The 115,343-nt window shown below is 38.4% G+C and carries 104 protein-coding genes, 1 other RNA gene, 1 pseudogene and 2 riboswitches (2 of these 108 running past the window's edge); of the genes and pseudogenes, 80 read left to right on the forward strand and 26 right to left on the reverse strand.

Annotated features, from left to right (window positions below):
- The 7 genes from preA to VK91_RS00850 form a co-directional block, all read left to right on the forward strand.
- Positions 1-318, forward strand: partial view of an NAD-dependent dihydropyrimidine dehydrogenase subunit PreA gene (preA, locus tag VK91_RS00820; RefSeq protein WP_048389894.1) — the final stretch only. 945 nt of this gene lie to the left of the window's left edge; only the last 318 of its 1,263 coding nucleotides appear in the window; its start codon lies beyond the left edge, outside the window; the stop codon is at positions 316-318.
- Positions 319-442: 124 nt separating this feature from the next.
- Complete coding sequence (locus VK91_RS00825; RefSeq protein WP_036077635.1) at positions 443-1,957, forward strand: NCS1 family transporter; 1,515 nt, start codon at positions 443-445, stop codon at positions 1,955-1,957.
- A 45-nt stretch (positions 1,958-2,002) separates the two neighbouring features.
- A complete protein-coding gene (locus VK91_RS00830; protein ID WP_016995612.1) occupies positions 2,003-2,212 on the forward strand; it encodes a hypothetical protein in 210 nt (69 codons plus the stop codon).
- 256 nt (positions 2,213-2,468) lie between these two features.
- The gene (locus tag VK91_RS00835; RefSeq protein ID WP_048389899.1) at positions 2,469-3,842 is read left to right on the forward strand and encodes an amino acid permease; all 1,374 of its coding nucleotides are present in this window, start codon (positions 2,469-2,471) and stop codon (positions 3,840-3,842) included.
- Positions 3,843-3,995: 153 nt separating this feature from the next.
- The gene (locus tag VK91_RS00840; protein ID WP_053075663.1) at positions 3,996-5,390 is read left to right on the forward strand and encodes a spore germination protein; all 1,395 of its coding nucleotides are present in this window, start codon (positions 3,996-3,998) and stop codon (positions 5,388-5,390) included.
- A 28-nt stretch (positions 5,391-5,418) separates the two neighbouring features.
- Positions 5,419-6,501, forward strand: a complete 1,083-nt coding sequence (locus VK91_RS00845; RefSeq protein WP_053075664.1) for a GerAB/ArcD/ProY family transporter — start codon at positions 5,419-5,421, stop codon at positions 6,499-6,501.
- Positions 6,498-7,610, forward strand: coding sequence for a Ger(x)C family spore germination protein (locus VK91_RS00850; protein ID WP_048389904.1), 1,113 nt, complete (start codon positions 6,498-6,500; stop codon positions 7,608-7,610). The genes VK91_RS00845 and VK91_RS00850 overlap by 4 nt, the downstream gene beginning before the upstream one ends.
- A gap of 36 nt (positions 7,611-7,646) precedes the next feature.
- Here VK91_RS00850 and pgeF read toward each other — a convergent pair whose 3' ends face one another.
- Positions 7,647-8,411, reverse strand: a complete 765-nt coding sequence (gene pgeF, locus VK91_RS00855; RefSeq protein WP_048389906.1) for a peptidoglycan editing factor PgeF — start codon at positions 8,409-8,411, stop codon at positions 7,647-7,649.
- 157 nt (positions 8,412-8,568) lie between these two features.
- Between pgeF and VK91_RS00860 the strand changes: the two genes are divergently transcribed.
- The 4 genes from VK91_RS00860 to VK91_RS00875 all read left to right on the forward strand — a co-directional run bounded on the left by VK91_RS00860 (position 8,569) and on the right by VK91_RS00875 (position 12,242).
- Entirely contained in the window at positions 8,569-9,198 is a 630-nt protein-coding gene (locus VK91_RS00860) for a hypothetical protein (RefSeq protein WP_048389908.1), read from the forward strand.
- A gap of 231 nt (positions 9,199-9,429) precedes the next feature.
- Positions 9,430-10,038: a CAP domain-containing protein gene (locus VK91_RS00865; RefSeq protein ID WP_048389910.1), complete on the forward strand. Its 609-nt coding sequence runs from the start codon at positions 9,430-9,432 to the stop codon at positions 10,036-10,038.
- A gap of 301 nt (positions 10,039-10,339) precedes the next feature.
- On the forward strand, positions 10,340-11,320 hold the full coding sequence (locus VK91_RS00870) for a VanW family protein (RefSeq protein WP_048389912.1): 981 nt from the start codon (positions 10,340-10,342) through the stop codon (positions 11,318-11,320).
- A gap of 97 nt (positions 11,321-11,417) precedes the next feature.
- Complete coding sequence (locus tag VK91_RS00875; protein WP_048389914.1) at positions 11,418-12,242, forward strand: methyl-accepting chemotaxis protein; 825 nt, start codon at positions 11,418-11,420, stop codon at positions 12,240-12,242.
- A gap of 46 nt (positions 12,243-12,288) precedes the next feature.
- On the opposite strand, the gene VK91_RS00880 is transcribed toward VK91_RS00875, so the two are convergent.
- From VK91_RS00880 to VK91_RS00895, 4 genes are all read right to left on the reverse strand, one after another.
- Entirely contained in the window at positions 12,289-12,906 is a 618-nt protein-coding gene (locus tag VK91_RS00880) for an HAD-IA family hydrolase (protein WP_048389915.1), read from the reverse strand.
- A gap of 208 nt (positions 12,907-13,114) precedes the next feature.
- Complete coding sequence (locus VK91_RS00885; RefSeq protein WP_053075665.1) at positions 13,115-14,500, reverse strand: DHA2 family efflux MFS transporter permease subunit; 1,386 nt, start codon at positions 14,498-14,500, stop codon at positions 13,115-13,117.
- Positions 14,501-14,865: 365 nt separating this feature from the next.
- Positions 14,866-15,642: a YibE/F family protein gene (locus VK91_RS00890; RefSeq protein WP_048389918.1), complete on the reverse strand. Its 777-nt coding sequence runs from the start codon at positions 15,640-15,642 to the stop codon at positions 14,866-14,868.
- Positions 15,639-16,763, reverse strand: coding sequence for a YibE/F family protein (locus VK91_RS00895; RefSeq protein WP_048389919.1), 1,125 nt, complete (start codon positions 16,761-16,763; stop codon positions 15,639-15,641). Before VK91_RS00895 ends, VK91_RS00890 begins: the two co-directional genes overlap by 4 nt.
- A gap of 220 nt (positions 16,764-16,983) precedes the next feature.
- Positions 16,984-17,109, forward strand: a riboswitch (FMN riboswitch).
- A gap of 116 nt (positions 17,110-17,225) precedes the next feature.
- Positions 17,226-17,351, forward strand: a riboswitch (FMN riboswitch).
- 199 nt (positions 17,352-17,550) lie between these two features.
- On the opposite strand from VK91_RS00895, the gene ribE (VK91_RS00900) reads away from it, so the two are divergent.
- The 7 genes and pseudogenes from ribE (VK91_RS00900) (at position 17,551) to VK91_RS00930 (ending at position 24,054) form a co-directional block, all read left to right on the forward strand.
- Positions 17,551-18,189 (forward strand): riboflavin synthase, encoded by a 639-nt coding sequence (gene ribE, locus VK91_RS00900; protein ID WP_048389920.1) that lies wholly within the window; start codon positions 17,551-17,553, stop codon positions 18,187-18,189.
- A 24-nt stretch (positions 18,190-18,213) separates the two neighbouring features.
- Positions 18,214-18,831: pseudogene (gene ribB, locus VK91_RS00905) on the forward strand (3,4-dihydroxy-2-butanone-4-phosphate synthase); the annotation flags it as partial.
- 27 nt (positions 18,832-18,858) lie between these two features.
- Positions 18,859-19,341 carry a 6,7-dimethyl-8-ribityllumazine synthase gene (gene ribE / locus VK91_RS00910; RefSeq protein ID WP_048389922.1) on the forward strand — a complete coding sequence of 161 codons (483 nt, stop codon included), beginning with the start codon at positions 18,859-18,861 and terminating at the stop codon, positions 19,339-19,341.
- 119 nt (positions 19,342-19,460) lie between these two features.
- A complete protein-coding gene (locus tag VK91_RS00915) occupies positions 19,461-20,918 on the forward strand; it encodes a spore germination protein (protein ID WP_231595541.1) in 1,458 nt (485 codons plus the stop codon).
- A gap of 321 nt (positions 20,919-21,239) precedes the next feature.
- A complete protein-coding gene (locus tag VK91_RS00920) occupies positions 21,240-22,547 on the forward strand; it encodes a GHKL domain-containing protein (RefSeq protein WP_048389923.1) in 1,308 nt (435 codons plus the stop codon).
- A gap of 99 nt (positions 22,548-22,646) precedes the next feature.
- Entirely contained in the window at positions 22,647-23,195 is a 549-nt protein-coding gene (locus tag VK91_RS00925) for a histidine phosphatase family protein (protein ID WP_048389924.1), read from the forward strand.
- A gap of 13 nt (positions 23,196-23,208) precedes the next feature.
- Positions 23,209-24,054 (forward strand): GNAT family N-acetyltransferase, encoded by an 846-nt coding sequence (locus VK91_RS00930; RefSeq protein ID WP_048389925.1) that lies wholly within the window; start codon positions 23,209-23,211, stop codon positions 24,052-24,054.
- Positions 24,055-24,205: 151 nt separating this feature from the next.
- Here the strand turns inward: VK91_RS00930 and VK91_RS00935 are convergent, their stop codons facing one another.
- Positions 24,206-27,304 (reverse strand): copper amine oxidase N-terminal domain-containing protein, encoded by a 3,099-nt coding sequence (locus VK91_RS00935; protein ID WP_048389927.1) that lies wholly within the window; start codon positions 27,302-27,304, stop codon positions 24,206-24,208.
- A gap of 371 nt (positions 27,305-27,675) precedes the next feature.
- Here VK91_RS00935 and VK91_RS00940 point away from each other — a divergent pair, with 371 nt between their 5' ends.
- A complete protein-coding gene (locus VK91_RS00940) occupies positions 27,676-27,900 on the forward strand; it encodes a transcriptional regulator SplA domain-containing protein (protein ID WP_004232790.1) in 225 nt (74 codons plus the stop codon).
- 12 nt (positions 27,901-27,912) lie between these two features.
- On the forward strand, positions 27,913-28,941 hold the full coding sequence (gene splB / locus VK91_RS00945) for a spore photoproduct lyase (protein WP_048389930.1): 1,029 nt from the start codon (positions 27,913-27,915) through the stop codon (positions 28,939-28,941).
- A gap of 30 nt (positions 28,942-28,971) precedes the next feature.
- Here splB and VK91_RS00950 read toward each other — a convergent pair whose 3' ends face one another.
- Positions 28,972-29,415, reverse strand: coding sequence for an NUDIX hydrolase (locus VK91_RS00950; RefSeq protein WP_048389932.1), 444 nt, complete (start codon positions 29,413-29,415; stop codon positions 28,972-28,974).
- Between the two features lie 123 nt (positions 29,416-29,538).
- Between VK91_RS00950 and VK91_RS00955 the strand changes: the two genes are divergently transcribed.
- Complete coding sequence (locus VK91_RS00955) at positions 29,539-30,474, forward strand: arginine deiminase family protein (protein ID WP_048389934.1); 936 nt, start codon at positions 29,539-29,541, stop codon at positions 30,472-30,474.
- Positions 30,475-30,491: 17 nt separating this feature from the next.
- Entirely contained in the window at positions 30,492-31,805 is a 1,314-nt protein-coding gene (locus tag VK91_RS00960; RefSeq protein WP_048389935.1) for an amino acid permease, read from the forward strand.
- Here VK91_RS00960 and VK91_RS00965 read toward each other — a convergent pair.
- Both VK91_RS00965 and VK91_RS00975 read right to left on the reverse strand, forming a co-directional pair.
- Positions 31,752-32,555 (reverse strand): YqcI/YcgG family protein, encoded by an 804-nt coding sequence (locus VK91_RS00965; RefSeq protein ID WP_048389937.1) that lies wholly within the window; start codon positions 32,553-32,555, stop codon positions 31,752-31,754. The two genes, VK91_RS00960 and VK91_RS00965, sit on opposite strands and share 54 nt — an antisense overlap.
- Positions 32,556-33,078: 523 nt before the next feature.
- Positions 33,079-33,516, reverse strand: coding sequence for a MarR family winged helix-turn-helix transcriptional regulator (locus VK91_RS00975; RefSeq protein WP_016994314.1), 438 nt, complete (start codon positions 33,514-33,516; stop codon positions 33,079-33,081).
- A gap of 121 nt (positions 33,517-33,637) precedes the next feature.
- Here VK91_RS00975 and VK91_RS00980 point away from each other — a divergent pair, with 121 nt between their 5' ends.
- Complete coding sequence (locus VK91_RS00980; protein WP_004232802.1) at positions 33,638-34,225, forward strand: NAD(P)H-dependent oxidoreductase; 588 nt, start codon at positions 33,638-33,640, stop codon at positions 34,223-34,225.
- Positions 34,226-34,249: 24 nt separating this feature from the next.
- On the opposite strand, the gene VK91_RS00985 is transcribed toward VK91_RS00980, so the two are convergent.
- The 4 genes from VK91_RS00985 to VK91_RS01000 form a co-directional block, all read right to left on the reverse strand.
- Complete coding sequence (locus tag VK91_RS00985; protein WP_197078702.1) at positions 34,250-35,323, reverse strand: cell wall metabolism sensor histidine kinase WalK; 1,074 nt, start codon at positions 35,321-35,323, stop codon at positions 34,250-34,252.
- The gene (locus tag VK91_RS00990; protein ID WP_048389942.1) at positions 35,320-35,997 is read right to left on the reverse strand and encodes a response regulator transcription factor; all 678 of its coding nucleotides are present in this window, start codon (positions 35,995-35,997) and stop codon (positions 35,320-35,322) included. The genes VK91_RS00985 and VK91_RS00990 overlap by 4 nt, the downstream gene beginning before the upstream one ends.
- Before the next feature lie 14 nt (positions 35,998-36,011).
- The gene (locus tag VK91_RS00995) at positions 36,012-37,769 is read right to left on the reverse strand and encodes an ABC transporter ATP-binding protein (RefSeq protein WP_048389943.1); all 1,758 of its coding nucleotides are present in this window, start codon (positions 37,767-37,769) and stop codon (positions 36,012-36,014) included.
- 131 nt (positions 37,770-37,900) lie between these two features.
- On the reverse strand, positions 37,901-39,619 hold the full coding sequence (locus tag VK91_RS01000) for a PucR family transcriptional regulator (RefSeq protein ID WP_048389945.1): 1,719 nt from the start codon (positions 39,617-39,619) through the stop codon (positions 37,901-37,903).
- Between the two features lie 214 nt (positions 39,620-39,833).
- Here VK91_RS01000 and VK91_RS01005 point away from each other — a divergent pair, with 214 nt between their 5' ends.
- The 8 genes from VK91_RS01005 (at position 39,834) to VK91_RS01040 (ending at position 48,665) form a co-directional block, all read left to right on the forward strand.
- On the forward strand, positions 39,834-40,442 hold the full coding sequence (locus VK91_RS01005; RefSeq protein WP_081011059.1) for an ankyrin repeat domain-containing protein: 609 nt from the start codon (positions 39,834-39,836) through the stop codon (positions 40,440-40,442).
- Positions 40,443-40,473: 31 nt separating this feature from the next.
- On the forward strand, positions 40,474-41,349 hold the full coding sequence (locus VK91_RS01010) for a DUF2877 domain-containing protein (RefSeq protein ID WP_048389949.1): 876 nt from the start codon (positions 40,474-40,476) through the stop codon (positions 41,347-41,349).
- A 2-nt stretch (positions 41,350-41,351) separates the two neighbouring features.
- Entirely contained in the window at positions 41,352-42,905 is a 1,554-nt protein-coding gene (gene fdrA, locus VK91_RS01015; protein WP_048389950.1) for an acyl-CoA synthetase FdrA, read from the forward strand.
- Entirely contained in the window at positions 42,898-44,325 is a 1,428-nt protein-coding gene (locus VK91_RS01020; protein WP_048389952.1) for a DUF1116 domain-containing protein, read from the forward strand. Before fdrA ends, VK91_RS01020 begins: the two co-directional genes overlap by 8 nt.
- 31 nt (positions 44,326-44,356) lie before the next feature.
- On the forward strand, positions 44,357-45,835 hold the full coding sequence (locus tag VK91_RS01025) for a cytosine permease (protein ID WP_048389954.1): 1,479 nt from the start codon (positions 44,357-44,359) through the stop codon (positions 45,833-45,835).
- Positions 45,836-45,837: 2 nt separating this feature from the next.
- On the forward strand, positions 45,838-46,788 hold the full coding sequence (arcC, locus tag VK91_RS01030; RefSeq protein WP_048389956.1) for a carbamate kinase: 951 nt from the start codon (positions 45,838-45,840) through the stop codon (positions 46,786-46,788).
- A gap of 13 nt (positions 46,789-46,801) precedes the next feature.
- Entirely contained in the window at positions 46,802-47,260 is a 459-nt protein-coding gene (locus VK91_RS01035) for a nucleoside deaminase (protein WP_048389958.1), read from the forward strand.
- A 169-nt stretch (positions 47,261-47,429) separates the two neighbouring features.
- Complete coding sequence (locus VK91_RS01040; RefSeq protein WP_048389960.1) at positions 47,430-48,665, forward strand: Zn-dependent hydrolase; 1,236 nt, start codon at positions 47,430-47,432, stop codon at positions 48,663-48,665.
- A gap of 108 nt (positions 48,666-48,773) precedes the next feature.
- Here VK91_RS01040 and VK91_RS01045 read toward each other — a convergent pair whose 3' ends face one another.
- Positions 48,774-49,976, reverse strand: a complete 1,203-nt coding sequence (locus tag VK91_RS01045) for a CynX/NimT family MFS transporter (RefSeq protein ID WP_048389962.1) — start codon at positions 49,974-49,976, stop codon at positions 48,774-48,776.
- A 129-nt stretch (positions 49,977-50,105) separates the two neighbouring features.
- Here VK91_RS01045 and VK91_RS01050 point away from each other — a divergent pair, with 129 nt between their 5' ends.
- Together VK91_RS01050 and VK91_RS01055 are read left to right on the forward strand one after the other, a co-directional pair.
- Entirely contained in the window at positions 50,106-50,987 is an 882-nt protein-coding gene (locus VK91_RS01050) for a LysR family transcriptional regulator (RefSeq protein WP_048389964.1), read from the forward strand.
- Positions 50,988-51,165: 178 nt separating this feature from the next.
- Positions 51,166-52,416 (forward strand): MFS transporter, encoded by a 1,251-nt coding sequence (locus VK91_RS01055; RefSeq protein ID WP_048389965.1) that lies wholly within the window; start codon positions 51,166-51,168, stop codon positions 52,414-52,416.
- Positions 52,417-52,476: 60 nt separating this feature from the next.
- On the opposite strand, the gene VK91_RS01060 is transcribed toward VK91_RS01055, so the two are convergent.
- On the reverse strand, positions 52,477-54,324 hold the full coding sequence (locus VK91_RS01060; protein ID WP_048390486.1) for a multicopper oxidase family protein: 1,848 nt from the start codon (positions 54,322-54,324) through the stop codon (positions 52,477-52,479).
- 322 nt (positions 54,325-54,646) lie between these two features.
- Between VK91_RS01060 and VK91_RS01065 the strand changes: the two genes are divergently transcribed.
- The 7 genes from VK91_RS01065 (at position 54,647) to VK91_RS01095 (ending at position 61,198) form a co-directional block, all read left to right on the forward strand.
- Entirely contained in the window at positions 54,647-56,071 is a 1,425-nt protein-coding gene (locus VK91_RS01065) for a tetratricopeptide repeat-containing diguanylate cyclase (RefSeq protein WP_048389967.1), read from the forward strand.
- A gap of 318 nt (positions 56,072-56,389) precedes the next feature.
- Positions 56,390-56,872: a DUF5590 domain-containing protein gene (locus VK91_RS01070; RefSeq protein WP_048389969.1), complete on the forward strand. Its 483-nt coding sequence runs from the start codon at positions 56,390-56,392 to the stop codon at positions 56,870-56,872.
- Positions 56,873-56,888: 16 nt separating this feature from the next.
- The gene (locus VK91_RS01075; protein ID WP_048389971.1) at positions 56,889-58,082 is read left to right on the forward strand and encodes a pyridoxal phosphate-dependent aminotransferase; all 1,194 of its coding nucleotides are present in this window, start codon (positions 56,889-56,891) and stop codon (positions 58,080-58,082) included.
- A 28-nt stretch (positions 58,083-58,110) separates the two neighbouring features.
- Complete coding sequence (gene asnS / locus VK91_RS01080; protein ID WP_048389973.1) at positions 58,111-59,406, forward strand: asparagine--tRNA ligase; 1,296 nt, start codon at positions 58,111-58,113, stop codon at positions 59,404-59,406.
- A 77-nt stretch (positions 59,407-59,483) separates the two neighbouring features.
- Positions 59,484-60,212 carry a DnaD domain-containing protein gene (locus VK91_RS01085; protein ID WP_016994290.1) on the forward strand — a complete coding sequence of 243 codons (729 nt, stop codon included), beginning with the start codon at positions 59,484-59,486 and terminating at the stop codon, positions 60,210-60,212.
- Between the two features lie 12 nt (positions 60,213-60,224).
- Entirely contained in the window at positions 60,225-60,887 is a 663-nt protein-coding gene (gene nth, locus VK91_RS01090; protein WP_048389975.1) for an endonuclease III, read from the forward strand.
- A complete protein-coding gene (locus tag VK91_RS01095; RefSeq protein ID WP_048389977.1) occupies positions 60,884-61,198 on the forward strand; it encodes a YpoC family protein in 315 nt (104 codons plus the stop codon). The genes nth and VK91_RS01095 overlap by 4 nt, the downstream gene beginning before the upstream one ends.
- Positions 61,199-61,382: 184 nt before the next feature.
- On the opposite strand, the gene VK91_RS01100 is transcribed toward VK91_RS01095, so the two are convergent.
- Positions 61,383-64,043 carry a penicillin-binding protein 1A gene (locus VK91_RS01100; RefSeq protein WP_048389979.1) on the reverse strand — a complete coding sequence of 887 codons (2,661 nt, stop codon included), beginning with the start codon at positions 64,041-64,043 and terminating at the stop codon, positions 61,383-61,385.
- A 2-nt stretch (positions 64,044-64,045) separates the two neighbouring features.
- Positions 64,046-64,690, reverse strand: coding sequence for a Holliday junction resolvase RecU (gene recU, locus VK91_RS01105; RefSeq protein WP_048389981.1), 645 nt, complete (start codon positions 64,688-64,690; stop codon positions 64,046-64,048).
- A 380-nt stretch (positions 64,691-65,070) separates the two neighbouring features.
- Between recU and VK91_RS01110 the strand changes: the two genes are divergently transcribed.
- The 27 genes from VK91_RS01110 (at position 65,071) to VK91_RS01235 (ending at position 92,658) form a co-directional block, all read left to right on the forward strand.
- Positions 65,071-65,268 (forward strand): hypothetical protein, encoded by a 198-nt coding sequence (locus tag VK91_RS01110; protein WP_004225568.1) that lies wholly within the window; start codon positions 65,071-65,073, stop codon positions 65,266-65,268.
- Between the two features lie 207 nt (positions 65,269-65,475).
- Positions 65,476-65,859, forward strand: a complete 384-nt coding sequence (locus VK91_RS01115) for a YppE family protein (RefSeq protein ID WP_048389983.1) — start codon at positions 65,476-65,478, stop codon at positions 65,857-65,859.
- On the forward strand, positions 65,834-68,101 hold the full coding sequence (locus VK91_RS01120; RefSeq protein WP_048389985.1) for a DEAD/DEAH box helicase: 2,268 nt from the start codon (positions 65,834-65,836) through the stop codon (positions 68,099-68,101). The genes VK91_RS01115 and VK91_RS01120 overlap by 26 nt, the downstream gene beginning before the upstream one ends.
- 158 nt (positions 68,102-68,259) lie before the next feature.
- Positions 68,260-69,507 carry a ribonuclease H-like domain-containing protein gene (locus VK91_RS01125; RefSeq protein ID WP_048389987.1) on the forward strand — a complete coding sequence of 416 codons (1,248 nt, stop codon included), beginning with the start codon at positions 68,260-68,262 and terminating at the stop codon, positions 69,505-69,507.
- 121 nt (positions 69,508-69,628) lie between these two features.
- Positions 69,629-69,925, forward strand: a complete 297-nt coding sequence (gpsB, locus tag VK91_RS01130; protein ID WP_004269307.1) for a cell division regulator GpsB — start codon at positions 69,629-69,631, stop codon at positions 69,923-69,925.
- Positions 69,926-69,985: 60 nt separating this feature from the next.
- An RNA gene (rnpB, locus tag VK91_RS22310) (RNase P RNA component class B) lies at positions 69,986-70,366 on the forward strand.
- Between the two features lie 483 nt (positions 70,367-70,849).
- On the forward strand, positions 70,850-72,595 hold the full coding sequence (locus VK91_RS01135) for a GGDEF domain-containing phosphodiesterase (RefSeq protein ID WP_048389989.1): 1,746 nt from the start codon (positions 70,850-70,852) through the stop codon (positions 72,593-72,595).
- A gap of 3 nt (positions 72,596-72,598) precedes the next feature.
- Positions 72,599-73,735, forward strand: a complete 1,137-nt coding sequence (locus VK91_RS01140; protein WP_048389991.1) for a class I SAM-dependent RNA methyltransferase — start codon at positions 72,599-72,601, stop codon at positions 73,733-73,735.
- Between the two features lie 85 nt (positions 73,736-73,820).
- On the forward strand, positions 73,821-75,728 hold the full coding sequence (locus VK91_RS01145; RefSeq protein WP_048389992.1) for an ATP-dependent DNA helicase: 1,908 nt from the start codon (positions 73,821-73,823) through the stop codon (positions 75,726-75,728).
- Positions 75,729-75,954: 226 nt separating this feature from the next.
- Positions 75,955-77,415, forward strand: a complete 1,461-nt coding sequence (locus VK91_RS01150; RefSeq protein ID WP_026023345.1) for a sensor histidine kinase — start codon at positions 75,955-75,957, stop codon at positions 77,413-77,415.
- Positions 77,408-77,986: an ANTAR domain-containing response regulator gene (locus VK91_RS01155; RefSeq protein WP_004269312.1), complete on the forward strand. Its 579-nt coding sequence runs from the start codon at positions 77,408-77,410 to the stop codon at positions 77,984-77,986. Before VK91_RS01150 ends, VK91_RS01155 begins: the two co-directional genes overlap by 8 nt.
- 83 nt (positions 77,987-78,069) lie before the next feature.
- Positions 78,070-79,314 (forward strand): ethanolamine utilization protein EutH, encoded by a 1,245-nt coding sequence (eutH, locus tag VK91_RS01160; protein ID WP_048389995.1) that lies wholly within the window; start codon positions 78,070-78,072, stop codon positions 79,312-79,314.
- Positions 79,315-79,340: 26 nt separating this feature from the next.
- Entirely contained in the window at positions 79,341-79,682 is a 342-nt protein-coding gene (gene eutS, locus VK91_RS01165) for an ethanolamine utilization microcompartment protein EutS (RefSeq protein WP_004269314.1), read from the forward strand.
- A gap of 10 nt (positions 79,683-79,692) precedes the next feature.
- Positions 79,693-80,193 carry a EutP/PduV family microcompartment system protein gene (locus tag VK91_RS01170; RefSeq protein WP_048389997.1) on the forward strand — a complete coding sequence of 167 codons (501 nt, stop codon included), beginning with the start codon at positions 79,693-79,695 and terminating at the stop codon, positions 80,191-80,193.
- A 17-nt stretch (positions 80,194-80,210) separates the two neighbouring features.
- Positions 80,211-81,632, forward strand: a complete 1,422-nt coding sequence (locus VK91_RS01175) for an ethanolamine ammonia-lyase reactivating factor EutA (protein ID WP_048389999.1) — start codon at positions 80,211-80,213, stop codon at positions 81,630-81,632.
- 5 nt (positions 81,633-81,637) lie between these two features.
- Positions 81,638-83,008: an ethanolamine ammonia-lyase subunit EutB gene (locus VK91_RS01180; protein ID WP_008176446.1), complete on the forward strand. Its 1,371-nt coding sequence runs from the start codon at positions 81,638-81,640 to the stop codon at positions 83,006-83,008.
- 9 nt (positions 83,009-83,017) lie between these two features.
- Positions 83,018-84,028, forward strand: coding sequence for an ethanolamine ammonia-lyase subunit EutC (gene eutC, locus VK91_RS01185; protein ID WP_048390002.1), 1,011 nt, complete (start codon positions 83,018-83,020; stop codon positions 84,026-84,028).
- A gap of 11 nt (positions 84,029-84,039) precedes the next feature.
- The gene (gene eutL, locus VK91_RS01190; RefSeq protein ID WP_036077522.1) at positions 84,040-84,690 is read left to right on the forward strand and encodes an ethanolamine utilization microcompartment protein EutL; all 651 of its coding nucleotides are present in this window, start codon (positions 84,040-84,042) and stop codon (positions 84,688-84,690) included.
- A gap of 15 nt (positions 84,691-84,705) precedes the next feature.
- Positions 84,706-86,196, forward strand: coding sequence for an aldehyde dehydrogenase family protein (locus tag VK91_RS01195; RefSeq protein ID WP_009370494.1), 1,491 nt, complete (start codon positions 84,706-84,708; stop codon positions 86,194-86,196).
- Between the two features lie 20 nt (positions 86,197-86,216).
- Complete coding sequence (locus VK91_RS01200; protein ID WP_004269321.1) at positions 86,217-86,495, forward strand: BMC domain-containing protein; 279 nt, start codon at positions 86,217-86,219, stop codon at positions 86,493-86,495.
- A 128-nt stretch (positions 86,496-86,623) separates the two neighbouring features.
- On the forward strand, positions 86,624-87,214 hold the full coding sequence (locus tag VK91_RS01205) for a phosphate propanoyltransferase (RefSeq protein ID WP_048390004.1): 591 nt from the start codon (positions 86,624-86,626) through the stop codon (positions 87,212-87,214).
- A 12-nt stretch (positions 87,215-87,226) separates the two neighbouring features.
- Positions 87,227-88,096 (forward strand): phosphate propanoyltransferase, encoded by an 870-nt coding sequence (locus VK91_RS01210; RefSeq protein ID WP_009370493.1) that lies wholly within the window; start codon positions 87,227-87,229, stop codon positions 88,094-88,096.
- A gap of 36 nt (positions 88,097-88,132) precedes the next feature.
- Entirely contained in the window at positions 88,133-88,417 is a 285-nt protein-coding gene (locus VK91_RS01215; protein ID WP_004269324.1) for a EutN/CcmL family microcompartment protein, read from the forward strand.
- Complete coding sequence (locus VK91_RS01220; RefSeq protein ID WP_048390006.1) at positions 88,410-88,778, forward strand: BMC domain-containing protein; 369 nt, start codon at positions 88,410-88,412, stop codon at positions 88,776-88,778. Before VK91_RS01215 ends, VK91_RS01220 begins: the two co-directional genes overlap by 8 nt.
- Positions 88,778-89,725 (forward strand): malate dehydrogenase, encoded by a 948-nt coding sequence (mdh, locus tag VK91_RS01225; protein ID WP_048390008.1) that lies wholly within the window; start codon positions 88,778-88,780, stop codon positions 89,723-89,725. Before VK91_RS01220 ends, mdh begins: the two co-directional genes overlap by 1 nt.
- 265 nt (positions 89,726-89,990) lie before the next feature.
- Complete coding sequence (locus VK91_RS01230; protein ID WP_048390010.1) at positions 89,991-91,085, forward strand: AraC family transcriptional regulator; 1,095 nt, start codon at positions 89,991-89,993, stop codon at positions 91,083-91,085.
- A gap of 76 nt (positions 91,086-91,161) precedes the next feature.
- A complete protein-coding gene (locus tag VK91_RS01235; RefSeq protein ID WP_048390012.1) occupies positions 91,162-92,658 on the forward strand; it encodes a carboxypeptidase M32 in 1,497 nt (498 codons plus the stop codon).
- A 64-nt stretch (positions 92,659-92,722) separates the two neighbouring features.
- On the opposite strand, the gene VK91_RS01240 is transcribed toward VK91_RS01235, so the two are convergent.
- The 4 genes from VK91_RS01240 to VK91_RS01250 form a co-directional block, all read right to left on the reverse strand.
- A complete protein-coding gene (locus tag VK91_RS01240) occupies positions 92,723-94,384 on the reverse strand; it encodes a b(o/a)3-type cytochrome-c oxidase subunit 1 (RefSeq protein ID WP_048390013.1) in 1,662 nt (553 codons plus the stop codon).
- Positions 94,371-94,862 carry a cytochrome b5 gene (locus VK91_RS01245; protein WP_004269330.1) on the reverse strand — a complete coding sequence of 164 codons (492 nt, stop codon included), beginning with the start codon at positions 94,860-94,862 and terminating at the stop codon, positions 94,371-94,373. The genes VK91_RS01240 and VK91_RS01245 overlap by 14 nt, the downstream gene beginning before the upstream one ends.
- Positions 94,863-94,886: 24 nt before the next feature.
- Complete coding sequence (locus VK91_RS23145; protein WP_009370491.1) at positions 94,887-95,009, reverse strand: hypothetical protein; 123 nt, start codon at positions 95,007-95,009, stop codon at positions 94,887-94,889.
- A 320-nt stretch (positions 95,010-95,329) separates the two neighbouring features.
- A complete protein-coding gene (locus VK91_RS01250; protein ID WP_048390015.1) occupies positions 95,330-95,788 on the reverse strand; it encodes a chemotaxis protein CheX in 459 nt (152 codons plus the stop codon).
- Between the two features lie 609 nt (positions 95,789-96,397).
- On the opposite strand from VK91_RS01250, the gene pcp reads away from it, so the two are divergent.
- The 4 genes from pcp to VK91_RS01270 are packed head-to-tail and all read left to right on the forward strand — an operon-like array spanning position 96,398 to position 99,292.
- The gene (gene pcp, locus VK91_RS01255; RefSeq protein ID WP_048390017.1) at positions 96,398-97,012 is read left to right on the forward strand and encodes a pyroglutamyl-peptidase I; all 615 of its coding nucleotides are present in this window, start codon (positions 96,398-96,400) and stop codon (positions 97,010-97,012) included.
- On the forward strand, positions 96,996-97,691 hold the full coding sequence (pxpB, locus tag VK91_RS01260; protein ID WP_048390019.1) for a 5-oxoprolinase subunit PxpB: 696 nt from the start codon (positions 96,996-96,998) through the stop codon (positions 97,689-97,691). Before pcp ends, pxpB begins: the two co-directional genes overlap by 17 nt.
- 3 nt (positions 97,692-97,694) lie before the next feature.
- The gene (locus tag VK91_RS01265; RefSeq protein ID WP_048390021.1) at positions 97,695-98,558 is read left to right on the forward strand and encodes a biotin-dependent carboxyltransferase family protein; all 864 of its coding nucleotides are present in this window, start codon (positions 97,695-97,697) and stop codon (positions 98,556-98,558) included.
- Positions 98,555-99,292 (forward strand): 5-oxoprolinase subunit PxpA, encoded by a 738-nt coding sequence (locus VK91_RS01270; RefSeq protein ID WP_369700585.1) that lies wholly within the window; start codon positions 98,555-98,557, stop codon positions 99,290-99,292. The genes VK91_RS01265 and VK91_RS01270 overlap by 4 nt, the downstream gene beginning before the upstream one ends.
- A 40-nt stretch (positions 99,293-99,332) precedes the next feature.
- Here VK91_RS01270 and VK91_RS01275 read toward each other — a convergent pair whose 3' ends face one another.
- Both VK91_RS01275 and VK91_RS01280 read right to left on the reverse strand, forming a co-directional pair.
- A complete protein-coding gene (locus VK91_RS01275) occupies positions 99,333-99,653 on the reverse strand; it encodes a DUF4183 domain-containing protein (RefSeq protein WP_048390025.1) in 321 nt (106 codons plus the stop codon).
- A gap of 24 nt (positions 99,654-99,677) precedes the next feature.
- Positions 99,678-100,100 (reverse strand): DUF4183 domain-containing protein, encoded by a 423-nt coding sequence (locus VK91_RS01280; RefSeq protein WP_048390027.1) that lies wholly within the window; start codon positions 100,098-100,100, stop codon positions 99,678-99,680.
- A 244-nt stretch (positions 100,101-100,344) separates the two neighbouring features.
- Between VK91_RS01280 and VK91_RS01285 the strand changes: the two genes are divergently transcribed.
- From VK91_RS01285 to VK91_RS01315, 7 genes are all read left to right on the forward strand, one after another.
- A complete protein-coding gene (locus VK91_RS01285; RefSeq protein WP_048390030.1) occupies positions 100,345-103,956 on the forward strand; it encodes a dynamin family protein in 3,612 nt (1,203 codons plus the stop codon).
- A 10-nt stretch (positions 103,957-103,966) separates the two neighbouring features.
- Complete coding sequence (locus VK91_RS01290) at positions 103,967-104,776, forward strand: sulfurtransferase (protein ID WP_048390032.1); 810 nt, start codon at positions 103,967-103,969, stop codon at positions 104,774-104,776.
- Between the two features lie 549 nt (positions 104,777-105,325).
- On the forward strand, positions 105,326-106,444 hold the full coding sequence (locus VK91_RS22985; protein ID WP_231595542.1) for a hypothetical protein: 1,119 nt from the start codon (positions 105,326-105,328) through the stop codon (positions 106,442-106,444).
- On the forward strand, positions 106,437-106,991 hold the full coding sequence (locus tag VK91_RS01300; protein ID WP_048390033.1) for a hypothetical protein: 555 nt from the start codon (positions 106,437-106,439) through the stop codon (positions 106,989-106,991). The genes VK91_RS22985 and VK91_RS01300 overlap by 8 nt, the downstream gene beginning before the upstream one ends.
- Before the next feature lie 54 nt (positions 106,992-107,045).
- A complete protein-coding gene (locus VK91_RS01305) occupies positions 107,046-107,876 on the forward strand; it encodes an MBL fold metallo-hydrolase (protein WP_048390035.1) in 831 nt (276 codons plus the stop codon).
- A gap of 406 nt (positions 107,877-108,282) precedes the next feature.
- The gene (locus VK91_RS01310; protein WP_048390037.1) at positions 108,283-109,485 is read left to right on the forward strand and encodes an NADP-dependent malic enzyme; all 1,203 of its coding nucleotides are present in this window, start codon (positions 108,283-108,285) and stop codon (positions 109,483-109,485) included.
- Between the two features lie 236 nt (positions 109,486-109,721).
- A complete protein-coding gene (locus tag VK91_RS01315) occupies positions 109,722-111,470 on the forward strand; it encodes a methyl-accepting chemotaxis protein (protein WP_048390039.1) in 1,749 nt (582 codons plus the stop codon).
- 40 nt (positions 111,471-111,510) lie between these two features.
- Here VK91_RS01315 and VK91_RS01320 read toward each other — a convergent pair whose 3' ends face one another.
- The 3 genes from VK91_RS01320 to gdhA form a co-directional block, all read right to left on the reverse strand.
- Entirely contained in the window at positions 111,511-112,164 is a 654-nt protein-coding gene (locus VK91_RS01320; RefSeq protein WP_048390041.1) for a Yip1 family protein, read from the reverse strand.
- Positions 112,165-112,310: 146 nt separating this feature from the next.
- The gene (locus tag VK91_RS01325) at positions 112,311-112,997 is read right to left on the reverse strand and encodes a phosphoribosylaminoimidazolesuccinocarboxamide synthase (RefSeq protein WP_004269355.1); all 687 of its coding nucleotides are present in this window, start codon (positions 112,995-112,997) and stop codon (positions 112,311-112,313) included.
- A gap of 217 nt (positions 112,998-113,214) precedes the next feature.
- Positions 113,215-114,588 (reverse strand): NADP-specific glutamate dehydrogenase, encoded by a 1,374-nt coding sequence (gene gdhA / locus VK91_RS01330; protein ID WP_004269356.1) that lies wholly within the window; start codon positions 114,586-114,588, stop codon positions 113,215-113,217.
- Between the two features lie 175 nt (positions 114,589-114,763).
- Between gdhA and VK91_RS01335 the strand changes: the two genes are divergently transcribed.
- Together VK91_RS01335 and VK91_RS01340 are read left to right on the forward strand one after the other, a co-directional pair.
- The gene (locus tag VK91_RS01335) at positions 114,764-115,237 is read left to right on the forward strand and encodes a YaiI/YqxD family protein (RefSeq protein WP_004269357.1); all 474 of its coding nucleotides are present in this window, start codon (positions 114,764-114,766) and stop codon (positions 115,235-115,237) included.
- Positions 115,227-115,343, forward strand: the beginning of a protein-coding gene (locus tag VK91_RS01340; protein ID WP_048390044.1) for a D-serine ammonia-lyase. It continues 1,212 nt past the right edge of the window; only the first 117 of its 1,329 coding nucleotides appear in the window; it begins with the start codon at positions 115,227-115,229; its stop codon lies beyond the right edge, outside the window. The genes VK91_RS01335 and VK91_RS01340 overlap by 11 nt, the downstream gene beginning before the upstream one ends.

Consider the following 115,343-nt stretch of genomic DNA (forward strand, 5'->3'; position numbering starts at 1 on the left):
CGCTCTGTACAAAGGTATTCAAACTGGGGTGATTTAGATTTAAATTATAAAATTGTCGCAGAAATTAATAATGATGTTTGTATTAATTGCAATAAGTGTCATATTGCTTGCGAGGATACATCCCATCAATGTATTGACCTTTATACGGAGGATGGTCGCCCAATGCTAAAGGTTCGTGAGGAAGACTGCGTAGGCTGTAATTTATGCTCAATTGTTTGTCCTGTCGATGGAGCCATTTCAATGGTTGAACGCCCATCTACAATTCCGCCAATGACATGGAATGAACGCCAATCACTTCTTAGCAGTCTATCAAAATAAAGGACCGTTGTTCATTTTTGAATAAAGATTAAAATCGAAATTCCACCTTCCTTCAGCATTTTGGGTGAAGGAAGGCACTTCAAGTAGGTTGTCACGGAAATTAGAAAAAAAGGAGAGAAACATTATGGAACGTGAAGGGAATTATTTAAAATCCCCAGATTTACTTCCAGTGACACATCAACAAAGAAATATTGGAACATTTGGTTTTGCGGTGATTTGGATAGGAATGGCAATTGTATTAGCGGCTTTTGCCATTGGTGGTTCGGCTATCATGAATTTATCCTTACCAATGGTGATTGTGGCAACATTGGTAGGTTCTTGTTTAATTGGCGTCTTTATGACGTTAATTGGTGACATCGGAATAGAGCATGGATTATCTTTCCCTGTTTATATGCGTGCACCATTTGGCACATTCGGTACTCATATACCTTCTCTTGTACGTGGTGTTACAGCTGCCTGTTGGTTTGGTTTGAATACGTATTTTGGTGCATTAGCGATAAACGGAATTTTAAATTTATTGTTTGGCTTTGATAATTGGTTTATCTGCTTCCTTGTGTTTGCAGCGCTTCAACTCTTTAATACATCTCTTGGTATTAAATCCATTGAGCGTTTTGCTGATTTAGCAGCCCCTGTCATTATTTTAATTTCTTGTTGGATGTATTACACATTGGCAGATAATGCAACATCTCAGGGAAAAAATATTTGGACGTGGGTGGAAACCCCAACAACAGGCTTCGCTGCTTTTACCGCCTTTATGGTAGTGGTGATGGCAAATATGGGCTTTTGGGCAACCTTAGCAGCAGATATGCCATCCTTGTCCCGTTTCTTTAAAGCACCCAAAAATGAGCGTAATTGGTTCAAGCGTAATAAAACACAGCTTGTAGGCTCTTTAATTGTCATGCCCATTACAAACACATTCATTGTTACGATTGGTGCAGTTTGCTATATGGCAGTTGCCTCGGCAGACCCAATTAATGCCTTACAGCAAAGTGCAAGCGGCTTTATTCTTGGGATTCTATTGCTGATGATTGTATTAGCACAATGGTCGACAAATACCTCTGCCAACGTTGTACCAGCAGCTACTATTTTCTCTAATATCGGTGGACCGAAAGTGCCATTCTGGGTAGGGGTAGTTATTGCAGGGATTATTGGTATTCTTGCACAGCCTTGGAGTCTATTTGATGTCATGGTCAATGTCCTATTAATCATTGGCGGTATTTTAACAGCGATTGTAGGTATTTTATTTGCTGATTACTACCTGATTCGTAAACGGCGCGTACATGTAAAAGAGCTTTATGAATTAGATGGGCAATTTAAATATTATAAGGGCTTTAATATGGCTGGGTTAATCGCCTGGGTAATCGGTGGTGCAGTTGCCAATATATTTTCAACTTACTCTTCTTTAGTAGGGTTCGCTGTAGGCGCGATTGTATATTATGTATTAGCGAAGTATTGGTGGTTTAAAAAGTATCCACAAGCTGAGCTAGATGATCCAAGTGATGCCAAATATTTAGGTATTACAGTCGGACATAATTTAGATGAAATATTTGGCCAACCAGCAGCTCCAGCGGCGGTCCCAGATGAAGATGAACTGGTGGAGCAACCAGATCCTCTGTTAGAGATGAAGGGTGCCGAGTAAGTGAGACAACATCAAGACATTTTCAAAAGAAGGTGAGGTGATGGCATGTCTGAATTCCAACAAAGCACAGAGGAAATTCAAAAAGTAGATCATTATTTAGATAGTGGCTTTAAAATCAAATATGTCTACGAAAATTTAAGTGGGATGTTTGTAGAATTTGCACGTCAAGAAGAAGTGACTTTGCTACAAATTCTAACAGCAGATGCACGTAAATACTTCTCTGCAAAATTACAGGAACAAACTTTATTACAATAACGAAGTAAACTCTATTCCTTTCGACTTGAACGGAATAGAGTTTTTTGAATTTTCTGATTTGAATTATGTTGAAGTAACATCATATTTCGTACAAACATCAATTAAATCGTCGTTATTACCTATTTTTTGTTATTCTATTAAAATAGTAATATTTTTTGTTTTTCCTAAAAATACATTTGTCTTTTTTAGAAAAATTGATTATTATTTTAAAGTAAAAACATCGTAGAAAGAACAACAGGAAAAGAGGCGTTATGGAGTGGCCAATAAGGAATTGAAAAGAGGATTAGAAGCACGTCATATTCAAATGATTGCACTTGGCGGTACGATTGGTGTTGGGCTATTTATGGGCTCAGCAAGTGCTATTCAATGGACAGGACCTTCTGTACTCCTTGCCTATGGTATTGCAGGTATTTTTATTTTTTTCATTATGAGGGCAATGGGTGAGATGCTTTATATGGAGCCAAGTACAGGCTCTTTTGCCACATTTGGCTATAAATATATTCATCCTTTAGCAGGGTACTTAACAGCGTGGAGTAACTGGTTCCAATGGGTTATTGTTGGGATGTCTGAAATTATAGCAGTAGGAACGTATATGCAATATTGGTATCCAGAATTACCAGCTTGGATACCTGGTCTAATTGCAATGGTGATTTTGGGTGTGGCAAACTTCATTTCTGTCAAATCGTTTGGAGAATTTGAATTCTGGTTTGCGATGATTAAAATTGTTACGATTATTTTAATGATTATTGCAGGGGTCGGACTCATCTTCTTTGGCTTTGGCAATGATGGAATAGCAATCGGCTTATCTAATCTTTGGAGTCACGGTGGCTTCTTTACAGGTGGCTGGACAGGATTTTTCTTTGCCTTATCTTTAGTCGTTGCTGCCTATCAAGGGGTGGAGCTCATTGGGATTACAGCAGGAGAAGCAAAAAATCCTCAACAAACGATTACGAATGCCATCCAAAGCATTATTTGGCGAATTTTAATTTTCTATATCGGTGCAATCTTTGTCATTGTTACAGTGTATCCTTGGGATGAGCTTGGCACAATTGGTAGTCCTTTCGTTGCGACATTTGCTAAGGTAGGTATCACAGCTGCTGCAGGTATTATTAATTTCGTCGTCATCACAGCTGCAATGTCAGGATGTAACAGTGGAATCTATAGTGCTGGACGTATGTTATATACACTTGCTATGAATGGACAAGCACCAAAATTTTTCGCAAAGCTTTCTAGTAATGGTGTGCCTTTATTTGGAACAGCGGGCGTATTAGTTGGCTTAGTCGCTGGTGTTATTCTAAGTTATATTGCCCCTGAAAACTTATTTGTTTATGTGTATAGTGCGAGTGTTTTACCAGGGATGATTCCATGGTTTATCATTTTAATCAGTCAAATTCGTTTTAGAAAAGTAAAGGGAGCGCAGCTAGCAAAGCATCCTTTTAAAATGCCGTTCGCACCGATTACAAACTATGTAACAATCATCTTTTTAATCATGGTACTAGTCGGCATGTGGTTCAATGATGATACACGCGTGTCATTAATAGTGGGCATTATTTTCTTAGTTCTCGTAACCATTAGCTACTATGTATTTGGTATTGGTAAAAACCGATACAGCAAAGATTCTATAGAATAACCTTTAAGGATGTATCTCTAATTGGGATGCATCCTTTTTGTATGGCTATTTTTGCTAGCACAATTTTTACATAATTAAATGAAAAAAAGGCAAACTACTAAAAAATGAATGATATGGACTGGTATTTATCGGAACAAAAGGGGTGGAGCAAAAATGAACGAGATACCCGAGCAGATTGTCGCTAAATTAAAGCAGGAGATTAACGAAGTCGATGACGTAAAACTGAAAATGATCGCTACAGAAGAAGGGGATGTGACGGTCATTTATTTCTCCTCACTCATCGAAAAAATGACCTTACAAACCATGGTGACGATTCCACTAGCTAATAATTTGAAACAAATTCATCAAATGGCTCAATATGTGGACCCGAAAGATGTGAAAGGTGTCGTTAAAAAATTGAATGCTGGGCAAACCCTTCTTTTTTTTCACGAAACCAACGCCCTATTAAGTGTCGATACGTATAGTGCGCCTACAAGGGCCATTACGGATACGGAAACAGAGTCGACTGTAATTGGTCCACAGGATGCATTTACAGAATCACTGGAAACGAATATATCGTTAGTGAGAAGACGGATTCAAAGCTCCATGCTAAAAAATGAAAACCGAATTGTTGGGTCAGAAGCCAATATTAAAATATCGATTATGTATATGGATAATATCGTGAGCCATGAAAATTTAGATGATTTAAGAAACCGTATTGACCAGGTAGATTATCCGTTATTTACGGATATATCCGTGTTGAAGCAATTAATTGAGGATAATCCATTATCGCCCTTTCCTCAATATTACATGACAGTCCGTCCAGATAGTATTTGCCGTTATCTTCTGGATGGTAGAATCGTCGTTTTTATGGATAATAGTCAACTAGCTATTGTCTGTCCCACTTCTTTTTTTGAAATGTTCGTGTCGATTGAGGATTACTACAACCGTTGGACAACAGCATCTTTATTAAGGATGCTGCGCTTTTTTGGTTTTTTCTTAACGATCATGATTACACCAATGTATATATCAGCCTTAACCTTTCATCCAGAAATTTTGCCATACGAATTATTACTAAATCTTCAAGAATCAAGAAGTAAGGTACCATTTCCACCACTGATTGAGGTATTATTTATCGAGCTTATAATTGAAGTCTTACGAGAAGCGGGCTCTCGAATGCCTGCCAAAGTCGGACAAACCATTGGTATCGTAGGAGGTATTGTAATTGGTACAGCGGCCGTAGAAGCTGGATTACTAAGTAATATACTCATTGTGTTAGTCGCTACCTCAGCACTACTTTCCTTCTTACCGCCTATTTTCTTAATGAGTAATACTAGCCGATTTATTCGTTATATTTTTATCTTATCAGCAGGTTTATTTGGCTTGTTTGGACAGATGCTCGCCTTTGCGTGGTTAATCCACCATTTATTAAGTCTCAAATCCTTAGGAACGCATTATATGACACCTGCTATTCCAAGAAAGCCAAGCGATTTATTGGATAGTGTCATCCGATTTCCAACTAAATATATAAGAAGTAAGACTGGTATTTCAAAAGTACAGAAAAAATAGTGTCAGAATGAGAATGAGGTGGTTAACTTTGAATACAACAAAAGGAAAGGTGTTAAATCGTTATCATGTCATCTTCTTAGCGCAAAGTATTATGATTGGTACCGGTATCCTTTCGCTCCCTCAGAAATTAAGTCCTATGGGCTACACACAATCATTTATGCCTCTTCTCTTTGGTGTGATTGCTAGCCTGACACTATTTGCGATGGTATGGCTTTGTTCAAAGTTTCCCAATGATGATTTATTTCGAATGAATGAAATATTATTGGGAAAATGGCTCGGAAAATTTATAAATCTACTCGTCATTATTCAATTTATTGTTTTTAGTGCAGGGATTATTAGTAATTATATGCACTTAATTCAAAGTACAGCATTGCAGGAACAAACCATCACCATGCCTGTCCTTTGCTTTTTACTTCTACTTATTTATATTGTAAGTGGGGGTATTGAATCTATTGCACGATTTTGTATAATGACATTTTTTATTACCATTGGATTATTCTATTTTACGCGCTGGGCCATTGAAAAAGGTGATCCAAGTCATTTTTTGCCTCTATTTAATTTTACGCCTAAGGAATTTTATGAAGCGTTAAAGCAAGGATATTTTTCTATCCTTGGTTACGAATTAATTCTATTTTATTTTCCATATATCATCGATCAAAAAAAGGCATTTCGTCATTCCTTAATCGGTATTTGGATTAGTATATTTTTATGCTTTATCACAACAGCTATTAGCGTCATGTATTATTCAGAGTGGCAATTAAAAAATGTAGAGTTTTCAGTATTAAACCTATTTAAGGCAGGAGAATTTACCTTTATTGAGCGAATCGATATCATTGGCATTACGCTTTGGGTTTTTCTAATCTTATCCTCGATTACAGCCTATGTATGGTGTGCAAAAAGGGGTATGGATACCTTCCTTAAAAAGAAAAAGCAAAGTTATCAGTTGTATATCATCGCCTTGATCATTTTCTTTATTGTAAAAATGCCCTTTTCGCGTGAATTCCAGGAAAAATTATTTATGGCAAGTAACTATGTAGGCTATGTGCTGGTAAGCTGGCCAGTGTTTTTAATCCTGATATATGTTATTCGAAAAAAGCAGGTGCAGGTATGAAAAATAAACGTCTATGCATCATTTCTTTTTTGATTTTCGTTTTACTTGCAGGCTGTTCTAAAAAAGAAATAAAAGTTCCTCTAGAGGATGTTGGGATGGTAGATTCGATGGCTTTTGACTATATCGATGAGAATCAGATGAGACTCACAGTAGCGATCCCCCAATATTCTCCAGACGCAGAAAAAGACACACAAACTTTTTCTATCACAACAGATTTAGTATCAAGCGGCATCGTGGAAATAGAAAAGCAATCCGATAAGAAAATAGTCTTCAATCAATTGCGAGTTGTCTTAGTAAACGAAGATTTTGCGCGGAAAGGGAATGTTCGAAAAATTGTTCAGCACTTATATCGCAATGCGGAAGTAGGTAATAAAGTATTGATAGCTGTTGTGAAGGATAATGCGGAAGCGATTTTAAAAGGAGATTATCCTGATAAGCCAAGTATTAATTTTTATTTGAACAATCTATTAGAGCCGAGTATCAATACTGCTTTTAACCCCAATACCAATATTCATGATTTTATGTACTCGATTACAAATCCTGTAGTGGATACAGTATTACCCTATGTTGAAAAACGAGGGGAGAAATTAGAGATTAAAGGCGTTGCCATATTTAAAGGGAATCAGATGCATGAATTAATTAAACCTGAGGAAGCACTAGTTATTCAAGCTTTAAGTGGACAGAAAAATCTTGCTCCTTTGCACCTTGATTTAAATGCAGGACATGGAGAAGAAAAGGTAATGATTGATTTAATCGAGAGCAGTGTGAAAAAAGAGAGTAATAAAAATATGGAATCACCCAAATTAACGATTTTCTTAAAAATAAAGGGTACTTTAAGCGAATATAAGGGAGAAAGAGAATCACATTTATTTACAGTTGAAAGTATAAGTGATTTGGAAAAAGATGTGAATAAACAGCTGGAACAGGATATTAGTGAATTTTTAGCGCGATTAAATAAAACAGAGGTAGATCCAGCTGGCTTAAGTGAAGAATTTAGAATGTATCATCATGGAAAATGGACATCGAAAAAAACAAGAGAGCTTATTAGAAAATTAGACGTGAAGGTCCATGTAGAAACGTCCATTATTAGTACAGGTACTTTAAAATAACAGCAAAGACCCATTCGATAAGAAGGGTCTTTGCTGTTATTGAGTTTTTCGCATAATAAAGCTTAAATGTCTTCCGGCTTGTTTATCTTGACGATAAGAAAAGCCATCGGGACTAAGGAATGTACAGGTTTCATCAATTTGTATTTGATTCACTGGAATACCCGCAAGCTCACATTGCTTTTTGACTGTCTGCTGATTATCAATATGGTATTTTTTCGTTTCTGCATTGTAATACATAAATTCTTCGGCATAACCAAGACTGTGAAATTTTTCATATACATCTGCGTCTACCTCAAATTTCTGCTGACTCAGTGCCATACCGATTTGAACATGAAAGTCCTCAGGTCGACACTGTTCTTCATTCATAAGATGCTGAAACAGTTTGGGTGTTATTTCTTTGACTGTTCCTTGCCATCCCGAATGAATCACACCGACGAGTCCATTCACAGCATTATAAAAAATAACGGGCACGCAATCTGCTGTAAAACTACATAATAGTAAGTTAGGCTCAAGTGTATAAAGCGCGTCTGTATTCTTCACCGCTGTATCCATTTGCGCAGCTCCTCGTCCTTGATCGGCTAATGTGACTTTATGAAAGTTCGCACTATGTGTTTGCTCTGTACAAATAAAATTTTGTAAATCACAGTTCAATGTCGCAGCTAAATGCTGACGATTGTTAATGATAGCTTGAACATCATGGCAACTATGCAAAGCCATATTATTGTGTTCAATCTCCATCTCATCTTTTAAGGTCGTTCCTGCAATAAATTGCTCATTATCTATATACATTTTTATTTTCATTTAATCACCTCGTTTTACTATATAGGATCGCTTGTGGAATGTATAGGTTGCCGTTTTTTACTATTTAGCTACTCCTTTACCCGTCTATCAAACTTTTAGACATAAAGAATCGATTTCCTCATATAGTAGAAGGAATGCTAGAAAGGGGGGAGCGTGAATGTTGAGTGAACAAGACATATTATTAATTTGCCAAGTAGGAATGGGTCTTTTTTGGATTTTTACATATATACTTGTTATTTACAAAGGATGGCAAGATAAAACCTATGGCATGCCTATGGTCGCTATTTGTGCCAATATTTCATGGGAATTTATCTTTGCCTTTTTCTACCCACAAAATGACCTGCAACGCTATATTACGCTGATTTGGTTTGTATTGGATGTCTTTATTTTGATGCAATTTTTACGTTATGCTCCAAATGAATATCGAAAGATGCTATCAAAAAATCTATTGTATTTCTCCTTTTTGATTACGTTAATCTTTAGCATGCTGATCATTTTAGGTATAGTCTATGAATTTCAAGATTTCGAAGGAAAGTACGTAGCATTCTTTCAAAATCTTATGATGTCAGGTCTATTTATTGCTTTACTCTTGCAAAGAGGGAATTTAGCTGGTCAATCCATGGGGATTGCAGTTTGTAAGATGGTGGGTACATTATTTGCAGCGGTAGGCTTTTATCTATACTTCCGCACACCTTTAATTACCATTATTTCTGTAGCAACGCTCTTTTATGATTGGCTCTATATTCTCTTAATTTATCGATTACAGCGTAAGCAATTAGCAAAATAGGATATTTTGTGCAGCAATTGATCACTGAATCTATTAGTAATGTATGCCAATTACAAACATATTGCAACTTGATGACAATTCCAATGGGAAAGAATAGCGAAAGAAAGGGCTTTAACCAAACATATGGCGAGCTTGTCATACAATTGTAAAAATCCTTCCAAATATTTTGTGATGATTATGGCTCAGAAACTATTTACGATAATGGTAGAGCAATTAGGAAGGGTGATTAACATGATTAAAAAAATAAAAAAAGCAGCACTAGCTTCAGTAGTAGCAACTTCATTATTAGTGCCAGTTGCGGCAATGGCCGCCGAATCCTATACAGTGACATCTGGTGATACTCTATGGAAAATAGCATTAAAAACAGAAACGGGTGTACAGGAATTAATTGATGCCAACCCACAACTCGCTAACCCAAATCAAATTTCTCCAGGTCAAAAAATTAACGTCCCTGTAAAAGAAGAGGCAACAGTTGAACAAGAGGTTGTGAAACTTGTCAATGCAGAACGGGCAAAAGCAGGTCTTCCAGCATTGCAAGAAGATTGGGAGCTATCAAGGGTTGCTAAATTTAAGTCGCAAGATATGCAGGATAAAAATTACTTTGACCACACAAGCCCAACATATGGTACACCTTTTACCATGATGAAAAACTTCGGTATTACGTATAAATCTGCTGGTGAAAATATCGCGAAGGGCCAACGCTCCGCACAGGAAGTTGTAACGGCCTGGATGAACAGTGAAGGACACCGTGCCAATATCCTTAATAAAAGCTACACACATATTGGTGTAGGCTATGTACAGGAAGGTAATTACTGGACACAAATGTTTATTCAAAAATAAAAAAAGAAAGAGTATCTATTGGCTTTTGTGATAGCTAGTAGATGCTCTTTTTCGCGTTAAATTCTAAAGTATACCGTATTGGAAGCGTATATTACTTCTTCTAGAATTAATCCCCCTAAATCATTAAAAGGTTAATTAAGTACAAGAATACACATCAAACTATCTTTAGATATGTCAGGCTAAGGATAATGTAGCGTGTTTTTGCTATCTTGACAAATAAAAATAACCAAAAAACAACACACTATGAGCAATAGACGAATAAGATGTCTCTGTAGTATGAAGATAGAGGTGGTGTTTATGGTTGAAAAAGAAGTGGTTAGCTACATGTTGCGTTATCTGTATGACGGGTCTCGTAGGTTGTGAAAAAACAGCAGTCCCTGATAACAAGCTAGAACAAGAAATTCAACAACGTGAGGAAATACAGCAACCTGTTACATATGAACAAGAACAAATGATTGATCCTATTGTAGAGGTTGTTGATCCAACTACGAGTAAGGTACTTAAAACAATATCTCCAAAGGAATTTGGCTTCGATACGGACCCACAAGCCTATCAAAAGCATATCGAACAATTAGTAAGGGAATGGGCGAGAGGAACGGACACATCAAATGGCTATGATCAGCGTATGATGCTTGATCGATTGGATGAAAACGGGCAAGTGATCAAGGGGAAGCCGCAAATCATTTTAAAGGAAAGTGAGCTAGTGGAGCGTATTATCGAAGCTTCTGCGACTGGCGGTCAGGTAGAAATGCCGCTCTATATAACAGAAAGTGGCTATTATTTTGAGGATCTTCCTTTATTAGAGGAAGTGGTTGTTGCATCTTATACAACTTATTTCAATCGTGCTGATTTAGGAAGAAATAAAAATATTGAGCTCTCTGCTAGAGCCATTCATAATGTGATTGTAGGCAGTGGCGATTATTTTTCTTTCAATACAATTGTAGGTCCAAGAGATGAGGCAAATGGCTATCAACCCGCACCTGAAATTATTAATAAGAAGGTAGTCATGGGAATTGGTGGTGGAATCTGTCAAACTTCTTCAACCTTGTTTAATGCAGTAGACCAAATTCCCGTCAAATATGTTGAGCGCCATCATCATTCGTTAGATGTAGGATATGTCCCAAAAGGAAGAGATGCTACGGTTTCTTATGATACGTTAGATTTTAGGTTTCAAAACTCAAATGATGTACCATTTTTAATTAAGGCAAGTTATGGAGAGAATTCTCTAACAATTGAAATTCGAACGGCAGAAAAATATGTAGAATTATTGAAAAAACCATAATGTTGTAAGGAGACACTACTGGACGTTGGTGTCTTTTTTCGGATCGCATGATATAGTTAAATTGATACAATTCAGAAAATTTTAGGGGGAAAAGACAATGCATCCTAAACTACAAGCAACTATTGATTCGATTGATTTATACCAAGCAACTTACCCAGAGGATGCTTGTGTCATCGTGGCAGATACGGAAAAAGTGCTTGCCTACAAACCAGGAAAAAAGGTTGACTTGAAAGTTGGGGTTGGTGATCCAGTACATAAATATCGAGGTACAGCAACAGAAATAGCGTTAAGTTCAGGAAAATTTGTGAAAGAGGAGCGTAGCGCAGAAGGTTTTGGTATGGCCTATATCGCCTCTGCCCAGCCTATTTTTGAAGGAGGACGTATTATTGGCGTAGTAAGTGCCATTATTTCGAACGAAAAAATGGATAGTATGCGTCTATTGGCAACTGAGCTTTCGAGTGCTGTAGAAGAAATGACAGCTACAAATGAAGGATTAGCCACTGCCAGTAAGGATGTATCCAATCGTTTGGAAGAGCTATCTAATTTCGCGGAATCGATGACAGGCGATATTGAACAAATTAATGTGATTGTCCATTTAGTAAAAGATTTAGCTATGAAATCGAGAATTCTTGGTCTAAACGCATCGATAGAAGCAGCACGTTCAGGTGAGCATGGGCGTGGCTTTGCGGTGGTCGCTTCTGAAATACAAAAAATGTCCCAGAGTAGTACAGAAAGTGCTGATAGCATAACTGTGCAACTAGAAAATATTAAACAATCCATCGATCAGGTCAATGCATCAACAAATCAAATTGCTGCGTTTACACAGCAGTTTGCTGCGAGTATGCATGAATTAACAGATGCCTACAAAGGGGTTAATAGTACAGCAGAAAAGCTAATGCAAATTAGTGACATCAAAGGATAGGCATATAAAAAGGATAATAGACAAGTGCTATTATCCTTTTTCATGATTAAATGATCTCTAAAATTTCCTGTGGTGTTGAGACACTGTATTCAGGTTCGTCATTTTGCACGACTTCTTTGGCATCATAGCCCCATTCCACCCAAATAATTGGTATACCGGCTTTCTTACAAGCAACAATATCCCTTTGCTCGTCTCCAATGTATACGACGTTAGACGAGTCGACATTTGCTTCCTTTAAAAACTTTTTCATTACTTTGTCCTTACCAAAAATGCGGTTGGAGCAAAGGACATCTGCTACACAATGAATACCGTTCATTTTAAGAAATTCTAAAATATTCTCTTTAGAGTTTGAGGAAATAATCAGGATTTTATAGCCTCTTTTATCAATCTCTATTAATAGTTCCTTCATTCCTTCAAAAAGATGAACATCATTTAATGATTGACGATACAATTTATAAAATTGCGGTAAAATCATAGGCAACTTATACATTGGAAAGTCGAATAATTTACTGCGTTCTGAAATTGATAATTTTTTTAATGTATCAATTTCCTTTAATTCAATGCCTTTAAATTTATATTTTTGGGCTAAAGTATTCCATGCTGAGGCAAACACAGCAGTAGAATCTGCAAGCGTCCCATCAAAATCAAAGATAATATGCTTCATTGCAAACTTTCTCCTTTTTCATCTCGTTGTATTGACGTTCTATGCTAAAAAATGTTACATGGAATGGGCATCTAGTATTCTTGAAATAACAACCATTTTGAGCGTACGTAAACATCTTATGGTAAATATTATCAGAAAATACGGCGATTGCAATGAAAATGGTACAACAAAAGGAGGTGTCTCAAAAGTCCATTGAGACACCTCGACATTATTGTGTTTTTTTCAAAAAGAAGGAGAGTATGACATTGATTATTGCCAGAACAAAACTGATAGAAAAGACAAAGGCTGAACCTGAAGCTGCTGCTTCTTGCGTATTAGTTGTTATGTCACTTAGGAGGTGCTGTTGTTTTGCTGAGAACAACGACACCATCACAGCAATACCAATTGCACCAGAAACTTGCTGAGAGGTTTGTGTAATCGCAATGCCATCTGGAAAGTATTGTCTTGGTAAGGCATTCAGCGTATTTGTTTGAACAGAGGCTAATACCATTCCAACACCAAGCATCATGATAATATGCGTTACGACTAATAGCCAAGTAGCTGTTTCTGTACCAGATAAAGCATAAAGTCCATACCCGATTACAACAAGTATAGTGCCAGGCGTAATGACTGCACGAGGGCCATATTTATCGAAGAATTTACCGATTGTAGGGGCTAATATACAGTTTAATAGACTACCAGGAAGCAACATTAAACCTGTCCCAAAAGCCGATACGAAAAGGACCATTTGCATATACATAGGAAGCACTACCAGCATAGACAACATATTGAAGAAGGTAATCATATTCATAAGAAGACCTAACACGAACATGGGGTATTGAAACGCTGTCAAATTTAACATCGGATGTTGCATTTTCAATTGACGTAATACAAATAAACATAAGGCGATTACACCTAGCAAAATGGTGCCTAGTACAGTAATATTTGACCAGCCTAAATCTCCGCCAGCACTGACACCATAAACGATGCCACCAAAGCTAATGGTAGATAAGAGAATGGACCAAAGATCAATAGCCAGCTGCTTTATTTCATTTACATTAGGAATAAAGATAAAGCCAAAAATAATGGAGAATAATAGGAAGGGGATGGTAACCCAGAATATCCAGTGCCAGGACAAACTATCTAAAATCATCCCAGCCAAGGTTGGACCGAAAGCGGGTCCAGCTAAAATAACGAGACCCATTACGCCCATAGCACTACCACGTTTATTAGCTGGGAAAATTGTGAAAATCACATTTTGCGTTAAAGGTAATATAATCGCAAGTCCTGCTGCTTGAATAATACGTGCTAAAAGTAGGACAGCAAAGACGGGTGCGACTGCGGCAAGTATAGTACCGATTATCGAAAAGAGTAAAGACGCCATAAACATTTGGCGAGTAGTAAACTTTTGCATTAAAATGCCTGTTACAGGTACTAAAATGCCTAATGTGAGAAAGTATCCTGTTGCAAGCCATTGGATGGTTGTAGCGTCCACATCGAAGAGCAGGCTTAGCTCTCCAAGTGCAATATTTAAAGCTGTCTCACTAAACAATCCTACAAAGCCAGCTACTAAGAGAGCAGCCATAATCGGACTTGTTTTTATTTCTTTATTCACAGTAAAAGCTCCTTTAATAAATGTTAGACGATCATAGGAGATTAAAATACAGAATATTTAGAAATTAATAGACGAATTTCTAGCAATCTTTTATTTTCTGCACAATAAAATGACCATGACGATGTTATCGTGATGTGGATTATCAGCGATCGTTTTTCCTATTAGCCAGTACACCTCCACGATACTGGCTTTTCTGATTTTTACTATAGCAAAAAAATTTTCTCAAATGTAAGTATTAATTCTAGCTTCATCTATACGATTTCACAATTTGGACAAACATTTTTGACATAGCATTCATTTTTTGAATGAATTAGAGGAGAAACGACGAGCACCTATCACAAATGCATGATAGGTACTGGTAATTTTTATAAAAGTTTTTCTGTTTTTTCGCGTGTTCGAATTAAATAAAAGGCATTGATGCAGGCGGCAATCGGAATAATCAATGCAATGCCGATTCCTGCACAAAAAATGGTTGTCATTTCGGCACTAAAAACCTTAGAGTTAACAATTTCCCCAATCGAATAGGAGAGGTCCTTGAACCAGATTAATAAGCTTAAATAGCCACCAAAGAATGCAAAAAATAACGTATTAGTATCGGTTCCTAATATATCTCTTCCTATGCTTAAGCCAGCTGTAAATAATTTTTTTCTACTCATCGAAGGATTGCGATAAAAAATCTCATGCATAGAGGTAGCGATGGAAATGGCTACATCCATAATGGCACCAATCGTACTCATAATGATGACTGATGCACCAATCTGCACAAAATTAACACCAATGTAGAGAGAAAAGATGCTGATTTCTTCAGTTGATTCTTCGCCAAACCCTTGGATCATCGACTTTTCCGTTACAAAGGTAATAAAGAGTAGTAACATACCTATCGTCACCATCGTCGAGATAAAGGCTGTAATGGTTTTACTGTTTGTTTTATTGATATAGAAAAGACTAATACAGCTAATGACCGTACAGGCAATAAACGTCAAGATGATGGGGCTATTTTTAGGGTTTGTCATTAAAAAAATGGTGACAAAGAGCACACCAAAGTTTAGGAATAAAGAAAGAAATGAGCGTATCCCCTGTCTACCGCCGACAAGTACCATTAACACGAATAATATAACTGCTAATAAGACGACAACATTCATCCTTGAACCCTCTTTCGATTAATGAAAAATATAGCGGTATACTGACTGATAGGAATCGTAAGGACAACACCAATACCCCCTGCTAAGGCACGGGCTAATTCTAATGAAAGATTTAAGGACAATGTAAGCCCTAATGTGGAAGAATTTTTTAAATAGAGAATAATCATAGGTATGGAGCCGCAAAGGTAGGCAAAGAATAAGATACTTGTAATGGTACCCATAATATCTTTACCGATTTCATGTCCCGAAGATTTCAGAGCCTTGACAGAGATTGTAGGATCTTGCTCGTATAAAGCAAAAATTGAGGAAGCCATTGTAATAGAAACATCCATTACTGCCCCAAGTGAGCCAATAAATAAACCTGCCATAAAGACGGTACGATAGGGACGTGTTAAAAATTGCATTTCTTCATAACGAAGACCATTTTCACCTGTCAACCACATTACAATAGAGCTTATGATAAGCGCTATAACAGTGCCTAAAAGTGTGGACACGATGGCTACATATGTTTTTGTATGCAATCCACTAATAAGTAGTAGCGAAATAATCGTAAATAGCAGAGCGCAAATGCCGCTGACTAATAACAGGCTTACGCCCCCATGCTTCACATAAAGATCTAATGCGAATGATAAAATCACAGCATTGACACTCAAACTAATGATAGAAAATAAGCCTTGTCTTTTACCTACAATAAGTAGGGCAAAAATAAAAATCCATGCAATCATTACCATGGTTTGATCTCGTTTTAAATCGAGAATGGTTCCTGTTAAAACAGATTCTGTTGTGCGATCATCTAGCGTGACAAAGATTTCATTTCCTACATGGTATTCTTGATCAAAAGCACCAGACGAAGAATAGTCATTCGTCAAATGAATGAATTGCCCCTTATGCTGACCATTTTTGATAATGGCCATAATCTCCTGTGTAAACAAAAAATCCTCATTTTCATACATATCTGTCATCGGTTCTGATGCTGTTACATCCACTTGCGTTATTTCCGCTATCGGTCGATCATAAAATTGTTCGTTATGATGTACGAAAACGATCGAAACCCCACAACAGAGTGCTAATAGGGCATAGAAAATAGCTTGTTTAAAAGGTATATTTTTAAAAAATGTCAAGTAAATGACCTCCAAACTGCTAGACTGAATAGTCACTTGTAAAGGAACGTTTTTTTGATTAAGAAGTTCCATAAACAGGTTAAATGTCATCATTTTAATAACATCTTTTACATTTTTCAAGTCGAGTCAAAGCTGTTTAAAATTTATGCTTCGAAAAAAATTTAAAAAGAAGGATGGATAATATAATAAAATAGTGTTATCGTAAGACTAGCTAAATAAAAATATTCTTCGGGGTAGGGTGAAATTCCCGATCGGCGGTGATGAAGCAATTCAAAGTCCGTGAGCGCAAGCTGATTTGGTGCAAATCCAAAACCGACAGTTACAGTCTGGATGGGAGAAGGGTAAAAATGCGAACTTTTTAAATTGATTCTAATTTAGAAGGTTTATTTGACTATGCATTTATTACAAAACTTCCCAATCATCTTGTGGGAAGTTTTTTTATTTAGCCACAATCGAATAGAAGATGTTCTTCGGGGTAGGGTGAAATTCCCAATCGGCGGTGATGAAGCAATTCAAAGTCCGTGAGCGCAAGCTGATTTGGTGCAAATCCAAAACCGACAGTGATAGTCTGGATGGGAGAAGAACGAGTGAGATGACAGTCTATGAAAAAATTGTTTTCAAATAGGCTTATTTGTTGATGTCTTATACTCCCAAAACCCCTTTGATGTAAAGGGGTTTTTATTTTTTATTGCTAACGAGAGAAGGGAGAAGGATAAGGCACAAAAATAGGTAGATCAACTTTAAAAGTTAAGGATAGAAGTGCTAATAAAGTAGAGTAGGTGATGGAATGTTTACAGGACTTGTAGAGGATATTGGTATCATAAAAGCCTTGCAAAGTGATCGGGACAGTATGAAAATTACGGTTCAATCAGCCAAGATAACGGAGGATGTCAAGCTTGGTGACAGTATAGCGGTCAATGGAGTTTGTTTAACGGTGACAAATTTCACACAACAGCAGCTTACGATGGATGTTATGCCTGAAACAGTCAAAGCAACAAATCTACAGCAGCTGGCAATAGGTGATTCTGTTAATTTGGAGCGTGCCATGCCTGCTAATGGGCGATTTGGTGGCCATTTTGTTGCTGGTCATGTTGATGGAGTCGGCAAAATTTTGCGAAAACGTCCAGTAGCAAACGCCGTTTATATTGATATCGAAATGTCAGAGGAACTAACCAACTTTTGTATTCCAAAGGGTTCCATAACAATTGATGGCACAAGCTTAACCCTTTTTCATGTTGAAGCCAAGAGTGTCACAATTTCACTTATTCCTCATACTTACAAAGAAACCGTTTTAGGTATGAAGAGGGTTGGAGCAATCGTTAATATCGAAACCGATTTAGTTGGAAAATACATTATAGGGCAATTAAAAAAGGGGCAAACAACGCCAGCTATTACAAGAGATTATTTAGCACAACATGGTTTTTAAATCACAGAATAGGAGTTGATCATCGTGCTACATTCAATTGAAGAAGCCATAGAGGATTTAAGGCAGGGCAATATGATTGTGGTGGTTGATGATGAGGATCGAGAAAATGAAGGAGATCTTCTGGCACTCGCTGAATTCATCACACCAGCAACAATCAACTTTATGGCAACCAATGGTAGAGGTTTAATTTGTACGCCGATTTCGCAGCAGCTTGCACAAAAGCTAGATTTATATCCAATGGTTCAGCACAATACAGATAACCATCAAACCGCATTTACGGTAAGTATCGATCATGTAGAAACAACGACAGGGATTAGCGCCTTTGAGCGTGCGCTAACGATACAAAGAATGATAGAAAAGCAAGCTAAGCCAACTGATTTTCGTCGACCAGGCCATATTTTTCCGTTGATTGCGAAAGAGCAAGGCGTGCTGGAACGGAGAGGGCACACGGAGGCCACTATTGACCTAGCGAAGCTTTGTCATAGCGTACCTGCAGGTGTTATTTGCGAAATTATGGGTGATGATGGGCATATGCTTCGGTTTGAAGAACTAACAAATTACGCTGCACATCATGGCTTAAAAATGATCTCGATAGAAGCATTGGTTGCTTATCGTAAACAATTATCCACTAATAAAACTAAAATTTCTATGTAAAAAGGAGAAGGAACAATGGGTCAAACATTTGAAGCACAATTAATTGGAACGGATTTGAAAATTGCAGTAGTAGTGGGTCGTTTTAATGAGTTTATTACTAGCAAATTATTGGATGGGGCAATGGATGGTTTAACTCGTCATGGGGTTGATTCTGCATCTATTGATGTTGCATGGGTGCCAGGAGCTTTTGAAGTTCCTTTTATAGCGAAACAACTGGCAGAAACCAAGAAATATGATGCTATTATTGGTTTAGGTACTGTTATTCGTGGCTCTACAACACACTATGACTATGTTTGTAATGAATCGGCAAAAGGCATTGCCAATGTGTCATTGTCAACGAATGTACCTGTTATTTTTGGAATTGTTACTACCGAAAATATTGAACAGGCAATTGAACGTGCAGGAACGAAATCTGGTAATAAAGGCTATGATGCTGCAATGTCTGCAATTGAGATGGCAAATCTAAAGAAAATGATTGGATCAGGACAATTTGAATAGTCGTCACAACATTTGTTTCTTTGAATATTTTGAACAACCATGGGAAAAATATGCTTAAGTGTATTTATTGAAGGTGATTGTTTCATAAATGTACTAATCTTGAGCTGGCTCAGTAGGAGATGAGAAGTATTTCATCAATAGAACAAATTAATTTGAAAATGTTGAAATCACTATTTCAACGCTCTGCTGATGTGATTTTCCAACAATATAATTTTCAGCAATATACAGTACATTTGATAACTTGTGATGCAATGGTCAATGAGCAAATACTTCAAACTGTGGTTGTTCAACGTGTTCAATCTTTGTTATGCAATGTTACTGAGGACATGCTAGAGGAAGAAATTGAACAGCATTTACACATTCCCTATTTACAAAAGATTTTATCGAAAGAGGATGCGGTAACTAGGGTCTATAAAGGCCATGTTTTACTGTATTTTGAAGAAAATCAATTACTTTATTCTAGTGATATTTCAAAAAGACCCAATCGAGAGCCTGGGGAAACAACATTAGAACTAGTAGTAAAGGGACCTAGAGATGACTTTATTGAAGATGTTTTTATTAATATTGCTTTATTAAGAAAACGATTACCGACTAATTCTTTTAGTGTAGAGACATTAGAAATTGGTAAGCGTTCTAAAACAACCGTAGCCATACTATATATGGAAGACATTGTGAATTTAAATATGCTGGAACAAATTCGACTTCAATTACAAAAAATTGACACGGATATTGTTATCAATGGCGACTTATTAATGGAAAAAATTGAAAAGACAGCGACAATTCTTCCAAGACATGATTATACAGGGAGACCTGATTTTGCTATGCAGGCCTTAATTAGAGGAAGAATACTCTTAATGATTGATGGTGTGTCCTATGCCATAATTACACCTGCAAATATTATGTTGCTCTTTAAATCAGCAGAGGATAATGAGTACCCACTCATTGTTAGCTCGATGGAACGATTACTCAGAATTGTCGGGATATTAATAAGTATGCTACTGCCAGGTTTTTGGCTTGCATTGACGACATATCATCAAGAACAGCTTCCATTTCTACTACTGGCAACGGTTGTCGAATCGAGAACGGGATTGCCTTTCCCAACCATTCTAGAAATTTTAATGATGCTATTTATGTTTGAATTGTTTCGTGAAGCCAACTTACGTCTTCCGAGTGCCGTCAGTGGCTCAGTTAGTGTGGTAGGAGGACTAATTATTGGGGATGCAGCGATTAAAGCAGGTGTTACAAGCCCCTCAATGATTGTTGTGATTGCCATTTCCAGTATCGCTGCATTTACATTGGTCAATCAATCCTTTGTGACGGCTATGAGTATTTTTCGATTAATCATTATTATGGCTTCGGCGTTTTTTGGTTTATTTGGTTTTTTTATATCCGTGTTTTTCATCCTTTTATACACTGCGAATATGAGAGTCTTGGGAGTGCCATACGTAAACTTTAGTGCCGATTTTGAAAAGGGCAATATACGTAAGTCCCTATTGCGACTATCTCCAAAGGGCTATAGTAAACGACCTACCTTTCTTAAGCCGCAAGATCAAACACGGACTTCAAGTAAAAAATAAGCATATTGTGATGAGATCAGGTATTGTTGATACCTGATCTTTTTTTGATACCTTTGCTTTAGTGGTTTTTTTAATTTTCCATTTAAATAGGAAATGAGACATAAAAAGTTATTACTTTTCTTTTTAGTTTACTTTCTTGTCAAGGATTATTAAACTATTTGTTACAGTGTGTAATTTTGGGTATGAATAAAATAAAAATTGATTTTGTGTTTTAATTTATGTAGGATATACAAGCAATGTTTGCTTTACAAACAAAAAATAGAGTTAATTATAATATAATAATATTCTAGAATATTTATAGATGAGGAAGTACCGTTTTTTATGAAAAATAGAAAAATAAAACTAATATTAATTCTATCAACGATTTTATTATGTTTGTTTACAAGTCTAAACATCTTTACATCCTATGTAAAAATAAAAAAGACCGTTGAAGAGTCGATTGCCAATCAAAGCTTAGAGGCAGCCCATTCTATTGCTGCATCCATAGATACGGATGCCTATCAGCAATTTTTAAATAATCCACAGGAAAATGATTATTATTGGAAAGTAAGAAATTATTTAAACGATGCAAGGATAAAATTAGGTGCACTATTTGTTTACACCTTAAAGGTGGATAATCCTGAAGTATCTATAGCCATGATTACAGGGATGCCAAAAGAAATGAAAGAGGGCTTCGGTATTGGCGTGGTTTGTACTGTTCCTGCAAAGCATGTTGAAAAGGCCTATAATGGTGAAACCTATGTTACAGAGGTAATTCATGATTCTGAACATGGGTCTTATTTATCTGTTGGTGCACCCATCAAAGATGATAATGGAACAATTATCGGGTATTTAGGCATTGACATTAGTGCAGATACGCTAAATGGTATTAAGGGTAAAGTCATTGAAGACAACCTATTTAATTTTATTTTTAATGGTGTACTTATTTTAATTGTCATCGGTTCTTTTTTATTTTTACAAAGATGGTATCAAAAAGAGGTAGCGAAGGAAGTTGGCGCTACAGAGGACACATATCTAGCAGAAATCAAAACATTGATTACTTCGGTGTCGTCCCTACGTCATGATTTTACGAACCATATCCAAGTGTTACATGGTTTATTACAATTAGAAAAAACAGATCAGGCGAGACAATATTTATCCTCACTATCAAAAGAAGTTCAGGCGATCAAGTCATTAAAATTAAATATTGATCATCCAGGTTTGTCCATCTTATTGCAAACGAAGAAATTAACGGCTCAAAATCATCATATTGATATGGATTTTACGCTTTCTCAAAATGACTTTAATAAGATTAAAACGACAGATTTAATCAAGATTCTATCCAATTTAATTGATAATGCGATTGATGCTGCTGTTGAATTACCTGAGGAACAACGTAAGATTAAGATTTGCTGTACAGCAGATGAATCTCAGTATGAATTTAAAATTACCAATACTGGGCCAAATATTGCGAATCCCGATCACATATTCAAACAAGGATTTTCAACGAAAAAACATGAGAATGGTAGACTAAGAGGACAAGGTTTATTTATTGTCAAAGAAATTGTCACTAAATATAATGGTCATATTTCAATTGATTCATCAAAACATTTAGAAACGACTGCTATTGTCAGAATTCCAATGAAATAACAGAAAAAAGCTTCCTACAAAAAGTTGTGGGGAGCTTTTTTCTATGTACAGCACATACATTACAAAGTAGAAAGTGATATGATGAAGGAGATGAAGAAAATGGAAAAGGGTCTCCTAGCGTTATTGAGAAAAGGTGGGCTAACTTTATATGCAAGACACGGAACAGCAACTATTGGTGTAGATCAAGCATATGGTACATTTCAAAGTTGTCAAAATCAACGGAATTTATCCGATCAAGGTCGTAGGGAGGCAATTTATTATGGTCAAATGCTACGCTATTGGCAAATTCCCATCCTTTCCACCATCACTACCAGTCCTTTTTGTCGGACCATTGAAACAGCACGTTTGGCATTTCCAAACAGCAATCTCCAAATTGACCCCTTCTTGTTTGAAATCTTTATGTTAGGTGGCAATCTTCCTACTGTAGTGCAAAGCAGTATATTAACGATTTCTACATCGATGCTGGAAATCATCCCACCCGAGGGCATAAACAACATAATCATTGGGCATAGCTTTCCAAGAAATGCGGGGCTGGGCATCATTTCGAATATGGGGACGGTTGTCATAAAACCAAAAGGTCAAGGACATGGTTATGAGATTGTGAGAAAACTAACCTTAGAAAATCTAGCAGCATTAGATTCCATTTGAAAAGAGGGATTGTATGAAGATTAAAACAGTTGCACAATGTACATTAGATGAAGTATTGAAAGCATGGAACAAAGGCTTTGAAGGTTATTTTATTGAAATTAATATGACAGCAGAAATGTTTTTACAGCGACTAGTGGGGGAGGGCTTATCTTCTGAGCATTCTATTGTCGTTTTTGATCAAGAGGAACCGATTGCCATTGTGATGAATGGCTTTCGTACCATCGATGGCCAAAAAACAGCTTGGAATGGTGGGACTGGTATTTCTCCAGCATATCGTGGTAAGGGTGTCTCGCGCCTATTAATGGAGGAAACCCTAGCTATCTATAAGCGAGAAAATGTAGAATTGGGTACGTTAGAAGCCATTAAGGAAAATCAGGTAGCCATTGCCTTGTATGAAAAATATGGCTATGTGGTTGCCAATCAATTACTATTTTTAAGCGGCGAGTATGAAGCCAAGGTAACATCTACAGTAGCCCTTCATATAGCGACCATTCGCCCAGAGCAGCTAGCACATCTATCTTTCTATCGGGAAAATGTTCCTTGGCAGTGTAACTGGCAGAGCGTGAAGCATGGGGAAGCAAAGGTGTTTTATAATGATAACAATGAACCACTTGGCTATATGCTATACAAAACATTGTGGAATGAATATGGTGAGGTGGAGCGTATTCTACTTTATCAAATGGTAATACTAGAGGAAAGTAATGTAGAGTTAATAACACAGTTTTTAGCAAGTATTACAACACATAAAGTCCATTTGACGACAGTGAATTTCTTAGCGAGCAATCCAGCAACGAGCTATTTGTTAAAGCATGGATTAAAGGTGACAACAGAGCAGGTACAGATGACAAAGCAACTATAAGCCAGGCTGTCGTTCAGTATACAAATTAATAAAGAGTGGAAATAGAGCGACGTATGTAAAAAGCAGAGGGAAAAGTAATTACAAAACAACAAGGGCTCCTTATGGTACATGAAGCGCCATAAGGAGTCCCAGCTATGAAAAAATAATTGACCTATTGATTAATTTGAGGGTCTTGGGGTGCCTCATTATTGTTATTATCAGGAGATTTATTGAGTTGCACCGAATTATTGGATGTGTTCGATAGCGAAGAAGTTCCTTTCGCCAAAGTCAGAACCTTAGCAACATATTCTGTAGATGAATCAAGTTGATTACCAAATGCATCTACTGGTATGCTTAGCGCTTGGCTGACGTTAGAGAGATTATTCGGATAAATTCTGGTGCTATTTGGATTGCTAATAGCATCCTCCAATTTGAAACTATCTGCTTTATCCTTAGGTAACATAAACACTCTATACTCCGTTACGCTTTGACCATTTTTGACATCAAAGCTAATGTTTATATTGTTATATTTATATCCGTCGCCCTGAAGACTGAGTGTTACTTTCTCCACTGATCCAGGAGCTGAAAGGTCTTCCAAAGCAATGTAGGAAGATGGGTAGGATAAGCTATACATTTCCTTAGAATTTCCACCACCTACAGACAAGATGTATACGCGATATTCTTGGCCATTCGTTATAAGTCTTCCGTCTGTATCTCTACTATTAGCCCCTAATTTCACACTATACTGGCCTTTACTCCAACCTGTATAATTAGTTGCTCTAATAGCTGTATTCAGATCAAAGTCATTTGCCTTTGATGCGGGCACAACTAGAATACGGTAACTATCTATATTTGATTCATCAGAAGGTTTTGTAAACGAAATCTGTAGATCTCGACCATCTCCATAATCACCAACATCGCTAACATTAATATTGCTTACTGCCTGAACAGCTTTGCTTTTACTAATTGTAATCACAGGTGAAGGAGAGGATAAAGCGTAGGCATTTAAAGAGTTACCATTGGCAACAGTCAGTACATAGACGCGATAGCTAGTTCCTTCTGTAATAAAATTACCTCGTACATCCCTAATCCCATCCAATGTTCTATTTGCTGCTAAATTTCCACCTTTGCTTTCTGTGATGTAATAAGAGCTACTATTGGCTTGTGAAAGATTAAAGCTACTGTAATATGCAGTTGGTACCATTAAAATCCGATAATGATTAACATTCGATTCATCTGTAGGCTTCGTGAATGTTACTTGCACATCACGGCCATCCCCTTTATCATCGATATCTGCAACATTCAAATTAGTTACAGCTTGCACAGTGAAGTTCTTAGTTAGTGTAACTGTAGACGTTGCGGCAGTTAGCGCATTGTTTCCTAATGTATTTCCATTGGCAACAGTCAGTACATAGATACGGTAGTTCGTACCTTCTTTAATAGTATTTCCGTGCACATCCCGAGTATTTTCAGATAACGCTTGCTCATATGTGGATTTCCCAGATTTATTAACAGTTGTGTAATTGCTGCTGGATACGCTATTAGCATCCGTCAGACTAAAATTATTGTAATTTGCTGTTGGTACCACCATAATTCGATAGTGATTAATAGGTGCCTCATCAACAGCTTTATTGAATGACACAAAGAGGTCACGACCGTTACCATAATCGCTCACATCGCTGGCAATGATATTCGACACTGCACCCACATTGTTGCTAAGCAGCGAAATCATATTGGAGGCTGAAGAAAGCACATTATTTGCAGAGTTATTAGTTACTGCCATAATAAATACACGATAGCTAACGCCATTTTGAATGGCATAACCGTCAGTATCTTTTGCCCCTGCAGAGAGCACCTGAGTAATATTGCTGCCTGTTTTGTTCACTTGTGTGTAATAAGTGCTAGGTAAACTGTTGGCTTTTGTCAATGTAAAGTTCGTATAGTTGTTAGCTCTTACAACAAAAATTCGGTAAGAGTTAACATTAGATTCGTCAGACACTTTGTTGAAGCTAACTCTCAAATCGCGTCCATCGCCAAAATCATTAACATCATCTACTTGTGTAATAGTTGGAGTAGATACAGTAAGCGTTACTGCTAATGAAGCAGGCGAGAGTTTATTCATGCCAGAATTCGTATTACTTACAGACATAACGAACGCTGTGTAGGATTCGTTATTCTTTATAAAGTCACCTGAAGTATCTCGTGTTGAGGAAGACAGAGTTGCTATCAACGTACTGCCGTTGCTTCCTGATTTGTCCACTGTTGTATAATAATTGCTGGATAAATTATTCGCAGTGGTAAGACTAAAATTGTTAGCATCCTTGGTCTTTACTATAAACACACGGTAATTGGAAGTATTGCTATCATTTTGTGGACGAGTAAAGCTAACTGAGACATCACGTCCATCGCCAAAATCGTTAATATCGCTAATCTTCACATTTGTTACTGCGGTAACAGTAGACATGTTTGTTAGAGTAATCTTCGGAGAAGAAGTTGATAATACGCTAGAATAAGAACCTTTACCAATGGCAAGTATATAAACCACATAAGACTGATCATTTTTTATGTAGTCTCCGTCCACATCTCGCGAGTTTTGCGATAAAGTTACGGCACGATTCGCATTTGAAGTCGATACCACTGAATAATTAGAAGAGGAGACTTTAAGAGCTGATGACAAATTAAAACTTTTAGAAGCCTTCACAACCATAACCCGATAATGATCTACATATGATTCTGTAGACGATTTAGAGAAGCTAACCTCAAGATCACGCCCATCTCCCTGATCATTCACATCTCGAACTGACACATTGCTCGCTGGAGCAATACTGATATTACTTGGAGTGTCAGATTTAATAGATACTTGCTGTTTTTCCGAGTTCCAATCAACATCCTGCCCAAGTGCTTCACTGACGAAGCGTACTGGTACCATTGTTCTACCTTTTAATACCTGTGCTGGTACATCAAGCGTTACAGTCTGGTTATTAATAGTAGCTGTCTTTGATTTAATCTTGAGAACTACCGTTGTATCACCTTTTATCCCTGTGACTGTTTGAGTCTTTTGGTCCCAGTTTACGCTTGCATTCAATGCTTCAAAGATCGCTCTAAGTGGTAGCATAACACGTCCTTGAATCATCGCTGGTGGCTGATCGGTTTTTAATTGCACCCCATCCACATTAATTGTGATGGCTTTTGCCGCTTGTGCGGTTGCCGGCTGTAATACTAACGGTACAATAAGTATCACAGCAAAAAGTAAAGTCCATATTTTTTTCATAAATTCCACCCTTCTTCATGCCATTTGATTGACTTAGCATGACATCTAATTTAACGTATGAGCAGCCTAAAAGTTTCACCCTTTTACCTTTTGAAGAAAATTTAACCATCATGCAGTTTTGATACGTATTCTGGCTTACTTTCCTTACAAGAGGATTGAAAAGAGTAAGGGAATTTTGAGTGGATAACCTCACACTATTCGACGTAGGAGAATTGAATAAAGCAGGTTAAATTGAAGTGTTACAATTTACGGGAAGTGCAATTTTCTTAAAATAACTGCACGACTGTATGTATATTACCAACTAAATTTTTTATGACATATTTTTTGTACACTTTCACCAAACTAATGGAAAGGCAGAGGAAGGTGAAGAGATGCAACAACCATTTGATGTGGGTGATATTGTTTATATTTTTTACCGCAATCCACATATTCAAGATGTAACGAATATACAGGAAGCGGCAGTCGTTTATCATCCAGAAAAACCAGAGGAGCTAGCTCTATTTTTATTTGAAACCTATTATCCAATCACGAATGACATGGTAATTTTTGCAAGCGAGATGGCGGCTGAACAGGCCTATCACCAGTATTTTCATTAAGGGAGGACTCATATGATAAAGCCATTTACCCCTCAGCTTGTTTATTTTGAGCCAGATGCCCTCCAGTATCCATTAGGTCAGGAGCTAAAAGAGAAGTTTGAGCAGATGGGAATTGAAATTCGCTATACAACTTCCCATAATCAAGTGAGAAACCTTCCTGGAGACAATGATTTTCAAAAGTATCGGGTAGCAAAATCGACCTTAGTAGTGGGTATTCGAAAAACATTAAAGTTTGATACATCTAAGCCCTCAGCGGAATATGCCATCCCATTTGCGACTGGCTGTATGGGACATTGTCATTATTGCTATTTACAAACAACTATGGGCAGCAAACCTTATATTCGGACGTATGTCAATGTCGATGAAATCCTAGAACAGGCCGATCACTATATGGCTGAACGAGCACCTGACATCACTCGCTTTGAGGCATCCTGTACTTCTGATATTGTAGGAATTGATCATCTTACGCATACCTTAAAGCGAGCCATTGAGCATTTTGGACAAAGTGAGCTAGGTCAGTTACGATTTGTAACGAAATTCCATCATGTGGATCATTTATTAGATGCCAAGCATAATGGTCGTACAAGGTTTCGTTTTAGTGTCAATGCTGATTATGTGATTAAGCACTTTGAGCCAGGTACATCACCATTGGAAAAGCGCATTGAGGCAGCGGGGAAAGTGGCAAGAGCTGGATACCCACTCGGATTTATTGTTGCGCCAATCTATCTTCATGATGGCTGGCAGGAGGGCTATTATCATATGTTTGAGCGATTGGACGCTGAATTGCCAAAGGATGTGCGCGATGACATCACCTTTGAATTTATTCAACATCGCTTTACAAAGCCTGCAAAACGAGTGATTGAAAAAAATTATCCAATGACAAAGCTAGAGCTCGACGAGACGGTAAGACGATATAAATGGGGCAAATATGGCATTGGTAAATATATTTATCAAAAAGAGGAAGAGGAAGACATTAAGGAACATTTGTATCGCTATATGCAGAAATTTTTCCCTCAAGCAAAATTAGAATATTTTACATGATAATTAGAGAGAGAACGGCTTGTTTTCTCTCTAAATTAATTGTGCGATATAAGGTTCAATATATCGACGATCTTTTAAATCGTTTGGTAAATGGTAAAGAGAGAAATATTGCATTGTCTCTGATTCATTGTAATCAATCACTAAATTACCAAGCACATTTCTTGTATAGAAGACTGCTGTAACGGCGTATAATTCGTCCCCATTCGAAACTTTAAGGTAACAATCCGGACCAGAAAAAACACCTAGTAACTGTAAATCTGTGATGGCTAGTCCTGTCTCTTCTTGTACCTCTCTTTTGGCAGTATCCTCTAAGCTCTCGCCTAATTCCATTAAGCCTCCAGGGAGCCCCCAACCGCCATCATATCTTTTTTGTAATAATATTTCGTTTTCAGTATTAAGAATGAGAACCACCGAACCAGGTAAAATAATTGGTTGGTGTCCTACATACTGTCTTAAAAATTTATAGTATTCCATAATGACACCCCTTTCTCTAAATAGTTTTAATTGGTAAATTCTTCTTAATTATGGTCTTTGTATAATCTGAAAGTCAATGGTAACGCTAACAGAGATTGTTGTGAAGAAGGAGAGAATACTTGAATGGATTCATTTCAACTAAATTGTTGGTCAGAACATGGAGAACTGAAAGTAGTGATGCTTTGTGCACCTTCACTCGTAGATGTAACGGATTTAACAATAGCAGAGCAGGTTGGTTGGAGTGATACAGTCAACCATCAGAAGGCGATGGATAATTTCATGGCATTAAAGACAACATTCGAAAACGCAGGGGTACATGTACTTGATTATGCAAGAGAACTAGCCCACGATCAGCAGCTATTAAGTGAGCAGCTCCTCAATCGTTATTTTGTGCGTGACCTAGCCTGTGTCATTGGGAATCGGCTTTTACTTGGAAATGCTGGAACCTCACTTAGAAAACCAGAGTACCCTCTTGCACATTCACTATTAGAAAAATGGTTTCCACAACAATGGAAAGCTAATTTGCAGCCGCTTCATTCCTTCGAATGTGGAGATTTGTTAATTTTAAATAAAGATGCTGTACTTATTAATCTTGGAATGAGAACTTCGATAGAAGCTATCGAAAGCTTAAAGGAAGGCATTTTTCAAGAGGGGTTTTCTGAAATTGCCATAATTGATTTACCGAAAAGCAATGATACGCTGCATTTAGATATGAATTGTAATGTTGTAAATGCGAATCTGGTTGTTGCTAAAAGCTTTGTACGCCATTTTCCTATTCAGGTGTTAACAGCTCAAAGCAGTCGTTTTGATATGGTAGAGTCATTTTTAAAGCGTCATGGTTTGGATGTTTACTGGCTGAACTCGTATAAGACCATTCCAGACATCAACTTTATTAACCTGAATCCAGAAACACTGTTGATAAGCAAGCAGGCAACACAACAACAATTATTAGCGCATCCACTGCTGAAGAATAAAAACTTGCTTGAAGTTGATGTCACGGAGCTTGAAAAAGGCGGTGGTGGCATTCGATGTATGACATTGCCATTGGTAAGAACGTAACGAAGGGTTGAGAACAAATGACTTCAAAATCAGCTAAAGGAAGTATGGCCTGGTGGCAGCTTTCGCTTCTTGGAATCGGTTGTACTTTGGGCACGGGCTTTTTTCTTGGGACAAGTATGGCCATTCATAAAAGTGGGCCTGCGGTATTAATTCCTTTTTTATTAGCGGCCATTTGTACGTATATCGTGTATGATGCACTTGTTAAAATGTCTGTGGAAAATCCAGATAAAGGCTCTTTTCGTACCTATGCCAAGCAAGCCTTTGGACGCTGGGCAGGATTTAGCAATGGCTGGGTGTACTTGATTTCTGAGCTATTAATCATGGGAAGCCAGCTGATGGCGCTCGGCATTTTTACGAAATTTTGGTTTCCGGCACTGCCCCTGTGGATTGCTGCTTCGATTTATGCTGCTATTGGTTTAGTCGTTATTCTCACAGGCATGAAGGGCTTTGAAAATTTCCAAAATATCTTCGGTGCCTTAAAGGCAGCTGCCATCATTATGTTCATTATTGTTGCAGTGGTTATCATCATGAGAGGTACACCATCTACTACAATGGCTTCACTTCAAGCTAATTATGAAGCATTTTTTTCACAAGGACTAAAAGGTATTTGGCTCGGATTACTTTATGCCTTTTATGCCTACGGAGGAATTGAAGTGATGGGTTTAATGGTCATCGATTTGAAAAATCCAAAAGAGGCGCCAAAAGCGGGGAGAATTATGCTGATCGTGATTACCGTTATTTTTATCATGGCCATCGCCCTTGCATTAGTACTCGTTTCGTGGAAAGACTTTTCGATTGATGAAAGTCCCTTTATTACAGCGCTTCAAGGACACCATATCCCTTTTGTGGCAGATATCTTTAATGGTGTGCTAATCATTGCTGGTTTTTCAACGATGGTGGCCTCGCTTTACGCGGTGATCACCATTCTCACTACACTTGCAGAGGATCATGATGCACCGGCAGTCCTTGCAAAGAAAGGAAAAATGAAAGTTCCTTTTCCAGCCTTTTTATTTTTAACGAGTGGGCTAGTAATTACGATTGTAATTGGTTTTTTGATGCCAGAAAAAATCTTCGAATATTTGATTACAGCGGCGGGTTTAATGTTGATCTATAATTGGCTTTTTATTTTAGTAACCTACTGGAAGCTCATGGAGTTAACTAAGTGGGGGCATGTAAAGAATGCTATGGGGATGTTGCTCATTGCTGTGACGGTATCTGGAACTTTAGGTGAAAAAACAAGCAGACTCGGTTTTTATGTGAGCCTGCTCTTTATAGTCTTAATCAGTGTGGCGACCTGGATTGTTGTGAAAAGGCAAAAAAACATTACGTAATGAACCGTTTTCCTGAGACATCCTTAAAAAAGGACATTTGGATGGACTATGGTTATCATCACTTAAGAAGTACTGCTTCCATTCATAACTATCTTCTTGCCCATACCATTTTAAATCTGGATGTCCTGGAACTGTGTCGTAGTCTGCAATCCGCTGACGAATGAGCTTTTTGATTTTTCGCCCAAAGGCTGTGGTGTCGTTTATATCATCGAATATCCAACGGGGTTGAATGGCCATTAATAAAGTGGAAAAATGACGACTCTTTCGCAATTTATGGGCTGGTGTTGCACAAGAGATAAAATAGGGTTCACCATGAAAGCAAAACTCCCATTCATGGTGAGTAGGCTCAATTGGTATTCCTTCAGGCCAATTCAACTCATCCAAATTGGTTAAATTATTTAATATGGACCAAAATAACTGCTGATAATCTGCTACCTCAAAGCTATCTTGCATATCGTGAGGGGTATGAAAGAACACAGTAAGAGTTGTATACTTCCCGAAAGTTCGTGATGCTTTCGTATAGTCCTTTAAGCATTGTGCTAACATTTTAATCGATTGCTCTTCCCGTGGATCCCCGACAAAACTATAGCGCAAATGGTTTGATAAAAAGCCCATTCTTGCTGGTATACACGGAAACGTATTTGCTTCATCCGCAATCGTGGCAGCAAAATCTGTATAGGCTGACCGTTGCCATAATGGAAGTGTATCAAACTGTTCTTCAATCCACTCCCGATCAAACACTACTTCCACTTGAGACTCCTCCTTCTACTCACCTTTATACTATTAAAGAAAAGACAAAGTGGTTACGAATCTGTGGTGCGTGACACTAAAGATTTTTAATGATTCAAGTCAAATTATGGCTAACCTTTTTGCGTGTAAGATGAATAATTCCATAAAGAAGAATAAGCAGTTTCGGTTTAGAAGTGATCACTCCGAGCAAGGAGATGAGCAATTTGAAGTAAAAGAGAGCGCTTCGAACCAAGAAAAGAGCGGCTTTGCATGAAAAGAGAGTGCTTCAAGCCAATAAAAGAGCGGCTTTGAATCAGAAGCGAGCACTTTAAACCAAAGAAAGAGCGGTAGCGATTGAAAAGTGATCACTTAGAGCAAAGGAAAGAGCGGTTTTGAACAAAAAATAATCACTTCGAGCAAAGAAAAGATCGGTTTTGAAAAAATGATCACTTCAAACCAAAGCAAGAGCAATTTCAGTCAAAAAAGATCTCGCCTCCTGCTTCTCCAATAGTAGCGATCACCACACCCGAAAAGCAGCATGGTCTTAGCCGTTTTGCTGTAAAACCTTTTCCTCTAAAATGGTTAGAGCATGTTGGATGTCCTTTAGATCATCCTGTGTTGCGTGTTGAATAAGCTGTAAAAAGCGTTCTTCGATACAGGCAAATGCCTCCTCCATCATTTTTTCACCCTCTTTGGATAAACGGACATACTGCTTTCTGCGGTCGGCTGTGTCGTTAAATTTTTCGATTAGCTGCCGTTCCTGCAATTTCCGAAGTTCACGGCTTGTGTTGGGTAGGGACATATGCTGACATTCACTGATTTCCGTTGGTGTGACAGGTTGGCTTACTTTAATATATTCAAGAATTTTATATTGTAGCGGTGTGATATTCGCAGTGTTAACATTTTGTGTGAGATCATGTGTCACTTGATGGATTGTGGCTGTAAATGCTACAAACTGATGAAATAAAGCGCTTTTATTCAATGGGATCACCTCTTACTGTCAAGATAACAAATAACTTGTCCTAAAACAATTATCATTTGACAACTAAAATGAAATGAATTATTATTTTGTTATCAAATGATAAGTAATGAGGAGGCGCACAATGAAAACGTTAATTGTTTATACATATCCCAACCATAAAAGTTTAAATTATGCTTTTTTACAAGAAGTGATAAAGGGGTGTCGAGAGAATCCTGCCATCGAGGAGATTCAGATACTAGATTTATATGAAGAAGAGTTCGATCCACGCTTAATTTTCCATGAACATAAACGACGTCGTGATATGTATCGGGATCCGAAAATGGAAAAATACCGCCAACAGCTCTCTTGGGCAGATCAAATTGTATTTGTTTATCCGATCTGGTGGGGGAGACCGCCAGCCATGCTGTTAGGATATATCGACCAATTATTTGCAGCAAATTTTGCTTATCGAGATACAAAGGGTTTATTTCCAGAGGGTCTTTTAAAAGGGAAATCTGTAGTCTGTGTGTCCACGATGAAGGGGCCAACCAATTATCCATTTTTATGGTTGAACAATGCACATAAAATTTTAATGAAAAGGGCGTTGTTTAAATTTGTTGGAATGAAAAAAGTGAAGTTTTTTGAGTTTGGTAATATGGAAAGTAAAAAGGGGAAGCAACAGCAAAAACTAAATAAAGTATATCGATACTTTAGTAAAGTAGCATACTAGAAAAAATAACTCATGCAGACGGGGTTAGTCGTTTGCATGAGTTGGCGTACTGTCGATGGGGACAGTAATCAAAAATCTTGTATATTCTGCTATTTTGCTTTCTACAGCAATGGTTCCATGATGCATCTCAATTATTTTTTTGACAATGGCTAGCCCTAATCCGCTACCGCCATTTCCAGCAGTTCGCGATTGATCGGCCTTATAAAACCTTTCGAAAATATGCTTTTGTTGTTCTTCGGTTAAGCCTATGCCAGTATCTTGAACCCGAACGGTTATCGTGTCGAACTGCTTTTTCATAGATAATGAGATGGTTCCATTGGTAGGTGTAAACTTAATACTGTTTGTCAGTAAATTCATCCAGACTTGATTCATCAAATCCTCATCTGCAGTGATGCTCAGGTTATCAAGATCGAGATCAAAGTCAATCTGTTTGGCTAACCAATTCGGTTCTAGTGCCAGCACAACATTGCGTAGTTGTTTATCGAGTCGATAAGTTATAGGCTCAAATGGATGATGCTGCGATTCTAAGGAAGTTAGCTTGAGTAAATTGTCGCTAATTTTTGATAGACGATTACTTTCTAATTCAATTATAGCTAAATAATGCTGACGTTTTTCTTCAGGTAGGTTAATATTTTTCAAAGCCTTGGCAAAGCCATTAATAGACGTTAAAGGTGATTGAATTTCATGGGAGACATTGGAAATGAACTCCTGACGCATTCTTTCCAGTTCACCTAACTCAACAGCCATATGATTAATACCATGAATCAATTGCCCAAATTGATCCTCCTCATCTGCTCTCAAATCCAGCTGAACATCAAAATCACCTTTTGCCATGCGGCTTAATGCATCTACAATCGTATCCCAATAGTTACGTTGTCGATTTAGTCCGATTAAAAAGATAATGGCAGCTGAACAGGCAAAGAGTGCAAACACCCCAATCACTGTTGCTAGTTGTAGCCAAAATCCATGAGGCTCAGTTCCTAACCGTCCATACAGCCATGAAGTTACATGATAGGAAATAAAAGCGAAAACGGTGTTTGCAATCAGAAACAGGCAAAAGACCATCGCTAATCTTAACAAGAATCTTCGTTTTCTCATGTGCCTAGTTCCAAGCGGTAACCAAGACCACGAATGGTGCGAATGACAAAGTCGCTCGTCTCCTGTGGAAAGCGTTCTCGTATTCTTTTGATATGGACATCAACTGTTCGTTCATCTCCCTCATAGTCGTAGCCCCAGATTTCTTCGATCAACTGTTCACGGGAAAAGGTTTTGCCAACATAGCTTGCAAGTGTAAATAATAGCTCGAACTCCTTCAAACGAAGGAGAATCGTCTCGCCGTTCATTTCCACTTCATGTGTATGGCGATTTAATTTGACATTTCCAGCCTCTACAACTTGAGAAAGGGAGATACGATATCTTTTTAAAATAGACTTAACACGTACGATTAGCTCGGCAGGCTCGAATGGCTTCACAAGATAATCATCTGTCCCTAAATGAAAGCCCTTGATTTTTTGAGAGGTTTCTCCTTTAGCTGTTAGCATAAGGATTGGTAGATCTGTATTGAATGAACGTATTTCCTCACATAATGCCCAGCCATCCATGTTGGGCATCATAATATCCATCACGACCATATCGACTTTCTCAGTGTCTAATTTAGACAGTGCATCGACACCATCGGTAGCCTCTATTACTTCTAAGCCCTCGTTTTGCAGAAACACTTTTACCAATTCGCGAATATGTGCATCATCATCCACGACTAATAGTTTTGTCATCTCAACAAACCCCTTTATTCTACGTCTTTAATGCGTAATTGCTGCATGGCAAACTCACGATACATAGCATGTGTTTCAAAGAGTGTTTCGTGTGTACCACAGCCTGTAATATGCCCTTTCTCAATAAACAATATTTGATCGGCATCTACCACTGTCGATAAACGGTGCGCAATGACTAGTGTTGTGCGTCCTTGCATTAAGTTGTCTAATGCTTTTTGTACATAAATTTCTGATTTACTATCTAAGCTTGATGTTGCTTCATCCAGCATTAATATTTGCGGATTACGTAAGAGCGCTCTTGCGATAGAGATACGTTGACGTTGTCCTCCTGACAGCTTGATGCCTCGTTCTCCAACTTCAGTGTCAAACTTGTCTGGAAGCTCGTTAATAAATTGATCTGCATAGGCCATTTTTGCCACTTTTTCTAGCTCATCATCTTGTACTTCACGGTCAATACCATAGCAAATATTTTCTCGAATTGTTCCTGATAGCAGGGCACTTTCCTGCGCCACATAGCCGATTTGACTGCGCCAAGAGTGGAGTGAGAATGTTTCGATTGGTGTATCTCCTAGTGTGATACTGCCGTTCGTTGGCCGATAATATCGTTCTAGCAGTGAAAATGTGGTTGTTTTACCGCCGCCGCTTGGTCCAACGATGGCTGTTACTTTGCCTGGCTCAATTGTGAAGTTAATATCGGATAAAATGGGTTCCTCACCATAAGAAAAATCAACATTTTTAAGATAAATGGGTTGATCTACTTTTTCTACTGTTAAGCCTTCTTCAATATGTTCTTCCTCGTATTCAAGCAATGCACTAATTCGTTCTGTAGCACCCATGGCTTTTTGGAGCTGGGTAAAGAACATCGTTAATTGCGTCATTGGCATAATGATTTGGATTAAATATAAAATAAATGCCACCATATCGCCAGCCGTCAGCTCTCCAGAGGAAACACGGACACCACCATAGCCAATAATAGCTACAAGCACAGACATCAGAACGAATGAAATCAGCGGGGAAATCAGTGCATGAATTTTTGCTTCTTTTAAGCCAAATGTAAAGAGATTCGTAATGCCCTTTTTTCCACGCTCATATTCAATTTGCTCAGCATTTGAAGCCTTGACTAGGCGCGTTTCAGGTAAAACTTGATTTAATACAGACGTAAATTTTGCTGTTTCATCTTGCATTCCTTTTGAAATCACAAACATGCGTCGCCCTAACAACATTAAGATCACCATAGCCAGTGGTACGGCAATCAGCATGACTAATGTCATTTTCCAATCTAAAAATAGAAGAATGATAATAGAACCTATTATGGAGATAACGCCAGATAAACAGTTTGCTAAATGCTCTGTTATAAGCTCTTTCACAACCGCCGTGTCATTCGTAACACGGCTCAATGTTTCACCAGTATCATGTTCATCATAATAAGGGATTGGTAAATGCAACAGCTTTCTCCATAGCTGGTCACGTAATTTTGCCACAACATGATGTCCAACTCGATTTAAATAATAGATGGATAATCCACTGGCAATAGCCTGTGCGATAAAGGCAATACCTAGTACAATAATTTGCCAATAATTAAGCGATTCTAACGAAAAGCCATCCACTAATTGTTTTGTAAATAATGGAACAATAAACCCTACACCTGTCGTTGCTAAACTCATCACTAAAGCGATGACAAGTAGCCATATCGGTGGTTCGGCACGTTTTACTAACTGTATAAAACGGCGCCAATCTTTTTGTTTAGACATATCATTTGATGTTTCTTGCAAAGAAATAAGCCTCCTTCATTGTCTGAAAACAATGTATTTCGTTTCTATGGCTTTACTATAGCATGCGTTTATGAACTGAATATGAAATGAATGGTCATCAAAAAAGGTGATGCGATCACCACCTTTTGATACTAGTCTGCAAATTCATCGTGGTATAAAGACTTACCAAGCAAGCGATAGATTCTTAAGGCTAGCTGGATTTGTAACAGCTCCTCATAGCTTTTTAAATCGGTTTTTAAAATTTCTTTAATCTTTTCAATCCGATAAATTAACGTATTGCGATGGATAAACATTTCCTTGGCTGTTTCACTTATATTCATATGATTGATAAAGTAATTTTCTAATGTAAGTAGATAGCTTGTCCCATGTAATAGATCATGCTCAAAGACAGAACCCAAGCTTTCTAAGAAAAAGTCCTTTAGCTGCACTTCATTAATATTCGAATCTAAAAAATGATAAATGGAGTGATCCGCATAATGAGCCACTGCCCCACGCTCTTCGAAGCGGTGCATAAGACGGAGAGCTTCATGTGCCTCTGCAAAGCTTTTATGGACAAAACGTATATGTTTATATTCTTTGCCAATCCCCATTAAGAAAGAGCTTTGCGTATGTTGCTGTACTAATAATTGGAGAATGTTTTCTGCGTATTGCTTTGTTTCATTGATCGTGAAATCTTGTTTGCTGTCTTGCTGTCCAACTAATATAATGATTTGATTGTTGCGATAAAGGCATGTAATTTCCCCATTAATTGTGCTAGAGTGCTCATAAATTAAATTCATACATTTTTTTGCAATATTATCGGTTTCGTATTTTCTAGAAATTAAATCATGCTGGTTTTGCAAATTTTCATGGCTAATAGAGATGACGATGCAATAATATTTATGGTTGATCTTTAAGCCGTGGAGATCGCATAGTGTTTGTAGCGTTTCAAGCGAAGTGATTTTTCCAGTCAATAAATCATCAAAAAACTCTTGTTTAATCTTTAGACGTACACCCTCAATTTCCTTCTGTTTTATCCTTTCTAGTGCCACAATCGTGGAGGCTTGCTCTAAAACGATGAAATCAAACTCATTCAGATCCCGTACAGTTTGCCAAATGACAATATAGCCATAAATATAGTTGGCTACTGCAACAGGAAGAATTCTACATTTTATGGCTAGATCTTCTAATTGATAGATTCGTGTAATGGATTTTTGCATTTCATTGAGATCATTCGGAATGGTATTTATAAAATCCTTTGAAAATGTTGGACGATTCTTCTTTAAATTAATGCCATAGGCAAGGGGCACAGGATTCGTATCAAGATCTGTATAATGCAGTAAATTCCAGTCATTATCTAAAAAAATAATCGGGTTATTAATTGTTTCAGCTAACTTAGAGGAAATAGATTCGATGCCTCCTCCTTCAAGCGCCACCTTAAATAGCGTATTGTGCATGTCCAAAGATTTTCTATTTAATAGATCATAACGGCCGGATGCCTTTTCATTGATAATCGAGATGACCTTGGAAAGGGTGTAATTATAAGGTAACTCTAATAACGGCAATCCATGCTGATTGGCAATATCGATCATGTTTTGAGGCGTCTTTTGTAAATAGCGTCTCATTTTAATAACAAGGCCTGCACAATTGATTTTAGAGATTTCTTGGATAATTTTATTTTGTAAGGCTTCGTCATCTTGGAAGATGTAACCAGTCGTTAACAGTAATTCATTCGGTGTCAGCCAATCAAATGCATCGGGATTTTCGATAATATTCACAAGTGCAATTTCATTGTGAATTCCTTGCTCTCCAGCAACAATTTTAATTCCTTCAAGTGCCTTTATCTCTAATATATCTTTAATTGTTAGCAAATGATTTCACTCCTTCGCCATAATCTTATCACAAAACATTGTACATATTGCCTAAATGATCTTCATTCTTTTTGGTTTTGCTAAACAATGATATCTACGGCATAAGAGAATAAAATAAAGCTTGTAAGACGGAAATGTGAAAGTAGTAACATTCTCGCGGTTTATTTCTTTTTAGTTGAAATGAACAATAGGTCAGAGAAATGGAGGAATGAAATTGGTAGATATGAATGTGGTCTCAGAATTTTTAACTGCAGCTGAAGCAGGTGATAATAACGCTCTGAAAGGTTATTTACAACAAGGTGTGGATATTAATTCTCAAAATAAGCGCAAACGTACAGCAATTTTACTTGCTGCGATGAATGATCAATTAGAAACAGTAAAATTTTTAATTCAGGAAGGGGCAGATATTGACCTTCAAGATCAAATTTGTTTAAACCCATTTTTGTATGGATGTATAAATGGAAAGTTAGAGCTTGTGAAAATAATGCTACAAGCAAACACAGATTTAGAGCGTTTAACACGCTTTGGCGGTGTAGGGATTCATCCAGCAAGTGAGAAGGGCTTTGTTGAGGTAGTTCGTGAACTTGTAACGACTACAGACATCAATGTCAACCATACAAATATTTGTGGATGGACACCATTGATTGAAGCCATTCTCCTCAATGATGGGGGAGAAAAGCAACAAGAAATAGTTCGTCTATTAGTAGAACATGGAGCAGATACACAATTAGTGGATCAATATGGTGTGACACCATTAACAATGGCTAAAGAAAAAGGATTTACTGAAATTGAAAAAATTCTACTAGAAGCAGGAGCGAAATAGTAGTACTCCTACGACATAAAGAGGTGTACATATGATACATGCCAAATTAGGTGATGATTATTTCCTGCAGCAAATAGTGGCGACGTTTACGGGAACGGTTCATAGCGTGTTTAAACATGCCTTAAATATACGGAGTGATGGTAATGATGAAATTTTTACACTTGCTACGAAGGCAATGGATCGGGCACCCAATACACTTGTCATTGATCTTGATACATTGGATCACCTGGGCATTCAGCAACATGACAGGGTATCGGTTCGCCATAATCAACTATTAATAGAAGAAAAATTAATAATAGCGATCCCAACCGCCTCTCGTTGGCAATGTCAGCTACCTATTTATCCAGCAAATTGTACACGCTTAAAAATGAATATGATCCGTGTAAAACAATTCATTGATTTACATGGGAAAGGCGGCGGCATAAAACGTAATGATTCTCCCGTCAGTGAATTTGAAGCGGAGACATCGAGATTATTACAGCAGCGTACAACTTTACTTTATGAGGAAATATTGAATCAACGTTTGGATCGTTTTCAGGCATATGCTGCTGATTTAGTAGGCTTGGGGCCAGGGCTAACACCATCAGGGGATGATTTTTTAGTAGGCTTATTTGCTATCATTCACTTACAAAATAGCCCGTGTTCTATGTATAAACCTTTGTGTGAAAGCGTCATCAAAGTGATTCAGCCTTTGACCAACGAGATTAGCTTTACAACATTGAAGAAGGCAGCATATGGACAAGTAAGGGAGTCCATCTGTTCATTCATACACGCCATTTTATATGGCACAGAAGTGGAATCCATTGAGGCTCTGAGAAAGGTGCTTGCTATTGGCTCTTCCTCAGGAACAGATATTGCCTTAGGGCTGATAAGTGGCTTAGAAGCCAATATAAAATTAGGAGGATAATGATGAGTATTAAAGTCGTAATTAAGCGCAACACATATTTTGATTCAGTGTCATTGATGTCACTATCTACAAAAGCGAATCAAATTGAAGGCGTCGAGCAAGCATTTATTGGTATGGGTACGGAGATGAACAAAGGAGTCATTCGTAACGTTGGTTTGATGACGCCAGAAGTGGAGGAAGCAACAGCAGGGGACTTAATGATTATTGTTAAAACTGCTAATGCGGATCAAACAGAAAGCGCTTACCTAGCAGTGGAAGAATTACTAACAAATAAAGATAAAGCACAAGCAAAAAGTGATATTAAATATGCAACGATTGATTCAGCTGCACAAGGAATTCCTGATGCAAACTTTGCGGTCATTTCTGTCAATGGGGCATTTGCTGTTCGCGAAGCACGCAAAGCACTTGAAAATGATCTACACGTGATGCTGTTCAGTGATAATGTAAGCGTTGAAGACGAAGTAGAATTAAAAACTTTAGCACATGAAAAAGGCTTATTAATGATGGGACCAGACTGTGGTACCGCTATTATTGGTAATACAGGACTTTGCTTTGCAAACGCTGTAAGAAAAGGCAATATCGGTATCGTAGCGGCATCTGGTACAGGTAGCCAAGAAGTAAGTGTTCGCATTCATGACTTCGGTGGTGGTATCACACAACTGATCGGTACTGGCGGAAGAGATTTAAGTAAAGAAGTGGGCGGTATGATGATGCTTGATGGAATCAAAGCACTAGAAGCCGATGAAGCCACTAAAGTGATTGTACTTGTATCGAAGCCACCTGAAGCAAGTGTTGAGAAAAAAGTACTCGCACAAATTAAAGAATGCAGCAAACCGGTAGTGGTTTATTTTATAGGTGGTAATGAAGAGGCTGTAGTGGCAGCTGGTGGACAATTTGCTAAAACATCGAAAGAAGCAGCCTTAAAGGCAGTCTTACTAGCAGGTATTGATGAAGCAGGTATTAACAAACGTGCGCTTAACATTCCATTAGTTGAAGAGGTTCGTGCAAAATTAGCGCCAGAGCAAAAATACATTCGTGGGTTATTCTGTGGCGGTACGCTTTGTGATGAATCTATGTATCTAGCTATGGAAAAATTAGATAATATTTACAGTAACATCCAAAAGAATCCTGATTTCTTATTGAAAGATATCAATGTGAGTCAGGAACATACATTCATTGACTTCGGTGATGATGATTTTACAAATGGTAAACCACATCCAATGATCGATCCGTCTTCTCGCATAGAGCGCTTCTTACAAGAAGCAAAAGATCCGACAGTTGGTGTCATTGTGATGGACTTCGTATTAGGCTTTGGCTCTCATGAAGACCCAGTAGGTGTTATGCTTCCAGCCATCATTGAAGCTAAACAATTTGCTGAAAAAGAAGGTAGACATTTAGAGATCATTGGGTATGTCCTTGGAACAGACTTAGATACGCCAAACATAGATGAGCAAGTGGAAAAATTAGTCGATGCAGGTGTTACACATGCAAGCAGTAGTACAAATGCAGGATTACTTGCTAGAGAAATGGTGTTGAAAGGAGAAAATCATGAGTAAGATTAATGAACTTTTCACAAGTAAAATTAACGTAATTAACGTAGGTATTGAACTTTTTAAGGATGATATATTAGCACAAAATGCAAGTGCTACACACCTAGAGTGGTCACCACCGGGTGGAGGTAAGCCAGAAATTATTGCAGCACTAAACAAAATCGATAAAGCAGAACTTGCTGAAAAAATCGAAGCAGCAAATCGTCTTGCAGTGGAAAAAATTGTTAACTCTCAACCCGTGTTGATTGGTTTCGATCAAGCCATCAATGTTGTACCTGGCATGACGAAAAAAACAATTTTACACGCAGGACCACCCATTACTTGGGAAGATATGAATGGCCCAATGAAGGGCGCTGTGATGGGTGCTCTTGTATTCGAAGGATTAGCAAAAGATTTAGAAGAAGCAGCAGAGGTAGCGGCGTCTGGAGATATTACATTCTCACCTTGCCATGAGCATAATGCAGTTGGTTCAATGGCTGGGGTAACATCTGCTTCGATGTTTATGCACATCGTTGAAAATAAAACGTATGGCAATATCGCCTATACAAATTTAAGTGAGCAAATGGCAAAAATCTTGCGTATGGGTGCCAACGATGACAGCGTTGTCGAGCGATTAATATGGATGCGTGATGTGTTAGGACCAATTTTACGTGATGCAATGAAATTAAATAAAGACGGCATCGATCTACGATTAATGCTTGCACAAGCGCTCCACATGGGTGACGAATGTCATAACCGTAATAATGCAGGTACAAGCTTATTAATTCAAGCATTGACACCATATATCTTAGAAACAGATTATCCTGTTGAACAAAAGCGAGCAGTATTTGATTTCGTGGCAAGTAGTGATTATTTTTCAGGTCCTACATGGATGGCATGCTGTAAATGTGCATTAGATGCTGCACATGGAATCGAATATAGTACTGTCGTGACAACAATGGCACGTAACGGTGTAGAATTTGGTGTTCGTATTAGTGGCATGCCAGGTAATACATGGTTTACTGGCCCAGCACAAAAAGTAATCGGACCGATGTTTGCTGGCTACAAACCAGAGGATTCAGGTCTTGATATAGGGGATAGTGCTATTACAGAAACTTACGGTATTGGTGGTTTCGCAATGGCTACTGCACCAGCAATCGTTGCTTTAGTAGGTGGAACAGTGGATGAAGCAATTGGTTATTCTCGTAAAATGAAAGAAATTACGACGACAGAAAACCAAAATATTACCATTCCATTATTAAACTTCATGGGAATTCCTACTGGTATTGATATTCGCAAAGTCATCCAATCAGGTATTCTTCCAATTATTAATACAGCTATCGCACATAAAGAGGCTGGAATCGGTATGATTGGTGCTGGTATTACAAATCCTCCAATGGAAGCTTTTGAAAAAGCATTAATTACAATTAGTGAGAAGTGGGCTTAAGCCCACTTCCTATAAGTAGGAGGAGCTTTCTATGGAACACGCAAAAATTGAACAGTCCAATCAAGATTATAGAGCACTTGGCTATTCGGAAGAACTTTTACCAAAAGGTCCTCAGGAAAGAGACTGGGGAATCTTTAACTACATTACCGTGTGGATGGGTGCAGTTCACAATATTATGTCTTATATGACGGTTGCAGGGTTTTTTGTCTTAGGATTATCAGTTAATCAAGTTTTCTTAGCCATTATGCTTTCAGCAGTAATCGTCTCAGCAGGCTATTGCTTAAATGGATATTCCGCCTCTAAATATGGCATTCCGTTTGCCATATTACTAAGAGATTCATTTGGAGTAAAAGGCTCTATTATTCCGGCGTTATGTCGAGGGTTGATTGCTGGGGTTGTATTCTTTGGTACGACGACCGTTGTGGGCGCTCAATCCCTTAATGTATTATTTGCAAGATTTATTCCGAACTATATGTCTATTGGTGGAGACTTCACTATTTTTGGCTTAGATGTTCCGACTATGATTTCTTATATTATTTTATGGGTAATTACAGTTTTACTTTTTTTAGGTGGCATGGATATGCTAACAGTCTTCGGTAAATACTCATCACCGATTGTTTATATTTTCATTATTGGCGCAGCGATTTGGGCAATTAATATTGCTGGAGGAATTGGACCAATTTTAGAATATAAGCCTTCTACCACGATGGAAAGTCCATTGGTCTTTATTGCATGTGTTAGCGCATTGGTGTCTAACTGGGCTGGTCCAATTGTAAATATTGCAGATTTTACGCATAGAGCTAAATCGCCAAAAGCAATGATCTATGGCTTATCCATCGGTATGATCGGCTCGTATCTATTATTTGCGATTACTTGTATTAGTTTAATAGCAGGGACAGAAATTGCTTTTGGGCAACCAATTTTTAATATTGTAGATGCTATTGATAAAATTCAAAATCCCTTTTCAGTGATTGTATTAATTTTAGCTTTAAATGTAGGCGCAACAGCTTTTGTAGTTTTTGGTAATTTATTACCATCTGGATTACAAATGACAACTTTATTCCCTAAAGTATTTACGGTCAAAACAGCAGGTATTTTAACAGCGATTATTGGCACAGTCATTTTGCCTTGGAAACTAGTATCGAGTACAGAAACGTTATTTTTCTTTTATAGTTTTATAGGCTCTATGTTTGGACCGATTGCAGGTATTATGTTGTCTAGCTTCTTTATCGAGCGTAAAAGACGTTTAGATTTATCTATGATGTATGTGGAAGAAGGTCATAATGGAGCTTATAAATCTGGCTATAACATCGTAGCATGTATCGTTCTATTAATAAGCTTCCTCTTACCAATGTCAGGTGCTTTCCTGAAAAGTGTGCCGTTTTTAGTACAGCTAAATAACTTTGCTTTCTTTAGCGGACTGATCGTGTCATTCATTTTATATACGCTGTTATATAAATTTAATCAGCAAAATGTTCAAAATAGTGTAGAAAAAGAAGTAGGGGTGTAGTTGTGAATAAATTAGTAATTGTAGCAATCGGCGGTAACTCGTTGGTAAAGGATAGTGGAAGTGAATCTATTCAAAGTCAGCAAGAGGCAGTTGCTCAAACTGTCGAGCATATCGCGGATATGATTCAGGAAGGTTATAAAGTGGTTGTCACACACGGCAATGGTCCACAAGTTGGTTTCACTTTACAAAGAAGTGAAATTGCTAATGAAGTATCAGGCATGCCAGCAATTCCGTTAGTAAACTGTGTGGCTGACACACAAGGTGGAATTGGCTATTTAATTCAACAAGCATTAATTAACGAACTGACTAAACGTCAAATTAATAAAAAGGTAGTTAGTGTGATTACACAAGTTGAAATCAATGAACATGATCCCAACTTTATTAACCCTACAAAGCCAGTTGGTTCATTCTTTACAAAGGAGCAAGCGGAGGCGATGCTAGTAGAGCATCCAGATTGGAAAATGGTAGAGGATTCTGGCCGTGGCTACCGTCGCGTTGTGCCTTCACCAAAACCAATCGATATCGTGGAAAAAGAGGCGATTAAATCATTAATTGATAATGATTATGTCGTGATCGCTGTAGGCGGTGGTGGAATTCCAGTTGTGAAAAAAGAAAACAATGTCTATGAGGGTGTAGATGCAGTCATTGACAAAGACTTTGCAACAAGTCTATTAGCGGCACAAGTAAATGCGGATTCATTAATTATTACAACGGGTGTTCCGCGTGTGTTTATTAACTTTGGAAAACCTGAACAACAAGCACTTGAAGAAATTACTGTTGAGGAAACAAAGCAGCATGTTCAAGATAATCAGTTCCCGCCAGGAAGTATGCTACCAAAAATCGAAGCAAGCTTAAGCTTCTTAGAAAATGGTGGTCATCGAGTAATTATTACAAACCCTGAAAGTCTGAAAGAAGCGATCAATAATCAGGCTGGTACTCATATTATTAACTAGGAGGAATCACGGTATGGATTATATTCAACTAGCTGTTGACAAAACAAAAGAAGGCATCGATCAAAATATTGGTGGACCATTTGGTGCAACCATTGTAAGAGGTGATGAAATCATCGCTGTTGTTGGCAATACAATGATGCGTGATACAGACATCACTGCACATGCAGAAATAGTAGCCATTCGTGAAGCCTCTAAAAAGCTTGGCACAATGGATTTATCCGATTGTGTCATCTACGCTACTTGCGAACCATGTCCAATGTGTGTGGGCGCTATTATTTGGTCGGGTATTAAAGAAGTTCATTATTGTAATACAGCAGAAGATGCTCATGTACATGGCTTTTCTGATATGCATCTACGTGATTACTTAACGGGTAAAGATAAAAGTGTCCTGAGCATGCAAAAAATTGAAACGACTGAAGAATGTGATGCTTTGTTCCATCATTTCAATGACAAAATGGCTAATAGTAAATAGATTAGAGCAGTCATATACTGCTTAAGTCTTTCCAGTGAATTAGAGTAGGGATCTCGTTATGGAGAATCCCTTTTCTAATTTTCAACCAAAAAGGTGTAAAATAGATACTATACAAGCGTACATTTGGTCTGATTTTCATCTTCGTAATTCTTCAAAAGGAGCTGTTTACATGATCTATAAAGAACGTTATCAACAATTACTAGATAAAATGAATCAATATAATTCAGGCGAAAAAGGGATTACGAGAGTTGCCTATACGAATGAAGAACAGGCTTGTTTACATGCCTTTATTCGTTTATGTAAAGATGAAAATCTTCAAATTCATATTGACCATTGTGGAAATCTTATTGCTCGAAGAGAAGGCAGTGTGCCAGGATTGCAGCCTGTTGTCATGGGATCTCATTTAGATACTGTCTATCAAGGCGGTAAATATGATGGCGTTGTAGGGGTAACCGCTGCCCTAGAGGTCATCAAGCGATTAAACGAGCGATCTATTGTGACAGAGCATCCAATTGAAATTATCGCCTTTGCCTGTGAGGAGTCTTCAAGATTTGGTGTGTCAACAGTAGGCAGTAAAGCAATGGCAGGATTAATTGATAAAGAAAAATATCGCCATTTAGTCGATCGAGATGGTATTACGATGGAGCAGGCTTTTGCTCATTGTGGACTTGATTTTAGTAGTGTTGATCAAGCGACAAGAGTAGAGGAAGGATTCCATGCCTTTTTCGAATTGCATATTGAACAGGGACCACTGCTAATTAACTATGAAAAGAAAATTGGTATTGTCACAGGGGTAGCAGCACCAGTTCGCTTATTAATGAAGTTAAATGGAAAAGCGTCCCATTCAGGCACGACTCCAATGAATATGAGAAAGGACGCTCTTTTAGGAGCATCCGAATTGGCATTAGAATTAGAAAAAGCGGCGATAGCAGAGCAGGAGTTTGGCACTGTGGCAACTGTTGGAATACTAGAGGTTGTGGCAGGCTCGATGAACGTAGTTCCAGGTGAAGTGGAGTTAACTGTAGATATCCGATCATCCTCTGTGGAATCGAGAGAACGTGTGCTTCAGCATTTTTATACGGTTATTGCAAACGTTCAACAAAAGAGGCAGCTTGCGATTGAATACAATGTCATTAGCTCAGAGGATCCTGTCCAGCTTTCTCCAAAGCTAATGCAAGATTTAGAAACAATTTGTGTAGAGAAGAAACTATCCTATCAATATATGCAAAGTGGAGCAGGTCACGATTCTATGAATATGACAAGGCTCGGACCAGTTGGCCTTATTTTTATTCCTTCAGTGGATGGTTTAAGTCACCATCCAGATGAACATACGGAGCTTGAAGATATATTAATAGGAATCGATGTTTTAGAGGCAGTTGTGCTAAGATATGCTTCAGTCAGCTAATTAGCAAGCATCAGTTGAAGACGCTACATGTATGGCCAGTGTCATCCCGTGAAGGCAATACAACAAAGGCACAAAATCGATTCCATCATTAAAAGACGACCTTCCTTGTTAGAAAGTCGTCTTTTTCATGTGAATATGATGCATTTGTGGTTGCTTTTGGTTTCCAATTTTTAGTTGAATCAGAATCATCACAAGGACGATGATGATCATGCCAATAATAGCAGTTGTAAAATTGCCTGTGAAATCTCGAACAAGACCGACAAAGAAGGGGCCCAATGCAGCAAATACAAAGCCAACTGATTGTGTCATAGCAGCTAAGAAGCTAGCCTCGTGAATATCTTTGGCCTCATCAATTGGTAATGTTAGCCCTAATGAGAAAAGCCCACCTGCACCAAGGCCAATCAGAATACTGCTCAGCCAAGGATTATAAGAAAACAGTAGCATCAATAAACCAATTAATTCTAATGATGAACTACCTACTAGCCATACGGCTCGATGCTGAAAACGGTTATTTAATATAGGCACTAAAAATGTAGCTGGCATTTGGGCAATTGTTAATAGTGTCAGCATCATTCCAGCGTCGTGTTTGCTATAGCCTAAATTTTCTGCGATGGGAGGTAACCAAGCCATGATGGTATAAAACATAAAGGCCATTAACCCAAAAAAGCCTGTTAAAAGCCAAGCCTTTTGATTCATTAACATTTGCTTCACACTGTTGCTCTTACTAGGTGAATTTGTGACTGATGCAGTAACTGCTTTTTGTTCAATTGGCTTCCACCAAAAGAATAAAGCGATTAAAGCAAGAATAGCCCAGGAGGCAGAAGAAGCTTGCCATGAATGAAAAAAATTGCTTAGTGGAATAGAAAGCCCAGAGCCAAGTGCAGCTCCTACTACAAGTGCTAGCGAGTAAATCCCCACTACACGGGAAGGGTTCGCAAATTTCTCCTTAATATAGCCCGATAACAGTGGTCCTACGATGGCAATGCCAATGCCTGATAACAAGGCTGTTACTAGCATGACCCAAGCAGTATTAGCAAAATATCTGGTAGCTGTTGCTAGTCCAATAAGAATAAGAGCGTAAGCGATAGTTCGCTCGATGCTCCAACGATTAGCTAGTTTGATTGCGAAAGGTGCAAATAAGCCCATACATAGCACAGCTAAAGAAGTTAGCAAACTAGCAGTAGCTGCGCTCATATGTAAAGTCTGGCGAATAGTTCCTAATAAGGGGGACACCGAAGTAATGACAGGCCGTAAATTAAAAGAAGCTAAAATAATGGCAATAATTGGTACAATTTTGTGATTTATATTCATTGTCTTTCCTCTCCGTCCTATCAAATAAATAGTAAGCCTAAATTGAAGTCTATCTGAATTAGAATGATTGAACAATACTATTATTACTATTACAATGATAGTTAGAAACTATGATAGGGCGTGGTCTATGTGGAAATACGGCATCTGCATTATTTTATGGCAGTCTATGAGGAGCTACATTTTACAAAAGCTGCTGAGAAACTTGGCATCTCTCAGCCAACGTTAAGCCAGCAAATACGTGTGCTGGAGGATGAGCTAGGAATGCCATTGTTCGATCGTATTGGCAAAAAAATTGTTGTGACTGAGGCAGGCTCTCTTTTGTTTAGCTATACAACAGAGGTATTTAATACATTACAAAATGTCAAAGATTCGATTAAAGATTTACAGGGGCTACAAGGGGGACAAATAAGTATTGGCATCATGCCATCTGATCTTGATTATCGGATTACACAGCTTGTTATTGATTTCCATCAAAAATTTCCAAAGGTAAAATTAAAGATACTTGCTTCCATCGATATTATGCGGCAGGTTCTCGAAAATGAAGTGGATATCGGTATTGGGACGAATGTAGAATCAGATGATCGATTGGTCATTATTCCTTTATGTAGAGAGGAATATGTACTGACCGTTTCAAAGGAGCATCCATTGGCACAGCAAACAGTGATCCCAATTGCTGAATTAGAAGGACTTCCTATGGTGATGTATCCAGAAGGTTTTCTTGGTAGAGAGATAGTAGAAGAGGCTGTAAAAAAGCATGGTTTTCACATTCATTCTATTCTTGAAACAAGCTCTGTCACGTCCATTATGAATCTCGTTCGAGCCAATATTGGTGTAACGGTGCAACCCTATCCTTTGCTCCAACAAATGAATGATCCTAGTTTGTGTAGTATACGAATTTCAAATGGTGCTCCAAGCCGAAGCCTATCCATTATTTTCCGCGTAGATCGCTATGTTAGTCAGGCAACTACTGCTATGATTGAGCAAATTAAACATTACTTTAAAAGTAAATAGGGTTAACAAAAAGGAAGATATAAAAATATGTTCCTTTTTTTGGGGAGTTCACATATACTATTTATAAACCGACAGTCAGTCTAAATTGTAGGGCAAGTCCTAGAAGCTTGTGCCTACAATTTTTTAACATATTAAATGACCGACTGTCGGTCTAAAAATAATAAGGGGTGTTTTTTATATGGGAATGCTAGTCAAAGAAAAAGGCTTTTCGAAAGATTTTATCATTATGGTAGCTGGGCAGATTATTTCTATTTTAGGCTCTGCGCTTTTAAGATTTGCTCTTTCACTTTTTGTTTTAGATATAACAGGACGGGCAGATCTTTTTGCTGTGCTTTTCGCTATTTCAAGCCTTCCTGTTTTACTTACACCATTTGGTGGCGCTATAGCAGATCGTTTTAATCGGCGAAATTTAATGGTCCTATTTGATTTTATCAGTAGTGGCATTGTATTGATTTTTTTTATTGTATTACTAACAGACAATCATTCTGTGCTATGGATTGGGTTGGTTATGGTGCTTCTTTCATTCATTAGTGCCATGTACACGCCAGCTGTAATGGCTAGTATTCCGCTATTAGTTAGCGAACAAAAGCTTGAGCAGGCTAATGGGATCGTCAATGGGGTCCAGGCATTAGCAGGAGTGACAGCACCTGTGCTAGGGGGGATACTATATGGAATGCTTGGCCTCAAACTTCTCGTCATAGTAAGTGGTTTATTATTTTTCTTTACGGCTATTGTAGAAATGTTTATGACAATCCCATTTGTGAAACGTAGCTATGATGGTCATTTGATGCCGACCTTAATCAAAGACATGAAAGAAGGTTTTACTTATGTGGTGAAGCAAACTTTTATTTTAAAATGTACGCTACTTGCTGCTTTATTGAATTTACTATTGACTCCACTTTTTATCGTTGGTGTGCCTATTATTCTTCGTGTCACGATGAAAAGTAGTGATACATTGTATGGAATAGGAATGGGGATTATTGATTTTGCGACGATTTTAGGCGCGTTAACGATGGGGTACTTTGCAAAAAAGCTGCGTATTCACACCCTCTATATTTGGGTATTGATGTCAGCCTTTTTGGTAATTCCCATGGCTATGTCTGTGCTACCTCGCGCCCTTCAAATTGGCTATTATCCATCGTATAGCTTATTTATTGGTTGTGCTCTTATCATTGCGATGATGATGACGATTATCTCCATTTACGTAATGACCCTTGTCCAAAAAGAAACACCAAATGAACAATTAGGGAAAGTCATGGCAATTATGATGGCAGTATCACAGTGTATGGCACCACTTGGGCAGATGGGGTATGGGTTGCTATTTGAGTTCTTTCAAGCCAACATCTATATACCAGTCTTTATAATCTCTGTGTGTGTATTATTATTAGCTTTCGTAACGAGAAGAATATGGCGATTGGAGGTCAAATAAATTGCTGGAACAAAGAAAACCACCTTTTCATGGGTAGTTTTCTTTGTAAAGCGTACTTAGCTAAAATCTTCGGGTTCTTTGAGGAGGCCTATGCCTGCTGGTAGGAGTATTGGTAGGAAGGGTTGGAAACAGTAGCGTTGGCATATGTTGTGTATTATCTCCTATATGAATAGTAATGGATTCTTCTTCTTGAGGTGAGACTACCTTTTCTTCCTCAAGTTGTGAATGTTCTACCTCATTTAATAGTGGAGCTGAAGATTCACTATGATGGGTAGTACTTGTAGGATTTGTAGGATTTGTGGGAGCTGTTGATTCTTGATGTGTTACAGGATGTTCTACTGCTGCATGAGGCTGCTGAACAGCATGGACGTCTTTCATAACGAGAATGGGTCGCATCATATCATGATCCTCATGCTCAAGGAAATGACAATGCCACATATAATTCCCGACATGATCTTTCCAATGCATAATAATTTTTGTCACCTTTCCAGCGTCAGCCTTCACCGTGTCCTTCCAACCTCGCTCATAGTCTCTTGGTTCTTCAGGCGGCCCTGTAAATTGTACGATGCCTTCATTTTGATAGATTTCTAAATCAAACGGCCTTCGTTCCAGAATTTTAAATTGAATGAGGTGCAGGTGAATAGGATGGATAAAGGGTGTAGCATTAATAAAGTTCCAGATTTCCACACTATCTAAAGAAGGTTTTTCCGTTGCTGGATCATGGTACATTCGATCATTTAACAGCAACATAGGTCGACCAAACTCATCGGTAGTCGCCGTCAATGGTAGTTGTCTTTCAATATGTGCATGGTGTGGATGTAGATCCATAGAAACGGCAAGTCTTTCTGGAATCTCACTTGTATCTTCACATTTCAAAGGTAAAGTTACTCGAAACTGCATAATCACGTTTGTGTGTTCATCACTGAAATCGGTATCAGTATTAAGTAAGGTAATCTCCTGTCCAGCACAGCTTGAAAAATCGATAATGACATCCGTGCGTTCAGCTGGCAGCAACTCGACAGATTGGATAAGTTGTGGTGCTGATAAGAAACCGCCATCTGTACCAATTTGAAACATTGGTTGATCATTGGAAAGACTGATGACATAGCCTCGTCGATTAGAGCCATTTAGTAAACGAAATCTATATTTACGTGGCTCAACATCTAAAAAAGGCCATAGTTTTCCGTTAACCACTATCGTATTGCCAACAAAGCCTGGTGTGATAGAGGGATGAACAGGCACGGGAAAGGGTGGTTCGTCAGGATAAAACAATGAGCCATCCTCATTAAACGTTTTATCTTGAATTAAAATCGGATATTCATAGTCTCCACATGGTAAATTAGAGCGTTCCTCAAGGGCATCCCTCAGTAAATAAAAGCCTGCTAATCCTGCATATACATTTAAACGTGTTAAAGCCATGGCATGGTCATGATACCACATGGTAGTGCCAGGTTGATGATTCGTATATTCATGTATTTCCTTATTAAACTTTGGACCAGTATGCCGATAGTCTCTTGTGTACCATGCTTCAGGATGGCCATCACTCTGCCAATCCACATTGGCACCATGTAAGTGAGTAACTGTTCTTACTTCTTGTGAATCGTTTGCAGCATGAAGCGTAAAATCTACTGGTAAAAAGTGCTGTAAGGGCAGCTGGTTTTTGTATTTCACATAGATAGTTTTATCTTTAGAAGCTTCTATGGTTGGCCCTGGGTAAAGCCCATTGTAGCCCCAAATTAATGAGTTTGGAAAATGCTTATGAAAACGATGCTGGCCCTCCATCATGACCAATTCGTAATAATCATTCTTCTGTTGCCCTCTGCTGTATTTTGGTTTAGCAATCATTGGTTTTGGAAGTTCATCTACAAATTTTGGAATCGTTGCTGGATCAGAAGGGTTAATTTGCATACTCACAACATCACGTCCCTTTTCGATACTAAAAAAGCTAATTAACTCATCATATGGGTAAAAACAACAGGTAACGAGGACAAAAATGGAGAAAAATGTGTAAAGACATAAAAAAATTACCTACATATTATGATGGGATAAGATGATTCACTTTCAAGCAAACAGATGTAAGATTTTAAAACAATCATCACAAAAGATTTTTGCGTTGTAGGTAATAGTTGGTATCATACGAAAAAGGCGGACTAAGTGAATACATATGTCTTATAATTGAGAAAGCACAAAGTAAACTGGATGATATGGGGTATGGAGAAGTGGTGAGACGGTGGAATTAACATTAGAAGAATTAAATAAAACGATAATGGAGATGCGCACAAAGGGGTATTTAACGAAAGCACTAAAGCTTGCTGATCAAGGTCTTTTAGTCGCATTAGAGAGCAATAACTATCCATATGTCATGGATTTGTACTATCAAAAAATATTAGTTCATCATTCTTTAGGTGACACATTAAGCATGGTTAATCTTATTCATGATTATGAGGCCATTTGTCAAAATTATGGTACGACAAAAGATTTAATGCATTATCATTTAGTAATGTCATTAATCTATGATTTAGTTGGCATCCGTGAAAAAACGGTGGAGATGACGAAAAAATCTATCGCCTATGCACAGGAGCTTCAAGATCCTGTCATGCTTGTTCGCTGTCATAATAATCTGTGCTATTTAGAGGTAGAGAAGGGCTGTACAAAGGAAGCACTTCAAGCAGGGCTATTAGCTAGAGAATATAATAAATCTCTTGCTAGAACAATGCCTGATCTAGCAAAATTACATGATATTCGTATTAATAATAATTTAGCAGATGTGTATATTTTAGAAGGGGATTTTAAAAAGGGGAAGGCATTGCTGGACAGTACGTTATCCTCTACTATTATTCATCATCATAAACGAGAAAAAGTAGCGGCATTGTTTGGCTACGGTTTTTTATTTGAAAAACAGCAAAAGCTTGAAGAAGCTGTATTTTATTATAAACAAGCCATAGATCTTGCCCGATCTTATGGAGATAAGCCAATTACAAAAAAAGTGATGCGCTTACTGTTAAATGTATTGTATCAATTGGATTGGCGAGATGAAATTTTTGATGTACAGCGTGAATATATTGATCTCTCGGAAAAAATGAGTGTTGCAAATTTATTACAACAAGTAATGAACTTAGAATTTAAGCGTCAAAAGGAAAAGCTTGAGAAAAAAGCACATTATGATCCATTAACAGGCGTTTTAAATCGACATTTTTTAGACTGTGAGCTACAGGAATGGCTCAATGCAGCCGAAATAACGCAATCCTATGTATGTATTACGGTTTTGGATGTCGATTATTTTAAACTATTTAACGACACGCATGGTCATTTATTTGGAGATATGATTTTACAGCTTTTAGCTAACAGCTTGAAGGATTTTTTACAGGATGAAGATGTGGAAATTATTCGTTATGGCGGAGATGAATTCATCCTTTGTTTTAGGCATTCTCAGAAGGACTATATCAAAACATTGGTCCATAACACACATGTCTATTTGCTCTCACTAAAGCTCGAACAGGAACAGCAAAGTTATCCCTTAAGGGTCAGTATGGGTGCTTGTGTGAATAATCAGAAAAACTATCAATACAAGGAGCTATTTGAGCAAGCGGATAGCTGTTTATACCAAGCAAAGGCGAATGGCCGTGCTAGCTGTGTGCTATACGAATTATCATAATGACAGGTTCCTATTTACATAGTTAAATAGGAATTTTTCTTATGATAGGACCATGTTTTTTATGCCCAAAACGAGGCTTCTAAGAGGTGAAATGAAATTTACTGTAGTCATTGTTTGAAAACGTTGTTCTAGCAACGTACAATATATGAAATTAAGAAACACGACAGCACAAAATTGTTGTATAATGTTGTGGTATGAGGAAAGAAAGCAGGTTGACAAAATGGAAAGCAAAATGAATGGTTACACAGTTATAGACACACACATGCATCAGCTATGTGTTATGCCAAAACAGCTCGATGTGAAACATAAGGTGAATAGATGAAAAACTGGTTAATTTTCATTTCTGTCTTTATTGTTTCGTTGTCACTTGTCATTAGTATTTTAGTACTCTGGAAAGCCGAGGCTCCGTTCCGTTCAATTGAAGAGCAGGCTGAACAGTTGGCACTCGATGCCAAAGCCCTCGCAATTGTATCGGAGTCCTACACATATAATGGCAAACATTCGTATGTTACTGTGTTCGGGGTAGACGAATACGGTGATAAAAAAGCTGTCTTTGTTCCGACGAATCTAGACGAGGATTCCATTCAGGAAGTGATATTAGAAGATGGTATTACGGAAAAGCAAGCATTATCGGTTTTTAAAAATGAAGGAAATGTACAAAAAGTCCTCCACATGAAATTAGGCTATGAGGAGCCTGGCGCAGTTTGGGAAATTACATATCTGAACGACCACGACCAGCTCAACTATGTCTATATTCTGTTTAAGGATGGCGACTGGTGGAAGCGCATTACGAATTTATAAGAGGAGTAGATCCCGAATGAAAAATTTATTAGCAACACGTGTAAAAACTTTAACACCATCTTCAACATTAGCGATTACTGCAAAAGCAAAAGCATTGAAAGAGCAAGGTATTGATGTGATTGGTCTTGGAGCTGGTGAACCAGACTTTAATACACCTCAAAATATTTTAAATGCTGCCATTGATTCAATGGAGAAAGGGTATACAAAATATACACCTGCTGGCGGACTTCCAGTTCTGAAAAAAGCCATTATTGATAAGCTTCAACGCGACAATAACCTTACCTATCAGCCAAATGAAATCATTGTTGGTGTAGGGGCAAAGCATATTTTATACACGCTATTCCAAGTGATTTTAAATGAAGGCGACGAGGTTATTATTCCAATTCCTTATTGGGTGTCTTATCCAGAACAAGTGAAATTAGCTGGCGGCGTACCAGTTTATGTTGAAGGTACACGTGAACAAAGCTATAAAATTACAGCGGATCAACTGAGAGCAGCTGTGACAGACAAGACAAAAGCAGTGATTATTAATTCTCCTAGTAACCCATCAGGCATGATTTATTCTCGTGAAGAGCTTGCAGAACTTGCTGCTGTTGCAGAAGAAAAAGATATTTTAATCGTGTCAGATGAAATTTATGAGAAGCTTGTATACAATGGTATTGAGCATTTTTCAATTGCACAACTTTCTGATGCAGTGAAAGCACGTACAATCGTTGTAAATGGTGTGGCAAAATCTCACTCTATGACAGGCTGGCGTATTGGATATGCTGCAGGTGACACAGACATTATTAAAGCAATGACTGACCTTGCATCACACTCAACATCTAATGCGACAACAACAGCACAATATGCAACTGTGGAGGCGTATAATGGCTCTCAGGATGCGGTAGAGGAAATGCGTCAGGCATTTGAATCTCGTCTTGAAAAAATTTACCCACAGTTAAGTGCTATTCCTGGCTTCCATGTATTAAAGCCACAGGGTGCATTCTACCTATTACCAGACGTAGCAGAAGCTATGGCTCACACTGGCTATGATTCAGTAGATGCATTTGCTGCGGATATTTTAACAGAAGCAAACGTAGCAGTGATTCCAGGCTCTGGCTTCGGTACACCAACTACTATGCGATTATCTTATGCTACATCTTTAGACTTATTAGAAGAGGCAGTCCGTCGTATTGATACATTCGTAAAATCAAAATGGCAAGACTAATCCTTCTAGTCAACTTTGGAGGATTTCTATGAAAAAAATTATGATTAAAGATATGCCACAGCATATCGGTGAAACAGTCAAAATTGGCGCTTGGTTAGCCAATAAACGTTCAAGTGGAAAAATCGCGTTCCTACAGCTACGTGATGGCTCTGGCTTTGTACAGGGCGTTGTAGTGAAAGAAGAAGTAGGCGAAGAAATTTTTGCTACGGCAAAAGGGATGACGCAAGAAACTTCTATGTATGTGATTGGTGAGGTGAAAGCTGACGAACGTTCAAGCTTTGGCTGTGAGCTTGCTATAACTGGTATCGAGGTACTACATGCAGCAACAGATTTCCCAATCACACCAAAAGAACATGGTCCAGAATTTTTAATGGATAACCGTCATTTATGGCTGCGCTCTCGTAAACAACATGCCATTATGAAAATTCGTAATGAAATTATTCGCGCTACATACGAATTTTTTAATAACAACGGTTTTACAAAAATGGACCCACCAATTTTAACAGGTTCTGCGCCTGAAGGTACTTCAGAGCTGTTCCATACAAAATATTTTGATGAAGATGCTTATCTATCTCAATCTGGTCAGCTTTACATGGAAGCTGCTGCGATGGCTTTAGGAAAAGTCTTCTCATTCGGTCCAACTTTCCGTGCTGAAAAATCTAAGACTCGTCGTCATTTAATCGAGTTTTGGATGATTGAGCCTGAAATGGCATTCGTAGAATTTGAAGAAAATTTAGAAGTACAAGAGCAATATGTAGCGCACATCGTACAATCTGTACTTGAAAACTGCAAATTAGATCTAGAGCGACTTGGCCGTGATACATCAACACTTGAAAACATTAAAGCGCCATTCCCTCGAATTTCTTATGATGATGCGATTAAGCTTTTACACGAACAAGGCTTCGACGATATTGAGTGGGGCGATGATTTTGGTGCGCCTCATGAAACAGCGATTGCGAATTCATTTGACAAACCAGTATTTATTACTTGTTACCCAGTAGGTATTAAACCGTTCTATATGCAACCACACCCAGATCGTGATGATGTTGTATTATGTGCAGATTTAATTGCACCAGAGGGTTACGGAGAAATTATTGGTGGTTCAGAGCGAATCCATGACTACGATTTATTAAAATCACGTCTGGAAGAGCATAACCTATCATTAGATGCCTATGCTTGGTATTTGGAGCTTCGCAAACATGGCTCTGTCCCACATTCAGGTTTTGGTCTAGGGTTAGAGCGAACTGTAGCATGGATTTCAGGCACAGAGCATATCCGTGAAACAATTCCATTCCCACGTTTACTAAACCGCTTATATCCATAAGCTAATCAATTTAAAAGTCGCGTAGTGAACTATCTACGCGGCTTTTCTACTTACTTAAAGAAGGAGTCTGGAGAATAATGAACGTAAATAATCATCGACTCCGTACATGGACTGAGCAGAGAATGATTCCCATTCCACAGCTTTTTTTTCAGTTTTATAAGGAGTTAAACATGGAGGATGAAGAAGCACTGATTGTCATGCACTTATTGGCCTTTCATATGGAGGAGAATGACTTCCCAACACCTAATGATTTAAAAAATCGTCTCACAATGTCTGATAATGACATCACATCCCGTTTACAGCGATTAATGCAGAAGGGTTTTCTTGAAATTACACGAGATGTCGACGCGGGTGGCAAGCTATATGAAAAGTATTCCGTATACCCGCTATGGGAGCGCATTTTACAGATGATTGATATGAAAGAGCAGCAACAAACGGCAGTGACACTTCAGCAAGAAGAAGGGGAGATATTCCGTCTTTTTGAAGAGGAAATGGGGCGTCTTTTATCTCCTTTAGAACTTGAAAAAATTGGATGCTGGCTTGATGAGGACAAGCATAGTCCCGCACTCATCAAAGAGGCGCTAAAGGAGGCTGTCTTTGCTGGGAAATTGAGTATTCGCTATATTGATCGCATTTTATTAGAATGGAAAAAGAAAAATATTACGACACCTCAAGCCGCACAAAAGCAAAGTGAACAGTTCCGTGAGAAACAGACATTTAACAGAGCACCAGCTCGAACAGTTCAACAAGAAACGCAATCAACGGGTAGAGTTCCTTTTTATAATTGGTTGGAAGAAAGAGAATAGGGGGCATCCAGTTTGTTAACGAAAAAACAGTGGGAGCATTGTCTAGAAGAAATGGATCGAATGTTTCCCGACGCACATTGTGAGCTCGTCCATGACAATGCTTTTGAGCTAACGATTGCCACATTATTATCTGCACAATGTACAGATGTACTAGTCAATAAAGTAACGAAAACCTTATTTCAAAAATATAAAACACCAGAAGATTATTTAGCTGTTTCTATAGAGGAATTGCAACAGGATATTCGCTCTATTGGCCTTTATCGCAATAAGGCGAAGAACATTCAGGCTCTATGTCAACGTTTACTAGATGAGTACGGTGGCGAAATCCCTGCAACACGTGAAGCATTGGTGACATTACCAGGTGTAGGTCGAAAAACGGCCAATGTTGTGCTTTCAGTAGCCTTCGATATTCCAGCACTTGCAGTGGATACCCATGTGGAGCGAGTATCCAAACGCCTAGGGCTCTGTCGATGGAAAGATTCGGTGCTTGAAGTGGAAGAAACGATTATGAAGAAAACGCCAATGGACAAATGGTCAAAAACGCATCACCAATTAATTTTCTTTGGACGTTATCATTGTAAGGCACAAAATCCTGGATGTGGTACTTGCCCTTTACTCGACGATTGTCGTGAAGGGCAAAAGCGTTTAAAGAAAGGCATGGTGAAGGAAGCATGAATAGTGAAGCCATTGCAAAAGAAAAAGTAGATGCATGGTTTGCCCAATGGACTTCACTACAAGCCGCTATCCATACAGCACATGATGCAAGAAATGGACTGGTAAAAGGGCTAATGGAAGATGCCATCGAGCTATTTGAACAACTTGTGCAAGCTGCAGGCGATGAAGTGCTACCGATTAATGGGGTTGAGCGATTAGCCTTTATTAAAGCTAAGCCAGGTCAATATGCATGCTATCGTCAACTAGATGAGCTATTTAAAGAAACGAAAAAGCGCACAGCACGACTGCGGATTCAAGCTAGTAAAAGTTAGAGTGGATGGATAGAGTATAAAAAGTGGATAGGACATGTAAAGGGAAGGATAGAACGCGAAAAGTGGCGAATAGACCTTGTAGAGTGAAGGATAGACCGTCAAAACTGACGGATAGCCTCCTCAAAGCCCTTCATCAATAAAAAAACCGAGAAGCAGTGAATGAACTGCTTCTCGGTTTTTTTCTTTATTCTGAGCTTTGGTCTTCTTCATTTGGGTTGGTAGGCTCGGTAGGAGGTGTTGGCTGCTGATTTCCATCATTATTGCCATTGTTTCCACCATTGCCGTTATTTCCATGCCCGTTATTACCATTATTATTGTTGTTATTACCGTTGTCGCCATTACCATTATTGTTATTACCTTGATCATTATCCTCTTGACCAGGATCAATCGGTAAATCAATATCTGGTTCATCTGGATCTTCCGTTTCCAAATCTTCCTCAGGGGTACTTGTGATCTGGAATGTAGTTGTCCCAGGCTCACTGCGTGTGCCATCTACAATGGCTACGACAGAGATTGTATAGTTACCATCTTCAAGTGTGTTAGCAACAGTTAGGCCTTTGGTGTCTGCTGTGCCAAGGACAACCGTTTCTCCACCTTCACGTGTGGCAGAAACTTCAAATGAAGTTGGTAATGGTTCATCGGTTTCTGGATTTAGGATGGCATCATGTTCCCAAGAAATATTGATCGACTGTGCTCCTAAATCTAAGTTTGCTGAAACATTATAAGGTGTAGATAGCTCTGGCGCCTCATAGACCTCAGAAACCTCTGTTGGTTCAGTCCCGCGAACGAATAACTCTGTTTGACGTAGTTCGCTAGGTGTATAGTCACTTGCCAATCTTAAAGGTTTAGAGCCTACTTCCACCGTTGCTTCTACAACAGTACTTGGCTTTTTGAAGCTAGCTGTCTCAACATTCGCTGAAATTTCTTGCATAATCGTCTTAAATAAGTTTTGTGGTAATCGACGTTCTTCCCACGTTGTAATTGGATCAAAGTGTTTTTCATAGCCACTCCATATAGCGATGGAATAGTTAGTTGTGTAACCAGCAAACCATGAATCTGGCACACTTGTATTCGGTAAATTATATTTGTTAAAGTCTTCTGCTGAATAGTTAGTTGTACCTGTTTTACCTGCGATATCCAAGCCAGGCACATTGGCTGCAGTTCCTGAGGCATCAGGCTTATTGCCGACTACATCACGTAGCATGTCTGTTACCATGTAAGCCGTATAATCATTCATAGCCACTTTAGACTCAGGTGTATAGTTTTTAGACGTTTTACCATCTCGATAGACAATTTTTGTAATCGAATGTGGATCTGTATAGACCCCGTTATTACCGAAAGCAGCATAGGAAGCTGCCATTTGAATAGGAGAGATAGTAATAGCACCACCGCCAATTGCATCGGACTCATAGAGATTTTCTGTTTCAATTCCTAAACGTCCAACAAATTCCTTGGCTTTTTCTGTGCCAACCTCCTGTAATGCTTTGACAGCTGGAACGTTCCGTGAAGCATATAATGCTTTACGTGCAGTCATGGCACCCATATATCTGCCATCCCAGTTTGTGATTGTTTGCTTTGTACCTGTATAGTTCATTGGTTCGTCGACAAGTGTTTGACCTGTAGACCATTTTAAATATTCAATTGCTGGCCCATAGTCGACTAACGGTTTCATTGTGGAACCTGGTTGATTATTTGTTAAGTCCTCGGCATAATTCCAGCCACGTTCTGCACCATATTTACGACCGCCACCAACGGCTTGAATGGCACCTGTTTTTGTATCAACGACCGCCACACCTGACTGAATATCTTCAGTTGGGAAATTACTATCATCATTCATCACATTTTCTACAACTTGTTGAGCATTTGGATCAAGCGTCGTATAGACTTTGATTCCTTCTGCCATTGCCGAACCGTCACCATTATTTTCTAATTCATTAATAACAATATCCAGGAAGGCATCATATTTGGAACCTGCAAATGATTGACGTGTTGCATCATCCGCTAAACCTGATTGAACTTCTGCTTTTTTGGCTTCTTCCATTTCGGCTTTAGAAATTTTTCCGTGTTGATACATTAATCCTAAAACGGTATTACGTCGTTTTTTTGCAAGCTCAGGGTTTTTTAATGGATTATACGCATTTGGTCGTTGCACTAACCCTGCTAATAGTGCTTCTTCATCTAATGTTAAATCTTTTAATTCTTTACCATAGAAATATTGTGCGGCTGTGCCGAAGCCATAGATACGACCTGACATAAGCATTTTGTTGAAGTACATTTCAAAAATTTCTTCTTTCGTATACTTACGCTCTAATTGGAAGGCAAGCCATGCTTCCTGTGCTTTACGCTTTAATTTCTTCTCGTTTTGTAAAAATGAGTTTTTGACTACTTGCTGTGTTAAAGTTGATGCACCTTGCGCACCAAAGCCATCACGGAAGTTTGCAAGGATTGCACCGCCTAGACGATAAAAATCCATACCATGATGCTCAAAAAAGCGTACATCTTCAGTAGCCAGAATAGCATTGATCATATCTTCAGGTATATCTTCATATTTTATATATTTACGGTTTTCAGCACCGATTGTTGCAAATAATTCACCGTTTTTATCGTAGAACTCTGAAGAAACAGGATCTTTTAGTAATTCTTCATCGAGCTCTGGAGCCGTGCTTGCATAGAAGGCAAATAATGCACCTCCTCCAATTAAGCCTGCTACACCGATGGCTAAGACAGTTAAGAAAATGCGTTTAAACCATGTCTTAGCGGATGAGGCTGGTTTCGTTTTTTTCTTTTTATTTTTTTCAGCGAGAGCTTTTTGATGCTCTCCACGTGTTCGACGACGTTCAGTCATTCTTATTTCTCCTCACTTTCAGACCCGTAGCATTTTGCATCAATCAATTGTTGGATGATAGGTAAATAATCGATACGCGGATAATAGCTCGTGGGAATTTCATATGCCTCTTCTTCGATGATCGAAAAGGGTATCGATTTACGATTGCCATTTTCCATTGCTTGCCAGGCCTTTTGTAAAACTTTGTATGGCACAATAAAATATCGCTCAAAAGCAGAAAAACGAACGATAATAAAAGCCACACCATTTTGTTCCGTCACTTGCTGCATATGTGTCATTTGATGCTCATGAATATTTTTTAAGGGGAAACTTGTTTTGGAAGCCGTTTCCTTTGCATCAAAATCTATATAATGCCCATTCCAAACACCATTGTAGTCGGTTGTAGAGGGTGTTCGAAAATAAGCTTCACGAATGACAGCAGCACTTCGTGAAGGGTACTCTACTTTGACGATTTGCACAGGAACAGGTTTCTTATGAATGATAGCAAGTCGCCTTTTTATATAATAGTCGTTTGCTTCATTAATTTCATCTTCTAGCGTCTTCCCGCGATTACTAAAAGATAAATCTTTGCTTTTGCTCTTTTTTTCTGTTTTCTGTACAGAAGCATTTGGGGTATACAATTTCCCGTTTGGATAACGAATTGTCATTAAACTCACCCTTTACCTTACTGCTTTTCTATCCACTAGTTTACCATGTTTTAATAGCTGTTCTCTACCTCCATCATTCATGAAATTGTTACTAGAATAGTAGAAAACAAATGGTACGTATGAATAATGTGCGTCGAAAAATCGCCAGCTTTATTATTACTAGAATCGTCAAAATAACTGATAAATTTAAATAGGTCATTGGGATGAAAATATACTCACACAGCAACCTTTCATTCATGACGATTTTTTTGGTCAGAGGTTCACTATTAAAATTTTATCGAAAATCTTCTTCTTTCAGCTAACTTACGCTTATTTTGTCACGCCTGAAGGTAATTCTATACATACGAGGAATACTAAAGTAAAGCAAAGGAGGCGTTATTTTGAACAAGTTAGAACAATTAGTTGCGCAGTTAGATCTGGTCAATCAATTACTTTTCACGAGAGTGTCATTGGAAAACAATGCTCACAGTTTGCATTTTTTTATGCAACTTAAAGCGGTTAGCCAGAAAGTAAGCTTAGCAGAAAAGAACTGGCAAGTAAAGAATGCTTGTTCGCCTATTAGTAGTGAAAAATCATAGACTTTGGTACACTTATCTTATAAGCAATTGAACTAACGCAATAGCATGAAAATTGATACATTATTTTCCATAAAGGTGTGGTAAATAGGTGTCATAAACAGTGATATTTCCATAGCTGACGAGCTGAACAAAACATACTCAGCATGTATATGCCGTCACTACGAAATATATTTGCTATGTATAATTGTTGAGAGATGAGGTGCAAAATTGTTAGTTATCCAGCAAACATCCAAATTAATAGATGAATGTGATCAGTGCGTTTCACGTTTTTGGCAAATGCGTGAGGAAGATGGAACACCTGATTTTTTTCAAGAGGTAAAGCCACATGCAGATGAAATTCATCAACTTTTAAAGGTATGGCAGCAAGAAGCCAATAAATGGATTCAAAAAAATCGACCAAAATATATGCATACGCAACAAATTGCTTCAGTCGTTGAATCGATGGAGCAATTTGTTGTGCAATCTTTTTATAAAGAAACAAGTAAAAAACGTTTTTTAGATGCCATACATTCTACTTCCTATACTTTGAAAATATTTGAACGATTAGTTAAGGAGGGAGAAAAGGATGCTATCGAAGAAACGAACGATTAGCGAGCTTTTACATGAGTGGAGATATGATGAAGAACTTAAAGAGCGTATCCTGCACTGGCAAACATTAGAAGGGCGTCCAGCGAACTATGCACCATTTCCTAGGAATTTACATCCTTCTTTAGTGAAAGCCTTACAGACAAGAGGGATTGATCAGCTTTATACACATCAGCGAGAGGCATTTGATTTGGCACAGAGTGGTACATCTTTTACAGCGGTTACGCCAACTGCTTCAGGTAAATCCTATTGCTATCATCTGCCAGTGCTACAAAAAATAATGGAGGATAAAAATGCACGTGCCATTTATTTATTTCCAACAAAGGCACTGGCACAGGACCAGAAAAATGATTTGAATGAGCTCATTGAGCAAAGCGGTGAGGAGATTTTAAGCTATACCTATGATGGAGATACGGCTCCAGGCATTCGCCAAAAGGTTCGTAAGGCAGGGCATATCGTGATGACGAATCCTGATATGCTTCATTCGGGGATTTTGCCGCATCATACAAAATGGGTTTCACTTTTTGAGAATCTACAATATATTGTGATTGATGAATTGCATACATACAAAGGTGTGTTTGGTTCCCATGTGGCGCATGTTATTCGGAGATTAAAAAGAATTTGTGAATTTTATGGGAGTAAACCAGTGTTTATTTGTACATCGGCTACCATAAAAAATCCTAAAGAGCTTGCTGAGCTGCTAACGAATGAATCACACATGCTCATTGCTGATTCGGGTGCTCCAGTTGGTAAGAAAACCTTTCTTTTTTACAATCCGCCGATTATTCATAAAACATTTGGCGTGCGTAGAAGTGCTGTATTAGAGGTAAGTGATTTAGCTAAGAGGTTGTACACGGCTGGCATTCAATCCATTATTTTTGCCAAAAGTAGGGTACGAGTAGAAATGATTGTAACCTATTTAAAGGAACTTACACGTAATAAGCTGCTCGATGAATCTGTACGTGGCTATCGAGGTGGGTATCTGCCATCTGAACGACGTGTCATAGAAAAAGGCTTACGTGATGGAACAATCCAAACAGTAGTTAGCACCAATGCATTAGAATTAGGTGTCGATATTGGTCAATTACAAGCATGTATTATGACAGGTTACCCAGGAAATATTGCGAGTGCTTGGCAGCAAGCAGGACGTGCAGGGAGACGTCAGGATGAGGCATTGATTATTTATGTTGCGCAATCTTCCGCATTGGACCAGTATGTAGTCAATCATCCACTATTTTTACTAGGCAGTACACCAGAGGAAGCACGTATTTATCCAGAAAATATGCTGATTTTAATGGATCATTTGAAATGTGCTGCCTTCGAGCTACCTTTTTCAACAGGCGATACGTATGGAGAATATGACATACAAGAATTGCTGGAGTATTTAGCAGAAGAAGGGGTAGTTTTTAAGACGAGTGATAAATGGCATTGGATGAGTGATCGTTTCCCGGCGCATGATATTAGCTTACGTTCAGCGTCACAAGAAAATGTAGTCATTATTGATCTTACCATTCCTGCACAGACAAAGGTTATTGGTGAAATGGATCGTCATAGTGCCATGACACTCTTGCATGAAGAAGCCATTTACTTGCACCAAGGCATTCAATTCCAAGTAGAGAAGCTTGACTGGGAAGAAAAGAAAGCCTACGTACGTGAAGTAGATGTTGATTACTATACAGATGCCAATCTAGCAGTTGAAATGAAAGTTTTAGAGGAAGATCGTAACCGTTCATATGCAGGTGGTACAATCTGCTTTGGCGATGTTGGCTTAGTTGCACAAGCAACGATTTTCAAGAAAATACGCTTCGGCACACATGACAATATTGGCTCAGGACCTATACATTTACCACCAGATGAAATGCATACCAGTGCTTCGTGGCTATCGTTTACAGCACCAGATAAATGGACAGAGGAAGAGCTAACAGATGCTATGACTGGGGTAGCCTACGCGATGAATGCCTTCATTCCTTTGTTTATTCAATGTGATAGTAGCGATGTAGCCGTTGTACCACAGGTGAAGGCCACACATAATGAGCGGCCAACGTTTTTTGTCTATGATAAGTATCCTGGTGGCATCGGCTTAAGTGAAAAGGTATATGAACTATGGGAAGAGCTAATCATGAAAACATATGAACATGTTACAAATTGTGCATGTGAATCGGGCTGTCCTTCCTGTATTGGGGCACAAGAATCATTGCTTCAATCAAAAGGAAAGGTAGCTAAATTACTGCAACAATTAATGGCATAGTAAACAGAGGGTGAGGAACGCCAATATGTTCTTTCACCCTCTTGTTTGTATTCATGGTAAATCGATTTTCATCGAAGAATATTTTGAATGAGGTTAACAATCATGTTACTCTTGCAAGAGAGATGTCTTATACAATAAGCAGAAAATGAGTGAAATTCATGTCTTACGAAAATAAAATATTACAAATGAAAAAAATGCTGGGAAAAAAACCGATGTCCGCCAAAAAAGTTGAAGAACCAGCGTTCCAAAAGCCTGCTAGGCCAAGCTATACAGAGCAATGGAAACAGGCGGGACTAACCGTTGTTGAAAATGATTTCGGCATCGTATTTAAGCGTCAAGTAAGCTATCCGTTTAGCTATCAGCATGGACATTATCAACTGCAATCATTCTTTGAAGCCCTGAAAAAATGGCAAGATGCTGAGTTTGATCATCCTTATGCGCTAGATATGGAAGAGTCCGTCTTATTTTTTGACACGGAAACAACAGGTTTAAAGGGTGTTGGGACCCATATTTTTTTGCTTGGATTTTTAGAGGTAGCTGAAGAATCCTTTATCCTCACACAATATATTATGGCAGATCCTGCACATGAAGCAGCCTTCTTATTTGAATCCAAGCTTTGGCAAAAGTCAGCTACTGTGATTACCTATAATGGGAAAAGCTTTGATTGGCCACAGCTTGAAACACGATGGACATTGCATCAAAAAACCTTACCAAAATTACGCTCTCAGCGACAGATCGATTTGTTGCATAGTTCGAAGCGTTTATGGAAAAATGATATGGAGCGCTTAAAATTAAAATCTGTCGAGGAAGAAAAGCTTGGTTTTTCGCGTAAAGGGGATATTCCAGGCCATCTCGCACCTATTATTTATTTGGATGCAGTAAAAAGTGGCATTCCAGATGCTCTTATAAAGGTTTTGCATCATAATGAGTGGGATTTACTATCACTTATCACACTGTATAGTCATTCTACGTATTTATTGTTCGAGCAGGACCATGAAGAATCAGCAAAAACTTTCACCAACATTGGGAAATGGTATGGTGATTTAAGAGAAAGTACACAAAGTGTGAGGATTTTAGAAAAGGTGACATCAAAATTTGATGCGCTAGAAGCGGGTCATGCTCAATATTATTTAGCTTTACAGCACAAGAAGAATAAACGCTATAGTGAAGCTATTGACTCATTCGTGGCCTCCCTTCATTTTGTTGAAGCAAGAACAAAGTTACATGCCCTTGAGCAGCTAGCCATACTTTATGAGCACCAAATGAAGGATTATGAGCTGGCCCTTTATTATACGCAAGAAGGCATACGTCTCATTCGAAATAATGGGCAATGGAGAGCAGAACAAAAACAAAAATGGGAAATTTCTTGGGAAAAGAGACTACACAGATTAGGAAATAAGAAATAAATTCGTGGGTAAGCGCGTGAAACGACAAGTTTAGCCTTACAATTAGTATTTTCAGACGATATAATGTGATGAAGTATGCTATAATGTATTCGTGTATGTAGTGTGAGGAAGGGCGATGTGAATGGACATTAAATTAACGTCAAAAATGATCCTTGAAAAGGAATTTAAAAAGAACTTTAAAGGCTACAATGTAGAAGAAGTAGATTCTTTTCTTGATGAAATTATTCAAGACTATGAAACGTTTGAAAAAGTGGTGGCCCAACTACGTGAAGAAAATAGACAGTTAAAAGAAGAAATTGAAAGCACACCTAAGAGACAACCGGTTGCTTCAGCAGCAGCTGGTACAACGAATTTTGATATTTTAAAACGTCTTTCTAATTTAGAAAAACATGTATTTGGTAGCAAGCTGTACGAATAAATTTAGTCAATTATATTGTATTTAACATAAAACTCTAGTATAATCTTTCGTATCATCACGAAATTCTGGTAATCGCTGCGGCGCTAGACGTCGTAGAGGAAAGTCCATGCTCGCACGGTTCTGAGATGACCGTAGTGTTCGTGCTTACTGAAAAAATAAGGTAAGGCAGCTATTAAGGCTGACGGCGGAAGGAAAACCTAAGTCCTCTGGATATGGTTGACACTTCCTGAAAGTGCCACAGTGACGAAGCTTGCTTGGAAACTTGCAAGGTGGAACGAGGTAAACCCCACGAGTGAGAAACCCAAATTATGGTAGGGGCACTCTCTAGAAGGAATTGAACGGATAGAGGGACAGAGTTTGCTCTGTAGATAGATGATTACCACCTGATCGTACGAGGCGCAAGCTGTTTGAGTACTCGGGAACAAAACATGGCTTATGGAATTTTTTGATGCTTATCTACGAAATAACAAGCGCTCTCCAATTCGGTGGAGAGCTTTTATTTTGAATTCATGAGGAAAAAGTAACCTTGTTAATCAAGTCTTGGTATGCGCTATACGTTTGAGAAGTATCGCTACCGCTTCTAAGTCACAACATCTGAAAACGGTTATCGCATCAATGTGATGTATTGATCTTGACTGCTCACATACTTGTATTGTAAGCAAACGCCAGGTATAACACCACCTCTATAAATGGTTTATCAGTTTTAGGTGTATCGTTACCTGTTTATCAAGAGAATGCCTTCGGCGATTGTCATAGATTTACTTGAGGCGCTTTTCGAGCAAATTCGAAAAATCTGGACGCATTCATTGCACGAAAGAGAAGCGTCAGTGACAATTACACCGAGCGCAATAGATTACATAGTGGTTGGCCTGACGTAAATGCCCTTCTGAGAGGGAGTATAGAGAGATAGGATGGAGCGGAAACATGAACGGAGTAAACAATTGGGAAAGTACGGATAAACTGAAACTGATATCTAAATATCCGACTACCTTAATACTTAAAATCTTCGAAAATGTATCTGAAGGTATCATGATTACTGATGAATACAAAAAAATAGTAATGGTTAATCCTGCCTTTGAATTTGTGACAGGCTATACATGTGATGATGTGGTTGGAAAAACGCCAGCCGTTCTACAATCTGGTGTACATGAATTGCCGTTCTATTTAGAGATGTGGGAGCAGATACGACAAGAAGGCATTTGGCAAGGTGAGATATGGAATCGTCGTAAAACTGGAGACGTATATCCTGAATGGTTAACAATTGTTTGTGTAACCAACGATGAGGGTGAGGTTACAAATTACTGTGGTATTTTCACAGATTTGTCTGAAAGAAAAATAGTAGAAAATGAATTAGAAAAGCGTTTGCTCACGGATTCATTAACAGATGTATCCAATCGTTTTGCCTATATCGAAAGAATGGACAATCTCTTGGAATCAACTTCTGCTATTTCTCATTCAGTGCAGCATGCGATCTATTTCTTAGATTTGGATCGATTTAAGCAAATTAATGATACATTAGGCCATGCTGTTGGAGATTCAATTTTAATAGAAGTAGCAAATCGACTAAAAAAATTACTGAAAAATAAAGATATTATTGCAAGATATGGCGGAGATGAATTCGTCATTACATTAACCAATGTGAAAAATGTGAAAGAGGCTGCAAAATTTGCTGAACAAATTATTAGTAGTATTGAACAGCCAATGATGATAAATGATCAGGAAGTTTTTATTTCTACAAGTATTGGTATTAGCGTTTATCCAGTTGATAGTAAAAACACAGAAGAACTGATCAATTGTGCAGATAGAGCGATGACTTATTCAAAAAAGAATGAATTAAACGGCTATTCCTTCTATTTTGATGAACTGCAAACCGACGCACAACGAGTGCTATTGCTAGATTCTGAGTTAAGAAGAGCAATAGAAAACCGTGAATTTGAGCTACATTTTCAGCCAAAGATTTCTATGGAAAATGAGCAGATTCAAGGTTTAGAAGCACTAGTCCGCTGGAATAGCGAGAGGCTAGGCTTTGTTTCGCCTGCTGAGTTTATCACTTATGCGGAGGATACAGGTCTAATCATTCCATTAAGTGAGCTTATTATCGAAAAAGCTTGTGAGGCAGTCATTCAAATGCAACAATATGGTTGGAAAACACCTGTCGCCATTAATATCTCGAGCATTCACTTTAAACAGCAGAATTTTTTGGAGTCGATACAAACAATATTAGAGCGCTATAATATGCCAGCTAACAATTTTGAAATAGAAGTGACAGAGCGAACGGTGATGAACAGTGCCAATGAGACAGTTAGTAAATTGGTTCGTTTAAAACAATTAGGCTTTAAAATCTCAATCGATGATTTTGGGACTGGCTATTCATCCTTAAGCTATTTGGTTCGCTTCCCATTAGATTGTTTAAAAATTGATCGTAGCTTTATCCAGCATATTGGATCACTCGATGAAAAACAGGCAGTTGTAGATGCGATTATTCAAATGTCTCATCGCTTAAAAATGAAAGTTGTTGCTGAAGGTGTAGAACAAGCACAACAAGTGGATATACTACGTAAAATGAACTGTGATATTATCCAAGGCTATTATTACAGCAAACCACTCCCGTTAAACGAATTGATGGAGTTTATGGAGTATTGGGAAATTGAGCATCAAGGAAGGAAATAATTTATGGCAAACTATCAATTAGTAGCTACGTCAGCAATGGGCTTAGAAGCTATTGTGGCACAAGAAGTAAAAGCACTTGGCTATGAAACAACCGTTGACAATGGCAAAGTATATTTTGAAGGCGATGAAACAGCAATTGCGCGTACCAATTTATGGCTACGTGTAGCGGATCGTGTAAAGATTGTCGTTGGGCAATTCCCAGCAAAATCGTTCGAACAATTATTTGAAAGTGTAAAGGCACTCCCTTGGGAGAAGTATTTACCAGTGGACGCTGCTTTTCCTGTTTCAGGAAAGTCCGTAAAATCGAAATTATTTAGTGTACCTGATTGTCAAGCCATTACCAAAAAAGCAATCGTTGAGCGAATGAAACAGCATTATAAACGACTTGGCTTTTTAGATGAATCTGGAGCGACTTACAAAATTGAAGTTTCAATTTTAAAAGATGTGGCGACACTAACGATTGATACATCTGGTGCTGGCCTACATAAGCGTGGCTATCGTCAGGCACAAGGTGAGGCACCATTAAAAGAAACATTAGCAGCTGCGCTTGTACAAATTTCAAAATGGAATCCAAATCGCCCGTTTGTTGACCCATTCTGTGGCTCTGGTACTATTGCATTGGAAGCGGCGATGTTTGGACAAAATATAGCTCCAGGCTATAACCGCGAATTTATTTCTGAGGAATGGCCATGGATGAAAGCTGCAATCTGGGATACGGTTCGTGATGAAGCAGATAGTTTAGCGAACTATGATCAGCCTTTAGAAATTATTGGTTCCGATATTGATCACCGTATGGTCAGCATTGCGCAAGAAAACGCAATGGAAGCAGGCTTTGGAGAGTTAATCACGTTTAAGCAGATGCAAGCACGTGATTTTACAACACAGTTAACGGATGGTGTCATGATTGGGAACCCGCCGTACGGAGAGCGTATTGGTGATGTGGAAGTCGTGGAACAGGTGATTCGCGATGTTGGGAAGGTCATGAAAAACTATCCAACTTGGTCTGTATATATGCTATCCTCCATGAAGAATTTTGAAGAATTATATGGACGCCAAGCGACGAAAAAACGTAAATTATTTAATGGTTTTATTGAAACAAATTATTATCAGTTCTGGGGTCAAAAGTCTAAAAGAGATTAACGAATAGTAACGGAAGATAAGATTTTTTCTTATCTTCCGTTTCGTCGCGTATAATAGCACCAGATAGTTAGAGGGGGAACATTAATTGCGTAAATCTTTACCATTTGCATTATCAAAGGACCGTTCATTTTTCGATTCATTAGGTGACTGGATGGGCGATGTTCTTTATGATGAATTACCAGAAAAGGGCTTTGAATGCCGTGATGAGCAAATCTTTATGGCTTATCAAATAGAACAAGCACTAAAAGAAAAAAATGTTCTCTTTGCAGAGGCAGGAGTGGGAACTGGAAAAACGATCGCTTATTTGCTTCCAGCTATTTCCTACGCACGTTACACAGGGAAACCTGCGTTGATTGCTTGTGCAGATGAAACATTAATCGACCAACTTGTAAAAGAGGGGGGCGATATTTATAAACTCCAAAAAACGTTAGGACTTGATATTGATGTTCGACTTGCAAAATCGAGAGATCAGTATTTATGCTTAAAACGCTTTGAGGAAGCAGAGAAAGTGGAGTCGGATGAATGGATTGATGATATTTCCTTTTCTATCCCTGATGGTGTTTATGCACAAGGTTCGATGATTGCTGTTCATCCATATGGGGAACGCAGTGATTATCCAACAGTCAGTGATGAGGATTGGCAAAAGGTTAATTACAATTCGATTATGCAATGTTCGGTTTGTGACCTTCGTAATCGCTGTGGGCAAACATTGCATCGCTCTCATTATCGAAAATCAACCGATCTTGTTATTTGTTCACAAGATTTTCTAATGGAGCATTTGGCTACAAAGGAATCTCGTGAGCGTGAAGGTCAGTTAGCATTACTGCCTGAGGTATCAATGATGGTGCTGGATGAAGGACATTTATTGGAGTATGCTGCGCAAAAAGCGATGACCTATAAAGTACAGGCGACGACTATCGTGCAATTACTGGAGCGCTTGATGGTAGATGGTGTACGCGAGCGCACACTGTATGCAATGGAGAAATTACAGGATGATCATGAACTATTTTTTGATCAGCTTCGTGATGATATCGTTGCTTCTAATGAAGATCGCAAACGCATAAACAAATCAAAAACATTGCTTGCTTATGGGAAGCAATTAATAGATGATGTAGAAACATTGATGGAAGAATTCGTTTTTGAATCAGAAATGTACATGATACCTGAATATGAGCTAAATATGGCGGAAGAATATTTAGAACAATATGAGGCTTCGTTGCGTATTTTCATCGCACAGGGAGATGCAGTAGATTGGTTAGAGGAAACAGATGGTGAAGAAACGCTCGTCATTATGCCTCGTTTAATCACAGAAGTTTTAGCAGAAAAATTATTCTCTAAAAAGCTTCCAATCGTCTTTTCTTCTGCCACTCTATCGGTCAATAAAGACTTTTCTTATATTGCCTATAGTTTAGGAATTCGAGATTACCAATCATTTTCCGTGCCATCCCCATTCGACTATGAAGAGGTTATGAAAATCTATTTACATGAGCTTACACAACGAGACAAAACAGCGCGTGTTCAGCAGTTGCTGCGTGATGGCGAGCAAACGTTGATTTTGTTTAAATCGAAGCAAGCCATGCTAAACTTCAAGGCAGAATTACCGCTAATGGAACGTATGTATGTAGCATTTGAGGGAGATCGAGAGCTTTCAGCCATTGTTCGAGACTTCCAGCAAGGAACAGTTAAAACATTATGTTCATATCATTTATGGGAGGGGTTAGATTTGCCTGAGGAAGCATTAACTCGTGTGATTATTTATGATTTACCGTTTCCTCCACAGGACCCATTATTTGATGCGAAACGTACATTTGCCGAAAACCCATTTGAGGAAGTGGAATTACCTTTCATGCAATTACGCTTGCAGCAAGGGATGGGGCGCTTAATTCGTACATCGAATGACCATGGTGATATTCACATTTTGTTAAATGAAGATGAACAAAAGCAGCGCGCAGCCTTTGAAAATATAGTAGCAGTTGTACCAGAAATAAAATAGAAAGAAGCGAGTTTACCCAAACGGTAAGCTCGTTTTTTGTTATATCGAAATAACATTATGTGTGTAGTTAAATTATGGATCTTTAAAAAACTGTTGAATATTTCTCTTTTAAGCTATATAGTTCTTTGTAATGCAACGAAATCTTGTGAAAGAATATATTTTTTATATTGAAAATAATTTCACAAAAGGTTTATAATAATGACAAAGATTTTTAAGAATAGTCAAATTGCTTGCTGACTATTCCTTGATAGGGGGCTTAAACCTGTCGAACATTCAATCATTGTGTAGAAAATATACAAATCTATCGGCAACGGATATTGACAAGTTAATAGAAATAGAGGCTACGCTAACGTATTATGCTGAGTTGACTGATTGTTACATGTTCATAGATTGCCTGTTGGAGAATTTACCGCATGCAATTGTTGTGGCAGAGGCATTCCCGAAGAAAGAGATTGGTTTATACGAAAAATCAGTTATCGGAAAATTCGTATTTGAAAGTTTTGAACCAGCCGTATTTGCTGCGTTTAAACATAAAGAAAAATCATCCATTTCCAGAGCAATTACGCAGGAAGGCATAACGGTGGAGCAAAATGTCATTCCCATTTTTAATGAGCAGCAGCAAGTAATTGCTGTGTTGATTCAGGAAAAAATGGTGAAGATGCAAACGACACCGAAGGATGATTTTCAAAATATGCCGTTTGCATTAATTGAGCATATTGTCGAACCTAATTCTCAACCAATTCCAGTTGTTTCTGATTTACTCGTAGAGTCGATTATTCTCACAAATCACGAAAATAAAGTGATTTATAGTAATCCAGCAGGCTATCATTTTATTTCGGAGCTATCTGGATTAGAAAACTTTGACAATATAGCGTTGGATAAAATCTTACCTTTTTTACAGGAGGTCTATGATAAAGGCGACGATGTCTTTTTCCTAGAAATTACGATTGATCGTAAGTCCTTTATTGTGAAGAAGATTCCTATTCGCAGTCATAACGAGAAAGTCACGCTACTCATTATTCATGATCTAACAGAGCTTAAGCTGAAAGAAAATGAGCTAATGATGAAAACATTTGCGATACGAGAAATTCACCACCGCGTGAAAAACAATCTTCAGACAGTGACAAGTCTATTACGTTTACAAATGCGAAATGATCTGTCTGCTTCAAATGCAAGTGCGTTTCAAGAGGCATTAAATCGAATCTATAGTATTTCATCGGTGTATGAGCTGATTTTAGAAAATGAAGATAACGCTGAAGAAAGAGTAGACGTTATCGCATTAGCTAAAAAAATTGGTCATAAAATGATTGGTACGTCTAATACAGCAACTATTCAACTAGCCTTTCATCATGAAAATTTGCAGCTGTTCTGCCATTCAAAAAAGGCAGTCTCTTTAGCACTCATTATTTGTGAGCTACTGCAAAATGCATTAAAGTATGCGTTTATCGGACGTGATGAAGGAGTTATCGATATTCAATTCATTCAGGAAGATTCTACAATTTCGCTTCATATTTCTGACAACGGCGTTGGAATGCAAGAGGTGAAGGCATCTTTTGGTATGGAGATTATCACAAGGCTTGTAGAATATGATTTAGCTGGCTCATTTTCAATTATCCCTAGTAATGAAGGTACACATACTCAAATTCAGTTCCCTGTAAGTGAGGAGGTATTTATCGTAAATGACTAGGAAAGTTATGATTGTCGAAGATGAATCACTGATTGCGATTGATTTGAAGTTTATGTTAGAAGATAACGGCTACGAAGTTGTAGCTCAAGCGAACAATGGGGAAACAGCCATTGAATTAGCCTTTTTACATAAACCACAGTTAATCTTAATGGACATTAAAATGCCTAAACTTGACGGTTTAAAGGCAAGTAAAATTATTGAACAACAGCTTGGTATACCCGTTCTTTTCATCTCGGCCTATAGTGAAAAAGAATTGTTGCTATACATGAAGCAGGATAATATATTAGGATATGTAATGAAACCGTTTTCTGAAAAAAATGTGTTGCCTGTGCTTGAGGTTGCTTTTCATCAAATTGATAAATTCAACCGTCTCAATGGGGAGATCTTACATAAGCAAACACAATTAGATAAGCGAAAAGTCATTGAACGAGCGAAGGGCTTGCTGATGCAAGCTGAAAATATAAGCGAGGACGAGGCTTACCGTAAGATTCGCAATGAAAGCATGCAAACACAACAGGAAATGGTGCATATTGCACAGCAAATTATTAACAACTTACAAGTCAATAGTTGAAGCAAAGGCGCTTTAAAGAGATTTCTTCTTTAAAGTGCCTTTTTTTATATAAATTTATAAATAAAAAAGGGGTGATGAGTAAGATGGCAATGATAGGAACGATTATCGTTTATATTATTATGATTTGTGCTGTTTTAGGGGCAATCGGAGCTATCCGAGATGCTGAGTATGGAATTGGGAAAGAATTTATGAATGGGATCCATACGGTTGGTCATATTTTTGTCCCAGCAGCAGGGATCATGGCAGCTATACCTTACTTAACATGGTTTATTAGTCATTTTATTAGTCCGATTTTTGAGTTAATTGGCGCAGATCCTGCGATTGCAGCGACGACGATTTTAGCCTCGGACATGGGTGGTTATCAATTAGCCAATGCATTAAAGGAGTCTTATGAGGGATGGGTAATGGCTCTTGTTGTTGGTTTTATGTCAGGTGCTACTATCGTATTCTCGATTCCAATGGGCCTTGCGATGTTGGATAAGCGTGATCATAAATACATGGCGCTAGGAATTATGGCTGGCGTTTTAACAATTCCGATTGGTGCATTTATTTCTTCGATCATGATTGTGCTTTTCAACACAGAAGTACGTGAAGTCATTAGTACAACAGAGGCTCCTACATATGTATTTGCCATTTCTGTTTTACAAATATTAATTAACTTACTACCTTTATTCATTTTTGTTATCTTAATCGCACTAGGCTTAAAGCTTATTCCAAACGGCATGATTACTGGCTTCATGGTATTCGGTCGTGTAATGGATGCGGGAATTAAACTGGTGTTAGTGTTCTCTATTGTTGAGATTTTTACAGGTATTTTTACAAAGATTTTTGGCGCGTGGGGCTTTGATCCAATCATGGCTGATGAAATCGATCAGTTCCGAGCATTAGAAACAGCTGGTTATATCGGGATTATGCTAGCGGGTGCTTTCCCAATGGTGTATCTAATTCGAAAGTATGCTTCCAAGCCACTTGAAGCAGCTGGTAAAAAATTAGGCTTATCCTCTGTAGGAAGTGCTGGGATTTTAGCAACGATTGCGAATATTTTAGCGATGTTTACACTAATTCGCCATATGCCACCAAAAGACAAAGTAATTAACATTGCATTTGGTGTATGTTCCGCCTTTTTATTAGGTGATCACTTATCATTCACGGCGAACTTCCAGCCAACCATTATTTTACCTGTTATTGCAGGGAAGTTTTTAGCGGGAGTTATTGCGATAATTTTAGCCTATAAGCTTTCAGTACCAACTGCATTAAGGTTGGAAATTGAAGATCGCAAGGCTGGCATTATCAAAGAAGGCGAGTATTTAACAGATCAACAATCTTAATTGATTAAAAAGTGAGGTGATGACGTGTGAGTGAAGAGAAAAAACGATTTATTCAGGAGTTTGTGCCGGGTAAACAGCTAACATTGAGTCACCTTATTGCCAATCCTGATCCAGAAATGTTTCAAAAGCTAGGTATTCAAGAAGCAGGTGCCCTTGGCATTATGACTTGTACGCCAAGTGAAACGGTAATTATTGCAGGAGACTTAGCAACAAAGGCTGCCAATGTCAAACTAGGATTTTTAGATCGTTTTACAGGTAGTCTCGTTATTGTTGGTAGTGTGTCAGAGGTAGAAATGGCGATGTTAGAAATCAATCGTTTTTTATCCGAGGTATTAGGTTATACACCATCAAAAATAACAAAATCATAGGATGTGTCATATGAAAAATCGAGTAATGATAATAGGCGGTGTGCAAGCAGGAAAGTCAACATTGATGAATACATTGTTGGGCAAAGAAAGCAGTGCCAACAAAACACAAGCACTCGTTTATGATGACTGGATTGTTGATACACCAGGTGAATATGTTGAAAATCCAATGTATTACAGAAATATTATGGCAACATCTTTGGAAGTAACCCATGTAATTTACTTGCAGGATGCCACATCAGCAAGGAGTGTATTCCCTCCGCAATTCAGCTTAGGGATTCCCAAAATACAAATAGGGGTTATTACCAAGATTGATGCCCCTGATGCAGATGTAGAAAGGGCTACCGCCTTATTAAAAAATGTTATGACGCAGGGCCCTATCGTGAAAACCTCTTCATGGCAAAAGCTTGGCATTGAATTGATTGAACCATTGATTCAACTCAAGACAAATGAAGAAATTCAACAATTTGTTAAGGAAAGCGATAGTCCGTATCTCATGTATTGCTCACAGTAGCGAGAGGGAGGTGTAGGGTGAAAACTGAAAAAATATTTAGTGCAGGCATTGATATTGGGACAAGTACCACAAAAATGGTTGTCAGTAGTTTTCTGTTAAAGAATGTGGCTGGCGTAACACATGTGCCAAGGATTGAAATTATTGAGAAAACGGTGTTGCATCAAAGTCCAATTATTAGAACCCCTTTTATCAATAAAGACATCATTGATATGAAAAAGATAGAGGAATTTATTTCTCAACAGTATCAATTGGCACAAATTGCTCCATCTGATATTGCAACAGGGGCCATCATCATTACTGGTGAATCAGCCACGAAGGAAAATGCAAGTGAGGTTGTCCATACCATTGCAGATGGCGCAGGTCATTTTTTAGTTGCTACCGCAGGTCCTGATTTAGAGGGCATCATTGCTGCCAAAGGGGCAGGTACTTTACAGCAATCAAAGAATTCATCCAAAGTCATCGCCAATATCGATATTGGTGGAGGGACAGCGAATATTGCTGTTATGCAGTTTGGAGAGGTCATTGGTACATGTACCTTACATGTTGGTGGTAGATTGATTGAGTTTAAGGATGGCAAGATTCAATCAATTTCTCCGCCACTCATGCGATTGATGGAACGATGGGCTAATCCGTTAGCGGTCGGTGATGCGGCCGAAGATATTCGAGTGACACATTGTCTTGAAGAAATGGTGCAAACACTTGCCATGATTCTTCATGGGCAATGCAGAGATGAAAAGCATCCATTATTACTAGGGCATTTACCAAACTGGCATAAACCTGTGGATGCCATCGTTTTTACGGGTGGTGTGGCCTCTTGTATTTATGAAAATGAATGTACCCAGCGTCAATATGATGATATTGGTGAAAAATTAGCGAAAATGCTACTACAGCATGAACAGCTACAATCATTTTTATGGTTACAACCAGAGGAAACAGCACGTGCAACAGTGACGGGTGCTGGTACACAAACCACTGAAATCAGTGGGGCAACCATTCAGGTGGATGCCCAAGTATTACCACTAAAAAATGTACCTGTCTTCAATTGTCATATAGATTCTTTAACAGATTTTAACTCGACGGTGAAGACAGCAGTAGAGAGAGCAAATGATTTATTTTCTATACAGGACAATCGTTCGCCATTTGCCCTCTATTTTAGTGAATTGCCATATTTAAGCTTTCAGGATGTACATGCATTGTGTCAGGCCATTTTGTTACATTTGGCGACAAGATGCTCTAAGGACATACCAATTATCATAGTCATTCAATCAGATTATGCAAAGATTATTGGACAGACCATACAAGCCATAAATGCGACAGTACCAATTATTTGCATCGATCAAATTAAAGTGGAAACGGGCGATTACATCGACATTGGAGAGGTTCTGCCATCTGGCGTCGTTCCTGTTGTGGTGAAGACCCTTGCCTTCCATTCAAAGTAAGGAGGATGAATGTGAACTTATCGGTGATATTTGGTGGAGAAAAATATAATTTTAAATCATTAAAAGATGTTATGGCTAAGGCCAATGAAGAAAAATCAGGCGATCAGCTAGCAGGTATTGCCGCTGAGACGGTTCAACAACGGATCGCAGCAAAGGCAGTATTAAGTGAGCTTTTAGTTAAAGATATCCGCGAAAACCCATTAGTGCCACAAGAAAATGATGAGGTTTCACGCATTATTGAGGGCGATATTAATGAGCAAATATATGGAGAAATCAAAAACTGGAGCATCGAGCAGCTGCGTGAATACATTTTATCAAATGACACGGGTGATCGTGAATTAAAGCGTTTAAGTAAAGGGATGAATTCCGAGATTATTGCCGCTGTTACAAAACTAATGTCCAATTTAGATCTTGTACATGCAGCCAATAAAGTTGAAATACTTTCAACGTGTAATATTACGATTGGTCAAAAAGGGACGCTGTCATCTCGTCTACAGCCAAATCATCCGACAGATAATATTGATGGCATCATCGCCTCTCTAAAAGAAGGACTGTCCTATGGTATTGGGGATGCTGTTATCGGCATTAATCCTGTAGATGATTCAGTTGAAAGTGTCAAAAAAGTGCTTACGGCTACAAAGGAATTCATCAATGATTGGTCCATTCCTACGCAAAACTGTGTATTAGCTCATATTACAACACAGATGAAGGCAATTAAACAAGGCGCCCCAGCAGATATGATTTTCCAAAGTATCGCAGGGACAGAAATTGCTAACCGTTCGTTCGGTATTTCTGCTGATTTAATACGAGAAGCAGAGGAACTCATTAAAAAACAAGGAACAGGTACTGGTCCAAATTTATTCTACTTTGAAACAGGTCAAGGCTCAGAGCTATCGGCAGAGGCACATATGGGGATTGACCAAGTAACACTGGAATCGCGCAATTATGGATTTGCTAGACATTTTAATCCTTATATTGTGAACACAGTAGTTGGCTTTATTGGCCCAGAGTATTTATACAACAATAAGCAAGTAATTCGAGCAGGTCTCGAAGATCATTTCATGGGCAAAATGCATGGTATTCCTATGGGGGTAGATATTTGCTATACCAACCATATTAAGGCAGACCAAAATGATGTGGAAGATTTAAGTGTATTGCTGACAGCTGCTGGTGTTAACTTTATTATTGCTGCGCCAATGGGCGATGATGTGATGCTCAACTATCAATCGATGAGCTTCCATGATGTGGCTACATTACTCCAAACATTTGGTAAAAAACCAGCACCAGAGTATTTAGCATGGTTAGAGAAAATGGGCATTTATGAAAATGGTCGACTGTCAGCAAGAGCTGGCGATTTATCCATTTTTGAAAGGTAGGTGAGTCAAGTGAATGATCAATTAGTTTCTATGATTACACAGCTTGTCATGGAGAAGATGGAGAAAAGTACAGGTAGCCAAACACCTGAAATAGCAGCTACTCCAACAGAACAACCACTTATTAAATTTTATGATACAGTAGAAAATCGTTCTTCAGGAACAACAGAAACTATCGCAACATCACAGGAACCATTAATTCAGCTGTATCAGCATGGAGCTCCACAGCAAGTAACGACGGTTACTTCTGCTACTTTCGAACAACCAGTAAATGACGCTGTGCCAATCAAGCCCTTTCAGTTTGAGGCGGGCTCGTTAAGTGAAAGTGTGCAGGCTGCTAAGAAACATACACCTGCTCGTATTGGTGTAGGAAGAGCGGGGACAAGACCGAAAACGAAAACCTGGTTAAAATTCCGACTTGATCATGCTGCTGCGGTAGATGCTGTATATGGCGAAGTGACAGAAGATCTTTTACAAAAGCTTGATGTCTTTCAGGTCACAACGAAAGTCACAGATAAAGAGGAATACATTACAAGACCTGACTTAGGGCGTCGTTTATCAGAAGAATCAAAGGCATTGATTCAGCAAAAATGTAAACCACAGCCAAAGGTACAGATTATTATCTCGAATGGCTTGAGTGCAAGTGCGATTGAGGAGAATGTTCAAGATGTTTACTTAGCCCTTCAGCAAAGTCTTAGCAATTTAAATATTGACATTGGTACTACGTTCTATATCGATAAAGGGCGTGTTGCTTTAATGGATGAGATTGGTGAGCTGCTACAGGCAGAGGTTATTGTTTATCTAATTGGTGAGCGTCCAGGGCTCGTATCGGCAGAATCGATGAGTGCATATTTATGCTACAAGCCAAGAATTGGGACAGTGGAAGCGGAACGTATGGTAATTTCAAATATCCATAAGGGTGGTATCCCACCATTAGAAGCGGGAGCTTATCTTGGCACAGTCATAGAAAAAATCCTGCGTTATCAGGCAAGTGGCGTAGAGCTTGTCGCAAAAGAAGGTTAGGAGGCTGAAATATGTATCCTCAAAAAATTATGGCGCAAATCTTGGCGATGCAAACCATTCCAAGAGTCAACAGTGAACTAGCAGAGCAGTTAGATTTAAAGCCACATCATCATAGCATTGGACTTGTCACACTGACAATCGACGATGTTGGCTACGTAGCCTTAGACGAGGCGACGAAAAAGGCAGATGTCGATGTTGTTTATGCAAAAAGCTTTTATGCGGGAGCGGCACATGCGTCTGGCCCATTGTCAGGTGAAGTGATTGGCATTATTGCTGGAAGCTCACCTGATGAAATTCGTAGTGGTCTTGATGCCATTCAACAAAAAATTGAATTTGATACGTATTTTGAAGCCATTAATAATAATGACAATCATGCCTTGTTTGCCCATACCGTGGCAAGCTGTGGGACGTATCTTGCAGAGCTTGCAGATGTAAAGGTTGGCACCCCACTTGCTTATTTAATTGCTCCGCCGCTTGAAGCGGTTGTTGGATTAGATGCAGCATTAAAGGCTGCAGATGTTGAGCTAAAGGTTTTCTTTGGTCCTCCATCTGAAACCAATTTTGGGGGCGGCTTATTAACTGGCAGTCAATCTTCATGCGAGGCTGCGGCACATGCATTCAGAGAAGCTATTGAAAATATAGCTAGAAACCCAGTGATCTAGAAGGGAGGCGGCTTTATGGCCACATTAGACAAAGACTTATTAGCGATTCAGGAAATGAGAGATGCCGTTAAACATGCTAATACAGCACAGGCTGCCTATATGCAATTTTCTCAGCAACAAGTAGACAACATTGTAAAGGCTGTCGCGGATGCTGCCTTTAAGGAAGCAGAGCGTTTAGCAAAAATGGCTGTGCAAGAAACAGGAATGGGTATTCCTAACCATAAAAAGATGAAAAATGAAGTAGCTTCACGAGATGTCTATGAAGATATTAAAGAATTAAAAACAGTTGGTATTGTGGGCTATGATCGGATGAAAAAAGTAGCCGAAATTGCAAGTCCTTTCGGTGTCATTGCTGGTATCGTACCAACAACAAATCCAACCTCTACAGCGATCTTTAAGACACTCATTTCTTTAAAAACGAGAAATGGTTTAGTGCTTAGTCCACACCCATATGCAGTGAAATGTACAAAAGAGGCCTTAGATATTTGTCGAGTAGCTGCTGAAAAAGCAGGTGCGCCAGAAGGATTACTACAATGTTTAACAATGTCCTCCATGGAGGCAACACAGCAGCTAATGAAGCACCCAAACATCCATTTAATTTTAGCTACGGGTGGTGGTGCATTGGTCAAGGCGGCCTATAGCTCTGGCAAACCTGCCTATGGGGTTGGGCCAGGAAATGTACCAGCTTATATTGAAAAATCGGCTAATATTCAAAAATCTGTACGTCAATTGGTGCAAAGTAAATCGTTCGATAATGGCACAATCTGTGCAACAGAACAAGCCATTATTGTGGATAAGGTGATTGCAGAGCAAGTGCAAACAGAATTAAAGAAAAATGGTGCCTATCTATTAAATGCCGAAGAAAAAGCTAAAATGGAAAAATTGATCTCGCCAGTTCCTGGTAAAGTAAATCCCCAGATTGTCGGTAAATCAGCTACTTGCCTAGCAGATTCTGTCGGTATTACGGTACCAGACGATACAAAAGTTCTTGTGGGCTTCGAAACAATGATTGGTAAAAATATTCCATTTTCTCTTGAAAAACTATCACCAATCTTTGCGCTTTATGTTGTTGAAAACAGTACAGAAGCCAAGCAGGTGATGATTGACCTATTAAATATTGGAGGACGCGGACATACATGCTCAATTCACACTGAAAATGCAGCATTAGCAGAGCAATTTTCTGTCGAATTACCAGTATCACGAATTGTGGTTAATACATTATCCTCAATTGGTGCAGTAGGTGGCACAACGGGCTTAGCACCATCCTTTACATTAGGCTGTGGGACATTTGGCGGCAATATTACGTCAGACAACATTACAGCAAGACATTTATTAAATATCAAACGTATGGCGTATGGCATTAAAGATGTCGAAGTGCCAAAACCAGAATTCGAAGTACAGTCCGTTGTTGAATCGGTAGTTTCACAAGAACCTACTCTTGATACAACGATGGTTCAACAAATTGTCGATCAAGTATTAAAACAAATCACATTACAAAATAAATAAATTATTTGGAGGAATGACAAATGAGTACAGCATTAGGAATGGTAGAAACAAAAGGTTTAGTAGGAGCAATTGAAGCAGCAGACGCAATGGTAAAGGCAGCAAGCGTTAATTTAGTAGGCAAAGTACATGTAGGTGGCGGGATCGTAACAGTTCTTGTACGTGGTGATGTAGGTGCAGTAAAAGCAGCAACAGATGCAGGGGCAGCAGCAGCACAACGTGTAGGAGAGCTATTATCTGTCCATGTAATTCCACGTCCACACCACGAATTAGAAATGATTTTACCAAAAGCAGAAGCATAATTTCATGTTCTTTCAAACGCTATAGATGGAAAAATAACTACCATTTATAGAAGAGAGCTGGATCTAACTTTAGAACAGCTCTCACCTTGTCCTGATAAAATAATCAACAAAATAAAGAGGTGGCTAACATGACAACAGCAACAAAAACTTTTCCAGTGGCCATTTCGGCTCGTCATATCCATCTAAGTGAAGTGGATTTACAAGCACTTTTTGGTCCAAATGCAACCCTAACGAAAGATTTCGACTTATCACAGCCAGGGCAATTTGCTGCAAAAGAGCGCGTCTCTATTGAGGGACCTAAAGGCGTTATTCATAATGTCCGTGTCCTTGGACCTGTAAGACCAGCAACCCAAGTAGAGGTAAGCCGCACTGATGCCATGAAGCTAGGAGTGACACCACCTTTACGTCAATCAGGTGATATTGACAATTCTGCGGGTATTAAAATACTTTCTCAAGACAAAGAAATAGAGATCCAGCAGGGAGTCATCATTGCGCAAGCGCATATTCATATGACTGAGGAAGATGCCAAAGCATTGGAAGTACGCAATAATGAATTAGTTTCAGTAGAAGTTGTAAGTGATCGACCTGTCACTTTCCGAGGTGTCGTTGTACGTGTTTCCAATGATTTTAGTCTGGAAATGCACATTGATACAGATGAAGCAAATGCTGGTTTTATCGAACAGCAGGCACAGGGTAAATTAATAAAAGTATCATCGTAAGGAGGAGGCAAGATGCAAGAAAATTTAGTGCAAAAAATTGTGGAAGAAGTTCTGCAACAAGTCTTAAAAAATCAATCTTCCCCTCCACATGACGGTAAAATTCCGATTGGTGTATCTGCCCGCCATGTCCATCTTGCACAAGCAGAAGTTGAACAGCTCTTTGGTGAAAATTATCAGCTCACACCGAAATTCGAGCTTTCACAGCCAGGGCAATTTGCTGCGGAGGAAACTGTAGTAATTGCAGGTCCAAAAGGGTCAATTGAACGCGTGCGTATTCTTGGTCCCGCTCGTTCCTTATCGCAAGTGGAAGTAAGCTGGACAGATGCTATGAAATTAGGTCTGAAGCCACCATTAAGAATTTCTGGTGATATTCAAGGTTCCAGCCCTGTTACATTAATTGGTCCAAAGGGAAGTGTTGTGTTAAATGAAGGCCTCATTATTGCACAGGCACATATTCATATGTCCCCAGCGGATAGTGCGAGATTCCAAGTCGTAGATGGGCAATCTGTCCAAATTAAGGTAGAAGGTATTCGCCCAATTATTTTATCGAATGTGGTTATCCGTGTTTCAGAGCGCTATCGCTTAGAAATGCATATTGATACAGATGAAGCAAATGCAGGGTTAATTCAGCAAGGAACGCTTGCAGAAATCGTGCATCATCAAGTAAGTGAACCTATGATCACTGTGAAAGAGCAGTCGCCAGTCGTACAGAAAGTAGAGCAACCGTCCGTCTATCATTATGACAAAAAGCTACTTTCACAAATAGAAGTGCTCGATATCGATGCACAAGAAATTGTCGTTCCAAAGAAAACCATTGTGACAGCATTGGCTTATGATAAGCTGCGAGAGTTAAATAAAACATTAACGATTCGTTCAGAGTAGTTAGACAATGTGTGTCGCATAAAGAGGGTGAAGTTCATGCAAATGGGAAGAGTGATAGGCAGTGTATGGGCAACACGCAAGGAAGAGGGACTGAATGGTTTAAAGCTACTAATCATTCAACCTATTGATTCCAATCAACAGCCGATTCGCACAGAAATGGTTGCAGCTGATCGTATAGGAGCGGGTATTGGTGATGATGTCCTGATTACAAGTGGTGGGTCATCTCGCTATATTATGAAAGATAATCCGTTACCGATTGATGCAGTTGTCATTGGTATTATTGATTCTACGGAAGTAATGAGAGGTGAGGACAATGAGTAGCGCAATTGGAATGATCGAAACAAAAGGATTAGTAGGCTCTTATGAAGCTGCTGATGCGATGATTAAAGCGTCAGACGTCACAATCGTCAAACAAGAGTTTGTGGATGGTGGCATCGTGACGATTGTCGTAAAGGGTGACGTAGGTTCTGTACAAGCTGCAGTAGAGGCTGGAAAAGCAGCAGCTATGCGTGTTGGTGAATTATTAGGCGCTCACGTCATTCCGAGACCTGATGAAGATGTCTTTAAAATGATTAAAGGACCAGAGGCACCAAAGAAAAAGGCTGTCTCTGCACCAGCAGCAACCCGTGCTAAAAAAACAACAGAAACAACATTGGCGACAGATAATCGAGGTGAGGCATAATGGCATTTCGTAAAAATAAAATCGCTGTTATTGGAGCAGGCCACACTGGTGCCACACTGAGTTTATTTTTAGCACAGAAAGAATTAGGCGATGTAGTGCTTGTTGATATTCCAGAAGCCGAGAACCCGACAAAAGGGAAAGCTTTGGATTTGCTACAAACAGGCCCCATCGAAAAATTCAATGTGTCCATTAAAGGCACGAGTCAATATGAAGATATCGCAGGCGCGGATATTGTTGTCATTACAGCAGGTATTCCACGTAAACCAGGGATGAGTCGTGATGACTTAGTCACAACAAATGCTAAAATTATTCAACAGGTTTCAAGACAAATTAAACACTATGCTCCAAATAGTATTGTTGTTGTGTTGAGTAATCCTGTTGATGCCATGACGTATGTGTGTCATAAGGAAACAGGCTTTGCCAAAAATCGTATCATCGGTCAATCTGGTGTGTTAGATACAGCTCGCTTCAACACGTTTGTGGCGCAGGAGCTTCACATTGCACCAGAGGATGTATCAGGCTTCGTCCTAGGAGGACATGGCGATGAAATGGTTCCATTAATCCGTTATTCCTATGCAGGAGGCATTCCATTAGAGAAACTAATTCCTCAGGAACGACTACAGCAAATCGTGGAGCGTACGCGTAAAGGCGGCGGTGAAATTGTTGGCTTACTAGGTAATGGTAGTGCCTACTATGCTCCAGCCGCAGCGTGTGCCCAAATGGTTGAAATTATTATCAAAGATCAACGAAAAATTATCCCTTCTATTGCCCTATTAGAAGGAGAATATGGGTACCACGATCTCTTTTTAGGGGTACCAACTATTTTAGGTGGCAATGGCATCGAATCTGTCATCGAATTGCACCTTACAAATGAAGAACAAACAGCCCTTCAGCACTCTGCAGAGGCTGTGAAACAGGTAATTGCTATTTGCCAAAACATTGAATAGAGTAAACAGACTCTATTTTTCAATGGATCGAAAGGATCCCCAACTTTCTTTCCAATAAAACTTCATGATAGCTCAAAAAATGTTTGATTGGAAACCGAACATGACTTGAAGGCTAGTATAAATCCCCAATTATATAGAAAGCTCTCCTCTAGTTATGGGAGCAGAAACTGTAGCAGACTTAAAGTTTGCTGCAGTTTTTTTATTCACAACTTATATCATAAAAAAAATTATCGCCTCTACTATAATGAAATTAGGAGGGATGTGGATGAACAACATTGTACAGGAGATGATTGATTGGATTGAGCTTCATCTATTAGAAGGATTTTCATTAGAGCAATTAGGAAAGGATATAGGTTATTCTCCTTATTACTGTTCTTTTAAATTCCATCAGACGACAGGGATGACGATTAAAAAATATAGATCACTACGTAAAATTTATCTTTCTACTATTGCATTAAAAGATCCCCAAAAGAAAATAATCGACATCGCCTTTCACTACGGCTTTTCATCGCAGGAATCCTTTTCTAGAGCTTTTAAAAGGTATTTTGGTATAAGTCCGAATGATTACAGAAAGTCTCCTCAACCTTTACAAACCTTTGTAAAGTTGAGATTACAGGATGATGGAGGATGGTTGACGATGGATATTTCTCAGAAATTAAAAATTGAAGCATTACAAGAGAAGATTAATGCGCAATACGATCAAGAGCTATTGAATGTATTAAATGGTCAAATGATGTATGAGGAGTTCGCAAAACAAAAATTAATGGGCAACAGTGATTACGTTCCTTTCAATGAAGCGATGTGTGCGAATCCAACGATTAGTCCGATTTTCAGTGAAGAATTTAATAAACTGCGTGCTATAGGGCATGAGGTGTCTTTACAGCAATATGAGCAGGTGACATTGAAGCCGTTGAAGCCATTGTTAACAAATGACTATAAATGTATTGTTTTATGGTTTGGAGATGATATGTTTTGTCAGATGAATTTATTGACCGTCCTTGCTTTCCTAGAGCAACAAAGTTATCAAGGCAAAGTCTATTATTATATGGTCAAGGAAATGACCTATGATGTGGAAGAAACAGAGATAGAACTTGGACCGTATGGGGAGGTCTATCAAGAGGTCTTAATGCACCATCGTCTACCCAAGACAACGTTTATACCTGTCATGTATCAGGGCATTCAATTATTTTTCAGCTATTTAAATGAAGAGAATGAGATCACTACGTATATAAAAAAACACCTCAATCTATCTCAAAATGACCTGTTAAAGCAATTGTTTTCCCTATTTCCACACTATGGATTAGGGGATAGACAATACATCAAAATAATAGAGAAGTTAAAAAAGGAATATTCTGAATAATTATCCTAGAAAGTCCGCAATATACAAAATTTTCGAAAATATGATAAACTTATAACGTGAAAAGGAGGATGAATGCATGACTGTTCAACAATTTACAGACTATGTGAAGAAAATGCAGCATTATGAGGAAGCGCTCAATGTGATTTATTGGGATATGCGGACGGGTGCACCGAAAAAGGGGTTAGCACAACGTTCTGAGGTAATTGGTACATTATCAGCCTCCTTATTTGATATGCAGACGAGTGAGGAACTAGGAGAGCTTCTAGCAGCATTAGAGGCACAAAAAGCTGATCTTGACTATGTAACACTACGTTTAGTAGAAGAAGTAAGAAAGAATTACGATCAAAATAAAAAAATCCCTGCGAATGAATATAAAGAATTCGTCATTCTTCAATCGAAGGCAGAAACGGCTTGGGAAGAAGCGAAGGCGACGAATAATTTTGCTCTATTCCTACCATACCTAGAAGAAATCATACAATGGCAGAAAAAATTCATTCAATATTGGGGCATTAAAAATGGATCTCCATACAATACATTACTAGATTTATATGAGCCAGATATGACAACAGATGTCGTAGATCAAGTATTTGGTGAATTACGAGAGTCTATTGTGACGCTTGTTCAAAAAATTGTTCATTCATCGAATAAACCCGATACTGCAATGTTATTTAAGCATTTCCCGCGTGAGGCACAGCGTGAATTATCGTTAGAATTGCTTGCTCAGCTCGGCTATGACTTCGATGCTGGTCGCTTGGATGAAAGTGTTCATCCATTCATGATTGGCTTAAACTATGGTGATGCGCGTATTACGACGAAATATGATGAAAATGATTTCCGTTCAGCTATTTTTGGCACAATTCATGAGTGCGGTCATGCGATGTATGAGCAAAATATTGATGAGAAACTTGCAGGACTGCCATTAGCGACTGGTACATCGATGGGGATTCATGAATCACAATCATTATTTTATGAAAACTTTGTCGGCAGAAATGAAAAGTTCTGGGAGCATAACTACGGACGTCTTCAGCATTTTTCACCAGCTCAATTTGGTGATGTAGCGTTAGCCGATTTTTTACGTGCCATTAATATGGTAGAACCATCATTGATTCGCATTGAAGCAGATGAACTAACATATCCATTACATATAATGATTCGCTATGAAATTGAACGTGACCTGTTCAATGGGGATTTACAGGCGAAGGATCTACCACAGTTATGGAATGATAAATATGAGGAATATTTAGGTATTCGTCCTGAGACAGATGCACAAGGAGTGCTACAAGACATGCATTGGTCAGGTGGTATGTTTGGCTATTTCCCATCCTATGCATTGGGGATGATTTATGCAGCACAGTGGAAGCATGCGATGGACAAGGATATTCCTAATTTTGATGAATTACTAGAAAAGGGAGAGCTACTACCTATTCGTGAGTGGCTAACTGATAAAGTTCATCAATATGGGGCATTGAAAAAGCCATTTGAATTGCTGAAAGAAGCGACAGGGGAAGGCTTAAATGCTAAGTACCTAGCAAACTATTTACAAGAAAAATATACGAAACTCTATCAATTATAAAGTGAAAAAAGCGATTTCTCGTTACAGAGAAATCGCTTTTTTATAGGAAGATGCGTTTGGATGCTTACCACAATTGATAGCCTTTGGAGCCGGCTGGTGAGTTTGAAATAATATCGATAATTGGTACTGTGTAAGCGAATAAAATTAAGGCTACTAAAATAACAAGCCAGATTTTAAAGTTTTCTAAAATAGCTGGTGTTGGACCGCTAAGCTCATGTACATCACCTACAGGGAATTCTTCGTCACCTTTAGGTGCGAACCAAGCTAATTTCACGACGATATAAATGATCACTAGGATGGCGATAAAGAGGATTGTTCCACCCACAGCTTGCGCGATTTGATAAGGAATCCAATCGTAAGCCTGCTGAGCGCCACCATATTCTGAGTAATCTGAGCGACGAGGCGCACCAATTAGACCAGCAATATGCATTGCAGAAGACATAATCGTCATACCAGTAGCCCATAAGATACCAGCGAAATTACTAAGATTATTTAAAGACTTCGAAAGTGTACGACCTGTTAAATGTGGAATTAACCAGAATGCCGCACCGAAGTAAGTTAAAACAACAGCTGTTGCAATCGTTAAATGAAAATGCCCTGTAACCCAAATGGTATTATGAATTAATTGGTTCATTTGATAAGAGGCATTGACAATACCGCCTGCACCCCCTGGAATAAATGACACCATACCGATAAATGGTACGAAGAAACGAGCATCCTTCCAAGGTAATTTTTTAAACCAACCAAATAGTCCTTTGCCACCTAATTCACGTCCGCGTAACTCGAACATTGCAAACATCGAGAAGGCTGTCATGAGAGAAGGTACGATAACAGCAAATGTTAAAACAACTTGAATGAACTTCCATGTACCATCAATACCAGGCTCTGTTAACTGATGGTGAATCCCAACAGGAATAGAGAAGAGTAAGAATAGCATAAACGAAAGTCTTGCTAAAGAATCGGAGAAAATTTTCCCGCCAATTACTTTTGGAATAATCACGTACCACACCATATAGGCAGGTAATAACCAGAAGTATACGAGTGCATGACCAAAATACCAGAAAAGGGTACGCGATAATGCCACATCGACACGTTCAATTAAACCTAAGGACCATGGTAATAATTGAATTAAAACAGAAGCTGCAACACCAAGCGTTGCCACGAACCACATTAAATTATTAACAACTACCATAAATGATAGTAACGGACTGCGTTGTCCACTCGCTTTATTTTCCTTGCGCCACTGGACATAACGTAAAATTTGACCTGCGCCGCCAACCCAAGAACCAACAACGACTAATGTAAGACCTAAATAGAAAATCCAATGTGCCTTTAATGGTGCATAGAATGTATAAAGAACAGTTGCTTTATTCAATAACACCATCGTTGCGGCAGCAGCTGTACCAATCGTCATTAACCAGAAACCAATCCAGCCAAGTCTTCTCTGAGTATCAGTGAACGTACCAGATGTTCGACTTACACTTGCAATTTGGAAGCCGTAAATAAAGAATGTAGTTAATATAAGACCGAGTAATACACCATGAACTGTTAATACTTGATAATAACCAATGCCTGCTGGTAATGTAAATTGACCAGAACGTACAAAAACCTGTAATAAACCTGCAAGACCACCTAATAACAATGCGATAAATGCCACGTAAATATGTGCCATTGCTAGCTTTGCATCTCGACGATCCACTTTTGTCATTGAATTAGTGTGACTCATTTGAATCCACCACCTTTAGCATAGAGTGCATCATCGTATGTCCTGTACCACAATACTCATTACATACGATTAAAAACTCGCCGACCTTATTGACTTCTGTTACATATTCCGAAATATAGCCAGGCTCAAGCATCATATTGATATTCGTACCTGCAACCTCAAAACCATGCATAACATCCTCGCTTGTCGCGATAAATTTCACTTTTGCACCAAGTGGAACCTCAATTTGTGGAGGATTATAATTGAATGCAGAAGCAACTACTACCACTTCGTAATCCCAATCTTTACCTTCAACCTTATGGACACCTGGATTATCAAAAGGCGCTGTCTCTTTCACTTTCTCGTAATCTAGTGTTTTTTTACCATTGTTTGGATGGGAGCCTTGATGAAATGCTCCGATACCGAGAATGATCAGGAATGCCACTAAAGTGGTAACTCCAAACACAAGCCAGTATTTCTCATACTTATGTATGTGCATATATTTCTGTCCCTTCTTCGTAGATTAAAACCGTCCAATGAACAAATCGAAGCAGTACACCCAAAGTAAAATGATGATAATACCTACTCCAAAAACTGCATAGAGTGAACCTTTTAAATTTTCATCTGACTTCTTTTTATTTGCCATTTTTGCTCCTCCTACGCTTTTTATTGTTGTGTTTCTTACAGTCATCATATAAAAATCCCCTGCATTTTGATGTGAAAAAAATCACACTTCTAGAGGGATTATGTGAAAAAAGTGTGAAGAATTACGAAGAAAAAAAAACAAGCCATCTCAAAAGTCATTGAGATAGCTTGTCACCGTACTATATTTTGCTTAATTTTAGTAAAAATAAAAGATTGGTAGGAAAGTACATTCTTTTTTGTGCGAATGATAAATCTTTTGCATGTGTGCTGTCTGTTTGAGCATACAATGTCTTATTTGGAACATTCCTCAAATCTTGTTTTCTATTCTTCTTCCTCAATCGTTAATAGAACTGTTAGGGCACCGACGCTTGGGACCGAAACTGGGAGAGCAAATGCCTTTTCAAAGCCATATAATTTTGTATTGCCCACCATCACCGTTGGCGGAGTGATATCAATTTCTAAGCTTTCTTGCCCAACAGCTGTACATAAATTTCCTGCAATCATGTTACCAAATTCCCCTGTAAAGGATTCTAGCATTTCTCCTTCAAGCGGCATACCGAACATGGTACTACCGATCCCGCTGAACACTTCGGGAGAGGAGTCAATGATGACGCGTCCCTTTAAATCTCCGATTAAGCCAATTAATACGCCCATTTGTTGTTGTTGAAAGGGTTCAGAAATAATACTAGGCGACTTTACTTCTATATCCATAGGAAGAATGGTTTTTAAAGCGTGAATTGTCCCGTTTAAAATAGTTTGAAAGTACTTCGAATTACTCATCATTACCGCATCCTTTTTCCGACTTTTCTACATCTTACCATGTAAAAAGGGTAAGATGAAAGTATGTCTTGACGAATTCACATGAAATTTATAATATATTAATGAGAATGATTTTCAAATTCAATGTAAACGTCTGAAAACTTAACGAAAAATAACTAAGAAGGAGCGGTTCGCAATGACATTCGTATTGATTGGAGCAGCTGTAGTGATCTATATTGGAGTTGGAAAATACGTCATGAACCAGGCAACTGCACATTTGAAATAAGAGCTAAACAAAAGGGTATGAAGCTGCTATGCTTCATACTCTTTTTCATGTTGTTAAAAAAGAAAATAGCACGTGCAGAAAAGGGCTTTAGCAAGGCGAGAGGTCATTCATGTATTTTCACTTACCCTCTAGAATCTGATCAGTAACACTAATCTCCTAGGAATGACGCTGTCTCCGCTTCAATTAATTAGGCTACAAAATTTTCTTCCATATTACCAATAGTGTAGGGAAAGAATCTCCTCTTTTTTACATGTTTTTGTTCGTGGGAAATATTTGTTTTTTCAGAAATCTATTGTAAAATGAAGCAAACCTTTAAGGTTATTTAAAGAAATCAGGTGACAAATATGACAAAAATATTAGTAACAGGGTTTGAGCCATTTCTTGATTATAAAATAAATCCAACGATGCAAATTGTGGAAGAATTAAACGGAAAGAAAATAGATTGCTATGATATCGTCGGACGAATTCTATCTGTAGATTTTCAGCAATCAGCGGAGCAATTAAAACACCATATAGAAGAAGTGAAACCACAAATCATTATTTCATTAGGATTGGCTGCAGGACGTTTTAAAGTAACACCAGAGCGCATTGCTATTAATGTGAAAGACGGAGAGCCTGATAATAATGGCTATACACCAGTTGATGAGCGTATCCATGAGGAGGGGGCAGATGCTTATCTAACAAACTTACCAATTCGCAGTATGGTAAATCGTTTGCAGGCAGAAGGATATCCAGCGGAAATCTCTAATACAGCGGGTACATACTTATGTAATAACATTATGTATGAGGGGCTCGCTTATGCACAGCAACATGAAGGGGTTCGTGCTGGCTTTATTCATATTCCAGCATCATTTGAGCTGGCCATCCAACATGGCAAAATTCCCGGCTGGAGTATTAGAGATTTAGTAGCTGCGGTACAGCTTTGTATTGAGGAGACGGCACGTGCAACCAATCATTGATTTTCCGCATTCCATGTGGATTAGTCAACATACTATTCGTTTTGCATTCAAAGAGGAAATTTCTCACTCAAACTTTCACGCGGTCCAAGCGTTCAATCGGTTTCTGAAACAGCAGCTCCAGCATCACCTAATTGAAAGTGTTGCAAGCTACCATACAGTAACAGCTTATATTAAACAAAAAATAGATATTGAACGTTTAAGGACGCAGTGGCTTGAGATGCAAGCCTCCACAACAATTGATAAAGGAACGAATCGACTTTTAAAAATACCCGTCTGCTATGATGAGGAATTTGCTTTAGATCAAAAGCGTGTCATGGATTTCACAGGTTTACCTTTTGAGGATATTAAAACTTTGCATATGTCTAAAAGCTATTATGTTTATTTAATCGGCTTTTTACCAGGCTTTCCTTACTTAGGCGAGCTTGATGCTAAATTATTTGTGCCCCGCTTACAGAAACCAAGGGCATCTGTATCAGCAAGCTCTGTTGGGGTTGGAGGTGGACAAACAGGCATCTATCCTGTTGATTCACCTGGAGGCTGGAATATTATAGGGAAAACACCTTTGGATTTATTTGATGCTCATGGCAAAGAGCCATTTTTATTTGAACTTGGTGATGAAGTTCAGTTTTATGAAATAACCAAAGAGCAATTTTGGGAAATGAAAAGCAAAGGAGTGTAGCAATTGAAGCCACTTCTGCTCGTAACAAAACTAGGGGTGTATGGTAGCTTACAAGACAAAGGAAGGTTCGGCTATCGGGCATTTGGTATTCCGCTATCTGGACCAATGGATCACCGATCGTTTCAAGCAGCTCAAAGAATCTTACAGCACCACCATGATCAAACGTCTTTTGAAATGTTTGTGGGTGGTTTTGAATTTGAGGCGCTTGCTGATGGTGTTTATGTATTAACAGGGGGGCATAGTACATGCTTGGTTAATCATGTACCAATTGAAATGTGGAAAACTTTCCATTTAACGAGGGGAGATAGATTATCTATCAAGGGTGTCCATCAGGGCTCTATTGTTTACTTAACTCCATTAGGAGGTTTTCGTACAAATGATGAGCTTGGTAGCCAATCCTACCTTCCACTTGGGAATTTGGGAACATGCATTACAAAAGGAAGTATTTTATATGGGCAGGTATCATCATCTTTAAAATATAATAGAGGGCTATATGCACCCTATCGTCCGCGTTTTGACAGTTCGATTACGGTTCGACTGTTTAAAGGGCCGCATTTCCATTTATTTGCTGAGGAGAGTCAGCGACAATTTTTACAAGATCCTTTTCAATTTATCGGCGGTAATCGTATGGGCTACTACATCAAAGGACCTACCTTACAACTTCAGGAGATGAAGGATATTCTATCAGAAGCTACACAGTTCGGAACAATCCAAGTGCCTCAAAGTGGTAATCCCATTATCCTAATGGCTGATGCTCAAACAGTAGGAGGCTATCCTATTATTGCAACAGTTCATGAAGAAGATTTACATAAAGTAGCGCAAATGCGTATGTTTAACACAATTCACTTTGTACTGGAGGAAACATGATGTCAATTGATATCAATTGTGATCTGGGTGAAAGCTATGATGCTTTTTTCGCGGGTAAGGACGAAGAACTATTAGACTATGTAACTTCCATCAACATTGCATGTGGCTATCATGCGGGTCATCATTCAATCATGCATCAAATTGTACGCAGCGCCATTCGTAAAAACGTTCACATTGGTGCACATCCAGGCTATCCCGATCGAGAGGGATTTGGTCGCCGTAACATGGAATGTAGCCCAGCTGAAATTTACGATATGATGGTTTATCAAATTGGTGCCTTACAAGCATTTGTACAGATTGAAAATGGTATGCTTCATCATGTTAAACCACATGGCGCACTCTATAATCAATGCGCGAATGATCGTGAAAAAGCGTTAGCTGTAGTCAATGCAGTGTATGATCTTAATCCGCAGCTTATTTTATATGGCTTATCTGGTAGCCTCATCGTAGAGATTGCTAGAGACCAAGGGCTTCAAGTATATGAGGAGGTTTTTTCGGATCGACGCTATAACGAAGATGGCACATTAGTGAACAGACAGGTGCCAAATGCCTTCATACAATCGGAAGAGGAAATGCTAGTGCATGTAAAAGGAATTTTGACTGCGAATGAAGTGATGTCGGTCCAGTCCAAAAAAATTAAAGTGGCAGTCCAAACCTTATGTATACATGGAGATGGCCCACATGCGCTAGACTATGCGAAAAAAATTGCAGGTCTTAGAAAGCAATTACAATAAAATGTAAGAATGGATGCCCTAAATAAGGCATCCATTTTATTTAGATTGTTGTCACTAGCTCCACAGCTTCTAGCACAATTGGCGTACCAGCAGAAAGTGTACCTGTGACAGTATTGAACGTTATTTCAGTTGTAGAAACTGTATAGGCACCACCCTCCTGAAGAACACCATTGATATATAAGTTATAGTAACCATTTGCGACTTCTGGGAATGCTGTTGCGGCTGTACCGCTATCATTTAAAAACGTTGTTGCAGCGACTGTCGTGCCATCTGCAATGACAAGGGGTGCAGCTAAGACGTTAAAAAACCTTGTAGAACTACCTGTAACATTGACGTGAATATTAATAATGGAAAGTGCCACCCAATTCACCTCCTTTCATTTCCTTTATTTCGTTGTAAAGCCTAGCGATTCAATAATAATGGGTGTTCCTCTATACAATGTCGCATTATAAGGTACGATTGTCAGGGAGGCTGGGGTTACCGTATAAATACCGCCTTCCTGCATTACTGCATTAATATAAAGGTTAACGTAACCATTAGGTGAAAAAATTGTAAACTCAGTAACGGAATTTGCTTCATCATTCCAAAAGAGATCGGCTGGAAGAGTTGCCCCATTCGATAGATCAAGATCAGCTGTAACGATATAAAAATATCGTTGGATCGTTGGTATAATCATACCTTCAGGGACTATTTCAGGAGGATCCATGGGTATTCCGTTTGTTGCTTTTATACGGGGCCAGATAAATCGATCCTCACAGTTACATGAACAATACTTTTCAATGATTTGATGAGACTTAGGATTAATCATATGGCATCACACTCCTTTCATAAAAAATATAACTTTGCCCCGAATATGCTTACTATAAAATATGAAGTAAATATAAAAAGAACTAGTTGACAATCTATCATTTGGCATAGATTTTTTGTATAAACATGTTTTTGTAAGGATGGAAACGTTGGCATATATGCTTTAAATTAGTGTTATACTTTGCTAGTTGAATAAGGTAGAATACTAATTATGAATAATTAATGAAAAAGGGGTTACTGGTTTCATGAAAGATTTTGAACAACAATTGGAGGGGCTATTAAAGCAAGCCTCTTTGCAATACATAATTTATCAGCATAATGGTGATACAGAGCGCATGGATAAAACATCACTTTTTGCTCGAAAAATTCAGCAAAAAGAGTATGTGATTGGCTTTGCAGGCCATTTCTCTGCAGGGAAGTCAAGTATGATTAATGCGCTGTCTGGTGAAAATCTACTAGCATCTAGTCCAATTCCAACAAGTGCGAACATCGTCAAAGTTCATAAATCAGAGGAAGACTATGCAATTGTTTATATGCACAATGAAAAGCCCGTAAAATTTGAGGCTGGCTATGATTTTAAAACAGTAAAAGAGCTAAGTAAAAATGGGGATTTAGTGTCACAGATTGAGATTGGACACAGTGCCTCTACACTACCACTAGGTGTTACTGTAATGGATACGCCAGGGGTAGACTCCACAGATGATGCACATCGCATGTCAACGGAATCAGCATTACATATTGCCGATATCGTATTTTATACAATGGACTACAACCATGTGCAGTCGGAATTAAATTTCCAATTCACAAAGCAATTAATGAAATATAATCCAAATGTTTATTTAATTGTCAATATGATTGATAAGCATAAGGATAATGAATTGAGCTTCGAAGAATTTAAAGCAACTGTTCATCAGTCCTTTGCAGCATGGGGTGTTGTACCGAAGGGTGTTTTCTTTACATCATTAAGAGAGCCAGAGCATCCACATAATGATTTTGAGGCAGTAAAGAAAATCGTGATGGACAGTATGAATGACTGGCAGGAGCAGCTTGTGCAAACAGCTACGAATACATTGCGTTTATTGCAAAGCGAGCATGACAATTATTTAATGGAAGAAAGACAGGATCGTTTAGCAATTGATGAAGAAATTTTAAGTGCGGATGACTGGGCACATCATCAAGATATTTTAGAGCAATACAATAAATTAAATCGTCAGGTTGAATTATTTTCAGTAGAAGCTTGGAACGAAACGTTTGAGGAGCAACGTAAGGAGTTGCTCGCGAATGCTGCAATTATGCCAGCTGATTTACGCGATCACTTACGCCTTTATTTAGAAAGCATGCAGGAAGGCTTTAAAGTTGGAGGGCTCTTTACTGCAAAGAAAAAAACAGAGGAAGAGCGAAACAGACGTAAAGAAAATGCGTATAGTGCCTATCAAAATGTGGTCCATGCACAAATCACGGGGCATTTAAAAGGTCTTATGAAAAAGGCATTGAAGGACGTTGGTGCATTAAATGAGGAACGTGCCGCTGCTATTGATGCCTATGTATTTGACTTACCTTTTTCATTGATTGAGCAGCAAGTTCAAACAGGCGCTATTTTAACAGGTGATGCTGTGTTAAACTTCGCTAACCGTATCGCAGAAGCAACAAAGCGCTATTTCATTCAGGAGACAGATAGCTGGAAAAATGCGCAAGCGACAACTCTTGAAGCTGTAGCAACAGAAACTGCCGCACCATCAAAATTAAAAATGGCGGGTATGCAGGACAAAGTAGATGCCATTAATGCGGTCCTTGAAATTGAAGGCTATCAGCAATATAGTGCAAGCACTATGCATCAAGCGAGCAATGAAATTCGTAAAGTTGCCAATCAACAGCTTACAAATTGGGAACAATCATTTAAGCAAGATTTAGCAGAAATTCGTCTATTTGACGAGTCCATGTTGCAGCCAAAAGAGCAAATCATCCAACAAGAGGAAGCTCAGCAAGCTACTAGTGCAACGACTCTACCAATCGATGGTGTGATTAATCGTGCACTCCATACTGCCAATGCAGTCAAAGAGGTGCAAGGCTTTGCTGAAGTAGCCCAATACCTTGAAAATAAAGTAGAACGACTACAGAAAAAGGATTTTACCATTGCATTGTTTGGCGCATTTAGTGCTGGGAAATCTTCCTTCTCAAACGCTTTAATGGGAGCCAAGGTGTTACCTGTATCACCAAACCCAACAACTGCGGCCATCAATAAAATTCGTCCAGTTACACCTGAACACCCACATGAAACAGCGGATGTACAGCTTAAAACTGCGGAACAAATGCTAGAGGATATTCAAGGCTCCTATGCGGCGATTGGTTTGTCTGTATCGACATTGGAGGAAGCCTATAATCGTGCTGATGAAGGGCTTGCAGTGCAGTTAACGGACGAACGCTTAAATGTTCATAAATCATTTATTCGTGCCTATAAAGAAGGCTATCCAACCTTTAAGTCTGAGTTTGGTTCTATCCTCCGCGTAGACCGTGAAGAGTTTGAAAAATTTGTAGCACAAGAAAATAAATCTTGCTTTGTTGATAATATCGACTTCTATTATGATAGTCCATTAACACGTATGGGCGTGACACTTGTTGACACGCCAGGAGCGGACTCTATTAATGCCCGCCATACAGGCGTAGCATTTGAATATATTCGTAATGCTGATGCCATCCTATTTATTACGTACTATAATCATGCCTTTGCCAAAGCTGACCGAGAGTTTTTAATTCAACTTGGTCGTGTGAAGGATGCATTTGAGCTAGATAAAATGTTCTTTATTGTCAATGCAATTGATTTGGCAACAACGGGTGAGGAACAGGAAGATGTAAAAGGCTATGTACGCTCAGAGTTACAACGCTTTGGCATTCGCTTCCCAAGACTATATGGGGTATCTAGTCTTTTAGCGTTGAAGGAAAAGGTAGAAGGTGCCGATTTAACATCAGGTATGCCACCATTTGAAAAAGACTTCCATACATTCTTAAATGATGAATTGAGTGCATTAGCCGTTCAAGCTCTTGCAGAGGAAGTTGATAAAACAGAGCAACGTTTGGCGGATTTAATTGCCCAAACAGAGGAAAACTTAAAACGTAAAGATGAGCGACTAGAGGAATTAGCAACACTTGAACAACATATTCAATCGAAGTTCAGTGTGCTGAATACGAGCATGTTAGAGAGTGAAACAAAGCAGGAGCTTGATGAGCTACTCTATTATGTTCTTCAGCGTGTTTATTATCGTTACCCTGAGTTCTTTAAGGAAGGCTACAATCCTTCTACCTTTGCTGCAATGCCCGCACAGCAAGCGTTGGAGCATGCATTAAAAGAAGTGATGCAAAGCTTGCGTTTTGATTTTACTCAAGAAATGCGTGTAACAAACTTCCGTTTATCGCAATTCATTAGCAAAAAGATGCAACAACGTTTTAAAGATGAAGTGCGCGAATTGAAAGAGTTAAATCGAAGCTTCTCATTCCTAGCCTTTGAATCCTCTGAGCCAAATTTATTGGATTTTGAAGGACCGTTTGCGGATATTTCCAAATATGCTAGCGTAAAATCTCATTTCCGCAATCAAAAAGCTTTCTTTGAAAAGAATGAAAAAGTGAAGCTAAGTGAGGCACTAGAAGCTGTAACAAAGCCAGATGCACAAGACTATTTAGATGCACAGAAAGTTTCTCTCATGACATGGGCGATTACGTTTATAGCAGAGGAAGCCGAAAAATTACGTTACTATATTTATCATCAAGCGCTTGAACAAATTGACACAGAAAGATTAGCCTTACAAGAAGAGAGTCGTTTAGCTTCTTGGAAAGCGATTTACGCACAATTACAATACGCATGAGGTGATTCTAATGGGAAAAGTATTCAAATCAGTGGATGAAATTCAGTATGATGGCGTCCGTTTTATCGATGCTCGTTTCGATCTTCAGGACAAAGAGGCTGGCAAAAAAGCATTCGAGGAAGGTCATGCTACTGGTGCTATCTATATTGATTTAGAACAGCAGTTATCGGATATGGACAGCAAAGAAGGTCGTCATCCAATGCCAAGCAAAGAAAAATTGGCATCCGTTTTTCAAGAACTAGGATTACGGTATGAAGATCAGATTGTAGTTTATGACCAAGGAGCAGCTCCATTTGCCCCACGTGCCTGGTGGATGCTAACATATGCTGGTTTCCCAAATGTAGTGATTGTCAACGGAGGTGCCCCTGCGCTAGAGGCAAAAATTCCTTTTACCAAGGATATTATTAAATATCCTCCAACTATCATTGAGTTTGATTGGAAAGATGAGCTTTATGCACCACGCCAAGCCGTAAAAGCCATTGTAGATGGAGAGGTAAAAGCTACTTTACTCGATGCCCGCGCTGCTGAAAGGTATCGAGGAGAAGTAGAGCCTTTGGATAAAGTAGCAGGTCATATCCCAACTGCGAAAAACTTTGACTGGGAGCAATTGAAGTCAAATGGTCAACTAAAGGCAAACGATGCATTACGTCAAAAAGTTACACCTGATGAACAGGTTGTGGTTTACTGTGGCAGCGGCGTAACCGCCTCTCCACTTTATGCCGTATTAGCAGATGAAGGCTATGACAACATCCAATTATATGTAGGTAGCTTCAGTGATTGGATTACAGAATATGACGTGGAAAAAGGCACAAACGAATAAAAAGAAACGCTCACTTCGGTGGGCGTTTTTTTATAGTGCGGTGGATAGAGCGTAAAGTAGAGGTTAGAATTTAATGTAGCGGATAACCTGTTCAAAGTGGCGGATAAGAAAGAAAAAGTGGAGGATAGAACGTTCAAAGTGACGGATAAAATTTAATGTAGCGGATAACCTGTTCAAAATTGCGGATAAGAAAGAAAAAGTGGAGGATAGAACGTTTAAAGTGACGGATAAAATTTAATGTAGCGGATAACCTGTTCAAAGTGACGGATAAAAATGAAAAAGTGAAGGATACCCCTTTTAAAGTAGGGGATAGAATTTTATACTTGATCAAAAAATCCATCAAAGTGGAGAGAGCATGCTCAGGTAGTAATACATAAAATGAGAAAATTTCTGTTTTGCAAAGCTAAATTGCATAGTTTAAGAGTCTAATAGATAAAGGGGGGAGCGGATGGTGGCTCAGGTATTGCAGCTTAAATTAGGGACGACGAAAACCATTTTGTATCGTGCATTAAAAAAATTAAAGCAGGCACTGGAACAGGAGGGGCAAGGGTGAACGATCTAAAAAAGCAGATGGATCAAATAGACATTCCAGAATCGTTACATCAGCGTAGTCTACAAGGTATTGAACAAGCAACAAAAGAGCAGCATAAGCCTTTGAACTGGGTACCTAAAGGCTTGACTGTTGCTGTAGCACTTGCAACGGGTGGATTTGTGGCATTCATGGTGGGGGAACAACACGTAGATAATGATCGGGCTAGTGCGTTAATGTCACAATTAGATCATTTATCTTCGCCAATATACTGGATTTTGGCTATTTTGTGCGTATGCATCATACTGTACATCTCTAGGAAAAAGCTTAAAGTTGGCGCTGATCAGAAAAAGACGATTGGTGTTGCCATAGTTTTGATTTTACTGATCGGTAACAGTACGATTTTTTTACAACATCAATTCATAAAACCGATAGTGGTTCCTGCTGCAATTGAAGTTACAGATAGCTTACAGAATGCTTTAGAGGTACGCTATATTACAAACAAAGATGACCATCGATATGTGAAATATTTACAGGCAGAAGACGTGCAATTACCAATAGTATATGATCAAACAGAGCAAGCAAATCTAGTCAATGGCTTTTATTATCCATTGGATACTTCTCAAGATTTACGCTATCAAAATATTCGATTAGCTTTTTTTCAGTTTGATTTAAACACGATGAAAAAAGTGATGGCAAGTAAAACTATTTATCTTGTATTAAATGACGGGGTGAAATTACCTGCCCCAATTCATTTTACGAGGGAAACCTTCATTGATGAAAATCAGATTATGAATCATAGCTATAGTCAGTCAAAACATGATTCGGAACAAATCATATCATTTACCCTTCAGCAGGATGCAGTTTTTGATGCATTTTATGTTCCAGCTACATTAGAGGATAAAATACTGTTGAAAGAATGGCGATTAAACGATCAGCGCTATACAGCAAGTGATTTTCCTTTTTCAGTGACGAAAGGTCAACGCTTGGAGCTGACTATTCAATTGAAGGAAGCTCCTTTAGATATCAATACGTCCATAGGTTTTAGTGGCCCCGATGGTTATTTAACTAAAAGAGTATATTCGCAAGCGTATTTTACGTCGAATTTGGTGAAAAAGGTGCGTGAAAACAATGAGTGAATCTAAACAACAGGTAAAACTTTTACAATGGTTTGCAGTGGCGCTCTTTTTTCAATTTATCTATTTAAATCTTTTTAAATACGCTAATCTTCTACAAGATATCCTTGTTTATGGGGCCTATTTAAAAAGTCTTTCATTCTATAAAGAAAAAACACCTATCAGCAAATATATGGCTTGCGCTATGATTCTTGCCTTGATGAGTACTTTCTTTTCTTCATATCTTCTCTTCTATTGGAGTACGGTTTTAATTCAAGGAATTAAATTGCTGATCATAATGGAATTTGGAAAAATTTTATTAAGCATTGAACAAAAACACGATATACAGGGTTCCACTACAAGAGTGATGAAAAAATATATAGCGATTACCTTTGCTGTCATTATAAGTTGGACGCTGTTAATGAATGTTACAAATGATTGGCAGATGGGATTATTGTTCCTAGGCGCATTGCTTTTATTGGCTGTAAATATACGATTATTTCTTCATGTGTTAGCACTTCGTAAACATGTAAAAAACAAATCCTTTGTTGTTACCTACTTACAAAAATGACTCACCATTCATTTTATGCTACACTTTTTGTACAAGGGGCAAAGGGGGAGCAGGATGTTTAAACGGGAGAAAAGTATCGAGATTCAGCATCATCGCGGTGTACAATGTGCGCATGGGAAAGTTGCGGTGCAGGGGGTTGGTATGAGTGTGTACAGTTTTTTTGTGGATGGGTTACTAATTGATACAGGTTCCTACTCACTATCGCAGGAATTTCAATCCTTTTTTAAGGGTATACCTATAGAGCAATTGGCATTAACGCATTCACATGAGGATCATGCAGGAAATGCAGCGTGGATTCAACATCATAAGAATGTACCTATTTATATTCATCGTGATTCAGTCAATCTTTGTGCTGAAGATGGAGACTATCCACTCTATCGTCAGGCATTGTGGGGGGAACGACCCGCGTTTGTTGCCCAACCATTTGGTCAAACCTTACAAACGAACGCAGCAACATGGGATGTTATTGAAACACCTGGGCATACTACAGATCATCTTTCTTTTTACAATCGGGAAACAGGCGCTATGTTTACAGGTGATTTGTTTATCCAGCCAAAGACAAAGGTTGTGCTTGATGAAGAAAACATTGTTCATACTTTGGCGTCTTTAAGGAAAATAGTAAACTATGATTTCGATGTCGTCTATTGCTGTCATGCAGGCTTTATAGTGGATGGTCGAACGAAAATACAAGAAAAAATTGCTTATTTGGAAGACATGCAAGGAAAAGTGAAGCAATTATTTATGCAAGGTTATTCTGTTGAGGAAATCACCAAAACCATTTTTCCTCGTGATTATCCGATTACAAAAGTTTCGGGAGAGCAATGGTCTTCCAAGCATATCATCACGGCCTTTATTAATCATTTTACCGAAGAGTCCTTTATATAGGGCTCTTTTTTGTCTTGTTAAGAATTTCACAAATACTTTGATCTGTATAATAAAAAACTTTGTGAAAAAATGTGAATAAATTGTGACGAAGTCAATCAGGGTAATGGATGCGCTTACAAAAGTTTGTGAAAAAATTCTCATTTACATAAGAAAAATACTATGTGAAAAGTTGAACAGGCTAAATGGCTCTATGTGTACACTTTATAATGTGTTAACAATCGCATTAATTATCTTAAAATAATTGATTGTGAAACGTTTAATTTGACAGAAAAATGTAATGGAAGTCATTAAACATTGAATTATTGAAGTTAAAAATAAATTGACAGAAAATTCGTTGACTATATTTTCACAAAGTATTATGATTCTGAAATATAATAAAAAATCAAAGGGAAAAGGATGGGATGGAATGGACGTAATGAAAAAGGCTTTAGAAATGCATGCACACTATAGCGGAAAATTAGAGGTGAGCTCAAAGGTACCTGTACAAGATTCCTATGATCTTAGCTTGGCTTATTCACCGGGGGTAGCAGCGCCATGTGTGGAGATTGAGAAAAATCCTTCGCTTGTGTACGACTATACAATGAAGGGTAATATGGTAGCTGTTGTGTCGGATGGGACAGCGGTTTTAGGGTTAGGAGATATCGGACCGAAAGCGGCATTACCTGTAATGGAAGGGAAGGCGATTTTACTAAAGCGTTTTGCCAATGTTGATGCTTTTCCAATATGCTTAGATACAAAAAATACGGATGAAATCGTCAGCATTGTGAAGGCGCTTGCCCCGACATTTGGTGCGGTAAACTTAGAGGATATTTCAGCACCAAGATGCTTTGAAATTGAAGATCGCCTACGTCAAGAATGTGATATTCCAGTTTTTCATGATGATCAACATGGAACAGCGATTGTTGTAGGAGCAGCAATGATTAATGCCAATCGTATTGTGAAAAAGGATATTGCAACGATGAAGGTTGTGATTAACGGTGCTGGTGCTGCAGGCATTGCGATCTTACGTATACTTGTGCAAATGGGCTATAAGAATATTTATATGTGCGATACAAAGGGTATTATTTATGAGGGTCGTACAGAGGGGATGAATCCGATTAAAGAAGCGGTTGCTCATTTGACGAATCCAGAGAAGCAACATGGTACACTAGAGGATGCACTAACAGGTGCAGATGTCTTTATTGGAGTTTCTGTAGCCAATCTATTAACGGAGGCACATATTGCGTCCATGAATGAAAATCCAGTTGTCTTTGCCTTAGCCAATCCAAATCCAGAGATCACGTATGAAAATGCCAAAGCTTGGGGGGTACGTGTTATGGGAACGGGCCGTTCAGATTATCCAAATCAAATTAATAATGTTCTTGCATTCCCTGGTATTTTCCGTGGTGCTTTAGATGTGCGTGCTACGGATATTAATGAGTCGATGAAGCTAGCTGCTGTAGAAGCGATTGCCTCCCTTGTGAGTGATAAGGAGCTAAAGGAAGAATATATTGTTCCTAAGTCTTTGGACGAACGCGTTGTGGCAATCGTCTCACGCGCAGTAAGTGGGGCAGCTGTAGAATCTGGCGTATCTGAGCTATTCCAGCAAAGTACAGCACTATCTGTTTAATAAAATTGAATAGGGAATTAGAACAGATAGGGAAAAGTGTATTGCTTTTCTCTATCTGTTTTTTATCAAATATGCTCGAAATTTGTTGTTTTTTGGTGTTTTATGTAATAAAATGATTAAGTAAAATGGAATGTTTTGCATAGTTGATTGAAGAGAAGAAATACTTATTGACGACAGATTTAGGTTAAAAAATAAGTCTTAAGTCCATTTAAAATTGAAAGAAGTGATGAGGGAAAATGACATCAATCGTACAATTTCGATCTATTAAAACGAAGCTAATCGCTTTTTCATTGCTGCTTTTAATGATTCCGTTACTTATCTTAGGTTTTATAAGCTATCAGCAAAGTAAATCAAACCTAGAAACAGTAGGGAAAGAAAATCTAAAAAATAGTGTCGAAATGACGATTGCTATGATTGAGCAATTCAATCAAGAGGTAGAAGCAGGCAATTTATCATTAGAGGAAGCTCAGGAAAAAGTAAAGATTGCTATTTTAGGAGAAAAGGATAGTGAAGGAAAGCGACCGATTAATAAGGACATTAAACTTGGCGACAATGGTTATATTTTTGTCGTTGACCAAAAAGGGATGTCCGTTGCCCATCCAAATATAGAGGGTACGAGTGTTTGGGATGAAGAGGATGATAAAGGCGTTAAGTACATACAAGAAATCATTGCTAAAGGGAATGAAGGTGGTGGATTTGTTTCATATTCGTGGCCGTTACCCAATTCAGGTCAATTAGAGGACAAAGGGGTTTATGCAGAAACAGATCCATATTGGGGTTGGGTCATTGGTGCGAGCACCTATTTAATGGACTTCAATAAACCAGCACAAAGTATTCTTAAGATAACACTTATAGTAATTGGCTTGGCCATTATTGTGGGGATATTGATCATTTGGCAATATGCGAGTAGTATGACAAAGCCTATTAACCAAGCGGCTCAAGCGATGGAGCGTTTTGCAGAGGGAGATTTATCTCAAGAAAGTATGGCTATACGTTCAAAAGATGAAATTGGAAAACTGGCAAACGCCATGAATCAAATGCAAATAAGGTTGAAGGATATGATTCATAATATTGCCCAAGCATCAGACTTAATTAATACATCTAGTAAAGAGCTAACGCATTCAGCAAATGAAGTCAATATGGGAGCGGAGCAAGTTGCGATTACGATGCATGAATTAGCATCGGGTGCTGAGGGACAAGCTCACCATTCTAGTGCATTAACTTCATTAATGGAGCGCTTTACAGCAGATTTACAGGAAACGAATCAGCATGGTGCACATATTCATCAATCTTCAGTAGAAGTTTTAACATTAACGAATGAAGGAAGTCAGCTAATGACATCCTCTAATTCTCAAATGGAAAAGATTGATAGCATCGTGCAAAATGCCGTTGAGAAAGTGAAAAAATTAGATGCTCAAGCACAGGAAATTTCTAAATTAGTCGTGGTCATTAAGGATATTGCAGATCAAACGAACCTGTTGGCTTTAAATGCTGCGATTGAAGCGGCAAGAGCGGGAGAGCATGGCAAAGGATTTGCTGTAGTGGCAGATGAAGTACGTAAGCTTGCAGAACAAGTAGCCTTTTCAGTAAACGATATTACATCCATCGTCACGAATATTCAGCAAGATTTTGATGTTGTCACGAACTCTTTAGAGGATGGTTACCAAGAAGTAAAAGAGGGAACGAATCAAATAAAAGCTACTACTGAAACATTTAACACGATTAGCCACTCCATTAATGATGTAGTGGAGAGTGTCCAATTAATTTCAACGAATTTATCGAAAGTTACAGAAGATGGCCATAAAATGAATAACTCTATTCAAGAAATTGCTGCGGTGGCAGAGGAATCTGCTGCAGGGGTCGAGCAAACAACAGCTACGACAGAAGAGACAAGTAGCTCAATGGAGAATATGGCTGGAAAGTCTGCTCAACTATCAGAATTAGCATTACAATTGAAAGCTCTCATTGCTCAATTCAAACTATAAAAAACATCTCCCACTCTCTTAAATGAGAGGGGAGATGTTTTTACATCATGCCAACACCAATAATTCCGATGAGTATGACAAAGAAAAGAACAAATAATACGATGAAGATAATAATGGCTGGAATAAAGATGGTGAAGAAAGCCATCCAGTTTGAAATTTGATGTGCTTCAGCGACTACACCTACAGAAATAACAAATGACCAAATCGTCACAATGATGCTTACTAAAATAGTTGGCCAAAAAATCCACGGTAATGAACCCATAAAATTAGGATCCAATAATGAATCGGGTGAAGTCATTAACCAAATAATATAAAGTGGAATCAGTACGATATATGGGATTGCAGTTAAGCTTAACCCCTTAAATAAGTCCGAGTAAGTCCCAGTACCTTTAAATAATTTCCCGAATAGCCAAGAGATGAGTGCAGAAATAGCTGTGCCAATCATACCTGCGATAGGAGCAAAAATGACACATAATAGGACTAAAAGCCATGGCGAAAAATCAGGAAGAAATTCTGAATCAATTAATCCAGACATAAGGGAGCCAATATAACCAATAGACAAAACCAAAATTGCAAAGCCGATAGATTTTTCATTAATCATATAACGAGTCGTTTGCTTTGGATGCATCCAAACCGATAAAAATGGATTTAGTTTTGACCTTTCTTCTTTTGATGTCTCATTCAAGTTTTCCATCAAACTACCTCCAAAATAATAGAATAATTGCTTGTTACATATAGTTAATATACGAGTGAAGTAAAGAAAAGTTTCATGGAAAATAAAAATAAGCCCACACATAAAAAAAGAGTCGTAATTGTCGACTCTTTTTAAGGTTGCTTCTATTATTCAGCTAACATAATTTTCTCAAGTTCTAACGGCTCAATATACTGATCACCTTTGTAAGCACGCATATTACCGCCTGAAATTTCATCGATTAATAAAATTTCATTCGTTTTCGCATCGCGGCCGAATTCTAATTTAATGTCATAAAGCGTTAAGCCTTTTTTAGCAAGCTCTGCCGCTACAAATTTGGAAATTTCAATTGTACGTTGTTTTAAAATGGCGTATTCTTCATGAGTTAACAGGTTTAACATCGCTAAAGCATCTTCAGAAATTGGAGGATCTAAACGATCATCATCTTTGATTGTTACTTCTACAAAGGAGTCTAAATCTTGTCCTTCCTTTACATAGGCACCATAACGGCGTAGGAATGAACCAACTGCCTTAAAGCGGCAAATCACTTCTAAACCGTTACCGAAAACAGTTGCCGGTTTTACTGTCATTGTTGCATCTTCAAAGTTAGCATCAACGAAATGAGTAGGAACCCCTTGTTCGTTTAATTTTGAATAAAAATAAGAAGTTAAACGTAAACCAGCCAAGCCAGCCCCATCAATTGTTAAACCAACAGTATTTGCACCTGGATCAAACACGCCGTTTTCTCCTGTAACATCGTCTTTAAATTTTAATAAATAATGACCATCTTCTAATTTGAACACATTTTTTGTTTTACCTGTATACAATAATTCCACAAAAAACCCTCCAATATTTTTCATAGTACTCTAAAATTATAACACGAATGTTCTAAATATTTAATGATAAAAATGTTCGTTTAAAACGTTTATTTTGATGTTTTATAACGGAATTGCAGATAAAAAATAAGGTGATAACGAATGTTCGTTACCACCTTGGTTGAAATTAAGAATATTCCGAAATCAAATCCTAGGAAACATTGAAAATAGAAGGTTATTAATAGACGCCTTCAGTAAGCATTCCATCTGCTACTTTGATAAAGCCAGCAATGTTTGCACCAACTACTAGGTTACCTGGGAAGCCATATTTTTCTGCTGCCGCTTTGCTGTCTGTATAAATATTTTTCATAATTTGATGAAGTTTCGCATCTACTTCTTCAAATGACCAAAATACGCGACTAGAATCTTGTGCCATTTCAAGAGCAGATACTGCAACTCCACCAGCATTCGCTGCTTTTGCTGGACCAAATAATACGCCTGCCTCTAGGAATTCATTGATTGCTTCAAGGTCTGATGGCATATTAGCACCTTCACCGATTGCTTTCACACCATTCGAAATTAATGTACGAGCTGACTCACCGTTAATTTCATTTTGCGTAGCACATGGTAGGGCAATATCACAAGGAATCGTCCAAATTCCTGTACAACCTTCTGTAAAAGTAGCATTTGGTCGGTAATTAACGTAAGTTGAGATACGGTCACCTTTTACTTCTTTAATTTCTTTGATAGCATCTAAATCTAAGCCCTCTGGATCGTAGATATAGCCTGAAGAGTCCGAGCAAGCAACCACTTTGGCACCATACTGTTGCGCTTTTTCAATCGCATACGTAGACACATTACCAGATCCAGAAACAACTACTGTTTTTCCTTCGAATGAGTCATTTGCATCCTTTAGCATTTCGTTCACAAAGTAAACAGTACCGTAACCAGTTGCTTCTTTACGTGCTAAAGAGCCACCGTAGCCAGGAGTCTTACCAGTTAATACACCTGATTCATTTGCTTTTGTTAAACGCTTATATTGACCCCATAAATAACCTACTTCACGAGCACCTACGCCAATATCACCAGCAGGAACATCGACATCTGGACCAATATGACGGTATAATTCAGTCATGAATGCTTGGCAGAAACGCATAATTTCTGAATCTGATTTACCTTTCGGATCAAAGTTTGAACCACCTTTACCACCACCGATAGGTTGCCCTGTTAAAGCATTTTTAAAGATTTGCTCAAAGCCTAGGAACTTAATGATGGATTCATTTACGGAAGGATGGAAGCGAAGACCGCCTTTATATGGGCCCATGACATTGCTGTATTGTACACGATAGCCACGATTCACTTGCACTTGATTGTTATCATCTTGCCATGCTACACGGAAAGAAATAATACGATCTGGCTCCACAATACGAGATAAAATATTGGCCTTAATATATTCAGGATGTTGCGCGAATACAGGTACTAATGAGATGAAAATTTCTTCAGCTGCTTGTAAAAATTCCGCTTGATGACTATTCTGTTGTTTAAGTTGCTCAAATACGCCATCTACGTATTCTTTTGCTAATTGTTCATTGCTAACAGTTGTAATTGTCATAAATAAAACCCCCATTTAGTTGATAGATGTATCGTATATCTATTTTTCAAACTATTCAATAAAATACTTTTAAAGTTTGTGAAAAATTGAGCAAGAGAGGTTGTTTTAAAATTATATTAAAATAATTTAGTTCTAAGTGATTCATCTAATTACGAGAAAGGAATGATGCCTTATTGTGAAGGTTCTTATAGACGCTGATGCCTGTCCAGTAGTGGATTTAGCGCTATCTATATCATCTGAGTTTGAGATAGAAACTATCTTGTTTTGCGATACATCACATCGTGTTGAACGTGATAATGTAATAACAATTATTGTACCCAAAGGTCCAGATTCGGTTGATTTTACGCTAGTGAACGCGCTTTCAAAACACGATATTGTTATTACACAGGATTACGGATTAGCAGCCATGGTTTTAGCACGAGGAGGGTATCCGATTGATCAAAATGGACGAGAAATGTCTAATGAAAACATCGAACGTTTGCTCGATATGCGGCATGTTGGTCAAAAAATTAGAAGGGCAGGTGGACGAACAAAGGGACCTAAAAAAAGAACACAAGAAAACAATATTTCGTTTGAAATGAAATTTCGACAAATTTGTGAACGAGCAATTTTAGCCCATAAACTGGAGGAATCTACAGGTGAAAAATGAACATAAACACGAACTATTCGAACAATATCCGCAGTTGAACGAACTAGCAAAAAAGGCTACTGTATTGTGGGAAAATACAAATTGGATGAAAAATCCTGAAACAACG

This window comes from Lysinibacillus sp. LK3 (genome assembly GCF_001043675.1).
In the GTDB taxonomy this organism is placed as follows: Bacteria; Bacillota; Bacilli; order Bacillales_A; family Planococcaceae; genus Lysinibacillus; species Lysinibacillus capsici.

What these genes read in the sequence shown, in the direction of transcription:
- VK91_RS00825 (WP_036077635.1), top strand. Translation starts at nt 443, where the DNA reads ATGGAACGTGAAGGGAATTATTTAAAATCCCCAGATTTACTTCCAGTG.
- VK91_RS00830 (WP_016995612.1), top strand. Translation starts at nt 2,003, where the DNA reads ATGTCTGAATTCCAACAAAGCACAGAGGAAATTCAAAAAGTAGATCAT.
- VK91_RS00840 (WP_053075663.1), top strand. Translation starts at nt 3,996, where the DNA reads ATGAACGAGATACCCGAGCAGATTGTCGCTAAATTAAAGCAGGAGATT.
- VK91_RS00850 (WP_048389904.1), top strand. Translation starts at nt 6,498, where the DNA reads ATGAAAAATAAACGTCTATGCATCATTTCTTTTTTGATTTTCGTTTTA.
- pgeF (WP_048389906.1), bottom strand. Translation starts at nt 8,411, where the DNA reads ATGAAAATAAAAATGTATATAGATAATGAGCAATTTATTGCAGGAACG.
- VK91_RS00860 (WP_048389908.1), top strand. Translation starts at nt 8,569, where the DNA reads ATGTTGAGTGAACAAGACATATTATTAATTTGCCAAGTAGGAATGGGT.
- VK91_RS00865 (WP_048389910.1), top strand. Translation starts at nt 9,430, where the DNA reads ATGATTAAAAAAATAAAAAAAGCAGCACTAGCTTCAGTAGTAGCAACT.
- VK91_RS00875 (WP_048389914.1), top strand. Translation starts at nt 11,418, where the DNA reads ATGCATCCTAAACTACAAGCAACTATTGATTCGATTGATTTATACCAA.
- VK91_RS00880 (WP_048389915.1), bottom strand. Translation starts at nt 12,906, where the DNA reads ATGAAGCATATTATCTTTGATTTTGATGGGACGCTTGCAGATTCTACT.
- VK91_RS00890 (WP_048389918.1), bottom strand. Translation starts at nt 15,642, where the DNA reads ATGAATGTTGTCGTCTTATTAGCAGTTATATTATTCGTGTTAATGGTA.
- ribE (WP_048389920.1), top strand. Translation starts at nt 17,551, where the DNA reads ATGTTTACAGGACTTGTAGAGGATATTGGTATCATAAAAGCCTTGCAA.
- ribE (WP_048389922.1), top strand. Translation starts at nt 18,859, where the DNA reads ATGGGTCAAACATTTGAAGCACAATTAATTGGAACGGATTTGAAAATT.
- VK91_RS00915 (WP_231595541.1), top strand. Translation starts at nt 19,461, where the DNA reads ATGAGAAGTATTTCATCAATAGAACAAATTAATTTGAAAATGTTGAAA.
- VK91_RS00920 (WP_048389923.1), top strand. Translation starts at nt 21,240, where the DNA reads ATGAAAAATAGAAAAATAAAACTAATATTAATTCTATCAACGATTTTA.
- VK91_RS00925 (WP_048389924.1), top strand. Translation starts at nt 22,647, where the DNA reads ATGGAAAAGGGTCTCCTAGCGTTATTGAGAAAAGGTGGGCTAACTTTA.
- VK91_RS00930 (WP_048389925.1), top strand. Translation starts at nt 23,209, where the DNA reads ATGAAGATTAAAACAGTTGCACAATGTACATTAGATGAAGTATTGAAA.
- VK91_RS00935 (WP_048389927.1), bottom strand. Translation starts at nt 27,304, where the DNA reads ATGAAAAAAATATGGACTTTACTTTTTGCTGTGATACTTATTGTACCG.
- VK91_RS00940 (WP_004232790.1), top strand. Translation starts at nt 27,676, where the DNA reads ATGCAACAACCATTTGATGTGGGTGATATTGTTTATATTTTTTACCGC.
- splB (WP_048389930.1), top strand. Translation starts at nt 27,913, where the DNA reads ATGATAAAGCCATTTACCCCTCAGCTTGTTTATTTTGAGCCAGATGCC.
- VK91_RS00950 (WP_048389932.1), bottom strand. Translation starts at nt 29,415, where the DNA reads ATGGAATACTATAAATTTTTAAGACAGTATGTAGGACACCAACCAATT.
- VK91_RS00955 (WP_048389934.1), top strand. Translation starts at nt 29,539, where the DNA reads ATGGATTCATTTCAACTAAATTGTTGGTCAGAACATGGAGAACTGAAA.
- VK91_RS00960 (WP_048389935.1), top strand. Translation starts at nt 30,492, where the DNA reads ATGACTTCAAAATCAGCTAAAGGAAGTATGGCCTGGTGGCAGCTTTCG.
- VK91_RS00980 (WP_004232802.1), top strand. Translation starts at nt 33,638, where the DNA reads ATGAAAACGTTAATTGTTTATACATATCCCAACCATAAAAGTTTAAAT.
- VK91_RS00985 (WP_197078702.1), bottom strand. Translation starts at nt 35,323, where the DNA reads ATGAGAAAACGAAGATTCTTGTTAAGATTAGCGATGGTCTTTTGCCTG.
- VK91_RS00990 (WP_048389942.1), bottom strand. Translation starts at nt 35,997, where the DNA reads ATGACAAAACTATTAGTCGTGGATGATGATGCACATATTCGCGAATTG.
- VK91_RS01010 (WP_048389949.1), top strand. Translation starts at nt 40,474, where the DNA reads ATGATACATGCCAAATTAGGTGATGATTATTTCCTGCAGCAAATAGTG.
- fdrA (WP_048389950.1), top strand. Translation starts at nt 41,352, where the DNA reads ATGAGTATTAAAGTCGTAATTAAGCGCAACACATATTTTGATTCAGTG.
- VK91_RS01020 (WP_048389952.1), top strand. Translation starts at nt 42,898, where the DNA reads ATGAGTAAGATTAATGAACTTTTCACAAGTAAAATTAACGTAATTAAC.
- VK91_RS01025 (WP_048389954.1), top strand. Translation starts at nt 44,357, where the DNA reads ATGGAACACGCAAAAATTGAACAGTCCAATCAAGATTATAGAGCACTT.
- VK91_RS01035 (WP_048389958.1), top strand. Translation starts at nt 46,802, where the DNA reads ATGGATTATATTCAACTAGCTGTTGACAAAACAAAAGAAGGCATCGAT.
- VK91_RS01040 (WP_048389960.1), top strand. Translation starts at nt 47,430, where the DNA reads ATGATCTATAAAGAACGTTATCAACAATTACTAGATAAAATGAATCAA.
- VK91_RS01045 (WP_048389962.1), bottom strand. Translation starts at nt 49,976, where the DNA reads ATGAATATAAATCACAAAATTGTACCAATTATTGCCATTATTTTAGCT.
- VK91_RS01055 (WP_048389965.1), top strand. Translation starts at nt 51,166, where the DNA reads ATGGGAATGCTAGTCAAAGAAAAAGGCTTTTCGAAAGATTTTATCATT.
- VK91_RS01060 (WP_048390486.1), bottom strand. Translation starts at nt 54,324, where the DNA reads ATGCAAATTAACCCTTCTGATCCAGCAACGATTCCAAAATTTGTAGAT.
- VK91_RS01070 (WP_048389969.1), top strand. Translation starts at nt 56,390, where the DNA reads ATGAAAAACTGGTTAATTTTCATTTCTGTCTTTATTGTTTCGTTGTCA.
- VK91_RS01075 (WP_048389971.1), top strand. Translation starts at nt 56,889, where the DNA reads ATGAAAAATTTATTAGCAACACGTGTAAAAACTTTAACACCATCTTCA.
- asnS (WP_048389973.1), top strand. Translation starts at nt 58,111, where the DNA reads ATGAAAAAAATTATGATTAAAGATATGCCACAGCATATCGGTGAAACA.
- VK91_RS01085 (WP_016994290.1), top strand. Translation starts at nt 59,484, where the DNA reads ATGAACGTAAATAATCATCGACTCCGTACATGGACTGAGCAGAGAATG.
- VK91_RS01095 (WP_048389977.1), top strand. Translation starts at nt 60,884, where the DNA reads ATGAATAGTGAAGCCATTGCAAAAGAAAAAGTAGATGCATGGTTTGCC.
- VK91_RS01100 (WP_048389979.1), bottom strand. Translation starts at nt 64,043, where the DNA reads ATGACTGAACGTCGTCGAACACGTGGAGAGCATCAAAAAGCTCTCGCT.
- recU (WP_048389981.1), bottom strand. Translation starts at nt 64,690, where the DNA reads ATGACAATTCGTTATCCAAACGGGAAATTGTATACCCCAAATGCTTCT.
- VK91_RS01120 (WP_048389985.1), top strand. Translation starts at nt 65,834, where the DNA reads ATGCTATCGAAGAAACGAACGATTAGCGAGCTTTTACATGAGTGGAGA.
- VK91_RS01125 (WP_048389987.1), top strand. Translation starts at nt 68,260, where the DNA reads ATGTCTTACGAAAATAAAATATTACAAATGAAAAAAATGCTGGGAAAA.
- gpsB (WP_004269307.1), top strand. Translation starts at nt 69,629, where the DNA reads ATGGACATTAAATTAACGTCAAAAATGATCCTTGAAAAGGAATTTAAA.
- VK91_RS01135 (WP_048389989.1), top strand. Translation starts at nt 70,850, where the DNA reads ATGAACGGAGTAAACAATTGGGAAAGTACGGATAAACTGAAACTGATA.
- VK91_RS01140 (WP_048389991.1), top strand. Translation starts at nt 72,599, where the DNA reads ATGGCAAACTATCAATTAGTAGCTACGTCAGCAATGGGCTTAGAAGCT.
- VK91_RS01155 (WP_004269312.1), top strand. Translation starts at nt 77,408, where the DNA reads ATGACTAGGAAAGTTATGATTGTCGAAGATGAATCACTGATTGCGATT.
- eutH (WP_048389995.1), top strand. Translation starts at nt 78,070, where the DNA reads ATGGCAATGATAGGAACGATTATCGTTTATATTATTATGATTTGTGCT.
- VK91_RS01170 (WP_048389997.1), top strand. Translation starts at nt 79,693, where the DNA reads ATGAAAAATCGAGTAATGATAATAGGCGGTGTGCAAGCAGGAAAGTCA.
- VK91_RS01180 (WP_008176446.1), top strand. Translation starts at nt 81,638, where the DNA reads ATGAATGTGAACTTATCGGTGATATTTGGTGGAGAAAAATATAATTTT.
- eutL (WP_036077522.1), top strand. Translation starts at nt 84,040, where the DNA reads ATGTATCCTCAAAAAATTATGGCGCAAATCTTGGCGATGCAAACCATT.
- VK91_RS01195 (WP_009370494.1), top strand. Translation starts at nt 84,706, where the DNA reads ATGGCCACATTAGACAAAGACTTATTAGCGATTCAGGAAATGAGAGAT.
- VK91_RS01200 (WP_004269321.1), top strand. Translation starts at nt 86,217, where the DNA reads ATGAGTACAGCATTAGGAATGGTAGAAACAAAAGGTTTAGTAGGAGCA.
- VK91_RS01205 (WP_048390004.1), top strand. Translation starts at nt 86,624, where the DNA reads ATGACAACAGCAACAAAAACTTTTCCAGTGGCCATTTCGGCTCGTCAT.
- VK91_RS01210 (WP_009370493.1), top strand. Translation starts at nt 87,227, where the DNA reads ATGCAAGAAAATTTAGTGCAAAAAATTGTGGAAGAAGTTCTGCAACAA.
- VK91_RS01215 (WP_004269324.1), top strand. Translation starts at nt 88,133, where the DNA reads ATGCAAATGGGAAGAGTGATAGGCAGTGTATGGGCAACACGCAAGGAA.
- VK91_RS01220 (WP_048390006.1), top strand. Translation starts at nt 88,410, where the DNA reads ATGAGTAGCGCAATTGGAATGATCGAAACAAAAGGATTAGTAGGCTCT.
- mdh (WP_048390008.1), top strand. Translation starts at nt 88,778, where the DNA reads ATGGCATTTCGTAAAAATAAAATCGCTGTTATTGGAGCAGGCCACACT.
- VK91_RS01230 (WP_048390010.1), top strand. Translation starts at nt 89,991, where the DNA reads ATGAACAACATTGTACAGGAGATGATTGATTGGATTGAGCTTCATCTA.
- VK91_RS01235 (WP_048390012.1), top strand. Translation starts at nt 91,162, where the DNA reads ATGACTGTTCAACAATTTACAGACTATGTGAAGAAAATGCAGCATTAT.
- VK91_RS01240 (WP_048390013.1), bottom strand. Translation starts at nt 94,384, where the DNA reads ATGAGTCACACTAATTCAATGACAAAAGTGGATCGTCGAGATGCAAAG.
- VK91_RS01245 (WP_004269330.1), bottom strand. Translation starts at nt 94,862, where the DNA reads ATGCACATACATAAGTATGAGAAATACTGGCTTGTGTTTGGAGTTACC.
- VK91_RS23145 (WP_009370491.1), bottom strand. Translation starts at nt 95,009, where the DNA reads ATGGCAAATAAAAAGAAGTCAGATGAAAATTTAAAAGGTTCACTCTAT.
- VK91_RS01250 (WP_048390015.1), bottom strand. Translation starts at nt 95,788, where the DNA reads ATGAGTAATTCGAAGTACTTTCAAACTATTTTAAACGGGACAATTCAC.
- pcp (WP_048390017.1), top strand. Translation starts at nt 96,398, where the DNA reads ATGACAAAAATATTAGTAACAGGGTTTGAGCCATTTCTTGATTATAAA.
- VK91_RS01270 (WP_369700585.1), top strand. Translation starts at nt 98,555, where the DNA reads ATGATGTCAATTGATATCAATTGTGATCTGGGTGAAAGCTATGATGCT.
- VK91_RS01280 (WP_048390027.1), bottom strand. Translation starts at nt 100,100, where the DNA reads ATGATTAATCCTAAGTCTCATCAAATCATTGAAAAGTATTGTTCATGT.
- VK91_RS01285 (WP_048390030.1), top strand. Translation starts at nt 100,345, where the DNA reads ATGAAAGATTTTGAACAACAATTGGAGGGGCTATTAAAGCAAGCCTCT.
- VK91_RS01290 (WP_048390032.1), top strand. Translation starts at nt 103,967, where the DNA reads ATGGGAAAAGTATTCAAATCAGTGGATGAAATTCAGTATGATGGCGTC.
- VK91_RS01300 (WP_048390033.1), top strand. Translation starts at nt 106,437, where the DNA reads ATGAGTGAATCTAAACAACAGGTAAAACTTTTACAATGGTTTGCAGTG.
- VK91_RS01305 (WP_048390035.1), top strand. Translation starts at nt 107,046, where the DNA reads ATGTTTAAACGGGAGAAAAGTATCGAGATTCAGCATCATCGCGGTGTA.
- VK91_RS01310 (WP_048390037.1), top strand. Translation starts at nt 108,283, where the DNA reads ATGGACGTAATGAAAAAGGCTTTAGAAATGCATGCACACTATAGCGGA.
- VK91_RS01315 (WP_048390039.1), top strand. Translation starts at nt 109,722, where the DNA reads ATGACATCAATCGTACAATTTCGATCTATTAAAACGAAGCTAATCGCT.
- VK91_RS01320 (WP_048390041.1), bottom strand. Translation starts at nt 112,164, where the DNA reads ATGGAAAACTTGAATGAGACATCAAAAGAAGAAAGGTCAAAACTAAAT.
- gdhA (WP_004269356.1), bottom strand. Translation starts at nt 114,588, where the DNA reads ATGACAATTACAACTGTTAGCAATGAACAATTAGCAAAAGAATACGTA.